This window comes from Crossiella sp. S99.2, from assembly GCF_023094165.1.
In the GTDB taxonomy this organism is placed as follows: Bacteria; Actinomycetota; Actinomycetes; order Mycobacteriales; family Pseudonocardiaceae; genus Crossiella.
In genome coordinates this window covers 902,388-1,014,308 of record NZ_JALMDK010000001.1, presented here as the reverse complement: position 1 = coordinate 1,014,308, position 111,921 = coordinate 902,388, and the positions used below count along the sequence as shown (strand labels likewise).

Genomic DNA, 111,921 nt, shown 5'->3' with positions numbered 1-111,921 from the left:
CAGCTCCTCGGCAGTCCACTGTGGACTCTGCCAGGAACGCGCGCCGAACCAGTCCTCGATCCGTTGCCGCACAAGGGTCCTCTCAGGTCAGGGCGCGCAGCACCGCGGCGGGTGGCCGGCTGCCGTGGATACTGGCGGCCATTTCCAGCGCCTGCCGCACCCTGGGCACCTCGCGGGTGCGGAACACCCGCACCCCGCGCCAGGCGGCCAGCGCGACCAGTGCCAGCGCCTCGTCGCCAAAACCGTTGTCCGGCAACGTGATCAGCCGCGGCCACTCGGCCGGCTGGTCGAGCCGCCGGAGCAGATCCGGTCCGGGCGGGCAGTCCAGCAGTACCCCCGCCGCGGGCACCTGCAACCACTGCGACCAGTCGGCCGCCTTGGCCGTGGGCGCGATCAGGCCGACGCCGTACTGGGCGGCGGTCTCCGGGATCTCGGTGTCGCCGCCGGTGCCGTCGAGCAGGTCGATCCCGGCCTCGCACTGGCCGTACATCTCGCCGGGGGTGGCCGCCAGCACCAGGCGCGGGTGCCGGGCGCGGACCTCGGCGATGAAGTCCGGTTCGGCCGCACCCAGGTCAAGCAGGTCGGCGCCCTCGGCCAGCGCGGTCTCCACGGCGGTCACGTCAGGGTCGACCACGGCCAGTACCAGCGCGCGGTCGCCCGGCAGATCGCGGTCGGCTGACCCGAAGCGGAGTGGCGTCACCCCTCGATCGTGCCACCCCGCATCGAGTGCGCATTATCGGCGACCTCGCTGTGACTTCAGACACAACAGCGTCACCTTTGTGTCCCCGATCACTTTGTCCTACTGACCGGTAAGGGCCAATGGAGGTCACATGCGTCGGTTCGTCCTACTCCTGCTGGCAGCGCTGACCGCGCTGGTGACCAGCGGTTCGCTCGCTCCCGTGGCGAGTGCGGCTCCGGCGGGACCGGAGTTCCTGACCATCACCGGCAAGGACGGGACGAAGCTGGGGGCGCACGTCTTCCGCCCGGCTGGACCCGGGCCGCATCCGGCGGTGGTGCTGATCTCCAGCTGGAGCGTCAACAACCTGGAGTACATCGCGCAGACCCGCAAGCTCGCCGAGGCCGGTTATGTGGCGCTGAGCTACACCACCCGCGGGTTCTGGGAGTCCGGCGGCACCATCGAGGTGGCCGGTCCGGAGGACATCTCGGACGCCTCCAGCGCAATCGACTGGGTGCTGGCCAACACCAGCGCCGACCCCGCGAAGATCGGTCTGGCCGGGGTGTCCTACGGCGCCGGGATCAGCATGCTGACCGCGGCCAAGGACAAGCGGGTGCGCGCGGTGGCCGCGCTGAGCGCCTGGGCCGACCTGGCCGCCGCGCTGCTGCCCAACCAGACCTGGAGCCAGCAGGCGATCGGCCTGCTCGCGCTGGCCGGCAAGCTCACCGGCCGCCCCGGCCAGAAGCTCAACGACACCCTGGCCGCCTACGACCGCAACGACCGGGTCGAGGCGATGAAGCTCGCGCCCGAGCGCAGCCCCGCCCAGCAGCTGGCCGGGCTGAACGCGAACAAACCCGCGGTGCTGATCGCCAACGGCTGGTCGGACAGCCTGTTCCCGGCCGGCCAGATCGCCGACTTCTACAACCGGCTCCAGGTGCCCAAGCGGCTGGAATTCCAGCCCGGTGATCACGCCGTCCCGGAGCTGACCGGCCTGATCGGGCTGCCCAACGACACCTGGACCTCGGTGCACCGCTGGTTCGACCGCCACCTGCGCGGCGCGGCCAACGGCATCGACAAGGAGGCTCCGGTGCAGGTCCGCCCGACCCTGGGCGGCAGCTGGAAGGGCTATGACAGCTGGGCCGCGCTGGAGGCCGCGCCGAAGAAGCTGTACCTCTCCGGCTTGACCCCCGTGGTGGACCGCACCGGCGAACTGGCCGGCTCGGCCCGCACCGGCTGGTCGCACGAGATCGGCGCGGGCATCGACACCATCGCCAACGGCGGCACCGCCATCCTCACCGGCGGCGCGGAAGCCCTGGGCATCCCCCAGTTCGCCTGGCTCCCCGGCGTGCTGCGCACCAACGCCGGCGTCTGGCAGACCCCGGTCCTGACCAGTCCGGCCACCGTCCGCGGCACGCCGAAACTGCACGTCACGGTGACCCCGAGCAGCGCCCGCAGCACCGTGGTGGCCTACCTGTACGACGTCGGTCTTACCGGCACCGGCCGCCTGCTCACCCACCAGCCGCACACCCTGCTCGACGTGGCTCCCGGCACCGCCAAGACCATCGACATCAGCCTGGACCCGCTGGTGCACCCGGTGCCGGCCGGTCACCGGATCGCGGTCGTGCTGGACACCGTGGACGGCCTGTACCGCGGCGAGAGCAAGATCGGCGGCTCGGTCACCTTCAGTTCCCCCGCGAACAACCCGTCCCGCCTGGACCTGCCGCTGGGCTGAGGCTGTCGGTGGCCGGGTCTAGCGTCGCGCCATGCCGACCACCTGGAACCTGACCATCGACTGCCGGGACGCGGTCACCATGTCCGCCTTCTGGGAGGTGGCGCTGCGCTACGTGAAGCAGCCACCCCCGGAAGGCTGGGCCAGCTGGCAGGCGTTCTTCGACTTCAAGGGCTACCAGGACACCGACGACTTCTTCGACGGCGCCTACCTGTGCGACCCCGAGGGTCACCGGCCGAACATTTTCTTGCAGCAGGTCCCGGAAAAACATGCCGGCAAGAACTGGATCCACCTGGATCTCAAGGTCAGCGGCGGGCGGACCCGGCCGGCGGCGGAGCGGGCGCCGCTGATCGAGGCCGAGGTGGCGCGGCTGGTGGCCGCGGGTGGCCGGGTGCTGCGGCGGGTGGAGTGGGACGGGGAACTGGACTTCGTGGTGCTGCTGGACCCGGAGGACAACCAGCTCTGCGTGGCCTGAGCAGTGGCCACGCTCCGCCACCAGGGGGGTTCACCCGTCCGGGGAAAGGGCTGGGTTCCTAGAGTGCGGGCCCATGTCGCGCAGCTTCCGGGTGGACATTGAGCTGGCTGAGTCGCGTCACGAGGATGTGGCGCTGAGTTGGGGTGGGTGGTCCTCGCAGCGGCGGCGGGATGTGCCGGGGTTCGGCTGGGATGTCGAGCTGCCGGTGGTGGTGCGGTTGCTGGAGGCGATCGAGGGTGGGCGGACCTCGGCGGCGGAGGCGCGGGCGGAGTTGCTCGCGGCGGCGCGGGCCTGTGTGCCCAACAGCGGGTGCTGTCCGCGGTGTGAGGACCGGGCCGAGGGGTACCGGCGGGCGCTGGCCGAGTTCGAGCAGGCGCGGCGGCGGTTCGCGGACGCGGGGCGGTATCCGTTCCTGGTCAACAGCGGCACCTTGCACCGCTGGGACTGCCCGACCGTGCCCGGCGCCGGGCCGACGCATCCGGGGCGCAGCCTGCAGCAGTACGTGCACGAGGCGCGCTACTCCTGGCACCCGGGACAGCGGCGGCTCAGTGACGCCGAGGCGGCCCGGTTGGCGCCGGACCGCCACTGCGTCACCTGCCGACCGCTGAGTCAGCCGGGCTGACCGGCGCCACGCTCGGCGAAGGTCTTCAGCGCGCGCAGCGGGTCCTCCTCGACGAAGACCAGGTCGCGGTACTTGGGCGCGACGAACTCCTCCTCGACCGCGTGGTTCACGAACTCACGCAGCCGCTGGTAGTAGCCGTCCACGTCCAGCAGCGCGATCGGCTTGCGGTGGATGCCGAGCAGCGCCCAGGTCCAGACCTCGAACAGCTCCTCGAAGGTGCCCAGGCCACCGGGCAGCGCGATGAAGGCGTCCGAGAGGGCCGCCATCTTGGCCTTGCGCTCGTGCATGTCGGCCACCACGTGCAGTTCGGTGAGCCCGTGGTGGGCCACCTCGCGGTCCCACAGGCCCTGCGGGATCACGCCCTGCACCCGCCCGCCCGCGGCCAGCGCGGCGTCGGCCACCACGCCCATGGTGCCGACGCTGGCGCCGCCGTAGACCAGTTCCACGCCCTGTTCGGCCAGGACCGTGCCGAGCCGCCTGGCGGCCTCGACGTACTTCTCGCCCTTGCCAGGGGACGAACCGCAGAAGACGCAGACCCTCATCAGTGCGCGTCTTCCCAGGCCTTGTACGCCTCCTCGACCACGCGCACCGCGTCGTCGATGTCGTCGGTCAGGTGCAGCAGGGCGAGGTCCTTGTCCCCCACCTTGCCGGACTTGGCCACCGAATCGCGCAGCCAGTCGTAGAGCCCCTGCCAGTACTCGGTGCCGAAGAGCACCACCGGGAACTTGGTGACCTTCTTGGTCTGCACCAGGGTGAGCGCCTCGAACAGCTCGTCCAGGGTGCCGAAGCCGCCGGGCAGGCAGATAAACGCCTGGGAGTACTTCACGAACATGGTCTTGCGGGTGAAGAAGTAGCGGAAGTTGACGCCGAGGTCGACCCAGGGGTTGAGGCCCTGCTCGAACGGCAGCTCGATGCCGAGGCCGACCGACTTGCCGCCCGCTTCCTGGGCGCCGCGGTTGACCGCCTCCATGGCGCCGGGGCCGCCGCCGGTGATCGAGGCGAACCCGGCCTCGGCCAGCGCCTTGCCCAGCTGTCGGCCGGTCTCGTACTCCGGGTGGTCTCGCGGGGTGCGGGCCGAGCCGAACACGGTGACCGCGCGCGGCAGCTCGGCCAGCGCGCCGAAGCCCTCGACGAACTCGGCCTGGATGCGCATCACCCGCCACGGGTCGGTGTGCACCCAGTCGGACGGACCGCGCGAGTCGAGCAGGCGCTGATCGGTGGTGGTGGCCTCCACGCTGCTGGAGCGGCGCAGGGTGACCGGGCCTCGCTGCTTCTCGCGGACATCGACTTCGGGGCTGGACGCGAGGTCCTTGGGGTCGAGCGTCATAGCACACAGCCTAGTGAGACCGGAGAACGCGGACCGGCCCCGGGCGTCCTCGCCCCGGGGCCGGTCTCCTGCGGGTTCAGCCGACATCCCTGCGGCGCACCAGCCACACCGTCAGCGCGGCGAAGGCCAGGGTGTACGCGCAGGCCAGACCCACCGCGGGCCAGGCGGTGAGGGTGTCCACCACGCCGGGCGCGCCGCCCTGGGACACCGGGGTCGCGCCGAGCGCGGCCACCAGCGAGCCTGCCACCGAACCCGGCAGCACATCGGTGACCGGCGCCAGCCAGTCCAGCGCCCCGGCCACCCCGCGCAGCAGGTTCTCCACCGCGAGCACCCACACCACGCCCAGGCCGACGGCCAGCGCCGGGCTGCGGGACAGCGTGCCGAGGGCGACCCCGGCCGAGGTCCACATGCCCAGCACCAGCAGCGCCCCGGCGACCGCGCGCAGCACCTGGCCGATACCCGGGTACACCAGCTCCTGGCCCTCGGCCAGCGCGACCGCGGTGGAGATGCCCAGGTCCACCACCAGCGTCGTCAGCACCACGGTCAGCACCACCAGGGCCAGTCCGGCCACCATGCCCGCGAGCACGCTCAGCCGGCCACGGCCCTGGGTGAACGCGGTTTTCCAGGTGCCCCAACCGAATCCGCTGCCCGCGGCGAGCGCGCCCAGGGTCAGCATGATCGCGCCGCCGAACATCGGCGTGCCCTGGGCCAGCCCGACCGGCACCCCGGCCGGCAGCAACCGCTCCAGCAGCAACTCCTTGGGCGTGCCAGCGGCGAAACCGGAACCGTCCACATAGGACAGATAGTTGAACACGTAGACGAAGATGATGTTGAGCACCAGCCAGGCGCCGCCAATCACCCAGACCGCGGGCCACTTGCGCAGCCGGAACAGTTCCGCCCGGCTGGTCGCCACCATGGCGTTCATCGGTTGTCCTCCTTGGTCATCTCGAAGAAGACCTCTTCGAGCGAGCGTTCGGACGGCCGGATCTCGTGCACGTCCACCCGCGCGGTCACCAGCGCGCGGTTGATCTCGGCCGCGCGTTGTGGATCCACCCGCAGTTGCAGCGCACCGTCCACAATGGACACGTTGTGCTCACCGGCCACCCGCATGCCCACGGCCAGCGCGACATCGAGCGGATCGGCCCGCACCAGCAGCCGCCCGGAGCCGCGCAGCTCGCCCACGGTGGACTCGGTGACCAGCCTGCCGCGGGAGATCACCCCGACCCGGTCGCAGATCTCCTGCACCTCGCTGAGCTGGTGGCTGGAGAGCAGCACGGTCTGCCCGGCCGCGGACAGCTCCGCGATCAGCGCGCGCATATCGCTGACCCCGGCCGGGTCCAGGCCGTTGGTGGGCTCGTCCAGGATCAGCAGTTCCGGATCGCCGAGCAGGGCCGCGGCCACGCCGAGCCGCTGCTTCATGCCCAGGGAGTAGGAGGTGAACCGGTCCTTGCCGCGGCCGCTCAGGTCGACCTTGTCCAGGGCCGCCTCGACGTGGGCATCCGGCAGGCCGCGGTGCCGGGCCAGCGCCCGCAGGTTGTCCCGGCCGTTGAGGTAGGGGAAGAAACCCGGCCCCTCGATCAGCGCGCCGATGAGGCGGTTGGCCGCCGGGGTGCCCGCGCGTTCGCCGAGCACGGTTGCCGAGCCGGAGGTGGGCCGGACCAGGCCGAGCACCATCCGCAGGGTGGTGGTCTTGCCCGCGCCGTTGGGGCCGAGGAAGCCGTAGACCTCGCCGCGGCGCACGGTCAGCTCGACCCCGTCCACCGCGAGGTGCGCGCCGTAGCGCTTGGTCAGTTTCCGGGTGCGCACCGCCGGTGTCTCCGGCGGCGCCAGGGTTGCCGTGCTCAGCTGCGTTGTCATGCCGAGAAGCCTGGGCGCACGGGTGCTGCCGGGTCGTCACCGTGACGGCGGCTGCTCGCCTACGCGGGATCGCGTAGCCCGGGTACGCGCCGGTGGGGACGCCGGATCGGGCCCGCGCTCCTATCGTCTGCTGACGTGAGCACCGAAGCCGACCGGCCGACCCTGTGGGACGTGTGGCCCGCCCTGCCGTTCCTGGCCGCGGGCCTGATCGGCACCCAGGCCGCCGCCTTCTTCCAGCCCGAGTCGAGCAGGCCGGACTTCCTGGCCTACCTGCTGATCGTGGTGGCCGCCGGCGCGCTGGCCGCCCGGCACTGGACCGCGCCCGCGCTGGCGGCCAACGGGGTCGCGGTCACGCTGTACCTGACCCTGGGCTACCCATGGGGGCCGATCCTGTTCACCGTGCCCGCGATCGTCTGCCTGGTCTCGATCCGCTGGCCGGTCAAACGCGCGCTGGTCGCGGTGTCGGCCTACCTCGGTGTGCTGATCATCGCGATGTTCACCAAGCACCTGCAGGAGAACACCCTCGGCGACCTGGTCCGGCTGTTCACCGTCACCCTGGTCTGGGTGCTGATCCTGGCCGCCGCGCTGGTACTGGGCACCGCGATCCGGATGCGCCGGGCCGCCCGCGCCGACGTGCGGGTGGCGCAGGCCCGCCGGGTGGTCTCCGAGGAGCGGTTGCGGATGGCCCAGGACCTGCACGATTCGATCGGGCACGGGCTGGCGGTGATCGCCATGCAGGCCGGGGTGGCGCTGCACGTGCTGGAACGCAGCCCTGGCGAGGCGCGGGCCGCGATGGAGGCGGTGCGCGCGACCAGCCGGGAATCGCTGGAGAACCTGCGGTTCGCGCTGGAGGCGCTGCGCAGTCCCGGCGCGGCCGAACTGCGGCCCGCGCCCGGCCTGGCCGACCTGCCCCGGCTGATCGACCGCGTGCTGGCAGGCGGGGTGGAGATCACCCTGGACGGGGCCGCGGGCGAACTGCCGCAGCCGGTGGACGCGGCCGCCTACCGGATCGTGCAGGAGGCGCTGACCAACGTGCTCCGGCACGCGCTGGGCGCGACCGCGCACATCAGCCTGACCCGGACCGCGGACGCGCTGCTGGTCGAGGTGACCGACACCGGCGGCGCGGGTGGCGGAGTCCCGGCGGGCGCGGGCACGGGCATCCGCGGCATGCACGCCCAGGCCGAGGCGCTGGGCGGCACACTGTCCGCGGGCCCCCGCGCTGGCGGCGGCTTCGCGGTCGCGGCGCGGCTGCCACTGGACGGGGAGGGCGTGTGAAGGTCATCCGGGTGGTGGTCGTGGACGACCAGGCGCTGGTGCGGGTCGGCGTGCGCACCCTGCTGGGCAGCGAGCCGGACACCGAGCTGGTCGGCGAGGCCGCGGACGGGATCAGTGGCGTGGCCAGGGTGCGCGAGCTGAAGCCGGATGTGGTGCTGATGGACATCCGGATGCCAGGGCAGGACGGGCTGGCCGCGCTGCGTGAGATCACCGCCGACCCAGCGCTCAACGAGGTCCGGGTGGTCATGCTGACCACCTTCGGGCTGGACGAGTACGTCTTCGAGGCACTGCGCTGCGGGGCCAGCGGGTTCGTGCTCAAGGACGCCGAGCCCGAGGAGATGCTGCGCGCGGTCCGGGTGGTGGCCACCGGCGGCTCGCTGCTCTCGCCCTCGGTGACCAGCAGCGTGATCGCCCGCTTCACCCGCCCCGGCGGCCCGCCGCGGGTGAGCCACCCCGGCGTGGCGCACCTGACCGAGCGGGAACGCGAGGTGCTCGGCTGGGTGGCCACCGGCATGTCCAACGACGAGATCGCCGCCCAGCTGGTGGTGAGCAGCGAGACGGTCCGCACGCACGTCAGCCGCGCGATGCTGAAGATGCAGGCCCGCGACCGCGCCCAGCTGGTCGTCTTCGCCCTCCAGTCCGGCCTCGGCCCGGCCTAGCCACCACTCTCCCGCCGACTTGGGCCAACTCGTACGCCGAGTTGGCCCAACCGGGCGTACGAGTTGGGCCAAGTCGTACGCGCGGTCCGGCGAACGCGGGTGGGTCAGCCGGTGACGAAGCGGCGGAGGACGTCGGCGCAGTGGGTGATCTTGGCTGCGGGGACGTGTTCCTCGGGGGTGTGGGAGAGGGACGGGTCGCCGGGGCCGAAGTTGACCGCGGGCATGCCGAGGGCGGCGAAGCGGGCCACGTCGGTCCAGCCGAGCTTGCCCACCGGGTCGGCGCCGGAGGCGGCCAGCAGCTGCTTGGCCTCGGGCGCGTGCAGGCCGGGCAGCGCGCCGGGGGACACGTCGACCACCTCGACCTCGAAGCCGGCGAACAGCTCGCGCAGGTGCGCCTCGGCCTGCTCCGGGGTGCGGTCCGGGGCGAAGCGGTGGTTGACGGTGACCACGCAGTCATCCGGCACCACGTTGCCCGCGACCCCGCCGCTGACCTTCACCGCCTGCAGGCCCTCGCGGTAGGTGCAGCCGTCGATCTCCAGCACCCGCGGTTCGTACCCGGTGAGCCGGTTGAGCACCTCGCTGGCGGCGTGGATGGCGTTGCTGCCCATCCAGGCCCGCGCGGTGTGCGCGCGCTTGCCCCTGGTGCGCACCTCGATCCGGATGGTGCCCTGGCAGCCCGCCTCGATCACCGCGCCGCTGGGCTCGCACACGATGGCCAGGTCCGCGGCCAGCCACTCCGGCAGCTCGCGCTCGATCCGGCCGAGGCCGTTGCGGACCGCCTCGATCTCCTCGCAGTCGTAGAAGACGAAGGTCAGGTCGTAGGCGGGTTCGGTGACGGTGGCGGCCAGGTGCAGCATCACCGCGTCGCCGCTCTTCATGTCCACCGTGCCGCAGCCGTGCAGCACCAGGTCATCCCCGGAGCCGGTGCGGCGGTGCGGCACGTTGTCCACGATCGGCACCGTGTCCAGGTGCCCGGCGAAGATGATCCGGGAGGACCGGCCCAGGTTGGTGCGGGCCAGCACGGTGTCGCCGTTGCGCAGCACCTCCAGGTGCGGGGCCTGTTCGCGCAGCGCGGCCTCCACGGCATCGGCCAGGGCGGCCTCGTTGCCGGAGACGCTGGGCACGTCCACCAGCGCGGCGGTCAGCTCGATCGGGTCAGCGGCGAGGTCAAGGCGCGTGGTCACGCCCGGCAGGCTACCCAGCGCCGGGTGCCGCGGCCGGTTGCGGACCCCCGGTAAGGACCGCTACCCGGGTGCACCGGTTACCATGCTCCGGTGAGCACCGAGCAGACCACTGATCCGCAGGTCACCGGCGCGTACGGCGTCGGCCTGGCCACCATCGCCGCTGACGGCACCGTGCTGGACACCTGGTTCCCCGAGCCCACGCTCGGCGAGCCGGGCCAGGGCGGCACCGAACGGCTCTCCGCCGAGGACGCCGCGACCGCGCTCGGGCCCGACGTGACCGCGCTGCTCGGCCCGGACGCCGCCCGCGGCGTCGAGGTGGTCGCGGTGCGCACCGCGATCGCCAAGCTGGCCGACCAGCCCCTGGACGCGCACGACGTCTACCTGCGGCTGCACCTGCTCTCCAGCCGGCTGGTCCAGCCGCACGGGCAGAACCTGGACGGCATGTTCGGGCTGCTGGCCAACGTGGTGTGGACCAACCACGGCCCCTGCCTGGTACCCGGCTTCGAGGCGACCCGGCTGCGGCTGCGCGGGCGCGGCCCGGTGACCGTGTACAGCGTGGACAAGTTCCCGCGGATGGTCGACTACGTGCTGCCCGCTGGCGTCCGGGTCGGCGACGCGGACCGGGTCCGCCTGGGCGCGCACCTGGCCAGCGGCACCACCGTGATGCACGAGGGCTTCGTCAACTTCAACGCCGGCACCCTGGGCGCCTCCATGGTCGAGGGCCGGATCTCCGCCGGGGTCGTGGTGGACGACGGCTCCGACGTCGGCGGCGGCGCCTCGATCATGGGCACCCTCTCCGGCGGCGGCAAGCAGACCATCAGCATCGGCAAGCGCTGCCTGCTCGGGGCCAACGCGGGCATCGGCATCTCCCTCGGCGATGACTGCGTGGTGGAGGCCGGGCTCTACGTCACCGCGGGCACCAAGGTGGCGCTGCCGGACGGATCCACGGTCAAGGCGGGCGAGCTGTCCGGGTCCACCGGGCTGCTGTTCATCCGCGACTCGGTGACCGGAGCGGTCATCGTCAAGGCGCGCAAGGGCACCGGGGTGGAACTCAACTCCGCCTTGCACGCAAACGACTAACGGCCACTAGCATCGGCTGGGTGCCGAAGATCACACGGAAAGCCAAGCTCGGGCCGGGCGATCCGGTGCACCTGCACGTGCGGGCGGCACTGGAGGCCCGGCTCGCCGCGTTGAAAGAGCACGAGGCCGGGACCCGTTCCGGGGCCGATGCCGAGGACCTGCACCAGATGCGGGTCGCGGTGCGGCGGCTGCGGGCCATGCTCAAGGCGGCCCGGCCGTTCCTGGACCGCAAGATCGCCGACCGGCTGCGGGCCGAACTCGGCTGGCTGGGCCGGGCGCTCGGACCGGTGCGCGATCTGGACGTGCTCCTCGAACGGCTCACCGCCGAGGCCGAGCACTTCCCGAACGAGGAACGCGCCGCCGTGCACACCCTGGTCGCCGGACTGCACGCGGAACGCGAGCAGGCCCGCGCCGCCCTGCACCAGGCCCTGGACGCCAAGCGCTACCAGCGGCTGCTGAGCGCGCTGGCGGCCGAGGCGGCCAGCACCGAGCCCGGACCACCGGTGGACACGCTGACCGCGCTCTCCGGGCTGGTACGGGGCGAATTCGACCGGCTGGCCCGCGCGGTGGCCAAGGCCGGACCGGAACCGGTCGACGACGTGCTGCACGCGCTGCGCATCGACGGCAAACGGCTGCGCTACACCGCCGAACTGGCGCTGCCGTTGCTGGGCAAGAAGATCCGGCCGCTGCTCAAGGCGACCACCGACTTCCAGGACGTGCTCGGCGAGCACCAGGACGCCTGCGTGGCCCAGGACCGGGTGCGGGCACTGCTGGGCGCGCACGGCGAGGTGATCGACTTCGACCTGGCCTTCGTGGGCGGCAGGCTGGTCGAACGGGAAGAGGCCCGCCGGGTGAGCCGCCGGGCCGCCTGGTGGACGGTCTGGCTCACCCTCGAACAGACCGGCCGCTCAGCCTTGTAGGCGCTCTGCGGCAGCCGCCACCCGCTCGTCCGAGGCGGTCAGCGCCACCCGCACGTGCTTGCCGCCACCGGGCCCGTAGAAGGTGCCGGGAGCGACCAGGATGCCGCGCTCGGCCAGCCAGGACACCGTGTCCCAGGCGTCCTCGCCGCGGGTGGACCACAGGTACAGACCGGCGGTGGAGTGCTCCACGGTGAACCCGGCCGCCTTCAGCGCGGGCAGCAGCACCTCGCGCCGGGCCCGGTACCGCTCCCGCTGGCGCGCCACGTGCTCGTCGTCGGCCAGCGCCGCGGTGACCGCGGCCTGCACCGGCCGGGGCACCATCATCCCGGCGTGCTTGCGGATCTCCAGCAACCGCGCCACCAGGACCGGGTCCCCGGTGAGGAACCCGGCGCGGTAGCCGGCCAGGCTGGAGGACTTGGACAGCGAGTGCACCGCGAGCAGCCCGTCCAGGCTGCCGTCGCGGACCTCCGGGTGCAGCGCGGAGACCGGTTGCGCGTCCCAGCCCAGCGACAGGTAGCACTCGTCCGAGGCGACGACCGCGCCGACGGCTCTGGCGGCGCGCACCGCCTCGGCGAGCCGGTCGGCCGGCAGCACCCGGCCGGTGGGGTTGGACGGGGAGTTCAGCCACACCAGCTTCGTGCCAGGCGGCGGGGCCTGGCCATCAGCCAGCCGGACCACCTCGGCCCCGGCCAGCCGCGCGCCGACCTCGTAGGTCGGGTAGGCCAGCTCGGGCAGGGCCACCACATCGCCGGGCCGCAGCCCGAGCAGGGTGGGCAGCCAGGCCACCAGTTCCTTGGACCCGATGGTCGGCAGCACCGCCGCCGGGTCAAGGCCGGTCACGCCGAACCGCCGGGCCATCGCGCCGACGGCGGCCTCGCGGAGTTCCGCGGTGCCGTGCGTGGTCGGATAGCCCGGGATCCCGGCGACCGAGTTCAGCGCGGCCTGGAGCTTCCCGTCAACCTCGTCCACGGGGGTGCCGACGGACAGGTCGACCACCCCGCCCTGGTGCTTACGCGCCTGGGCGGCGTGGCCGGAGAGCGAGTCCCACGGGAAGTCGGGCAGCGTGAAGCGGTCCGGTGTGGCTGAGGTGCTCACTCGCCCCTGGGCTCCAGCGCCTTGATGAAGTCCGGGTCAGCGGAAACCTTGCCGACCTTCGAGGCCCCACCCGGCGAGCCAAGCTCGCTGAAGAAGTCCACGTTGGCCTTGATGTACTGGTTCCACTGATCCGGGGTGTCGTCTTCGTAGTAGATGGCCTCCACCGGGCACACCGGCTCGCAGGCGCCGCAGTCGACGCACTCGTCCGGGTGGATGTAGAGCATCCGGTCGCCCTCGTAGATGCAGTCGACCGGGCATTCCTCGATGCAGGCCTTGTCCAGCACGTCGACGCAGGGCTCGGCGATCACGTAGGTCACAGCAGGTCTCCTGCTCCTTGGTCCGTTCCAGCCGCGCTGTCGGGCTCAGCGCGACACCAGGCAAGTATTCCTTGCCCGCCGGTGACAATCACACCTGGTGGGCTCGCTCACAGCGAAATTAGGTGCGCCTATCTTCTGCCGCCAGAAGAACAAAGAGGTGATAGTGCCCAGGTCAGCGGGGCTGCGGCAGGGTAAGTCGGGTGCCTAGGGCGGCCGCTCCGGCCAGTGAACCCACTGACAGAAGAACCAGCGAGCGCCAGTCGTCGGTCAGCAGCACGTCCCCGCCGGGCCCGGCCACGCCGAAGACGACCACCGCGCCCAGCCAGGCCAGGAACGGCAGCGCGACCACGATCATCCGGCTGCTGCACCTGGCCGCGGCCAGCACCAGCCAGGGCGTGGTGACCGCCGCGATGAGGATGGTCACCGGCAGCGGCCAGTTGTAGGCACGCGGCACATCCGGCCAGAAGTCCCACACCCGCAGCGGCAGGAAGAGCAGCTCCAGCCAAGCCAGCAGCACCGCGTCCAGGATGAGCACCACCAGCACGACCGGGTTGGCCAGCACGGCCACGCGTTCGAGGAGCGGCCGTCGTCGTCGCTCTTCGACCGGTAGCTCCTCGACCTCGGTCACCGTGTCCCGCCTCCGTCCGTGCCGGGTGCACCTCCCCCGCCGAAGAGGTCGGTGGCGATCCCCTCGGCGCTGCCGCGGGCCAGCACGAACTGCTCGGTGGCCAGCACCGGCTGGGCGATGCCGTTGGACAGGGCGTACGCGGCCGCGCCGTCGTTGCCCTGCCACACCTGCACCTGGGTCGCGTGCGCGCGCAGCGCACTGAGCTTGGCAGGTACGTGATCGGCGATGTCCACCGAGGTGGTGATCAGCGCGTCGTCCACCGCGGGCAGCTCGCCGTCCTCGGGCAGCCGGAAGGGCAGGCTGTCCAGCTCCTTCAGCCCGGCCACGCCGAGGTCCAGGTGCGCCCGCGCGGTCACCGTGTGGAAGACCCGGTCGATGCCGGGCACCTCGGCGGTGGCCGCCATGGTGACCTCGTGCGCGCGGATGTGGTCCGGGTGGCCGTAGCCGCCGAAGCTGTCGTAGGTCACCACGACCTGCGGCTTCACCTCGCGCAGGATCGCGGCCAGGGCCGCGGTCTGCTCGTCGAGGTCACCGGCGACGAAGCAGCGCGGGTGCTTGTTGGCCGCGGTCCCGGCCATGCCGGAGTCCCGCCAGCGGCCCATGCCGCCGAGGAAGCGGTGGTCGATCACGCCGAGGGCGGCGCAGGCCCCGCGCAGTTCGCCGACCCGGTAGCCGCCGAGCTGGTCGGCGGCCTCCGGACCGAGGCCGCGCAGGCCTTCGGGGATGACCTCGCCCTCTTCGCCCAGGGTGCAGGTGACAACGGTCACATGCGCGCCATAGGCGGCATAACGGGCGATGGTGCCACCGGTCCACAGGCTCTCGTCGTCCGGATGAGCGTGTACCAGCAGCAACCGTGGTGGGGCGGTCAGTGTCACCGGAATAGCCTAGTGGCTCAGAGTTGAACCGTTTTGCCAGATGTCACCACAGCGCGGTAACTCTTCAGTGTGACGCTGCGCGACATTCAGCCATCAGGGTTGCGCTGACACCTAGTCGCTGACTTCCCACTCGGCCACATTCCAGGTCACGCCCAGCCGCGGGTGGTAGGTGACCTTGTCGATGGTGTCCCGGTAGCCGACCATCGTGGGCACCTGGAACAGCGGCAGCGAGGTGATCTCCTCGGCCAGCGTGCGGTCCACGTGCTGGAGCAGGTCGGTGCGCTTGGCCGAGTCCAGCTCGAAGCCGACCTGGTTCAGCTCGGCGTCCACGGTCTGGTTCGACCAGCCGCTCCAGTTCTGCCCGCCGGTGCTGGCGTACATGCCCTTCTTGTCCGACTTCCACTGGGTGCCCACCCAGCCGAAGAGCGCCACGTCGTAGTCGCCCCGGCTGTTGCGCCCGTCCAGGAAGGCCGGATCGGTGTCATCAACGATCTTGATGCCGGCCAGTTCGCAGGAGGCCTGGATCAGCTCCACGGTCTGCTTGCGCCGGGGCAGCCCGTTGTGGCTGATCCGGATCTCCAGCGTTTTGCCGCCCTTGTCGAAGTACCGGCCGTCCCGCCGCCAGCCCGCGGCCAGCAGCGTCTTCACCGACTCCTCCGGGCTGTCCAGCATGAAGTTGCCGTAGTTGTCCCGGTAGCCGTCCTCGCTGGGCAGGAACAGCAGGCTGTTCAGCGGTTTGGCCGAGGGGTCCACGCCGCGCACCACCTTCTGCACGATCTCCCCGCGCCGCACGCACTGGGCGAAGGCGTGCCGGACCGCCTTGTCCTGGAACAGCGCCCGCCGCCAGTTCAGGTCCAGGTGCTCGAAGGTGAGCCCGCCGCCGGCGGAGTACTTCACGCCCTGGGCGCCGAGGCCGCGCAGGGTGGCCGCGGTGTTCGGATCCGGCTGCGGCGCGATCACCTGCATCTTGTTCTCCTGCAGGGCGCGCACCTGGTTGGCCGGATCGGCCTCGCTGCGCAGCACCACCGAGGCCGGGCCGCCCCGGTTGCCGATCCACTTCTCGTTGCGCACCAGCCGGACCTGCGAGCCTGGCTGCCAGCTCTCGATCCGGTACGGCCCGGAGCCGGGCATCAGCCGCGGGCTGAACCCGGTCCAGCCGGTGTTCCAGAACTTGGACGCCTTCTCCAGCTCGGCGTCCGGGGAGTTCGGGCCGACCTTGGTGATGTCGGCGATGCCGGTCTCCCGCTCCAGCACGTGCGCGGGCATCAGGTGGGTGGCGTCGAAGCGGCTCTTGTAGTCAGGGAAGGGCTTGTCGTAGGTGGTGACGAAGGTCAGATCGTCCTTGCACTGCGGGGTCATCAGCTCGTAGCCGGTGCTGGCCGCGGGCCGGAAGTACTTGGCGGGCTTGCCATCCGGGCCGGAGACCGGGGCGCCGGTGGCGTCGTTGCGCACCGCCTTGCCGCTCTGGGCCAGCCAGGCCAGGTAGAAGTCGTCGCAGTCCCACGGCGCGCCGTCGGACCACTGCACGCCCGGCCGGATCCGGTAGGTGACCACCTGCGGGGCGGTGGAGGTCAGCTCCACGCTGAGCATCACATCGGTGTTGAGCAGCGGCAGCAGCGTGTCGTCGTGCACGAACGGACCGGCCAGCACCGGGGTCAGCACCAGGGTGTTGTTGAAGTTGCCGGCGTCGGCGACCTGGTTGTTGAACACGGTGTAGGGCAGGTCGTGGCCGATGACCACCTCGCCGCCGGAGCGCACCGCGGGCAGCTTGTAGCGGTCGGAGCCCGCCTCGCGGCCCTTGGCGCCGGTGCGCTGGCTGTCGCCGTTGAGGCCGGCGTCGTCCGTCGCGGAGGAACAGGCGCCCGCGACCAGCGCGAGGCAGGTCAGGACCGCCACAAGCGCGCGGACGGGTACTCCTACCGTTGACAGGGACACGTGCGGAGGTTATGGAGACCTGCAGCGGCGGTCACCATCAGGCCACGGATCGTGACCAAAGGGTGATGCCGTTATGCGGAGCGTTACTTGGGCAGGTTGCGCTTCCAGGTGTTGGCCGTGGTGAACGGACCGGCGAACGGCGGGCCAGGGTCCACCCCGGTGACCTCGTTTCCGGTGGCGAGCACGTCGGCGAGCTGGAACAGCGGCACCGCGACCACCTGCTGCCACAGCGTGGTCTCGATCCCGGGCAGCACCTGGGCCAGCGGCGCGGCCCCGGTCAGCGCGGAGTCGATCACCGGTTGCAGGGTGCGGTCGCAGAACCCGGCCGGGTTGGCCGGGGGGTCGGTCGGCACGGCGGGGCAGCCGAAACCGGAGGCCAGCACGGTGGCCGGATCGCCGTCCACCACCTGCGGCACCACCGCCAGGTCGACCACGCCCGCGTCCACGCTGGGCGTGCCGGTGGTGGAGGTCGGCGGGGCGCTGGTGCTGCTGCTCGGCGCGGTGGTGCTGGTGGCCGTGGGCGGGGTGCTGGGCAGCATCTCGCCGAAGAGCTGGTCGCCACCCGAATTGGTGATCTTGGCGTCGATGCCGAAATCGGCCAGCTGCCGCCGGATCAGACCGGCCAGCGAGGCGTAGGGCTCGCGGTCGGTCGGCGCGCCGATGGTGATGCCCAGCGGCCTGCCCTCCCTGGCCCACTTGCCCGCCGCGTCCCGGCGGTAGCCCAGTTCGGTGAGCAGCGCGTCCGCCCGGCCGTGATCCGGCCGCGCCGCCGGGCTGTCCGCGGGCATGGTCGGCGCGTAACCGGCCTGCACCGGCCCGTAGATCTGGGCGTCGGCCCGCTGGTTGGCCGCCGGGCCGTTGCCGGTGCCCGCGGCGATCAGCGCGTTGCGGTCGATCACGCTGACCAGCGCGGTGCGCATGCGGACATCGGCCAGCACCGGGCTGACCGGGCGCAGCAGCAGCTGCACCGTGCTGCCACGCGGGATGGTGGTCAGCTTGGCCACCGGCCCGAGCGCGTTGAGCTGTTCCATCGCCGCCTGGTCAGGGGTGAGCACCACGAGCTGGTCGTTGCCGCTGCGCAGCGCCCCGGTCAGACCGGGCACATCGGTGCGGCGCAACACGATCCGGCCCAGCGTGGCCGGGGTGCCCCAGTAGCGGTCGTTGCGTTCCAGCGCCACCTCGCCGCGGACCAGGTCGAGCTGCCGGATGGAGAACCGGCCGCCGGAAGCCGGGAAACTGGTGTCCAGCACCGCGTTCCAGCCGCCGAAGGCATCCTTGAGCAGGTGCGCGGGCAGCAGGTTGCGGAACAGCGAGCGCCAGCCGGGGTAGGGCTTGCTGAAGACCACCTCGACCGTCTTGCCGCTGTCCCGGGAGATCACGTTGCTGATCAGCCGGTAGCCGGCCGGGTTCACCGTGCCCGGCTGAGTGGTCATCTGCCGCCACAGGTAGTCGAAGTCCTCGGCCGCGATCGGCCCGCCGTCGGACCAGGAGGCGTCCTTGCGCAGCGAGTAGGTGACGGTGAACGGCTCGCTCTTGGTGACCTGGGCGCTGTTGAGCACCGCCGGATCGGGCCGCGGCACGCCGTCCGGGCCGGGCCGGAAGGCCGAGGGCAGGATCAGCGTGGCCAGCGCGGTGGTGGCCACCGACTGGTCGGCCAGCGCGTGCGGGTTGAACCCGCGCGCCAGCCGGTCGACACCGACCAGCACCTCGTTGACGTCGATCACCTTGGTCGGCCCGCCCTGCGCGCCGGAGGTCACCAGCGGCGGCGGTGGGGTGCTCGTGCAGGCGGCCAGCACGCTGACGCCCAGCAGGACGAAGGCGAAACGCCGTGTCCTGGATGCGGCCGAGCCCACTCGGCACTCCTCCCTGGATGATCACCCCAGCCAACGCCAGGCTGGTGGTGCAGAGGCTCCCAGACCGTAGTCGAAGCCCTGTGAACGGGACGTCTGAACCCCGCTTCAGGTTGTGCGGGAGGCCCTTCGAAAAGCGGACGCCCCCGCGAACAGCGGCCCGCGGGGGCGTCCGGTCAGACTTTCAGATCACGCCTTGTCGCGGGTCTTCGCGCGGGAGCGCTCGCGGCCGCGCAGGGTGCTGTCCAGGATCAGCTTGCGGACGCGGATGACGCTCGGGGTCACCTCGACGCACTCGTCGCTGGAGCAGAACTCCAGGGCCTCTTCCAGGCTCAGCTTGCGGGGGCGGGCCAGCCGCTCCAGCTCGTCGCCGGTGGAGGAGCGCATGTTGGTGAGCTTCTTCTCCCGGCAGACGTTGACGTCGAGGTCCTCCGAGCGCGGGTTCTCGCCCACGACCATGCCCTCGTACGCCTCGGCGCCCGGCTCCACGAAGAAGGTGCCGCGGTCGGCCAGCTGGATCATCGCGTAGCTGGTGACCGCGCCGGTGCGGTCGCACACCAGCGAGCCGGTGTGCCGGGTGCGCAGTTCGCCCACCCACGGGAAGTAGCCCTCGAAGACGTGGTTGGCGATGCCGGCGCCGCGGGTCTCGGTGAGGAACTCGGTGCGGAAGCCGATCAGGCCGCGCGCCGGGATCACGTAGTCCAGCTTGATCCGGCCGGAGCCGTGGCCGGACATGTTCTCCATCCGGCCCTTGCGGTTGGCCAGCAGCTGGGTGACCGAGCCGAGGTGCTCCTCGGGGGTGTCCACGGTCAGGCGCTCGAACGGCTCGCAGAGCTGGCCGTCGATGGTCCTGGTGACCACCTGCGGCTTGCCCACGGTCAGCTCGTAGCCCTCGCGGCGCATCTGCTCGACCAGGATGGCCAGCGCCAGCTCGCCACGGCCCTGCACCTCCCAGGTGTCCGGACGCTCGGTGGGCAGCACCTTGATCGAGACGTTGCCGACCAGTTCGGTGTCCAGCCGGGCCTTGACCAGGCGGGCGGTCAGCTTGTCGCCGCCGTTGCGGCCGGCCATCGGGGAGGTGTTCACACCGATGGTCATGGAGATCGCGGGCTGGTCCACGGTGATCCGGGGCAGCGGGTCCGGGTTGTCCAGGTCGGCGAGGGTGTCGCCGATGGTGATCTCCGGGATGCCCGCGATGGCCACCAGGTCACCGGCGGAGGCGACCTCGGCGGGCACCCGCTCCAGCGCCTCGGTGATCAGCAGCTCGGTGATCTTGACTCGCTGCGTGGTGCCGTCCTCGCGGCACCAGGCCACCCACTCGCCCTTGCGGATCTGGCCCGCGTGGATGCGGCAGAGCGCGATCCGGCCGAGGAAGGCGGAGGCGTCCAGGTTGGTGACCAGGGCGCGCAGCGGGGCCTCGGCGTCGCCGGTGGGCGGCGGCACGTGCTCGAGCAGCACGTCGAAGAGGACGTCCAGGTTCTCCGTGTCCGGCAGGCCGCCGTCGGCGGGCTGCTCCAGACTGGCCTTGCCCGCGCGGGCGGAGGCGTAGACGACCGGCAGGTCCAGCACGGCCGACATGTCCAGGTGCTCGACGCCCTCGGCGTCCAGGTCGGAGGCCAGCTCCAGCAGCAGGTCGTGGGTTTCCTCGACCACCTCGGAGATGCGCGCGTCCGGCCGGTCCACCTTGTTGACCACGAGGATCACCGGGAGACCGGCGGCCAGGGTCTTGCGGAGCACGAACCGGGTCTGCGGCAGCGGGCCCTCGCTGGCGTCCACCAGCAGCACCACGCCGTCGACCATGGCCAGGCCGCGTTCGACCTCACCACCGAAGTCGGCGTGGCCGGGGGTGTCGACCACGTTGATGGTCATGACCCCCTCGGGGGTGAGTCGCTTCACGGCGGTGTTCTTGGCGAGAATGGTGATGCCCTTCTCGCGCTCCAGTTCACCGGAGTCCATGACGCGGTCGACCAGCTCGGCGCGGGCGGCGAAGGCCCCCGACTGCCGGAGCATCGCGTCGACGAGAGTGGTCTTGCCATGGTCGACGTGCGCGACGATGGCGATGTTGCGAAGATCGGTCCTGACGGTGGCCGGCGCGGCGGTGGGCACGCGAAACTCCTCGGAATCTGCCTGTTGGGAGATGGCCACCGGCTTCTGCGCCGCTTCGTAGCCCACCCCATGCTATCCGCCCGGAAGCACCTCGCCGGACGGATCCCCTAGTTGATCAGGTAAGCCTAACCTACTATGAGGCGAACCTAAGGGAGTGGGAGCCACCGCGTGGGCAAGGTCAAGAAGAAGTGCTGCCGCTCAAAACCGCGTTGTAAACGATGTCCGGTACTGGCTCTCAAAAAGGCCAAAGAGAAGTTAAAGAAATAGCAAGAAACATGGAGTTGTGGCCCCGCCGGGCACAGCGGACAGGAATACCTGCCGGGGGCTGCCGACGGGAGCCGGCGAATGGTGGACGTAGCGGTGTGACGGGCTGCAACGGACTGCTGGACTCAGCTCGCGAGCAACTCGTTGTAGGCGAGCAGTGCGGGCGCGGTGCGGGAGGCTTCGAAGTCGATCACCTCGTGGCGGACCACTCGGCGCAGCTTGAAGGGGTCGGTGGCCAGGATGGCGTCCAGGTGACCGCGCACCATGGGGCGGGTGACGATCAGCCGGTCATGACGGGCGCCCAGGGTCCGGCAACGGCCGGAGAGCAGGAAGTTGCCTGCCGCGTACTGCCGGTCGAGCCACGCTGCATGCTCCGGCAGTACCAAATCGACCTCGTCGGTCGAGACGGTGTAGTTCAGCAGCACGATGTACATAACTTGAAAATACGCCCGTGAACCGAGTTTGGATCACATGGCCATTTCGACTTATACGCTTTCTTAACACCCCCCTGCCGGGGTATTACCACCGTGTCGGCGAGCACGATGTGTCATCGGACACGTTCGGCCGAACCGTGATGGTCTAGGATGCTCCTCATGCGCTTGATGTCCAGTCTCTGGCGGGCCGCCCACCGGCGGCCCTAGTCACGCGCACCCATCCTGACCACAGGCCGCCGCTGCGAGGCGGCCTGTGGTGTATATGCAGCACATCCGGTCCCCGCGGCGGCGCACGAACCCGCGAGGAGACCCTCGATGACCCAGTTCTCCGGCATCCAGCCGACCGGCCTGACCCACCTCGGCAACTACCTCGGCGCGCTCCGGCAGTGGGCTGCCCAGCACGGTCCGGATGATCTTTTCTGTGTCGTTGACCTGCATGCGATGACCATTCGGCACAACCCGAACGTGTTGCGAGCCCGTGCCAGAGAGCAACTGGCGATGCTGCTGGCGGCCGGCGTGAATCCGGACATCGCGTGCGTTTTCACCCAATCGGACCTCATCGAGGAGCACGGCGCCCTGACCTGGGTGCTGGAGTGCGTGGTGTCCTACGGCGAGCTGGCCCGGATGACCCAGTTCAAGGAGAAGGCCAAGGGCCAGGACGGGGTGCGGGCCGGGTTGTTCACCTACCCGGTGCTGATGGCCGCGGACATCCTGCTGCACGGCGCGGATGAGGTGCCGGTCGGCGATGATCAGCGGCAGCACCTGGAACTGGCCCGCACGCTGGCCAAACGCTTCAACGCGACGTACGGCGAGGTGCTGACCGTGCCCAGGGCGGTGACCCCTCGGGTAGGCGCCCGGGTGGCCGATCTGGCCGCGCCGGAGCGGAAGATGTCCAAGTCCAGCGGCGACCAGTCCGGCACCGTGCTGGTCATGGATCCGCCGGAACTGGTGCGCCGCAAGATCAAACGTGCGGTGACCGACCAGTTCGGCGAGGTCCGGCACGACCCGGAGCGGCAGCCGGGCGTGACCAACCTGCTGGACATCCTCGGCGCCTGCACCGACCGAGATCCGCGGCAGCTGGCCGGGGAGATCCGGGGCTACGCGGAGTTGAAGGAGCAGACGGCGGAGGCGGTGGTCGAGACCTTGCGGCCGGTGCGCGAGGGCACCACCGCGCTGCTCGCGGATCCGGCCGAGCTGGACCAGATCCGCGCGCACGGCGCGGAACGGGCCAGGGCCCGCTGCCGGCACCGGCTGGACGCGGTGCTGAAGGTCACCGGCCTGCGCTGAAGGTCACTGGTCCGCGCTGACCTGCTCGGTCAGCGCGACCAGGGCGGGCACCAGCACCCGGTCGGCGGCGACCCAGTCGAGTCCGGCCAGGTGCGCCGCCGCCACCCAGCGCACCGCCCGGTGCTCCACCGCGCGTGGCTGGACGTCCGCGGCGTCCAGCCACGCGGTGTGCGTGCGCAGCAGGCCGACCCCGGGCAGCGGGATGTCCGGGCCGAGCCTGCCCAGCGGGCGCACCACCACGCCCATCTCCTCGTGGCACTCCCGGACCAGCGCTTCTTCCTCGGTCTCCCCTGGCTCGACCCGGCCGCCGGGCAGTTCCCACTTGCCTGCCAGGCTCATCGGGTAACTGCGTTGCTGCACCAGCAGTGTGCCCTCGCGCACCACCGCGGCGGCCACCACGATCTTCGCCGCGGCCAGCTCCAGCGAGCGCAGCTCCACCTGGGTGCGGTGCGCGGCCAGCAGGCGCAGCACCAGCCTGCGGAACATCAGCAGATCGCCGAGTTTGCCCAGCGGGTTGTTCCAGCTCAGGCTCTCGGTGACGAGCACGCCGCCGCCGGTGTCGGCCACCCGCACGGTGACCCCGCCGCCGTTGTCGGTGACCAGGCTCAGCCCGTGCTCGTCCACGTGGTCCACCCGCAGCCGCTGCGCGGGCAGCAGCGGGAACGCGCACTTCAGCTCATCCCCCAGGACCAGCAGCGCACCCTCGGCGTTGACCTGCAACCGGCCGCCGGCGGCGGCCACCGCCTGCCCCCAGGTCGTGACCTCCCGCAGCGCCGCCGCTACCGTCCGCACCGGCGCGTCGATGAGGACCGTGGACCGCAACACACCCATGCCCGAATCCTGTCAGCCGCGCCTGACGGGTCAGGGTTTGGGCCAGCGGATCTCGAACCGGGCGCCGCCCTCCGGCGAGCCCGCGGCCCGCACCGTGCCACCACGCCTGCGGACCAGATCGGCCACCAGGGCCAGCCCGAGACCGGCTCCGCCGCTGGCCCGGTCCCTGGCCTCGTCCACCCGGTGGAAGCGGTCGAAGACCTGGTCCCGGTGGTCCTCGGGCACGCCGGGGCCGTCGTCCTCCACCAGCAACCGGCCCTGCGCGCCCGCGGGCAGCACCAGCACCCGGACCAGGGCGCGGGCGTAGCGGGCGGCGTTGCGCAGCACGTTGTCCACCACCAGCTCGACCTCGCGGGGGGCGGCCAGCACCAGCACCGGGGTGGGCGCCTCCACCCGGACCACGATGCCGCGCTCACCCAGCCGGGCGGCCGAGGCCCTGGCCACCGCGACCAGGTCCACCGGCTCGGCCTCGGGCAGGTCCACCGCGTCCGCGCGGGCCAGCATCAGCAGGTCGTCGACGAGCTGGGAGAGCCGCTCGGCCTCCACCGCGATATCGGCCAGCGTCTCCTGGGCCAGTTCCGGATCGGGGTGGGCCACCGCGACCTCGGCCTGCACCCGCAGCGAGGCCACCGGGGAGCGCAGCTCGTGCGCGGCGTCCCCGCTGAACCGGCGCATCCGCTCGGCCGCCTCGTCCCGCCGGGCCAGCAGCGCGTTCAGCTCCTCGGCCAGCGCGCGCAGCTCGTCCCTGGCCTCGGGCACCGGCAGTCGCTGACCGGGCGGCAGCGCGCCGGCTGCGGCCCGCATCCGCTGCACCGGGCGCAACGCCAGCCGCACCGCCACCCAGGCGGTGCCGGCCACCGCGAGCATGGACAGCAGCGCGCCGGGCAGGAACCAGTAGCCCGCGCGCTCGAAGACGCTGAGGTAGGCGGTGAACTCGGTGCCGACCACGACCAGCCGCTGCACCCCGTCCGGCCCGCTGACCACCTTGCCGACCCAGCGCACCGCGGGCCCGAACCGCTCCTGGCCCTCGGCCTCGTCCTCGTCCGGGTTGAAGAAGCCGGGGAAGACCGACACGCCCTGACCCGCGCGCAGCTGCCGGACCTGCCAGTCGTGCAGCAGCACCGGCGGCAGGCCGTCGGCGACGCCGCCGGAGCTGTCCAGCACCCGGATCCGCTGGTCCCGCGGCCCGGCCCCGGCCGGGCGGCCCGCGGTGATGTCGGCGGAGACGCTGTCCAGGGTGGCCCGCAGCTGGCCGTCCACCTGGTCGGTGAGCGCGGAGGCGAAGATCGCCGAGGTCACCTGGGCGATCCAGCCGAAGACCAGCAGCGCGACCGCGGCGACCACCATGGTGATCCGGGCGCGCAGCGTGCGCCGGACCCACCACTGGCGCGCCGCCCGGAACATCACGCCTCCCGCGGGGCTTCGGCGCTGGCCAGGTAGCCGTGCCCGCGCACGGTGCGCACCAGGTGCCCGGCGCCCACCGCCTCCAGCTTGCGCCGCAGGTAGCCGACGTAGACCTCCACCGCATTGCGGGTGGCCGCCTGCTCGTCGCCCCAGGCCGCCCGCAGCAGCTCGTCCTTGCTGACCACCACGCCCGGCCGGCCGGCCAGGGTGGCCAGCACCGCGAACTCGCGCGGGCTCAGCGCGACCGGCGCACCGGCCCAGCTCACCTCGCGCACCGCCCGGTCCACGATCAGCTCGCCCAGCCGCAGCACGTCCCGCGGTCCGCTGTCCGCGCCACTGCGCCGCAGCAGCGCCTTGACCTGGGCCACCAGCACCACGAAGGAGAAGGGTTTGACCAGGTAGCCGTCCGCGCCCAGGTCCAGCCCGTCGGCCTGGTCGACCTCGCCGTCCTTGGCCGAGACCATCAGCACCGGGGTGCGCACGCCCTCGGCGCGCAGCCGCTCCAGCACCCGGTAGCCGGACAGGCCGGGCAGCATGATGTCCAGCAGCACCACGTCGAAGGAGCCGGTCAGCGCCGCGCGCAGGCCGGAGTTGCCGTCGGGGGCGGTCACCACCTCCATGCCCTCCGCGCGCAGGCCGCGTTCCAGCGCCCGGCGCACCCCAGGTTCGTCGTCCACCACCAGCACTCGTGCGCTCACCGGGCAAGCATGCCGGTGTTCGCGCAGGTCGTGCGGGAGGCTCTCAGTGCTCTCTCAGCGAAAGGGCGGCATTCTCAGTGGTGTCTCAGCAGGGCGGGGCCAGTCTCGGCTGCACGGGACGACCCCGATTCGCAAGGAGGAGACATGGACCGAAGGAAGGCCACAGTCACGGCGGCCACGGCCGGCGCGATGGCCGGTGTCGTCGGGCTGGCGCTGCTGGCGCTGCCCGGTGGGGCCGGCGCGGCGCCGACGTTGCCGTCGGTGGCCGCCGAGGACCTGGTGCAGTCGGTGCTGACCACCACGCCGCCCGCACTCGGGGGCACCGTCGAGGTCACCAACAACCTCGGCCTGCCCGCGATCCCGGGTGCGCCCCAGGTGGCCGCGGGCAACAGCAAGCTGCGGGTCTGGACCGACGGGGCGGGCAAGAGCCGGGCCTCGGTGCCCGACGGGCAGAACGAGAAGACCATCGTCCAGGACGGCACCACCGTCTGGAGCTGGGACTCGGCCGAGCGCAAGGTGACCAAGTCCAGCGTGGACGCCAAGACGCTGGAGCAGAAGAAGGCCGAGTTCGACAAGGACAAGAAGGTCCAGCCCACCGATCCGGCCAGTGCCGCTCGGGAGCTGGTGAACCTGGTTCGCCAGCAGAGCGACCTGTCCGTGGACGGGACCGCCGAGGTGGCCGGGCGGCCCGCCTACGAGCTGGTGCTGACGCCGAAGCCGAACGAGCGCACGCTGCTGCGTGGCGTGCGGGTCGCGGTGGACGCGGAGAAGCGCATCCCGCTGCGGGTGACCGTGCTGACCAACGGCACCGACGCCCCGGCGCTCCAGGTGGGCTTCAGCCAGCTCAACGTGGGTCCGCAGGACGCGAACCTGTTCAAGTTCACCCCGCCCGCCGGGGCCACCGTCGAGGAGAAGAAGCTCGACGACAAGGTCAAGGAGCACAAGGCGCCGACCCCGGCTGAGCTGGACAAGGCCAAGCAGGAAGCGGCGAAGGCCTTCCAGGTCGTCGGCGAGGGCTGGGACACCACCATCGTCGGCAAGCTGCCGGAGCAGGCGCTGAAGCAGGCGCCCAAGCCGGCCGAGGGCACTCGGAGCCAGCGTGGCGGCGGCGTCGCGGGCAACCCGCTGGACCTGGTCAAGCAGCTGGGCAAGGCGGTCAACGGCTCCTGGGGTTCGGGCTGGGTCATCGAGACCAAGGTCGGGACCGCGCTGGTCACCTCCGACGGCCGTTTCGCGGTCGGCGCGGTGCCGCAGCAGGTGCTGACCGAGGCGATCGGTCAGGTGAAGTGACCGCCGGACTGGCGGGCACGGAGATCGGACAGGCGGGGGTGGCTCCGGCCGCCCCCGCCCCCTCCGGCACCCTGGCCGCCCGCACCAGGGGTCTGCGCAAGGTCTACGGCAAGACCGTCGCGGTGGACCGGGTAGACCTGGATGTGCCGCAGGGCGCGGTGCTGGGCATGCTCGGCCCCAACGGCTCCGGCAAGACCACCACTATCCGGATGCTGCTCGGCCTGGTCCGGCCCACCGCCGGTGAGGTGGAGCTGCTGGGGCACCGGATGCCGGATGGCTCGACCGCGGCGCTGGCCCAGGTCGGCGCGCTGGTCGAGGGACCGGGTTTCCACCCGTTCCTGACCGGCCGGGACAACCTGCGGCGGCTCGGCGCGGCCGAACCGCTGCTGGAGACCAGGGCGATCAAGGGCGCGGTGGCCGACGCGCTGGAGCGGGTGGGGCTCGCGCACGCCGCCGACCGCAAGTTCCGCGGCTACTCCCTTGGCATGAAGCAGCGCCTCGGCCTGGCCGCCGCACTGCTGGTGCCGCGCCGGCTGGTGATGCTGGACGAGCCCACCAACGGCATGGATCCGGCCGGTACCAGGGAGATCCGCAAGGTGATGGCGCAGCTGCACGCGGTCGGCACCACCGTGGTGGTGTCCTCGCACCTGCTCGCCGAGGTCGAGGCCACCTGCACGCACGTGGCGGTGCTGCACCAGGGCACCGTGGTCGGGCAGGGCCCGCTCGCGGACCTGCTGGAGGCGGGCGCGCCCACGCTGACGGTGTCCACTCCGGACATCGCCGACGCGGTGGAAGCGTTGCGCTCGGCCAGGATCCCCGCACGGGCCGCCGACGGTGGCGTGCGGGTGGAGCTGACCGGCGCCGAGGCGCCGAAGGTGATCGAGACCCTGGTTCGGGCGGGGGTCTCGGTGCACGAGGCGCATCGGGAACGCACCGGTCTTGAGGAGCTGTTCGCCCGGCTCACCGAGGAGGACGGGGCATGACCGCCACACTCGCCGAACCGACTCCCGCGGCCACTCCGGTCGCGGTGTCCACCGGCCCCAAGCAAGCCTCCGCCTGGCGGCTCTACGCCTCCGAACTGCGCTGGATCCTGCGCAGGCCGCGCACCATCGTCGCGCTGGTGCTGATGTCGCTGGTGCCGATCGCACTCGGCATCGGGGTCACCGTGATCGGCGGCAGCATGCCGGGCCGCGGCCCTGGGATGATCATGGCGGCGGTGGGCAACGGGATGGTGCTGCCACTGGCCGCGCTGACCATCTCGATGACCATGCTGCTGCCGCTGGTGGCCACCATGTCCGCCGCGGACGCGCTGGCCGGCGAGGCATCGCACGGCACGTTGCGTGGGCTGCTGATCGCCCCGGTGAGCCGGGTGCGGCTGGTCGCGGTGAAGGCCGCGGGCGTGGCCACCGTGATCGTGATCGCGGTGTCGCTGATCTCGCTGCTGGGCATGCTCACCGGGATCATCATCGTGGGTGGCACCGAGGTGGTCTCGATCTCCGGCACCACGCTGCCGATCGGGGAGGCCCTCGGCAAGATCGGCCTCGCCGCCGGGTGGGCCGCGTTCCAGATGATGGCGCTGGCCGCGATCGCGCTGGCCGTCTCCGCGCTCACCGAACACCCGCTGGTGGTGCTGGCCGCCACCCTGGGCGGGCTGATCGTGGTGCAGGTGCTGGGCGCGATCCCTGGCATGGAGTGGCTGCAGCCGTACCTGCTGCCCAACGGCTGGACCGCGGTGGCCGATGTGCTGCGCGATCCGATGCCCTGGGACGGCCTGGTGGACAGCACGGCCAAGGCCGCCTGCTACCTGGTGATCGGGTTGTCGCTGACCTTCCTTCGTATGTCCACAAAGGACGGATGATCAGGCGGGCAGCACCGCGACCGCCTCGGGATCCAGGCGCAGCCGCACCGGATCCCCGGCGGGCGGTGCACCGAGGACCGGCCCGACCGCCTCGACCTCGCTGATCTCCGGCAGATCGGCGAGGTCGAGTCGTACCACCAGGCGGATGTGGTCGGTGCGGTGCACCCGGCGCACGACCAGCCCGGACAGCGGCCCGTCGGCATCGGTCCGCAGCGCGGCCGCGCGCAGGCCGAGCCGGGCCGGGCCGTCCGGGAAGTCTTGTGCGGCAACGGATCCAACTGCCGAGACGGCCACGCCGTCGCGCACCAGCGCCGGGATCAGCGTGCCGCAGCCGAGGAACCGGGCCACCTCGACATCGGCGGGCGCGCGCCAGACCGACTCGGGGGTGCCGAACTGGCGGATCCGCCCGGCCGACATCACCGCGACCCGGTCGGCCAGGGTGAACGCCTCGTCGTGGTCGTGCGTGACCACCAGCGCGGTCGCGCCCGCCTTGCGCAGCAACGTGGCCAGGTCCATCGCCAGCTGCTCACGCAGTGCCCGGTCCAGCGCGGAGAGCGGTTCGTCCAGCAGCAGCAACCGCGGCCGGGGCGCCAGCGCGCGGGCCAGGGCCACCCGCTGCGCCTCGCCGCCGGAGAGTTCGGTGACCCGCCGCGGGCCGTAGCCACTGAGCCCGACCAGTTCCAGCAGTTCGTCGATCCGGACCCGCTGCTCGGCCTTGGGCACCCCGTGCATGCGCAGGCCGAAGGCGATGTTGCCCGCGACATCGCGGTGCGGGAAGAGCTGGCCGTCCTGGAAGACCAGGCCGAAACCGCGCCGATGCACCGGGATCGGCGCCAGGTCGTCGCCGTCCCAGGACACCGTGCCCGCGGTGGGTTGTTCGAGTCCGGCGATGGCGCGCAGCAGGGTGGACTTGCCGCAGCCGGACGGGCCGAGCAGGGCGAGCACCTCACCCTCCACAATGGACAGATCAACTCGGTCCACCGCGGTGGCCGCGCCGTAGGTGACGGTCATGCCGTCGACAGTGAGACCCATCAGAACTCCCCGGTGCCGACTCTGAGCTTCTCGATCACCAGCACCGCCAGGCCGGTCACCACCATGAGCAAGGTGCAGGCCGCGTAGGCCATGGCCTCGTTGAGTTCGCCGGGCCGGGCGATCAGCCGGGCGATGGCCACCGGCAGCGTGGGCGCCTCCGGCCGGGCCAGGAAGCTGGTCGCGCCGAACTCGCCCAGTGCCACCACAAATCCGAACCCGGCGGCGGCCAGCATGGAGCGCAGCGCCAGTGGCAGGTCCACCTCGCGCCAGACCCGCAGCGGCCCGGCGCCCAGCGTCGCGGCGGCCTGGCGCAGCCGGTCGTCGATGGCCCGCAGCACCGGCAGCACCAGCCGCACCACCAGCGGGGTGACCACCAGCGCCTGAGCCAGCGGCACCAGCAGCGGGGAGGTGCGGAAGTCGCCGGGCAGGGCGTCCATGGTGACCAGGTAGCCGAAGCCGACGGTCACCGCGGACACGCCCAGCGGCAGCATCAGCACCAGATCGAGGGCCTCCCCCGCGCCCCGGCGGCGCACGCGGGAGAGCACGATCGCCGCCAGCAGGCCGATGACCAGCGCGAGCAGAGTGGCGTCCCCGGCCGCGCGCAGCGAGTTGAGCGCGGCCTCGAACCCGGACACGGCCAGCGTGCCCTGGGCGCCGCCGGTGGCCAGCGCCCGGTAGCCGTCCAGACTCCAACCGTCCTCTGTGGACAGTGAGCGGAGCAGCAGGCCGAGGATCGGCACCAGCAGGGCCAGCACCACCAGGGCGGCGCCCGCGACCACGAACCACTCGCCGCCGTGCGGCTTGCGCAGGCTTTCCTCGGCGGCACGCAGTTTCAGCTGCGCCTCCCTGCGGCGGCGCGCGACCGCGCCGATGACCAGCGCGGCGATCACCGCGGCGAGTTGCAGCAGGGACAGCGCGGCCGCGCCGGAGAGGTCGAGCAGGTTGACCGTGCGCAGGTAGATCTCGGTTTCCAGGGTGCGCAGCCGGGAGCCGCCCAGGATCAGCACCACGCCGAAAGCGGTGGAGCAGAACAGGAACACCACCGCGGCGGCGGAGCCGATGGCCGGGCCGAGCGCGGGCAGGGTGACGCTGACGAAGGTGCGCCAGCGGGAGGCGCCCAGCGCGCGGGCAGCGTCCTCGGCCCTGCGGTCCAGGTGCGCCCACAGGCCGCCGACGGTGCGCGCGACCACGGCCACGTTGAAGAAGGCGTTGGCCAGCACGATGCCCAGCGCGCCGGCGTCGCCGAGCACCGCGCGGAAGGCCAGGCCCACCACCACGGTGGGCAGCACGAACGGGATGGTGATGGCCAGCCGGACGAAGCCGCGCCCGCGCACCTGGCAGCGGGCGAGCAGGTAGGCCACTGGCATCCCGGCCAGCAGCGCGACCGCGGTGGCCGCGGCGGCCTGGCCCAGGGTGAAGGCGACCAGGTCCCAGGTGGCCGGGTCGGCCAGGGTCTTGCCGACCCCGGTGCGGCCCAGCCCGAGCCCGATGATCGCGGCCACCGGCCAGGCGAAGAAGACGGCCAGGAAGCCCAGCGGCACCGCCGCCGCGACACTGAGTCCGATGCGGGCTGCCCGCCCCGTATCTAGCCCTGAACGAGCTTGCGCCACTGCTCCACCCAGCGCTCCCGGCCCTCGGCGATCTTGGCCGCGGGCAGCGTGGCGGCCTGCCGCGGCTGCGGCGCGACCTGCTGCCACACCGCGGGCAGCGCCACACCCTCGCGCGCCGGGTAGACATACATCTGCTCGGCGACCTGGGCCTGGAACTTCTCCCCCAGCAGGAAGTCGACCAGCCTGCGCGCGGCCTCGGGCTGCTTCGCGCCCTTGAGCACGCCGGTGTACTCGACCTGGCGGTAGCAGGTGTCCAGCAGCGCCTTGGTCTTCGGCTTGCCGTCCGGCCCGACCTCGGCCGCGGGCGAGGAGGCGTAGGAGAGCACGATCGGCCGGTTTCCCTTGCCGCCCACCGAGAACTCCTGCTTGTAGGCGGTCTCCCAGCCGTTGACCACCTTGACCCCGTTGGCCTTCAACCGGTTCCAGTAGCCCGCCCAGCCGTCCTCGCCGAACTTGGCCACCGTGTTGAGCAGGAAGGCCAGGCCGGGTGAGGAGGTCGCCGGGTCGGAGACCACCAGCAGGTCCTTGTACTTCGGATCGGCCAGCTCGTCCAGGGACTTCGGCTCGGCCAGCCCCTTCTGCGCGAAGTAGGCCAGGTCGACGTTCATGCACACATCGCCCAGATCGACCGCGGACAGCGCGCCGGAGCTGTCCGCGGCGTAGCGCTGCGGGCCCTTGGCCGCCTCCGGGCTCTGGTAGGGCTCCAGCAGGCCGTTGTCGATGGCCCGGGAGGCGAAGGTGGAGTCCACGCCGAAGACCACGTCGCCGAGCGGGTTGGCCTTGGTGAGCACCAGCTGGTTGGTCAGCGCGCCCGCGTCGCCCAGCGCCCGCTGCTCCACGGTGATGCCGCTCTGTTTCTTGAACTCGGCGAACAGGCCCTCGCTGACCGCGAAGGACTCGTGCGTGAGCAGCACCACCTTGGTCTCGCCGGGCGGGGCCGGGGTGGTCCCGGAACCGCCGATCAGCGAGCAGCCGGTGAGCATGGCAAGGGTGGTGACCAGCGCGAACGCGGCCGTGGTGCGACGCAAAGTTCCTCCTGACGCAATCCCTACACCGGCATGATCCGGATCAGGTGCGGACGGTCGAGAGCTGACCGCTCTCCTCTCAGCCCGGCTACACCGGACTCCCGTGGCATCTAGGGGGATGACCTTACGCCGGGTCGCGCGGACGCACCCGCACGAGGACCATGAAGGCATGGCCGAACTGCTGAGCGACGACCAGATCCACGATCACCTGCTCCGGCTGCCGCAGTGGCTGGCCGAGGGCACCGCGCTGGTGCGCACGGTCGAACTGGACAGCTTCCCGCAGGCCATCCAGGTGGTGAACCGGGTGGCGGAGATCGCGGAGAACGACAACCACCACCCGGACATCGACATCCGCTGGCGCACCCTGACCTTCCGCTGCTCCACCCACTCCAAGGGCGGTATCACCACGCTGGACGCGGCCCTGGCGCAGGAGATCGACGGTGTGATCGAGGCGATCGCCGGCTAGGTCCGGAACGGCCCGGTGACCTCGTAGGTGATGCCACCGCTGCTGGACCCGCTGGTGCCGCGCTGGGAGGAGAAGTAGAGCCGGTTGCCGGCCGGGCTGAACGCGGGTCCTGTGATCTCCGACCCGCTCTGCCCGGTGATCCGCAGGAACGGCGCGACGATGCCGGCCGGGGTGATGATGCAGATCTCCATGTTGCCGCCGTCCTCGGCCACGAACAGGTCCCCGCTGCTGGTCCCGGTGACATTGTCCACCCCGGTCAGCGGCGCGGCGCCGCCGGTGACCAGGTTGTCGTCGTAGGTCAGGCTGATCGAGCTGGTGCCGGCGTTGTACGCCCAGACCCGGTTGTCGCCCTTGGTGGTGAACCAGCAGGTGCCGCCCGCGTAGTAGCAGCCCTCGCCGCCGTTGAAGCGTTTCGCGCCGACGACCTGGTTGCGGGTCGCGGTCGGGCTGCCGTCGACATCGCCGACAACGCCCCAGGTCACCGGGCCACTGGTCTGCGAGCTGGTGCCCTTGAGGACCTCCAAGGTGCCGGCGGAGAGATCGCCCCAGATGGTGGGTTTGAAGCGGTAGAAGCAGCCGTCCGACACGTCCTCGGTGAGGTAGACGTAGCCGTGGTCGGGGTCGGCGGCGCAGGCCTCGTGCTTGAACCGGCCCATCGCGGGGCGGCGGATGGCGGCCTTGACTCCCCACGGATCGGTTTCGTAGACGTAGCCGCGGTCGACCTCCTCGCAGGACAACCAGGTGTTCCAGGGGGTGGCGCCCCCGGCACAGTTGACGTTGGTGTTGGCCAGCGTGCGGTAGGCCCCGGTGATCTGGCCACTGGCGTTGAACTTGACCGCCCCGACCCCGCCGGTGCTGGACACCTCGCTGTTGGAGACGTAGATCCAGCCGCTGCCGTCGGCGAAACAGGCCCCGCCGTCCGGCGCCGGGTGCCAGGTGTAGCCGGTCCCGGTCACCTGCTGCCCGGTCCGCGCGATGACCCGGCTGGTGAAGCCCTGCGGTAACTGGATGCCGTTGCCGTCCGCGGCCAGCAGCGGACCGTACGGACTGGCCCCCGGCTGCGCGCCGTCGGCGAAGGCGTCCCGCCAGGCCGCCCCGCCAAAGGCCGCGGCCGCGGCGCCGACCACGGCGACTCGCAGGAAGTTGCGTCGTTCCACGGTGAACTCCCGTCAGTTCGGGTGACACTCAGGAGTCTTGCGAGCGCCAAGGGTCACCGGTACGGGCAAAAGTCCGGTGAACGAAAGATGAAGCGCGCCAAAAGGATGAGCGCCGATAGCCGACTGTCCACAGTGGACACAGCGGGACAGGCGTGCCGAGTTTGGCTATGGTCGTGGACGTGTCTGAACCCGAGCGTCAACTCGTCAGGCCCACTGTCCACGCGGTCGTCCTGCACGGCGACCGCCTACTGGTGCGGCGATCCAGTGATGCACCGGAGGGCACCGGCTACGCCTTCATCGGCGGCCAGTGCGCCCCGGGCGAGACCTTCGAAACCCGGCTGCGCCAGGCAATCGACGAGCAGACCAGCACCCGGTTGGTCCAGTCCGAGTACCTGTTCGTGGTCGAGCATTTCTTCACCGAGGCGGACCAGCCCGCGCACGCGGTCGAGCACTACCTGTGGGCCTCGGTGGACCGGGTCGCGGTGAGCGGCCGCACCCCCGGCCACGACTACGAATGGCTGCCGCTGGCCACCCTGGCCGAGTCCGACCTGGCCCCGCACCCGGTCCGCGACCTGATCGCCGCGGGCAGGCACCGGGACCCCAGGCACCTGGTGGTCCGGGACGGCGAACTCGCCTGATCAGTTCACGCACGGACAGGCCCAGCGGCGATGCCAGTGCGGGGCCTCGGCCGACTCACGGATGCCGAGCCGGTCGAAGACCTCCCTGGCCTCCCGCCAGGCCCGGTGCGCCGCGGGCTGGTCCCCGGCCGCCGCGTGCGCCGCGCCCACGTCCCGCAGGGTCCGGGCCCGCCACACCGGCAGCCGCAGCTCCGCCCAGCCCGTCAGCGCCAGGTCCAGGTAGCGCAGCGCGGGTTCGATCTGGCCCTGGGCCAGGCGGCTCTCGCCCAGGGTGCGGTGCAGCAGGGCCAGGCCGAAGGTGTCGTGCAGGGCCTGGCTGGTCTGGGCGGCGCTGAGCAGGGCGGCTTCGGCCTGTTCGGGGCGGTGCTGGCGGATCCAGACCTTGGCCAGGGCCTGGGTGGTGTCGCAGCAGAGCAGGTCGTCGGCGACCGCGCTGACGATGCGGTGACTGCGGCGGCAGTACTCCTCGGCCTCGTCCCAGCGGTCGGCGGCCCGGTGCACCAGGCCGATGCCACGCAGGGCCAGCGCCTCGCCGCGTTCGTTGCCCGCGGCGCGGTAGGAGCCTGCCGCGGCGGTCAGGGTGTCGATGGCCTCGGGGTCCTCGCCGAGTTCGCGGTGGGCGTAGCCGATGCCGTAGAGGGCGTGCGCGACGCCTTCCTCATCGCCGCTGGTGGCCAGCATGTCCCTGGCCCGGCGCAGGGCGGGCAGCGCGGCGGCGTGGTCGGCGAGTTCGCGGCCGACCATGCCGATGCCGTTGAGCGCGACCGCCTCGCCCCTGGTGTCGCCGACCTCGGTGAACAGCGCCCGCGCGGTGCGGAAGTGGGTGCGGGCCAGTTCGTAGCGGTCCCGTTTGTAGTGCAGCTGGCCCAGGCTGCATTCCAGCGCGGCCTCGCCCCTGCGGTGGCCGGTGCGGCGCAACGCGCTGATCGCGGCCTCGTGCGTGCGGGCCCAGCCGTCGTAGCGGTTGCGCACCGCGAAGAAGCTGAACACCAGCGCCTCGGCCAGTGCCGCGGCCAGCTCGGCCAGGTCCAGTTCGGCGGCCCTGGACACCGCGGCCACCAGCGCGGGCTCCTCCTGCTCGAACCAGCGCTCAGCGCCGGTGATCCGCGGCCGGGGCTGGGTGCTCAGGTCGGTGTGGCAGAGCCTGGGCACGGCGGGCGGCAGTGGCTCAGCCAGCTCGTCCACCGCGGCCAGCAGCGCGGTCACCGCCCTGCGCACCGCCTCCCGCCGCTCCCCTGCGGTGTCCTCCAGTTCGGCGCGTTCCCTGGCGTGCAACCGGACCAGGTCGTGCATCCGGTAGCGCAGCGGTTCGGCGGGCGCGCTGCTGACCTCGATCAGCTGGGCGTCCACCAGCTGATCGAGCACGTCCTCGGCGGTCTCCTCCGGCTCGCCCAGCAGCGGCGCGGCCAGCCAGCCCGGCAGGTTGCCGTAGCCCAGCGTGCCCAGCAGCCGGTAGGCGCGGCGGCTCGGCTCGTCCAGGCCCAGGTAGCTCACGGCCAGCCCGGTGCGCACGGCCAGATCGCCCACGGACAGCTCGTCCAGCCGCCGCTGCTCGTCCCGCAACCGGCCCAGCAGCCGGGACACCGGCCAGTGCGGGCGGGCGGCGAGTTTCGCCCCGGTGATCCGGATCGCCAGCGGCAGGTACCCGCACAGCTGCGCTGCCTCGGCCACCGCCGCGGCCTCGGCACTCACCCGCTCCGCGCCCAGCAGCCGCACGAACAGCTCCCGCGCGTCCACCGGCGGCAGCACGTCCAGCGCGACCCGGCGCACCCCTTCCAGACCGGACATCCGGTGTCTGCTGGTCACCAGCACCAGGCAGTCCGCGCCACCGGCCAGCAGCGGCCGGACCTGGCTGGCCCCGGCGGCGTCGTCGAGCACCACCAGCACCCGCCGCCCGGACAGTTCGGCCCGCCACAGCGCGGCCCGCTCCCGCAGTCCCTCCGGAATCCGCTCGCCCGGCACCCGCAGCGCGCGCAGCAGCGCGTCCAGCACCTCCTCCGGCGCGAGCGAGCCCAGTTCGACGAAGAGCTGCCCGTCCGGGTAGCGCGGGGCCAGCCGGTGCGCGGCCCGCACCGCCAGGGCGGAACCCACTTCGGTACCCTACTCTGGTCGTATGACCCAGCCAAACGACGTTACCGCAGGTCAGAACCCCTTGTTCCTCCCCGTGATCGACTCCTACGGCCGTCTCTCCCGGGTGCCCGACACGGGCGAACTGGAGAAGATCGAGACCCAGTGGGACGACAACCGCGCCCGTATCGCGAAGGTCGGCAAGCTGGGCCTTGAGCTGTCCGACGGCTTGAGCGCGTGGAAAAAGGGAGTGGTCCGGCCAGACTGGGAAAAGCTGCTCGAACGGGTCCGCGCCGGAATCTCCCAAGGTATCTGCGTCTGGCACGTTGACCGCCTGTTCCGCAGACCGAAAGACCTGGAAACCCTGATCGAACTCGCCGACAACGGCTTCGTTGTCATCTCCTCCCACGGCTCACGAGACCTGTCCGACCCGGATGACCGGTTCATCCTGCGGATCGAGGTAGCCCACGCGGCACGCTCCAGCGATGACACCCAACGGCGCGTGAAACGACGGAAGCAGGAAAACCGCGAGCAAGGACTCACCAACGGCGGATCACGAGCCCTGGGATTCCCGGGGCGAAACCGCCGCGTAGTCGGAGAACGGAAAAAGCGCATGGAAACGGGAGACGCCCTAGAAACGATGGCCGAAGCACCAGCGGAACAGGTTCTCTGGGAACGCGAGCAGATCGCGCAGGCATGCCAGGACCACGCTGACGGAGTGGCACTCAAAGCGATCTGGCGACGCTGGATCGACAGTAATCTGCTCAGCGTTTCCGGCCAGCCCATGAGCCCCCAAGCAGTCGCCGCTATCCTCAACCGCGCCAGCAACGCGGGACTGATCGAGCATGACGGGGTCATCGTCGGCAAGATGCGCGACCACGAGAACGTCAGAATTATCGAGCCGGAACTGTTCTATGAGCTGCGCGCGAAGTTCGCGGCCCGCCGAAGAGGGAACGTCGTCGGCGAGAAATGTGTAGCCTCCGGCATTCTCCGGTGCGGCACATGCGGAGTCACCATGTACTCCCGCTGCCAGGCAGACGGGAAACGCGCCTACCGGTGCCGACTCGACCGCAAAGGCTGCGGGAAGACTCAGGGTTCGATGACGGGAATCGATGAGCAGTTGCGAGAACTGGTGATCGCACGCCTGTCAGATTCCCGTTATGCCGCCGCGATCTCCGCCGCACGCGAAGCCGTGTCCGAGGAACTGAACACAACCACGGACAGCATTGAGCGAATCAAGAGGATTCAACGCGGCCTGGCGGAGCGACTGGGCACGGAGGAAATCGACATTGACGAGTTCGACGCGGCGAACCGCCCGCTGTCGAAACGCCTGAAAGAACTACTCGCGACCCGGGAACGGCTGACCGGCGGCCAGATCGACGGGCCCGTGAAAGCGATGTCTGCGGAAGAGGTGGAACATCAGTGGAAAAAAGGCGAGATTCCGGAACGGCGCGTGCTGCTGACCCGTGCGCTGGGCACGGATCGGATCGTGCTGGACAAGGCCACAGCCAAGGGCGGCAATGGGTTCGATGTGGAGCGGTTGCGGCTGGTTCCGCATCAGGCGTGGGTCAAGGAGTTCGGCGAGTAGGCAGAGCGAGACGGACTCGCTGGCTGGGCTGCGATCGCGTCAGCGACGCTGCCCGGCAGGGCATGCACACTGGAATGAGTGGCTACAGAAGCCAGTCGGAGTTGCGACATCAGTCCTCCTCGGACGGGGTGAGCTGCGGTTTATCAGGGGACGGCGTGTCCCATTCACTGTCCCGCTGTATACGGGACAGTGAATGGGACACAGAATGGGATACTGAATGGGACGGTGAATCACTCGCCCTTGCCGACTCAGCCGATCCGCCCGATTCTGGTCGTTCCAGTGCGCCGGGCGCGGCGGTGAGGCGTCGCCGTGTCGCGGAGTCGGCGCGTTGGGTGAAGCTCAACCCGGTCCGTGCCCGCGAGGCGGTCCGCAGCGTCTATCAGGCGGCTGTGTCCTGGCCGGAGATCCGCCGCAGAGTCGCCCCCACGCTGTCGATATCGCGTGTGGTCATCGGCGGGGCGGTGGCGGCCACCACGGCCCAGTACTGGGCGTTGTCGCACGCGGTGGCCTCCGGCGCGCACAGGTCGGCTGGGCTGCATTCCAGCGCCGTAGCCAGCCTGGCCAGCACCGGCCCGGCCGGGGTGTGTGTCCCGGCTTCAGCGGCACGGACCCGCTCCGTGCTGACCCTGGCCAGCCGGGCCAGGGCGCGCTGTGCCAGGGCACGGCGGTGGCGGTAAGCCCGCAGACGGGGCGGAGAGAACACCCGCGCCCCTAGGGCAGGGCCAGGGCCGCTGGAGCGGCCCTGCCGCGTCTCAGCGGCCGGGAGAGCCTGCGGGATGTGGTCGCGGTGACCGGGAACGGCGTCGGCTGACATCACGGCCTCCGGGGCACGGGAAGCGGGTTGCCGTGGTCGACAACCCTGATGCCCTGAAAACCAAACGTGACACCGTTATTGGACATCGGGGAAGCGAACAGTCCCCGGAGGGATCGGGCTGTGCGCCCGCCCGGCCCGCGCCGAACTGGATCAGATCCCTAATTAGGTACCGAGTCGGGCGAAGCACCGGTAGCCCTGCAATAGCCACTGACCAGCAGCAACAGCGATGCTAGGGGCTACCGCTCTAACAGGTCACTCGATCGGACCGGGGTCCGGACCGTAGCCAGGACGCTCGATGAGCGCTCACGCCCACGGCGCACGCTGCGGATGACCGCGTGCTGCGGCTCTGCCCTGTGCGCGGTGGTGTTGCCGACCGTGACGCGCCGGGGCGGCACCTGTCCGGTCCTGTGTGGACAGCGGTTGCGGCCGGGCCGGGTAAGTCCAGCGTAATAGGGCTGCAATAGCCGCATAGTCGCCAGCTAGTAGCCGCATAGTAGATCAACAACGGTGAGGGCGGAGGCTGCGGCACGCTCTGGTGCCGGTGGCCTCCGCCCTCACCGGTCGGGGTGGTGCGGTCGGTGTTACGTGGTCTCGTCGCGGCGGGAGATCCGCCGCAGGATCGCTCCAACACTGTCGATATCCCGTGTCGTCATCGGCGGCGCGGTCGCTGCCACGGCCGCCCAGTACTGGCGGTTGTCCCGGGCCTCGGGCTCCGGGGCGTACAACTGTTCCGGGGTGATCTGAAGGGCCTCAGCCACGGCGGCCACCTTCTCCGGGGTGGGGTTGTGCGCTCCGGACTCCACCGCCTCCACCCAGTCCGTGCCGACCCCGGCCCGGTGGGCCAGTGCGTGCGCGGTCATTCCCTGCCGGTGCCGGTGGGCCCGCAAGCGTGGTGGGCTGAACACCAGGGTGGCCGGTGGTGGTGATGGTGGTTCTCCTTTCCTGGGTCGGGGGATCTTCGGGGGCACGGTGGGGGTCTCGGGGGTCTGGGTGATCACCCCCGTTCCCGGTAGGCCGCCTGGATCGCGGCCCGGTCATAGCCGTTGCGGTTGCGGCCGTCGCGCTTGATCTGCTGGGAGCTGATTCCCCAGGGGCGCAAGGCATCCGCGATCTGTTCGGCACCCCAGGACCGGTAGCGGGGGAACTGGGCCGTCAGGCGCACGATCAGTTCTTCGGTCCACAGCCGGGCCTCGCCCCGGAACACCGAGAGGATGTCCGCGACGGCCTGTGGATCGGCCTGCGGCTCAGCCGCCCGGTGCTTGCCCGCGACCGGGGCTGAGAGCGCCGGAGAGGGCCGCAACCGCTGGGCCCGCGCCCGGGTGGCCGCGTCCATCTCCGGACGACCCAGCGAGGCCCGGTGTTCGCCGCGTTCCCACGCATGCTCGGCGGAGAGTGCGCGGATCTTGCTCACGATCGGTTCCCGCGACCCGATCGCGTCCATGTAGAGCTTGCCCGCGTCCTCGGGGTCGTCTCCGGATGCCGCGTTGAGCCGATCCGGCCGCCAGCCCTCCGCGATCCTGTTGGGCCCCAGCATCAAGCGCACGTCGGCGTGCCGACACGGCATCAGAATCCGCAGGGCGGCCGATTCGGCGATGGCCTCCCCGAGGGTGTCCGAGGTGGCCTCGGTGGTGCCGAGGATGACCGTCACCCGCGACTTGCGGCCGATGCCCAACAGCCCAATGGTCAACGCCTTGGCCTCCGGGGTGAGCCGGGCGTACTCATCGATGAAGACCACCAGCGCGGGACGCTCGGCACTGGGCCGCCACGCCTCACCCATGCCCAGCGCGGAGAGCATCCCCGGCCGGGCCGCAGCGTAGGAGTAGGCCACGGTCAGCGCGTCGGTGATCTCCTCGGGGGTGCGGGCCCGCCGCCCCACGGCGTCACCGAAGCAGTCCAGGCCGTTCCCTGCCGGGTCCAGATCCCATGCGATGGCATCCCGGCAGGCGGTGACCACATCGGCCAGCGCCCGCAGAGCCACACTCTTGCCCGCACCGGAGAGGCCCACCACGATGCCGTGAACCCCTTGCAGGGCAACGGAAAGGTCACCCCCGTCCATCCGGCGGCCGATCACGTGGGGGTCGCGGATGGACAGAGAGTTCGGGGCCCGGTACAGGGCCTCGGGCAAGCCCTCGAACGGGTCCCGTTTGGCCATGCGCAGCACGATCCGCGCGGCCCGGTGCCGATCGGGGGTGGCCAGCACACCCCGGGTCGGCAGGTCCAGGGTGGTGGTGATCGCATCCAGTTTGGACACCAGGTCGGCCGGGGTGCCGCGCTTGAGCACCGCAGCGGCTTCCCAGCCCCACGGCTGGCGGGCCACGTCCTCAACGGAGCGCAGTTCGATACGCTCAGCTAGGAGGGCCCGCCGCAGGCATTCGGCGACCTCGGCCCGGGTGTGGGCATCGGCCAGCGGGTAGGGCTCATCCGGGCCCGCTTCGGCCTCGGGCGCATCCTCGGGCCCGGGGGCACCCGGGCGGACCCGGGTCCCGATGAACGCGCACACGGCCACCGCCGCGAGCACCAGCCCGACCTCGGCCGGGTTGCCGAAGCGGGCGAGCAGCCGGGTAGCGCCCCACCACACCAGGGCGGCCAGCACGCCCAGCAGCAGCGTGCGGCGGATCGCGGTCTTGCGCCAGGTATCCCGGAAGTGCTTGGCACGCTTGGGTTTTCCGTCTCGGGTGGCCTCGGCCACCAGGGGGGCGAAATCCAGGGCCAGGCAGTAGCGGCCCAGCACACCCAGCAGCCAGACCAGCCCGATCACGGTGGAGGTGATCAGCCTTCCCAGCACCCGGGGGCCTCGCCGCAGGGCGCGGCGTGCCTGCCGGGCCAGGGCGCGCCGCAGCAGCGGCGGGGCGGTGTGCCGCAGCCACCCGAGGGCGTCGCGGGCCGGGGGTTGGGCACGGTGCCAGACCCAGCGGGCCCCGGCCGCGACGTGGCGGCCCAGGCAGCGCCCGGCCCGGCCCAGTAGCGCCCAGCACCGCCAGGCCCGCACGCGGCCGGTGGTGTGCCATGCCCAGGCCCTCGCCTGGCCCAGGGCGAGGGCGACGCGGACGGCGAACACGGAGCGGCCCAGCCAGAGTGAGAGGGCCCCGGCCCACTCCAGCCGGGCGGCCAGCAGAGCGTTCCACCACGCGGCCAGCCCGAGCCGCAACCCCGTCCCGCGGGCTTCCCGCGGACCACTCTTGTTGATCTTGACCGGGCCCCGCCGGCCGCTATGTTGATCTTTATCTGTGCTGATCAGGGGAGTGGTTGCCGACCCGGTGACGGGGCCGGACTGTGCGCGCGGGTCGCCCGCGCCGTCATCGGGCCTCAAGCGGCATCACCCGCGCCACGGAGGGGCCCGGCCGCCGGAGGGCGGTCGAGCCGCTCGCACTCGTCGATGTATTCCCCGGCCGCTGTCGCGAGCAGGGCGCATTCGGTCTCGATCTCCCGGTACAGCCACGTCGTGACCGGCCCGGCCGCGACGGTGCCCAGCTCTTCGGCCAGCACGGAGAGCCTGACCAGTCGTTCTTGCATGTTTTCCCAGGTCATCATGGGTGCGTAGTGCCTTTCGGTCGTGTGATGGTCGGCGGGGCGCTTCCCCGCCTGACTGCTCTATCGCACTGCTATAGAGCAGTGTTACGAAGCACCATAACACGACTGGACACACTGCTGTAGAGCACCTAGCCTGAGCAGTGCGCAACAGCAGACACCGACAGAGGCCGACAGAGGCCACAGACACCAGCGAGACACCGGAAGCAGCGCAGCCGCCACAGGCGGCACCCAAGGTCAGGAAGCGACCATGACGACGTACCTCTACCGCGACATTGCCGACAAGATCCGCGCCCAGATCACCAGCGAGGAACTCCGGCCGGGCGACCCCATCCCCAGTGACCGCGCCCTAGTCCAGGAATTCAGCGCTTCCCTCGGCTCAGTCCGCAAGGCCGTGAGCGTGCTCCGCGAGGAAGGCTTGATCCAGAGCTTGCAGGGCCGGGGTTCCTTCGTGCGCGACCGCCACCGCACCACCCGCACCTACCCCCGCAGCCTGGCCAGCCAGCCCGCCAGCCACCCCGGGGCCGCCGTTGGGCTGACCGACCCGGACGCGGCGGCCTGGACCCCCCACGGCGAACCTCTGACCTACCGGGTCGAGGCCGATCGGCAACTGGCCTCCCTGCTGGGAATCGCCGAACATACGCCGGTGTTCGTCTGCGACACGGTGCACGTGGCCGAGGGCGGCCGGAAGAGGACTCACCGCCTCTACGTGCCGTTCACCACCGCCAGCGCGATTCCGGAACTCAAAGAACATCCGTTCCGGGACCCGAATGACCTCTATGGCATCCTCGCCGGTCACGGCACCGAACTCGACATGGTCGACTACGTCACCGCCGTTATGCCCACACCCGATGACGCGGCCACCCTCAACATTCCCCCGGCTACGCCCATGCTGGTTATTCGCAGGCAGGTCCGGGATGAGAACGCGCATGTATGGGCGGCCGAGGAAATCCACATCTGCGCCGATGCGGCGCAACTGGCCTACCCGGTCCGCCCGGCCGCCCTGGCCACATCCTGACTTTCCGCCACAACAAGACCCGGCCGGTCCTTCTCCGGCCGGGTCTTGTCACGTCAGGCGGCTGCGTCGTCCTGTGTGGACAGCGCAGCCACCTCCCGTATCAGCCTGTCCCAGGCCACCGCCCCGGCCGGGGTCATGACCACGGTCACCTGAGCCAGTCCGGCCGCGCTCACCCCGGGGACAAGGTAGAGGACATCCTCGCTCAACCCGTTGTGCGCCAACAGCTTTCGCAGCCACTCCGCCCACTGCGCAGCCTCCTCCCACGTGCCCACCAGCTCGGCCGCCCCGCCCGCAGGCACCGACAGGAACGGCACGCCCCCGCACTCCGCGTGGTACTCGCCCTGCGTGGTCATCGTGTGTGCCCTTTCACCGTCTCCGGTGATCGCACACGACCCGCGCATGACGATCACCCCCTGTACGCTCTGGTACAGGGGGTGGTGCGCCATCCCTCGGCCGGGCCGCCCCCGTCTCTTTCCGGGAAATCGGGGCGGTTCGGTCCCTATCTACTTCGGCGACACAAAGTTTCTCGATTTCTGCATGCAGGCGAAGCACTCAACAGCGCCGGGGCGAGCACCCCACCCAATCTTGGTCGTGTCGCGGTAGAGATAGCAGCCGGTGAGAATCTGACTGCCGCGTTTATCCGTCCCTGCCACGATGACGATATGGGTTTTGCCGTCATAGGCGCTGTCGAGTAGATGGACCCGACGACCGGCCGGGTAGTCATTTTCTCCCACCGGCCTCTCCCTGATGCGCCGCATGGTGCCTGGAACTGCGGTAGACCGCGACGGATCTGCGGTGATCTCCTCCCGGAGCTTCAATCACCATTCGCGAGATGGTTCTCCGAAATGCCGGGTCCCTGTACGAGAAGGGAAGAATCGCCCAATGCTTCTCGGGCAGGAACAGGGCGCATTGGTGACAGATGACCGAGGCGGGACCAATGGCCGCCAGCTCGACATTGACCGCGCCGAGACTCCGCCCGCAGTACAGTTTCACCCGTTCCGGCAGGCAGCCTTTCTGTTCCTTCACGTATACGTGTTTCGGGACGGCGCTGATATGGATAATCGGGATACCGACCGGCGGCTCAGCAGTGATCACCAGACCGACGTGGATCATATCGCCGGACTGTGCGGACGCAGATTTCCGGCCGGTCATTGCGCGCCCGCCTTTTCCTCTCCCGATAGAAGGCTGAAGACGAGTTCGGCCAACTGCTTCCGGAAGGCTAGATCCTGATAGATCGGGGGCAGAACGTCGTAAAATTCCTCGGGAATCGACAAGGCGCACATGAGGCACAGCGTCGAATCCACGTGAATCTCCGCCTCTTCGACTTCTGCGGACTTGACCACGGCCAGGCAATACAACGTGATCACCTCCGGCAAGCTCTCCTCACATTCGCCCCCGACTACCGCCACAGGTGCGATATGAGTCAACGGAAGCGAACGCACAGACCCGTTCCCGTCACTCGGGAGGATCACGCCCACCTGTCGCACCCGACACGAGCCCACCGGGTCCCCGTTAACCCACATGGCGAACCTTCTTCCTCTTCGTTCCGCCCATTCGGTCAGCGGGAAGCGGAGTGGCACCGGCCAGCCACTTCCGCATTCCGGGCCGCTGGTATCGCGTCGGCAGGAACCCCAAGTGTTCCTGCGGCACTGCGAGAACACAGCCTTTGCAGACAATCGAATCGTTCCGGAGGTCGGCCGAGACAGCTTCGGATCGGGCATTGGAGAGAACACGTCCGCACAGCAGGGAAAGTCGCCGAGCCGGTAGAACACCCCTATTCTCGTGAGCCAGTTCCGCAGGCCGGGCCTTAATGGTTCCCATGTGAACGGCAGGCATGTGCATGTCGGCACGCAACGTCAGGGCGATTAGCTCATCCGTCATGGCTGCCACCCTTGCTTAGCGGCCGACACAGGCAGCGGAATGCATACCTGAGAAAACCGACACGGGCATGTTTGGGCCGCGCGAGCGATGCGCATGAATCTGGAGCCTCTAGCGGCTTCATAAACTTCCTGCCCGGAAACACTCTTGCCGTCAAGCAGGAAGTGCACCGACACCGGGGAGGAGTCACCATAGGGGCAACCTGAATGGATACGCCACAGAGCGTGCTGTACCTACCTTTGTCTTGAGCAATACCGCTAGCTATGGCGGCCAGCGTCACATAGTGGCTTGTACCGTCACGGGACGTCATCTCAGCAGCCCGGATGGTTTCCGCAATTTCATTCGTCACGGCGGGCCCACCCTTCCGTCACTCACCTAGTCATGGCCGTCAGCACCTATCCGCATCGGCAGTTGTGTGCTGAAAGGTGCACTCTGGGCACCTGTGGTGTAACCATGGACTGATGGAGGCAGCAACAGAGACGGCACTCACTGCAAGACCCTGCAACTCACCGCAAGTTTCCTACGCGCACCCGTGGCGCAGGCGGGGAGGGCCGTACAGTCGGGCTCGGTGGGTCACGGATGGCGGTACGGCTGAAAGGGTGAACGGGCTATGAAGGCACCCGCCAACCGACTCGATCAGTTGATTCGGGAACGATCTTGGGATGTCATCGATTTTCGGCGGGCATATCGAGAGATTGGAGGGGTAGAGCTACCCGACCGAACCGCTCATTGGTGGGTATCTGGAAATGTTGCGACGCGCCCCCGTGGTGCACAGGTTAAGGAGACGCTGGAGAAGCTGTTCCACGAGGGCGTTGACAGCCTATTCGGGCCTCCCGCAAAGCCCAGTACTAGCAATTTGGTTACGCTCAACAGAATGACGGAGGTGGAACGGGTAATGACCGCCGGGCGTGAATCGGTAGAGCATGCGCGTGCGGCCGCCGCGTCTATCCAGCCGGGCCCTATCGAACAGGTACTGGCAGACGCGCGCCTTGCAGCAAGCGAGTACTTCAATAAGCCGCCCTTTGCGCTACTGGTAGACCTAGTGAGTCAGCGCAATGCAGTCTACGATCTTCTTAAGATGACGAATAAGCCACGACAGAAGGCAGAGCTTTATGCAGCGGCGGGGCAACTCTGCGGACTTTTGTCCTCTGTCAGTTGGGATCTTGGACAGCCCGCTGTTGCGGCGGATCAGGCCCGCGCGGCTTACACATATGGGCAGCTAATCGATGAGCCTAGCCTTTGTTCCTGGGCGCGCGCACTGGAGGTAACCATTGCGCTATGGTCGAGTAGGCCCAAGGATGCGAAGCGAATCGCAGAGGCTGCGATTCTCGAAGCTCCGCGCGGGACCGCGCGAGTCAGGCTGTACGCGGTTTACTCCCGCGCTCTGGCAATGCTTGGTTCCCGCAAGGAAGTAGAGTCAACCCTAAATCTTATGCAAGACGAATTGGAGCTTGCCGGACAGGATCTATTTCTTGATGAGACAGGCGGAGAGCTGGCTTTTGATCGAGCGCGGGCTACACTTTGCGCAAGCTCCGCATACGTCGCGTTGGGAGATTCAGAGAACGCCGAGAGTAACGCAAACCTTGCCCTGGGCCTTTTCGCGGAACAAGAAGAAGAAAACCGCTGGACGGCCGGTCAACTTGCGGCACGTATCGACTTGGGAGCCGCCCGGGTTATTGGTCGAGACCTTGCCGGGGCCGAGGACTCATTGCTACCAGTTCTCAGACTGAGCAGAGATATGCGCACTGAAGCGCTAATCAAACGACTTGAGAACATGGATAAGGTCCTCGGCACCCAGCAGTTCAGAGGGTCTATTGAGGCTACTCGAATCTCTGAGCGAATTAAGAGCTTCGCGGGTGATGCAATCGGGCGCGTGAAGCGACCTGAGATCGAGTCCGGACTCAGCTAATGGACCTTGCTTGCCCATTCTGCCAGAATCCTAGCCTCCTTTTCTGGTGCGATTCCCTGTTCTCCCTGTCGTTCGTGCTCAACCAGGCTACCGTTAGCGGTAAGCCACTCCCAGGTATCCGACACGGTTTCCGTGATTGGCCTGCAAGTAAGGCCCGCAGCTCGCGCATTCGATGAGTCCACGTTCCATGCGCCAGCGTAAGTCCGCCATAGCGGAATCTCGGTCCATTGCTTGACTCCGTGTTCGATGAGGAGATCCTCAGCAACCCATTCGAAAGTCGCATCACTCTTCGTCACTTCTTTGCACGAAGTCAGGAAGTCGTTAAAAGTGTCATGCCCTTCGGCAGTGGCGTTGAAGGTACCCGGAAGCCCGCCCGCACATTTGGCTGCAAACTGTGCCACGTCTCGAACGTCGATCGGCTGAATAGAACGGCCTGGGTTACCCGGAGCAAGAATCTTGCCTCCGCGCTCGACTCTTCTCAACCACCACGGAAGCCTACCGACGTACTCATACGGCCCAAGAATTACCCCGGGTCGAATTACGGTTGTGGCAGCCTCCCCAAAAACGTGCTTGACCGCAGTTTCTGCCCCCGCCTTCTGAAACCCGTACATACTCGGCCCCGGGTCGCCCTCGAAGCCGAAATCTTCCCCTGCATCGTACGGGCACTCCAAAACTGGCGAAATTTCCGTGAGTGGCGAAATCGGCCAACCTTCGTACACAGAAACCGTGGATATGAAGACGTATCGACTAGCCACAGTCTCTAGGGCCTTAGCTGTTTCGAGTACTACCCGTGGAACAAATCCGCTCGTATCGATCACGGCGTCCCAAGGGCCCTGCTTGGCTAGATTCCTCAAACTGTCCGGATCTTCCCTATCACCCTTGATCAGCTTGACCCCGGGGACACTGTGACCGGTCTTGCCACGGCGAAACGACGTGACATCCCATCCCTGGGACAGCGCGGCTTCAACGATGGTCCGGCCGAGGAACCACGACCCGCCCAACACCAGCAGTCTCATACAGCCATCCTGGCCCATGGCTCCGCCGTCCGCGAAGGGACGACCAGGGTCTACTGAGGTAGGCACCGGCAGACCTTGCACTGCCGGGCGATAGCTATGGTGACCTGCCGGGTAGCGGGTAGAGCCGGGTAGCGGGCCCTACCGGTACCCGGTCGGTTTTCCCAAGATCCGGGGCCACAACGTGTGAGTACGGGTGCCTACCTCTACCCCGCCCGGTCACCCCGGCCGGTGGTCACTGACAGGGGCGGATGTCGATCGTTTGGCAGTCTTCGCAGGTCACAGTATGGGTACCAATTCTGGGTCCGCCAGCGCGGTCTTGCCCACCCCGGTCGGCCCGTCCAGCCACCACACCGGCAGCACCCCGGAGTCCCGGCCGCCCACCGCGCACAGCCGGGTGAGCTCGGCGGCGCGGCCGGTGAAGTCCGGCACATCGCGTGGCAGGTGGTTGCGGCTGACCGGCGCGGACGCGGACGCGGGACGGGGTTCGGCGAGCAGTTCGCGGTGCAGTCGTTGCAGTTCCGGGCCGGGTTCCACGCCGAGTTCGGCCACGGTCAGCGCGCGGGCCTCGTGGAAGACCCGCAGTGCCTCGGCCCGCCGTCCGCTGCGGTGCAGCGCGGTCATCAGCTGGGCGCGCATCCGTTCCCGCAGCGGGTGTTCGGCCAGCAGCGCGGGCAGTTCGGTGACCAGTTCGGCGTGCCGGCCCAGCCGCAGGTCCGCGTCCATCCTGGCTTCCAGGGCGGCCAGCCGTTCTTCTTCCAGCCCGGCGAAGAACCGCTCCCGCATCCGGTCCGAGCCGATGTCGGCCAGTGGTCTGCCCCGCCACAGCGAGAGCGCCCGGCGCAGCAGGATGCCTGCCTGCTCGGGGTCGGACTCGCGCCGGGCGGCCGCGGTCCAGGCCCGGAAGCGGTGCAGGTCGACCTGGTCCGGCCGCACGGACAGGACGTAGCCGGGTGGGCTGTGCCGCAGTGGCACGGCGAGCAGCTGACGCAGGTGCGAGATGTGCACCTGGAGCGCCTTGCGCGCGTTCGGCGGCGGCGACTCGCCCCAGACCGCGTCGATCAGCCGGTCGGTCGGGGTGATCACGCCGGGGTTGAGCAGCAGCAGGGCCAGGATCTGCCGGGCGCGCGGCGGCGGCTGGTCCTTCGGCAGCCCGGACGACCAGATCTCCACCGGACCGAGAATGCGAAATTCCTCCACCATTGGCCCCCGGCGCAGACGGCTGAACGGCCATTGTTGGGCCCGATTCAACCGGTTGTCTGCCCCCGAGGGTCGCCCCGCGCACTCAAGAACCTGATATCGAAACGATCAGCCGGGCGGATTCGAGACCCCAGCCGCCCGGCTGATCATTCCCGCGCTGCCCTTACGGCCTGGTGCCGCCGTAGAAGGTGCTCCCGCTGAGCGTGCGGGTGACCCGGCGGACCGCGTTCTGCTGGTTGCCCTCGATCATCTTCACCGTGCTGCCGGAGCGGGATTCGATGATGCCGATGTGCGTGCTGGTGGACGGACTGGACGGCCCGGTGCCGAACAACAGCACATCACCCTTGACCGCCGAACCCAGGTTCGCCTTGCTGTAGGACTTGCCGTTGCGCTGGCCCCACTTGTAGACGTCGCCGGTGAACGGGTACTGCGGGATGCTCACCCCCGCCTTGCGCCAGACCCAGGTGCTGAACAGGGCGCACCAGGCCACGCACATCGAGGAGTACTTGGTGCAGTTGCTGCCCGCGGGCCGTTCCCCATTGCCCAGCTCCGCCGCGGCGAACCGGACGATCTGGTCCCGGTCCGCCAGGGTGCCCGCGGGCGCGGCGGCCTGCGGCACGGTGTCCGGCTGGGTGGCCGCGGTCCTGGCCGCGTCCTGGACCAGGAACTCCCGCAGCGCCTCGCCGGTGAGCGGGCGGCCGTCCAGATCCTCGACCGCGAGCACGGCGGGCGCCACGGTGTCCGGATCCTCCGCCGCGATCGCCGGGCCGGTGACCACGGACGAGGCCAGCACCAGACTGACCCCGACCCCCAGTACGGTCAGACCGCGAACGAGGCGCCGCGGGATCATCTTCTCCATGGCAGTTTTCCCCTCATCGGCATCACCGCGCTTTCCGCGGCGAAGTCAGGGTCGACCAGCCCGCCTAATACCCAGCAAAGAAACGGTTAAGCCAGCAATCGGGTGAATACCGGCAAGTTTGTGCACTGAAGAAGGACCAGTGCTACGAGAGTGCTCCCGCAACGATTCACCCACGCGCGCCCGCTGCGGCCTTTCGGCGACTCCGCTCATCACCCTGCCGCTGTCCCTGGTAGGCGGTCCGCGCCCTGCGCGCCAGGGGCTTGGCCAGGGTCGCGCTGACCGGCCGCTCCCTGGGCTCGCTGGCCTCCTGACTGACCGCGAGCCGCATCCGGAACGTGGGCGCCGTGGTGCTCAACCCCGCCCCGTGGACCCCGGACTGGATAAAGACTGCCGCGACCCGACGCAGTGCTGATCAGCTCGAAGCTGGGCGGAGACTCGTGCTCAGCTCGGCCTGCCGCGCCCCGCTGAGCACGTTCCGCTCGCCGAGTGGGCGGACTGGTCAGTGCGGTTTACCCTCCAGGTGGGCCAGCAGAGCCCGGATATCCGCCGCGTCCATGACCGCGAGGCTCGGTTCGTCCTCCTGAAGATCGCCCAGTTGCCGGACGGACGGGTCGTCCAGGATGCGCCCCATGAACTCGAGTTTCTCACCCAGGCGCATCGCGACGACCTCGTCCACTGTCCGCTGAGCCGCCAGCACGGTGACCCTGGTTTCCGTGCCAGGCGCCAGCCCGAGCCTGTGGATGCGGTCAAGGCTCTGCAGGAACCGGCCTGCCATGAAGTCACGATCTACGTAGACGGCGTCGTGGCAGACCTGGTGCAGGCTGATGCCCTCACCGAGCGTTGCCGGGTTGGAGAGCAGGACCATGCAATCCGGATCCTGACGGAACCGCCTGATCTGCTCCTCACGATCCTCGGTACCACCGTGCACCATCGCGGGCTGGTACGGAGCCAGCAGTCGTTCCAGGGTCGTGATGCTGCGGACGAACGTCGACCAGACCAGGGTCTTGCGTCCCGCGGCCGCGTTCTCCGCGACGATCCTCAGGGCTTCCTCGTACTTGGGCGACAGCTCATGACTGGGCAGGTTCTTGATCAGCGTGTCCAGGGAGTCCTCCGGAGACGCGGCGAGCGGGGGGACCTGGTAGGCAAGGGGCTCGTACCTCGTCGTCCCCTCAACCAGCAGGGCGGGGCTAGTCGCGGCCATCAGCATCCGGAGCATCGCTTTCCCTAGCGACTCCAGATCTCCGGAGCGTGCGGAGGGGTTGCCCCGCAACGCGTCGTAGATCTCCCGGTGCAGCGGCGGCAGCTCCACCAGCCGGATCTTCGGCTCGAAGGGGGGCAGGCCCAGTTCCTTCTTGGTCGTGCGGGTGAACAACGGCCGGAGTACCGCGCTCGCATGGGCCAGATCACCGCCGCCTACCGCGTCAGCCACAACCCGCTTTCCGTGACCGGGCCACACGAATGACAGGAGACTCTCCAGATCCCGGGCGCCGTTCGGCGCTGGTGTACCGGTAAGGATCAGGCGTCTCCGCGCGAGTGGCCCGAGGGCGAGGCAGGCAGCACCGTACGCCCCCCGCGCACCAAGTTTCATCCGGTGGGCCTCATCGAGGATGAGCATCGCGGGCGCGGAACGGAGCCAGGTGGCCAGGCTGCCGACCGACCGGCTGAGCCGTTCGTAGTTCACGATGAGCAACTCGGTACCGGAATCGGGGCGGCTACCCATCACGCCGGCCCGGAGCGGCTGCTTGAAGACGGTGTAGTTCTCGTACTGCCAGGCCTCGTACGCTGATTTGGGGCACACCACGAGCAGGCGCTGGACCTCTCCCTGAGTCCGCATTGCGGCGAAGAGGGCCAGGGAAGCGCGGGTCTTACCTGCCCCGGGAACACTGAAGTTCGCACCATGGCTAAGTGCCAGGAGCCGGGCGATGTCCCTGCGCTGGAACGAGGTCAGATCCGCGATCCAGTCCGGCCCCAGCAACTCATCGAGGTCCTCGGGCGCGGCAACGGTGGACGGGCCCCCACCATCCCGGAGATTGTTCTCCGCCACATCCGCATCGTCGAGAACACTGGCCACCAAGCTGGACAGCTCCGGCTCCCAGACCACGCCGTCAGGATCGGGCCAGCTGGCCAGGTCGCTGATGCCGACCAGGAAGTCATCCAGGTCGATCTCCGCGCTGAGCGGGCCGCGCTGACCACCCCTGGCAATGCTGGAGGCCAGCGCGGCGAACTCGCTCCGCAGATCAGCCCTGGCCCGCAGGATCACCCGGGTCCGCGTGACGTCGAAGCTGAGCTGGAGCGAGTATCCCGCCGGCTCCTGAGTGGCAGTCACTGGTCTACGGCCGCGACATTCCGGAGCCAGGCAACGCCTTCCTCCGGCAGCTGCACGCTCTTGGCCGCCTCCTTGGAAAGCCGCCCCAGGATGGTGCGCAGGTTGAGGAGCGCGTCATCGAAGGCACCCTCATCGAGACTGTTGTTACCCCGCGCCAGCACAAGGTCAGTGATGCACTGCTCCAGGTCCTTGCAGGCGTCATTCACCCGGTCCGGAGCAGCCAGCCGCTTCTTGCGCTCGCGCACGAACTTGCCCGCGTACTCAATAGCCTCCTCGAAGACGCCCTCCAGCTCAGAGATCTTCTCGGACGCCTCAGCGAGCTGCTCAGCTGGCACCTGCCCACCCATGACCTGCACCGCCTTGGCCTTCAACACCGAATCAGTCAGTGCCCTGGCGATGGAAACTTTCGGGCTCGCAGCCTGGACCGTCCTGTTGAGCCCGGGGATCTTCAGTGCGGCTGGCGCCTCGGGAACAGTCGGCTGGAGGTACTCGGGCAACCTCTTGTCCAGGAACCGGACCTGGAAGTCGGATTCGATACACCGGACGTCAGTCTTGGCAAACCCCAGGACGATGGCGCTCAGTCGCGCCTCCCTCAGCAGGTCGGCCTGTTCCTTGTTCTTGGAATATTCCTTAGCATAGGCGCGGTACAGCTCGAACAAGCGTTCCTTGGCGTTCTCAAAGTCCATCAGGCGCAGCGCCAGATTCCCGTTCTCGCTACGCCTGATCAGTTCCCGGAGTTGTCCCAGGATCCAGCCATCCCGTTCGCAGGCCGGCACCGTGGTCTGGAAGTTCTTGGCGATCTCGGCTAGCTGCCGCCCAGCTTCAACCTGCTCATCGAGGGCAAGCAGGTGGTTGACGTAGGAGTAGTCCCGGCGGCGGTCCGGCCGCAACTGCAGGGACAGTTCCACGGCCTGCACGTCGTCCCAGGTGGACGACGCAGGCAGGACGCCCACCCGGATACTGGGTACCCCCAGCTTCTTCAGTGCCGCCTGCCGCGTGTTCCCGTTGACGAGCACTCCGTCACGGGTGATCAGCCCCGGCTCGTTCTGCTTGTATTCCCGCAGGCTCTCCAGCAGTTCGTCGAACTTGGGGTCCGGCTTCGAGGGATCAGCCGGCGTCGCCGCCAGCAGGTACTCCAGGTAGTCCTGGCTCTCCTCGCTCCACGGGTCGTCCTGCAGCGCGCGGTCCTTCAGCAGATCGTGGCTGCGCTGTGCCCGGACGCGATGCGTACCCGGGTTGTAGTAGAGCTGCGTCACCGGCATGTCGATCACCTCGACGTGCTTGGGCAGCCCCCGGAACTCGATCGTGAGCGTCTCCGGGACACCCTGCCCCGCACGCGCTTCCTGCACCCGCTCCTCGACGAGCTGGCGATTCTCCTTCGCCTTCGGCGGTACCCCGAAGCCAGCCGGCATTGCACCCCTCCACTGAAAGATCGGTGACGACTGTACGGGTGGTGCGGGCCCGCCGGGCGTTCCCGCACCACCATCCCCTCACGCGAGGGCATCCCGCACGTGCACGCGGGACTCGGCCGGCAGCGTCCGGTAGCCAGCCCAGATGTCCTCGATCTCGCTGAAGCCCCGTCGGTCCTCCGCGACCCAGGCGGACAGGATCTTCTTCTCGATCGCCGGCAGCTTGTTGATCCGGCCCAGCAGGCGCCCGAGGTTGGCCACCAGCTCCCGGTTGCCGATGCGACAGCGGTTGCACTCGATGACCAGCTGAGTCTTGGTCGTACCGTCCGGCAGCAGGACATCGCGGCGGGCGACATCCAGCTGGGAGGTGACATCGGTGCCTACGTAGGCCTCCCCCGGGCCGATACCGCAGGACCGGCACTTGTGCCCGTCCCGCATCAGGGCCTCGTGCCGCTGCGCCGCGGTCACCGTGACCGCCGCCCTGCGAGTCGCCTTCCCAGGTACCCACACAGGCTGACCGACCTCGACCAGGCGCTGCTCATGGGTTCCCAGCCCTACGTCCTCCCGGTTGGTGTGGATCTTCCAGTCGAAGTCGCGCAGGTCCCGCAGCCGGCGGTCGATCTGGGCGACCTCCGGGAACGCCTCGCGCAGCTGGTTCTTCGTGAACGTGTTGCCGAGGCCAATCACCTGGATAAGCCAAAGCGCGACACGCTTCATGCCCCCCAGCTTCGTATCCATCCAGGACGGCATGTTGTCCATTGACCTGCTCACCCTTCACTACACGGAACTGCGCCTCAAAGATGCGCAATATTTCATCAGCAAGGAAACGTCATATCGGACCGGAAGTGAACCCCGAGACAGTCCCAGGTTTCGGCAACTTTCTGTCCCAACGTGAAAATTTCCAGATGCAACTCATCAAGTGCAAGTTACAGGCAAGAGTTGGGACACATTCGCGAAAAGTTGGGACAAAAAATCATTCCATTCAGCAGTCTTCTATGCTCAGATGACCTTGAAGACCGCTGTACCTAAGGGCACAGATCACGACAGGGGGCGACGTTGACAAGACCTGGCCAGGTTCCTGGCAAAGAGACCCGAACGAAGTCACAGCTAGAGCTTTCAGACCTGGTCATGAGTCTCATCGATCTTATAGTCGCCTTCCCGCCACCACCGGATACAGATAAACGAAGGATGGACCAGGCTGCCTGGCGGGGACGGCCTGGTACCGCCAGGTGGGTGGAACTGTTCGTCCCGACCGTGACAAAGTCAGTCGCTGACAGGCTCATCAGGGGGGTCCACGCTGGCCTGACCGGATTGTGGACCCTGTACGAGGCGGCAGGGGCCGCGCACGCACACCTTGTGGTAGCCGATTCCAACTACGACGACTTGGCTCCACCACTGTCGTGGGACCAGGTGGAGCACGTGTACGACGCCGCGTGGGCAGATTGCAACCCGAACTCCAAGCGCCGCAAGCCGGCTGGCGCGACCGTCGAGCCGCAAGGCCATTCCGGAATGTTGCCGGTCCCCCCTGCCGAGGGGGACCGGCAACTCAGTGAATCGGATAGCCCCCTCGCCGGGGAACTCAAAGAGCTTGCGCGCCACTTCGCCGCGGGCAAGCAACAGGACGCGGCGGTGATCCTGCACTACTTCGGCACGACAGCCCCAGCGAAGGAGACAGCAGCGGCGATCACCTACTGCCACGCCCAGAACCTCGGTGATGCCGCCAGCTACCTAATCGAGTACAGCGCACAGCGCCCGGAGAAGGAAGTGTTGATCATCGTTCGTTCGCTCAACCAGAGCGGTCAGCGCGACCTGGCCGACAATCTGCTGGCGCTCACCGAGGAGTAATACCGAGGCCGGCACAGCCGACAGGCCCTGCGACATGAGTGAGGCCGGTCAGCCACGTAATCGCGTGACTAGCCGGCCTCTCACCAGGTAGTTGTCAGACGTTGAAGCGGAACTCCACCACGTCGCCGTCGACCATCACGTAGTCCTTGCCCTCGATGCGCACCTTGCCCGCGGACTTCGCGGTGGCCATCGACCCGGCCTCGATCAGGTCGGCGAAGGAGACCACCTCGGCCTTGATGAAGCCGCGCTCGAAGTCGGTGTGGATGACGCCGGCGGCCTGCGGGGCGGTGGCGCCCTGCGGGATGGTCCAGGCGCGTGATTCCTTGGGGCCCGCGGTGAGGTAGGTCTGCAGGCCCAGGGTGTGGAAGCCGGCGCGGGCCAGGGAGTACAGGCCGGGTTCGTGCTGGCCGATGGACTCCAGCAGTTCGGCGGCGGACTCCTCGTCCAGCTCCAGCAGTTCGGACTCGACCTTGGCGTCCAGGAAGACGGCGTCGGCGGGGGCGACGAGTTCGCGGAGTTCCTTGAGGCGGGGCTCGTTGGTGAGCACGGACTCGTCGGCGTTGAAGACGTAGAGGAAGGGCTTGGTGGTGAGCAGGCTCAGCTCACGCAGGTCCTCGAGGTCGACTTCCTTCTGCGCGGCGAACATGGTCCGGCCGCTGTCCAGGATGTCCTTGGCCTGCTTGGCCGCTTCCAGGACGGGGCGGCGGTCCTTCTGGGTGCGGGCTTCCTTCTCCAGCCGCGGGATGGCCTTCTCCAGGGTCTGGAGGTCGGCCAGGATCAGCTCGGTGTTGATCGTCTCGATGTCCGAGCTGGGGTCGACGCGGCCGTCCACGTGCACCACGTCCGGGTCGTCGAAGACCCGGATGACCTGGCAGATCGCGTTCGCCTCGCGGATGTTGGCGAGGAACTTGTTGCCAAGGCCCGCGCCCTCGGAGGCGCCCTTGACGATGCCTGCGATGTCCACGAAGGACACCACGGCCGGGACCTCACGTTCGGAGCCGAACACCTTCGCCAGCTGGCCGAGGCGCGCGTCCGGCAGCGGGACCACGCCGACGTTGGGCTCGATGGTGGCGAACGGGTAGTTCGCGGCCAGGACGTCGTTGCGGGTCAGCGCGTTGAACAGGGTGGACTTGCCCACGTTGGGCAGGCCGACGATGCCGAGGGTGAGGCTCACGACCAGCCAGTCTAAGGGGTGGCCCGCAGCCACTCGTCCAGCAGGCCACGCAGGTGCTCGCACTCGGTCGCCGGGTGCTCGGCAACGCAGTTCAGCGGATGCCGGAGCAGGTCGCTGGCGCGCTGGGCGCGGGCGATCCGGGCCTGGAGTTCGGCCACGTGCGCCTCGATGATCCGCTGCCATTGCGCGCGGTCGGCCAGCAGCAGCGCGCCTAGGTCGTCCAGGCTCAGGCCGAGTTGCTGACCGGCCTGGATGAAGGCCAGGCGGCGCAGGCCGTCCTCGTCGTAGTAGCGCGCGTTGCCCCGGCGCTGGGCGGGCTTGAGCAGGCCGCGGCGTTCGTAGTAGCGCAGGGCCGAGGTGGCCAGGCCGAGGCGGGCGGCGGCCTCGCCGATCGGGACCAGGGTGTCCATGCCGGCATCTTGACTTGAACCTGGGTTCAAGCGGAACCCTCGGGGCATGTCGTGGATGACGGATCGCCCGCTGAACCAGTTCGCCCTGCCGCGTGGCTGGCGTGGCAGGCTCGCGGGCTGGGTGATGGCCCGGACGAACGGGACCGAGATGGCCGAGGTGCTCGGGGAGCTGGGGCCGGTGCGGGGCCGGGCGGTGCTGGAGGTCGGGTTTGGACCCGGACTGCTCAGTAAGGCGCTGACCGGCGCGGATGCCCGGGTGACCGGAGTGGATCCGTCCGAGGTGATGCTGCGGCAGGCTCGCCGCCGCGCCCCTGGCGCCCGGCTGCGGCTGGGCAGCGCGCAGCGGACCGGGGGTGCGGACGGCGAGTTCGAGGTGGTGGTGTCGATGAACAACCTGCCGATGTGGCCCGACCTGGACGCGGCGCTGGACGAACTGCACCGGGTCACCCGGCCGGGTGGGCGGCTGGTGCTGGCCTGGCACGGCGGCACCGAGCCGACCCGGCGGACCCTCGGCATGCTGCTGCCCGCCGCGGCCGCCGAGCGGGTGCTCGCGGGGCTGCGGGCCAGGTTCGCGAGCGCGGAGCTGACCAGGACCAAGCACTGCGAGATCTTCGTCGGCACCCGCTGAGTCAGCTGCCCTCGTGGGTGAGCAGCCAGCGCTTGACCTCCGGTCCCCAGCGGAACCCGCCGAGGCCGCCGCCGGTGCGCAGCACCCGGTGGCAGGGCACGAACAGCGCCGCGGGGTTGCGGGCGCAGGCGGTGGCGGCGGCGCGCACCGCGGCCGGGCGGCCGGCCAGCGCGGCGTACTCGGCGTAGCTGACTGGCGCCCCGGCGGGCACCGTGCGCAGCACCCGCCAGGCGGCCTCCATGAACTCGCCGCCGCGCTGGCGGACCGGGGTCTGGGCCACCGCGGCCAGATCGCCTTCGTGGTAGGCGAGCACGGCCTTGGTGACCGCGCCCAGGTCGGCGCGGGTGATCAGCTCGGCAGGACGGATCGAGGCGTGGATGAGCGGGTGCAGGGCGCCGGGGTCGGCGGTCCAGCCCGAGGCCAGCACCGCGCCGTCGGTGTCGACGATGGCGCTGAACGGACCGGCCTCGGTGTCCACTGTGGACACGGCTGCGGTGGTCATGCGGTTCTCCTGTCAACGTTCTCCGCACCGGTGGTGCGCAGCAGGTGGGCGGTGGCATAGGAGCGCCATGGCCGCCAGGCCCGGGAGCGGGCGGTCAGGGCCGGGTCGGGCACCCGCCAGACATCCGGCGTGCCCAGCACCCTGGTGACGATCTCCGCGGCCATCACGGGGGTGATCGCGGGGTAGGACAACAACTCCGCGGTCAGCTCGTCGGTGTCGCGGCCGAAGTGCACGTCCAGCGAGCCGTCGGCCAGCGCGGTCACCACCTCGCGTTCGTCCGCGCTCAGCTCGACCGCCAGCACGGCGGCCGGGGCCGGGAACAATGCGGTCAGCTGACCGTCCGAAGTAGACAGTGGTTCGCCGAGTGGCAAGTCCCGCAACAAGGTTCGCAGCACGGTCTCGGCGCCGTCGACGCTGCCGGGTACCCGGATGCCGGGGGCGGCGGCCACCAGCGGGGCCAGCAGCGGGTCGGCACCGAGCAGTTCGTCCACCGCGCACGGGTCGGCGTCCAGGTCCAGCAGGCGACGGACCCTGGACACCGCGCTGCCCAGATCACGCAGGTCGGTCAGGGTCAGCGTGCAGGCCACGTGGGTCGGACCGGGCTCCAGCCAGACCGTGGCCGGGCCGTGTGCCAGCCGCAGCGTGCGCCCGTACCGGCCGGGCTCGGCCTGCTCGATGCCCGGGATGGCCTGGGCGGCCAGGGTTTCCAGCAGTCCGGCGGCGTCGAAGGGCGGCCGGAACGGCAGCCGCAGGCTGATCGCGCCGGGTGGGGCGGGCAGTTCCCGGCGGCGACGGCGCAACGCTTCGGCCCGCAACTGGGTCGGGTTGACCGCGAACACCGCGCGGATGGTGTCGTTGAACTGGCGCACGCTGGCGAACCCGGCCGCGAAGGCGACATCGGCGAAGGTCAGCTCGGTGGTCTCGATCAGCAGCCGGGCCGCGTGCGCCCGGTGCGCGCGGGCCAGCGCGAGCGGACCGACGCCCAGTTCGGTGGTCAGCACCCTGGTCAGGTGCCGTTCGGAGTAGCCGAGCCGGGTGGCCAGGCCGGGCACGCCGTCGCGTTCGACCACCCCGTCGGTGATCAGCCGCATGGCACGGGCGGCCAGGTCGGCGCGCAGGTTCCACTCCGGGGAACCGGGCACCGCGTCCGGCAGGCAGCGGCGGCAGGCGCGGAAACCGGCGGTCTGCGCGGCGGCCGCGGTGAGGTGGAATTCGACGTTGCGCCGCTTGGGGGTGACCGCGGGGCAGGACGGGCGGCAGTAGATGCCCGTGGTGCGCACCGCGAACACGAAGCAGCCGTCAAACCGGGCGTCGCGGGCGGCGACGGAGCGGTAGGCGCGTTCCGGATCGAGGAGCATGACACCGATCCTGCCAGCGCCAACGCGTCACCGCTGGCGGTATTCGGACACCACCCTCAGCGTGATCCGGGGCACCCTGAGTTGACCTTGACACTAGCGTCAAGGTTCACGCTCACGGCATGACTGACGCACCTCTTCCCTACCTGATCCGCGGCTCCGGCCCCGGCCTGCTGCTCGCCCACGGCGCCGGCGGCGGCGCGGTGTCGAACTGGACGCCGATCCTGGACGAGCTGGCCGAGCACTTCACCGTCCTCGCCCCCGACTACCCCGGCTCCGGCGACAACCCGCGCGCCACCGATCCGCTCCAGCTGGACCGGCTCGCCGATGACCTGGTGGCCACCGCGGTCGCGGCCGGCCTGGACGAGTTCGCCATCGCCGGGTACTCGCTGGGCACCGCGGTGGCCACCACCGCCGCGGTCCGGCACCCGGACCGGGTGCGCAAGCTCGCGCTGATCGCCGGGCTGACCCACGCCGATCCGTGGCTGCGCCAGGCGATCCGCACCTGGCTGGCGCTCTTCGGCGGCGATCCGGTGCCGCTGGGCCACTTCTCCCTGCTGATGGCCGCTGGCGCGGACGCGCTGACCGAGGGCGTCACGGACGAACTGGCCGCCACGGTGGGCAGCTCGCTCGCGGCGGGCGTGCCCGAGCAGTTCGACCTGGTGTCCAGGGTGGACATCCGGCCGCTGCTGCCGCGGGTCACCGCGCCCACGCTGGTGCTGGCCACCGGCCAGGACAACCTGACCCCGCCGCATTTCTCCCGGGCGCTGGCCGACGGCATCCCGGACGCGAAGCTGGTCGAACTGCCCGCCGGGCACAACGTGTTCGTCGAAGCCAAGCCGGAGCTGCTGGCCGCGCTGCTGGAGTTCCTGCCTACACAGTGATCTCCAGGGTGGAGCCGGTGCGAGCCTTGCGCACTCGCAGCCGGGTGGGGATCCGGCTGCGCAGCTCCTCCACATGCGAGACCAGGCCGACCACCCTGCCCCCGGCCCGCAGCTCGTCCAGGGTGTCCATGACCAGGTCCAGGGTGTCCGCGTCCAGAGTGCCGAAGCCCTCGTCCACGAACAGGGTGTCCAGCACCGCACCGCCGGTCTCCGCGGCCACCACGTCGGCCAGGCCCAGCGCCAGCGACAGCGAGGCCAGGAAGGACTCGCCGCCGGAGAGGGTCTTGGCCGGGCGCTGCTGACCGGAGTACTCGTCCAGCACGTCCAGCCCGAGCCCGCCGCGGGTGCCGCGCGGACCGGCCACATCGCTGTGCACGAAGGAATAACGCCCCTGGCTCATCCGCCGCAGCCGGTGTGTGGCCGCCTCGGCGACCTCTTCCAGCCTGGCCGCCAGCACGTAGGAGCGCAGCGACATCTTGCGGTTGTTCTGGCCGCGCCCGTTGACCACGTCGGCGAGCGCGGCCAGTTCGGCGTGCGCGGCCTGCACCGGGGCCAGCGCGGCCAGCGCGTGGGTCAGCCGCGCGGCCAGCGCGTCCACCTGCCGTTTCCGCTCCGCCGCCGCCCTGGCCAGCGCGACGGCCGCTTCGGCGGCCTCGCGGGCCAGCCGGACGGCCTCGCGCGGGGCGTCCAGTTCGACCTCGGTGTCCGGGCTGATCCCGGCGAGTTCGGTCAGCACCGCCTTGGCCGCGGCCTCCCGGTCGTCGAACCCGCGCAGCCGCTGTTCGACCTCGGCCACCTCGGTCTCGGCCCGCACCGCGGCCACTGCTGTTGGCACGTCTGGGAATCCAGCCGCGCTGACCGCCTCGGCCAGCTCCCGCCGCTGGTCCTCGGCCCGCCGCCGGGTGTCGGCGAGCGCGGCGCGGGCCTGGGCCAGGGTCTCGATCGTGGTGGCGAAGTCCAGCAGGTGCTGCCGCCGGGCCGCCACATCGGGGTGCTCGCCACGCGCCGATTCCAGCCGATCCGCCCGCGTCGCAACGGTTTCCGTCAGCGAAGCGTGTTCGGTCTCGGCCGCGGCCACCGCCTTCTCCGCCACCGCCAGCCGCTCCCGCAGCCGCTGCGCCTCGGCCTCCAGTTCGGCCACCGCGCCGACCTTGGCCGGCACAGTGGCCTTGGCCGCGGTCACCAGCCGCAGTGCGGTCTCGGCCTCGGCGAAGGCCGCTTCCAAAGCGACGGATTCGTTGTCCCCCAGGCGTTCCCGCAACGCGGCCAGGTCCTGCTCGGCCTGCTGGGCGGCCCGTGCGGTCTGATCCCGGCGTTCGCCGGTGCGGGCCTCGGCGACCTCGGCGGCGCGTTCGTCCTCGGCGCGCACCCGGTCGGCCACCGCACCCGCGGGAGCCGGGTGTTCGGTGCCACCGCACACCGGACAGGACTCCCCAGCCCGCAACCCTTCGGCGAGTTCGGCGGCCATGCCGTCCAACCGCCGCTGCCGCAACAGCTGCCGCTTGTCCCTGGCCGCCTGGTGCTCGTCCACCGCGTGCCGATGCGCATCGGCCGTCCGGCCAGCCGCCGTCTCGGCCGCGGGCAGTCGCCGCGCGTCGGTACGCAACGCGGCCAGCTCTTCTCGCCGGGCCGCCACCCCGTCCAGCCTGGCCGCGGCTTCCTGGGCAGCCTCCAGGCACGTCCTGGCCGTCAGCAGCCGCTCCGGCAGCGTGCCCAGGTCCGCGCCGACCTGCTCGACCTGCCGCCGCGCCTGATCGGCCTCGGCCCGCACCTGGATCAGCCGCCGCTGGTCGACCTGCTGCCGCTGCGCCTCGGCCACCAGTCCGGCCAGTTCACCCGCCGACTCCCGATGCCCAGCGGCCAAAGCCCGCAGCTGCACCGCATCACTGTCCACAATGGACTCGTCATAGCGGGCCACCGCCGCCCGGCCCCGGGTCGCCTCGACATCGGCGGCGCCCAGTTCCCGCTCGATCCGGACCAGCACTCGCTGCGCCGCCTGCACCGGCAGGGCCCGCCGGGCCTGAGCCAGTTCCGCGGCCCAGGTGGCCCGGTTCGCCGCGGCGGCCTCGATCTCGGCCAGTTCCGCACCGGCCCGCCGGACCCGGCGCACCCGCTCGGCCAGTGCGGTCCGCTCGGCCAGCAGCTGCTCGGCCGCCTCCCGCTCGGCGCGTGCTTTCCCTTCCACCACAACGGTGTCCGCGAGTTGCTCGGCCGCCTCGGCGGTGAGGACGCCCAGCCAGTCCTGCTCGTTCTGGCCCTCGGCGGGATCGCTGCCCGCGGCCTGGGCGAGCCGGGCGATCAGCGCCCTGGTGTCCTGCTGCCGTTCCTCCAGCGTGCGCGCGGAGTCCTGGCGGCGGTTGGTGAACCACTGCTCGATCTCGCCGAAACGCTCGGTGCCGAACAGCTTTTCCAGGAGCTTCTGCCGCTCGTCGGTGTCCGAGCGCAGGAACCGGGCGAACTCGCCCTGGGGCAGCAGCACCACCTGGAAGAACTGCTCGGCGGTCATGCCGACCAGGCGTTCCACCGTGCGCGCGATCTCGTCGATCCGGGACAGGCCCTCCGCGCTCTGCCCGGACGGGGCCTGGCCGATCCAGGTCAGCGAGGCTTTGGCCTGTTGCTTGGTGAACCCGGTGCCGCGGGACTTGGGCCGCTGGTATTCCGGTGAGCGGGCCAGCCGCAACCGGTGGCCCTGCACGGTGAGTTCCAGCGCGACCTCGGTGGGATCGCCGGGGTCGGCGTAGTCGCAGCGCAGCCGCTTGGCGTCGTTGCGCGCGCCGGGGACCTTGCCGAAGAGAGCGAAGGCGACCGCGTCCAGCAGCGTGGTCTTGCCCGCGCCGGTGTCGCCGTGCAGCAGGAACAATCCGTCGATGCCCAACGCGTCGAAGTCGACGGTCTCCCGCCGCGGGTAGGGGCCGAACGCCTCGACCTCCAGCACGTGCAGCCTCATGCCTCCCGCCCCCGCACCGATTCGATGGCCGAGGTCAGCAGGGACAGTTCGCGTTCGCTGGGTGGCGCGCCGCGGCAGTCGTCGACGAAGCGTTCGGCGATCTGGTTGTCGGTGCGGCCGCGCACCGCCTCCAGGTAGCGCAACTGGGTGGCGCCGCCGCCGTCCGGCCGGAAGTCCAGGTGCACCGCGTACGGGAACCGTTGTTGCAGGCGGCGCATTGCTTCCAGCGGGCGGACCGGGTCGGTGAGAGTGAGCGAGAGGTAGCAGTCTTCCAGCTCGGCGTAGTCCGGTTCGGTGAGCAGCTCGTCGATCCATCCGGTCGCGGTGGCCAGTTTCCGCGGCACCGGCAACGCCTTGCGCTGCACCCCGGCCAGGCCGTGCGCGTCCAGTTCGACCAGCCAGACCGCCTTGTGGTGCCGGGCCTCGGAGAAGGAGTAGGCCAGCGGACTGCCCGAGTACCGCAGGTGCTCGGCCAGCACCTGCGGGCCGTGCAGGTGCCCGAGCGCCACGTAGTCCACCCCGCTGAAGGTGCCGCCCGGCACGTGTTCCACCCCGCCGACGGTGATCCGCCGCTCGGACTCCGATGCCTCGCCGCCGACCACGAACGCGTGCGAGAGCACCACCGAGCGCACGCCCTCACCGCGCCCGGCCAGGTCGGCGCGGATGCGGCGCATGGCCTCGCCGAGCACCGCCTCATGTCCGCGGCAGCCGGTCAGTTCGAGCGCGTGCAGGGCCGGATCCGGGTCCAGGTAAGGGATTCCGTAGCAGGCGACCGGCCCGTGCGCGTCGGCCAGCAGCACCGGCGCGCTCAGCGTGGCGATCCGGGTGCACAGGTGCAGCCCGCCCGCGCGGGCGAAGCCGCCGAAGGCGCCCAGCCGCTGCGCCGAATCGTGGTTGCCGCTGATCAGCACGATGTCCGCGCCCGCGGCCCTGATAGCGGTGAGGATGCGGACGCAGGTCTCCACCGCCTCGGCCGAGGGCACCGCGCGGTCATAGAGGTCGCCCGCGATCAGCACCGCGTCGATCCGCTCGTCCACCACGACATCGGCCAGTCCGGTGAGCACCGACTCCTGTTCGGCCAGCAGATCGCGGCCGTGGAAGGTGCGACCGACATGCCAGTCCGAGGTGTGCAGGAGCCGCATAGCGAACAAGGTAGGCCGCCGGCGAACACTGTCGGTGGGTGGGTCCATCATCGAGGGGTGACCGAAGTGATCACCACCGCGCTGATCGTCCTGACGCTGGTTCTCGTTGGGGCGCTGGTGCTTCTGTGGCGGCTGTACAACGACTCCGTGCGCCGCACCGACGCCGCGATGGCCATGGTCGAGGGTGAGCGGGAGCGGGCCGCGCAGCACCAGCGGGCCTTGCACCGGTGGGAGGTGGCGTTCTCCTCGGTCACCGGAAGGGGTGAACTTGGCGAGCAGGTGCTGGTGGAGACCGCCCGCGCGCTGGGGCTGCGCGAGGGGCTGCACTTCTCCGTGCAGACCGATCTGGCCGGTGGTGGCGCGGCAAAACCCGACCTGGTGCTGAATGTCGGCGGCGGACGGCAGGTGCCGGTGGACGCCAAGGCCAGCCTCGCGGTGTGGATGGAGGCGGCCGAGACCGACGACGCGGGCGAGCGGGCCGAGGCGCTGCGGGTGCACGTGCGCAACATCCGGTCCAGGGCGGCGGATCTGGCCGGCAAGGGCTACCAGCGCTGGGCGGACGCCATTTACGGCACGATCATGTTCGTGCCCTCGGACGCCGCCGTGGTCTCGGCCATGGACACCGACCCGAACCTGTTGCCCTGGCTGCTGGACCGGCGGATCTTCCTGTGCGGGCCGACCGGGTTCGCGGTGCTGGCCTCGGCCGCGCTGTTCGCGGCCACCGAGCGGACGCTGGCCGCGGACGTGGAGGCGGTGCGCGGGCACGCGATGAAGGCGCACCGGGCGGCCAGCGGTGCGGTGGACGCGGTGAACCTGTCCAGCACGCACCTGCAGCGGTTCCTCTCCGCCCGGCGGCGGGAGCTGGACGCGCTGGAGAGCTTCCGCGGTGCGGCCCAGCCACTGACCGAGGCGGCGGCCAGCCCGACACCCGTTCCGGGGATCCGCCGGGCCGAGGAATTGACCGTGGGCGGCCTCACCGCCGAGGAAGACGAGGGGGACCAACCAGCAAGTTGATCTTCTAACTGAATATCCGCACTGGTCAGGGCGTTCTGGATGTGCTGCCTGAGGTCCGATTCGTGCCTGTTGGGTAGAAGCCGGTTGCCCTACTCGGCGGTTACCCAGCAGACTCGATCGCACCCAGTCCAGCGCGCGTCCGGGCACACCCCTTACCGGACGGGCTAACGTGTCACGCGTGACCACCACCCGCGACCGTCGAAGCGACGTGGAACAGGACCGCGCGGAGTCCGACTGGGCCTACCTGTCCCTGTTCGGCTCCTCCCGGGGCGTGCCCTGGTGGGCAGCGGTGTTGCTCGCCTTCGGGGTGTCCATCCTGACCGCCTTCGTCAGCCGGGCGCCCAACGGCCAACTCGGCTGGCTCTTCAATGGCGGCTACTTCCTCAGTTGCGTGCTCGCGGTGTGCTGGGTGCAACGCAAGAGCCTGTTCGGGCCGATGGTGCAACCGCCGCTGGTCGCGGTGGTCGTGGTGCCCACGGTCGCCCTGATGACCGCCAACACCCCGGCTTCCGGCGGGATGACCGCGCGCCTGCTGACCGTGGCCCAGCCGCTGGTCACCTCCTTCCCGGCGATGGCGGTCACCACCGCGGCCACCGTGCTGTTGGGCGTGGTCCGGATCTTCCTGCAGAAGCGCCCGGCCGCCCCCGTCGAGCCCACCCGCGGCGCCCGGTCCCGGCCGGCCCGTGACGAGGACGAACCGGTACGTCGCCCGGCCAAGCCCGCGGCTGACGAGCGCCGTCCGGCCGCGGGCCGCACGGCCGCGCCACGCCCGCAGTCCGGCGGCCGTCCCGCACCCCGCGACGGCGGCCCAGCCCCACGTGGTGGCGGCGGCGCTTCCCGTGGCGGTGCGGCAGGCGGCGGCGCCGCCGGCCGAGGCGCCGCAGGTGGTGGCGCCGCTCCGGGCGGTGGCCGTCCGGTGCCGCCGCGTGGTGGCCAGCCCGGCCGTCAGCAGCCGCCCCCGCCCCAGCGCGGCGGTCCCGCGCCCCGCGGTGGCGGTCAGCCGCCGCGGCAGCAGCCGCCCGCACCCCGCCGCCGCCCGCCGCGCGAGGACGACTACTAAGCGCTCGCCAGGCACTGCCGGTCATCGGGAAAGCACTATGGGTGATCCTCGGGCACAGCCGCTGAACTGGGGAAATCCCGGCAAAGCTGTCAGTTAAGCTGCCGGTCCGCCAATCAGCACTACGTGGCGCGGCCCGCTGGGAATGCGCTTTCCGACGGGAGCCGTCGCGCGTTTCCCGAAGGGTAAGAAGCCTCAGATGGGTCCCCGTTCCCGCCCGGCACGCATTCCGGCGCTCAAAGCGATCGCGTTCGCGATCGTCATCGGTCTGCTCACCGCGGGCAGCATCGTGGTCTACCTGCTCGAACGGCAGGACGGCCAGAGTCAGATCACCCTGGGCGACCAGAATTCTCCGGACCGGATCGACATCAGCGTCTTCGTGCAGAAGACCGACCCGGTGCTGCAGGAACTCTCCGCGCAGGTGGAGATCGATCCGGTCGGCGCGCTCGCCGACGAGGACGGGTTCCCGCGCCAGGACATCACCGTGCACACCAACGGCGTCCGGGGCGACACCCTGGCGTTCAAGGCGGGCCGCAGCCCGAGCGTGGCCGACCTGCGGGTGGCGCTGAACGACGGCGTGATCACCGACTACCCGTTCGACAGCTACCAGATCGACTTCGGCTTCGCCGCCGAGGTCGCGGGCAAGAACGTGCCGATCAGTCTGAGCTTCGTCAACGCCGACTCGTTCTTCAAGATCAAGCCGAAGGACGTCAAGGACCTCGGCGGCGGTCTGGTCTTCGCCGCCGAGGCCGTCCGCTCCACCGGCACCTTCGCCTTCGCGCTGTTCGTGATGGCGTTCATGTGGTTCCTGAGCCTGGCCGCGGTCATCGCCGCCTGGTTCGTGATCAGGGACCGGCGCGGCCTGCTGTGGCCGTCGATGAGCTTCATGGGCGCGCTGCTGTTCGCGCTGGTGCCGCTGCGCAACGCGGTGCCGGGGTCGCCGCCGATCGGTTCGGTGGTCGACTTCGGCTCGTTCTTCATGGCCGAGGCGCTGGTCTCGTTGTCCCTGATCACCACCGTGATCACCGGCTACCGGGTGGAGCGGGCCAACGCGCGCGCCGCGGCCGCCGAGGCCGCCGCCGCGGCGGCCGAGGCTGAGGCCCCGCCCGCCCCCGCGCTGGCCGGGAGCGCCAAGTAACCGGCTCCTGACGCGAACCGCCCGGCTGGGAATCCCCAGCCGGGCGGTTCATAAGCGCAGGTCAGCCGATCAGGACTCCTTGGCCGCCTTTTCCTTCATTTCCTTGCGCAGCTCCCGCGGCAGCGAGAAGGTGATCTTCTCGTTGGCGGTGGTGACGGTTTCCACGTCGGCCCAGCCACGCTCTTCCAGGTGCACGAGCAGCTTCATCACCAGCTCGTCCGGCACCGAGGCGCCCGAGGTGACGCCGATGGTGCCGACGCCCTCCAGCCAGGCGTCGTCGACCTCGTGCGCGAAGTCGACCAGGTAGGAGGCCTTGGCGCCGTAGTCGAGCGCGACGTCGACCAGCCGCAACGAGTTGGAGGAGTTCGTGGAGCCGACCACCAGGACCAGGTCGCACTGCGGCGCCATCACCTTGACCGCGGTCTGCCGGTTGGAGGTGGCGTAGCAGATGTCGTCACTCGGCGGGGCCTGCAGCTCGGGGAACCGGCCCTTGAGCTGGTTCACCCGCACCATGGTCTCGTCGACCGACAGCGTGGTCTGGGACAGCCAGATGACCTTGTTGGGGTCGCGGACGGTGACCTTGTCCACGTCCTCTGCGGTGTCCACGAGCTGCACGTGGTCGGGGGCCTCACCAGCGGTGCCCTCGACCTCCTCGTGCCCCTCGTGGCCGATCAGGAGGATGTCGTAATCCTCCTTGGCGAAACGCTTGGCCTCCTGGTGCACCTTGGTGACCAGGGGGCAGGTGGCGTCGATGGTGCGGAGGTTCCGGTCTGCCGCCTCCGCGTGCACCATCGGGGACACGCCGTGTGCCGAGAAGACCACCATGGCGCCCTCGGGCACCTCGTCGGTCTGGTCGACGAAGATCGCGCCGCGCTCGCGCAGCGTGTCCACGACGTGCTTGTTGTGCACGATTTCCTTGCGGACGTAGATGGGAGCGCCGTAGGTCTCCAACGCCTTCTCGACGGTGATCACGGCCCGGTCCACGCCGGCGCAGTAGCCGCGAGGGTTGGCCAGCAGCACGCGCTTGGGCTTGGCAGTGGTCATGGTGTCCAGGGTACGGAGCGTTTTGGCGGCAAGTCGATTCGTTCGGTTGACCAGAAGAATTAGGGTGCGCCCCGCCCAGTCACCCGGATGGCCCAGCGAAGAGTTTCCCTGATCCGCCGGACTGCGGCAGGCTGTACCACATGAAACCGCTGCCACTGCCGGTCCGCGTGGCCGCCGGGCTCGCCGCGGCCGCCGTGGAGCAGGCCCGCAAGCTGCCGCGTTCGCTCGCCGGACTGCCCGTCACGGTGGCCAGCACCGCGATGCAACTGTCCATGCGAGCCCAGCAACACGTGACCGAACTCGCCATCAAGGGCGATGAGATCCTGGCCACCCTGCGCCCCGCCGAGGAAACCCCCGAATGGGCGACCTTCGACGAGGACCTGGACGCCCCGCCCGCCCCGCCCGCCGTGGCCGAGCGGCTGCCCGGCCGGAAGAAGGCCGGTGAGGTCACCGTCGAGGAGTCGGACGCCCCCGCCGCCAACGGCGCCGCGCGGCCGAGCGGGCGCAAGAAGGCGGGCGAGGTCACCGCCACCGGCGAGGTCGAGCGGCTGCCCGGCCGTCCCAAGGCGGGCGAGGTCAGTGCCGCGGCCGAGCCGTCCGATGTGGACGGGCCAGCCGGCGTGCCCGGGTACGACGACCTCTCCCTGGCCCAGGTGCGTGCCCGGCTGCGCTGGCTCTCCGTCGACCAGCTGGAGGAGCTGCTCGCCTACGAGCTGACCGGCCGGGGTCGCGAGGAGTTCGTCCGGATGCTGACCCGGCGGATCGCCACCGTGCGCGAGTCGTGACCGCGCCCAGCACCGCGGAGCAGCCGTGGCCGGTCCGGACGGTGGCGCGCAAGATCGCGGAGTGGATCGCGCGGCTCGGCTCGGTGTGGGTGGAGGGTGAGGTCACCCAGATCTCCAACCGGCCGAACACCTCGACCGCCTTCATCACCCTGCGGGATCCCTCCGCCAACGTCTCGGTGACCGTGACCTGCGCGACCGCGCTGCTGCGCGGCCTGGAAACGCCGCTGACCGAGGGCGCGCGGGTGATCATGCACGGGCGGCCGGTGTTCTACGAGGGCCGCGGCACGATCAGCCTGCGGGTGGACGAGATCCGCGCGGTGGGCATCGGCGAGCTGCTGGCCCGGATCGAACGGCTGCGCAGGCTGCTCGCCGCCGAGGGCCTGTTCGAGCCGGGACGAAAGCGGAAACCGCCGTTCCTGCCGCAGTGCGTCGGACTCATCACCGGCCGGGCCTCCGCGGCCGAGCGGGACGTGCTGACCAATGCCAAACACCGCTGGCCCGCGGTGCACTTCCGGGTGATCAACGTTGCGGTGCAAGGACATCTGGCCGTGCCGCAGGTGCTGGAAGCGCTGTCCACACTGGAGGCCGACGCCGAGGTGGACGTGATCGTGATCGCCCGCGGCGGCGGCAGCGTGGAGGATCTGCTGCCGTTCTCCGACGAGGCGCTCTGCCGGGCGGTCGCGGCCTGCCGCACCCCGGTGCTCAGCGCGATCGGGCACGAGCCGGACACCCCGCTGCTGGACCACGTCGCCGACCTGCGCTGCTCTACTCCTACGGACGCGGGCAAACGGGTGGTTCCGGACGTGGCGGAGGAAACGGCCAGAATCGGCCAGCTCCGCGACCGGGCCCGCCGGGCACTACACGGCTGGGTGGATCGGGAACACCGGTTGCTGGCTCAATTGCGTTCCCGCCCAGTGCTTTCCGACCCGTTCGGTCCATTGCAGCGCCGAATGGAGGACGTGCACGCGTTGCGCGAGCGGGCCCGCCGGGCCACGCTCTCCCGGCTCGGGCACGAACAGAGCGGGTTGGACGGTGTCAAAGCACGCTTGACGACCCTGGGGCCGGCGGCCACTCTGGCCCGCGGATACGCAGTCGTGCAGCGCGTCGCCGACGGCGCCCCGGACGGGGTGCTCCGCTCGGTCGCCGACGCGCCGCCGGGAACGCTGCTGCGGGTCCGAGTCGTTGACGGAGCGGTGCACGCGATCGTGCCCGAAGACACCGATGCGGTGAACGGAGGTAGCGGTGGCGTCGCTGGCCCATGAGCCGACCTTTCTCCCGCTGACCGTCGCCGCGGCCAGGACGGCGGCGCAGAGCCAGGCCGACCCGCCCGCGCGGCAGGCGGCCGGGGTGGTGCAGCGCAGGGCCGAGGAGGCCAACTCCGCCGCGGCCGAGTGCTGGGCCGCGCTGCTGGCCGGCTGCGACGCCCCCGGCAGGCGTGCCCTGCCGTCCCGGTTGCGCGCGCTCTCGGAGGCCACCTCGAACTACGTGGGCAGCCACTGGTGGTTCAGCACGGGGTCCCCGCATCGCCGCCGGGTGAGCGAGGCGGAGAATCGCATCGACGAAGCCGCCATGGAGGGCGACGGCGCCGAGTTCGCCGAAGCCTTCATCGGCTACGACCAGGCGGTGGCCACCGCCGTGGTCCGGGTGCAGAGCACGATGGGGAGCCCCACCGCGTGACACAGAACAACACCGACGCCGCGCTCGGCTACGAGGCGGCGCGCGACGAGCTGGTCGAGGTCGTCCGCAAGCTGGAGGCAGGCGGTCTCTCGCTGGAGGACTCGCTCGCGCTGTGGGAACGCGGCGAGACACTGGCCAAGGTCTGCGAGAAGCACCTCGCCGGCGCGCGGGACCGGGTCGAGCAGGCACTGGCCACAGTGGACAACGCTGAGCCGAACGGTTGACCTGACACGGTTCAGCAATCGGTTCAGTGAGTGCGAATCGTCACTGTCACCCCTGCTCAGCTCACGCTCCGTCGTCACGGTCTGCCAGGATCGACAAGCAGTTTCAGCGTCGACCTGCGCAGACCAATGGAGGCGGAACATGGCCGCGAACACTGCCCCGCGACGTCGTGAGGCACCCGATCGCAACCTCGCCCTGGAACTGGTCCGGGTCACCGAAGCCGCCGCCATCGCGGCCGGCCGCTGGGTCGGCCGCGGGGACAAGAACGGCGGCGACGGCGCGGCCGTGGACGCCATGCGCAAGCTGATCGGCACCGTCTCCATGCGCGGCGTGGTGGTCATCGGGGAGGGCGAGAAGGACGAGGCCCCGATGTTGTTCAACGGCGAGCAGGTGGGCAACGGGGACGGCCCGGACTGCGATGTCGCGGTGGACCCGATCGACGGCACCACGCTGATGGCCAAGGGCATGCCCAACGCGCTGGCCGTGCTCGCGGTGGCCGAGCGGGGCGCGATGTATGACCCATCCGCGGTGTTCTACATGCAGAAGCTCGCGGTCGGCCCGGACGCCGCGGACGTGGTGGACCTGAACGCGCCGGTGGCGGAGAACATCCGCCGGGTGGCCAAGGCCAAGCACACCGACGTGGCCGACGTGACCGTGTGCATCCTGGACCGGCCCCGGCACGAGGCCCTGGTCAAGGAGGTCCGCGAGGCGGGCGCCCGGATCCACTTCATCAGCGACGGCGATGTGGCCGGCGCGATCTCCGCGGCCCGGCCGAGCACCGGTGTCGACCTGCTGCTGGGCATCGGCGGCACCCCGGAGGGCATCATCGCCGCGGCCGCGCTCAAGTGCATGGGCGGGGCGATCCAGGCCCGGCTGTGGCCCAAGGACGACGAGGAACGCGAGCGCGCCCTGGCCGCCGGGCACGACCTGGACCAGGTGCTGACCACCGACGACCTGGTGCGCGGGGACAACGTGTTCTTCTGCGCCACCGGCATCACCGACGGCGACCTGCTGCGCGGCGTGCACTACCGCTCCGGCGGCTGCACCACCCAGTCCATCGTGATGCGGTCCAAGTCCGGCACGCTGCGGATGATCGACGGCTACCACCGGCTGACCAAGCTGCGCGAGTACTCCTCGGTCGACTTCGGCGGCGACCCGGAAGTGCCGCCGCTGCCCTGAACGAGCTGATGAACCGGGCCGCCCGCCGACTGACGGGCGGCCCGTTCGTTGCTCAGTCCTCCTGCTGCGGCGCGGCTCCCGCGTCCACCGGTTCGTCCGCCACGACCGCGAGGCTCACCGGCGCCGCGCCCGCGTCCTGGTCCTCGCCGAGCACCTGGACGGCGGCCTGCTGCCCGGCCCGCTCCTGGCCGATCCGGATCACCAGACCGGCCGCGATCTCGGCGCTGTCCAGCTCGATCTCGATGCGCATGCTCTTCTCCCCGCTCACGCGTTCAGGATCGCGTAGCGACCCTCGAAGGTGACCGGGATCCCGGTCAGGTTCCGGACGGTGATCCAGTACGTGCACAGCGCCGCACTGGTCCGCTCGACGGCGACGTCCCAGTCCAGCTCGGGTCCGCCGGTCACCGGGGTGACCGGCATCAGGTGCCAGATCACGTGCTGGGCGGCGTTCCAGCTGTGGTTGAAGTAGCGCACGGTGGCCCCGGCGCCGATGGTGACGGTGAACGCTGTTCCGGCTCTCATCAACGGCTCCAGGTCAGGTGAGGTAGTCGTAGCGGGCCTCGAACCGCACGGTTCGCCCGGTGAGGTTCTGCACGGTGATCCAGTAGGTGCACAGGTTCCCGTCGGTGCGCTGCACCGCGACCTCGTGCCGCACCTGCGGGCCACCGGAGCAGATCGAGGTGGGCATGACCGTCCAGAGCACGTGCCGGGCGGCGTTCCAGCTGTGTGTGAACCAGCGCGCGGTCTGCCCGCCGGCCAGGGTGCCGCGGAACTGCACGCCAGGGGCGGCGGGCTGGCAGTGCGCGTACGGCGGCGGGCCGGACGCGGAGTTGGACCGGAGCTGGAGTTCACCGCGGTAGCGGGCCAGCACCTCGTTGGTGAGGCGGTAGTCCGGGTCGAACCGGTGCGGTGCGTAGTGGTTGTGGAAGATGTCCCAGCCGGTGGGCTCCAGCCGGGCGCCAGGGTCGCCCTGCACGCTCTTCCAGGTGTCCTGGGTGACCGGTCCGTCGAACAGCGCGGGGTCGATCACGTAGGTGACCCCGCCCGCCACCAGCGTCGGGGCCACGTGCCAGCCCCAGCCCACCACGCAGTCCGGCTTGTTCGCGCTGTTCACCCGCAGCCTGCCGTAGATCCAGACCTTGTCCGGGGTGATGCCGTTGGCGATCATCAGCCGGGCCATCTCGTGCGCCCGGCCCCAGCAGCCGTCGTCGGGGTAGGTGAACGGGATGCCGGGCGCGGTCGGGTTGGCCGAGCAGGCGGTCTGACCGGCCACCAGCCGGTACATCTGCACGGCCTGGGCGTAGCTGACCGGTGTGCCCAGCGCTGCCGGGACACTCTCGGTGAGCTGCTCAGCTACGGCTTCTTTTGGGGCCGGGCGGACATCGATGATCGCGTGCTTGTCGAGGGTCTCGGTGACCAGCACGGTGTCCTGGCTGTCCCTGGCCGCTTCGAGCAGGGCCAGCAGTTCCGCGAAGTCCGGGTTGTCCCGGCGCAGGTAGTGGTGGGCTTGCGAGGGCTCCAGGTCGACCTCGACCAGGTCCTCGCCGGGGCTCAGCGCGATCACGGCGACCCGGTGCGGCACCAGCATCTCGGTGACCAGGCCGGTGTCCGGATCGAGTTCGACGTAGACGTCCAGGCCGGCCGCGCGCAGTTCGGTGAGCGCGCCGACCCAGCCGCGCGCCCGGGAGTCCCGCAGGTCCACCCGGGCCGCCCGGCCACTGGAGAAAGCGATATCCAGGTAATTTTCCGCCGACTCCGCGGCGGCCGTCATGGCCGCCGGCGGATCGACCACTGTGTCGACCAATGCATTTATTCGGGGCACGGGATCAACGATTTTCCACCTGGTGAGATCAAATCAACTGAATGCCCCTACCGCTGACCAACTTGTTGCCTTATCGCGCTATTCGCCTAACATCGGGCCTTTGCCCACACGTCCGCCCGAAGGGGCATGCAACAGCGGCCATCAGGCGGTACCACTCTCCGATTACGGGCGATTACCGTCCGTGTCAGCTCTGGCAGAGGGCGCCGGAGCTGAGAGGAGAAATCCCTGTGCGAGCGAAAAGAATGGTCGTCGGGTTACTCGCGGCCGTGGCCACCGCGTTTGCCGGGCTGAGCGGGACCGCCACCGCGTCCCCGAACACCTCATCCGATGTCGATCCACTCATTGTCGGCGGCGTCAACGCCACCCAGGTCTACAGCTTCATGGTGTCCTTGCAGAACACCACCGGCGGCCACTTCTGCGGTGGTTCGCTGATCAAGTCGAACTGGGTGGTCACCGCCAAGCACTGCGTCCAGGGCAAGGCGCCTGCCTCCGTCCGGGCGCGGATCGGCACCACCAACCGCACCGCGGGCGGCAGTTATGTCGCCGCCGCGGCCATCCACCTCAACCCGACCAGGGACATCGCCCTGGTCCGCCTGGCCGCGGCGGTGCCGCAGGCGCCGATCGCGGTGGCCGCGGCCTCCGGACCGGTGGGCACCGGAACCCGGCTGCTCGGCTGGGGCCAGACCTGTCCGTCCCCCGGCGGCTGCGGCGCGCCGGTGATCCTGCAGCAGCTGAACACCTCGATCGTGGCCGACGGCCTGTGCAGCGGGATCTTCGGCGCCCAGGAGATCTGCACCAACAACCCTGGTGGCACCAGGGGCGCCTGCTACGGCGACTCCGGCGGCCCGCAGATCAAGCTGGTCGGCAACGTCTGGCAGCTGATCGGCGCGACCAGCCGTTCCGGTGGCGGCTCGATCTGCGCGGTGCGGCCGTCGATCTACGTCGATGTGCCTGTCTTCCGCCCCTGGATCAGCGGAATCGCCGGTCCCGTATAACGAATCGATAGCCAACGGGCCCGCGGTGTTTCGCCGCGGGCCCGTCCGGTCAGCGGCCATACACCGTTTTATGGGGACACAAAGCCGGTCGGCCGCCCTACTTATGCAGGGTTCTCGGTTGTGATCAGAACTACTTACGGTGCACCTCATCTCCGGCGGATCCGCCGGGAGTTGAGAGGAGAGAACCGTGAGGGCACGTTCTCTGATCGTCGGAATCCTGGCCGCGGCCGCTACCGCGCTCGGCGGGCTCGCGATGCCGGCCGCCGCGGCGCCGGCGACCACCGCCGGTGACGTCGATCCGTTGATCGTCGGCGGCACGAACGCGACCGAGACCTACAGCTTCATGGTGTCCCTGCAGAGCACCTCCGGCAGCCACTTCTGCGGTGGTTCGCTGGTCAAGGCGGACTGGGTGGTCACGGCCAAGCACTGTGTGCAGGGCCGCCAGCCGTCCTCGATCCGCACCCGGATCGCCACCACCAACCGCACCACCGGTGGCGTCACCGCGGGCGTGTCCCGGATCATCAACCACCCCAGTGCCGACCTGTCCGTGCTGCAGCTGTCCAGCCCGGTGACGGTCAAGCCGATCTCCATCGCACCGGAGTCCGGCCCGGTCGGCACCGCGACCCGCATCATCGGCTGGGGCCAGACCTGTCCCACCCGCGGCTGTGGCTCCGCGCCGATCAACCTGCAGGAACTCAACACCTCGATCGTGGCGGACAGCCGGTGCTCCGGCATCAGCGGCTCCTCGGAGATCTGCACCAACAACACCGGCGGCAACAAGGGCGCCTGCTACGGCGACTCGGGCGGCCCGCAGGTGAAGGGCACGGCAGGCAACTGGACGCTGGTCGGCGCGACCAGCCGCTCCGGCGGTGGCGCGACCTGCGCGACCGCGCCGTCGATCTACGTCGACGTGTCGTTCTACCGCTCCTGGGTGAGCACGAACGTGGGCGGGCTCTGACCCCTCCGCGACACCTGACCGAACGGCCCGCCGCCTCCTGTAGCGGCGGGCCGTTTTGTCACAGTTCGAAACGGGTAGGCCGTTAAGGCAACCTCGGGATCCCAAGGGACGTCATTCTCGTTGCTGGAGTGATTAGCCGCCCGCATGCCGGGCGAAGAACTTGGGGTGAGCGATGCGAGGCAGGAAAAGCTCTTTGGTGCTGGCGGTGACCGCGACCTTCGGTCTGCTGCTGGCCGCGTGCGGCACGCCGGAACAACCACAGCTGGCCGGCAACACCGGTCCGGCCACGAGCAACAGCTCGTCGCCGAGCGCGGCCCCGGCACCGTCCACTTCGGAGCCGGGAAGCAGTCAGCCGTCCTCCTCGACCACCAAACCGGCGCCGCCCACCACGACGCCACCCAAGCCGAAGCCCAAGCCCGAGGCGAAGAAGGACACCCCGGAACCGGTGTCGGACAACGCCACCCCGTGCAAGAACGCGGCCGCACGGGCCTGCATCGACCTCTCCGCCAACCGGGCGTGGATCATGTCCGAGGGCAAGGTCGTGCTCGGCCCGGTGCCGATCACGCACGGCCGCAAGGGCTGGCTGACCCCGCCCGGCACCTTCAAGGTGAGCTTCAAGAACCGCCACCACAAGAGCAGCATCTTCGGCAACGCGCCGATGCCGTGGTCGGTGTTCTTCAACGGCGGCATCGCCTTCCACCAGGGCAGCCTGCGGGAGAAGTCGCACGGCTGCATCCACCTGTCGCCGTCAGCGGCCCAGCGCTTCTTCGGCCACCTGTCGGTCGGTGACATCGTTCAGGTGGTGCCCTGATCACTCCACAAAGGACGAACGGCCCCGGTCACCGTGACCGGGGCCGTTTCCGTTGGGGCTCAGGGCAGGTTGCTGGAGTGGCCGGGGAACAGGTGCGCGTCCGGGTTGAGCGCGACCGCGATGTTGTTCACCGCGGTGGCCGCCTCGCCGAAGCCGGTGGCGATCAGCTTGACCTTGCCGGGGTAGGTGGCCACATCGCCCGCGGCGTAGACCAGCTCCCGGCTGGTGCGGCAGGTGCTGTCCACCGCCACCATCCGCTTCTCCAGGGTCAGGCCCCAGCTCTCCAGCGGGCCGAGGTCGGCGAGGAAACCGAGCGCGGCGACCACCGCCTGGGCGGGCAGCACCTTGCGGTCACCGTCCTTGAAGGACAGTTCGACCTCGGTGATGGTCTCGCCGCCGCGGATCCCGGCCACCTCGGCGTCGGTCAGGATCTGCACGCCCAGCTCGCGGACCTGCCGGACGGTGGCCTCGTGCGCGCGGAAGAGCGCCCGCCGGTGCACCAGGGTCACGCTGCGCGCGATCGGGTGCAGGGCCAGTGCCCAGTCGAAGGCGGAGTCACCGCCGCCGACCACCACCACGTCCTGGTCCCGGTGCACCTCCAGCGAGGGCACGAAATAGGACAGCCCGCGCCCGGCCCAGTCCTCGCCCACCGGTAGTGGCCGGGGACGGAACTCGCCCATCCCCGCGGTGATGAGGACCGCGCCCGCGCGGATCACACTGCCGTCGGCCAGGCCGACGTCGAACCCGCCACCATCCACTGTGGACAGTGTGCGGGCCTTGCGGTTCAACAGGTAGTTCGGTTTGTACTGGGCAGCCTGCTCGACCAGCGCGTTGACCAGATCCCGGCCGCGGACCGCGGGAAAACCGGCCACGTCGAAAATCATCTTCTCCGGATACATCGCGGTGACCTGGCCACCCGGTTCGGGTAGCGAGTCCACCAGCGCGATGGACAGGTCCCGGAAGCCCGCGTAATAGGCCGCGAACAGCCCGGTGGGTCCGGCTCCGACGATCAACAGGTCTACCTCGGTATGGCTGTGCTCGGACGGTGCGCTCATCGACACCTTCTCGCTCTCTGCCAGTCCTGGGAACCCGATCCAGCGTAGGTGGTGCGCACCACGGTGCCCAGCAACGCGCAGTAAGCGCAGAATTCGGGTATGAGCGACGAGGCATTCCGGATCGAGCACGACACCATGGGCGAGGTCAGGGTGCCCGCCGACGCGCTGTGGCGGGCGCAGACCCAGCGCGCGGTGCAGAACTTCCCGATCTCCGGGCGGGGCCTGGAGCGGGCCCAGATCCGGGCCCTTGGCCTGGTCAAGGCAGCCGCGGCCCGGGTCAACGGGCGGCTGGGCGTGCTGAGCCCCGAGGTGGCCGCAGCCATCGCGACCGCCGCGGACGAGGTCGCCGCCGGCGGGCACGACGCGCACTTCCCGATCGATGTCTTCCAGACCGGCTCGGGCACCTCCTCCAACATGAACGCCAACGAGGTCATCGCCACCCTGGCCACCCGCGCGCTGGGATCCGAGGTGCACCCGAACGACCACGTCAACGCCTCGCAGTCGTCCAACGACGTCTTCCCGACCACCATCCACCTGGCCGCCACCGAGGCCGTGCTGCGGGAGACCATCCCCGGCCTGGCGCACCTGGCCCAGACCCTGGAGCGGCGGGCCGCGGACTGGGCCGAGCTGGTCAAGGCCGGGCGCACGCACCTGATGGACGCGGTGCCGATCACGCTGGGCCAGCAGGTCGGCGGCTGGGCCCGGCAGGTGCGCCTGAGCGTGGACCGGCTGGACGGCACACTGCCCCGGCTGGCCGAACTGCCCATCGGCGGCACCGCGGTGGGCACCGGCATCAACACCCCGGCCGGTTTCGGCGCGGCCGTGGTGGAGGAGCTGATCAAGTCCACCGCGCTGCCGGTGACCGAGGCGGTGGACCACTTCGAGGCCCAGGGCGCGCGCGATGGCCTGGTGGAGGTCTCCGGGCAGCTCAAGACGGTCGCGGTGAGCCTGTTCAAGATCGCCAACGACCTGCGCTGGATGGGTTCCGGCCCGCGCACCGGCCTGGCTGAGCTGCACCTGCCGGACCTGCAGCCGGGCTCCTCGATCATGCCGGGCAAGGTCAACCCGGTGATCTGCGAGGCGGCCATGATGGTGGCCGCCCAGGTGATCGGCAACGACGGCACGGTGGCCTTCGCCGGCGCGGCGGGCAACTTCGAGCTGAACGTGATGATGCCGGTGATGGCCCGCAATGTGCTGGAGTCGGCCCGGCTGCTCGGCGCGGTGGCCCGGCTGCTCGCGGACAAGGTCATCGTGGGCGCGGAGCCCGATGTGGCGCGGCTGCGCGAGTACGCCGAGTCCTCGCCCTCCGTGGTCACCCCGCTCAACCGCTACCTCGGCTACGAGGAGGCCGCCGCGATCGCCAAGCAGTCGCTCAAGGAGCGCAAGACCATCCGCGAGGTGGTGCTGGAGCGCGGGCACGTGGACAACGGCAAGCTCACACTCGCTCAACTGGACGAGGCCCTGGACGTGCTGAAGATGGCGCACGGCGGCCGCTGACCAGCCGGGCGCGCTGACCGAGGGCACAGCCCACGGCAACGGTCAGCGCGCCCGCCGCCGCGGTCATCGTCAGCGGCTGCGCACCGAGCAGCACCGAGACCGCGAGCCCGGACACCGGGATCACCCCGGCCAGCACCCCGGAGCGCTCCGGGCCGACCACCGACACGCACCGGTAGTACAGGCCGAAGGCCACCGCGGTGACCAGCAACCCGAGCACCACCAGCGCGCTCCACTCCACCGCGGTCGGCATCGGCCATGGGTCCGCGGCGAAGAACGGGCTCAGCACCGCGCTGCCGACCGCCGCGACCACGCAGGCGTACGCCGAGGTGGCGATCCCGCCGATCCGGCGCACCACCCCCACCGCGAACAGGGTGAACCCGGCCTCGCCGAGCATGGCCAGCAACGCCAGGCCCAGCCCCGGCAGCGACCAGCGCCCGCCGCCGGAGATCACCAGCACCCCGGCGAAGACCAGCCCGGCGCCCAGCACCGCGGTCAGCCGCGGCCGCCTGCCCAGCGCCAGCGGCACCACCAGCGCGATGACCAGCGGCGAGCCGCCGATGATGGCGGCGACGAACCCGGGTTCGGCGTAGCGCTGGCCCTCGATGATGGCCACGTTGAAACCGACCATGCCGGTCACCGCCAGCGCGAGCAGCGCCAGCAGGTCCCGCCCGCCGACCCTGGGCAGCCCGCCGCGGCACAGCAGCCAGCCCAGCAGCACCAGCGCGCCGATGGCGTACCGGATCGCCTGCGCGGACAGCACCGGGTACCCGCTCAGCAATCCGTTCACCGGCACCGCGCCGCCCACCAGGCATAACGCGGCGATCCCGCCGCCAATGGCCAGCGCGGGTGACTTCGAGGTGGTCATGGCGGACAGCCTGGATCAAAAAGTGGTCTGGCCATAAGCTCCACTTCAATGGCGAAGGATTGGACCACTTTGCGGGAGCTGCTGCTCCCCGCCGTGTCCGGACCGGGCGCCCGCGGCAAGGCCCTGGAACAGGCGATCCGGGAGGCGGTGCGGGACGGCCGGTTGCGGCCGGGCGTGCGACTGCCCTCCAGCCGGGACCTGGCCGCCCAGCTCGGCCTGGCCAGGGGCACCGTGACGGCGAGCTACGAACAGCTGGTGGCCGAGGGCTACCTGACCGCCCGGCACGGCTCCGGCACCCGGATCGCGGCGGCCGTCGGCCCGGCCGAGTCCCCGGCGCCCGCGCCCGCGACCGACCCGCAGTGGCGATTCGATCTGCGGCCGGGTCTGCCCGCGCTGGGCGCCTTCCCGCGCGCGGCCTGGCTGGCCGCGACCAGGGCGGCGCTGACCGAGATGCCCGATGCCGCGCTCGGCTACCCCGATCCGTCCGGACTGGCCGAACTGCGCGCCGAACTGGCCGGGTACCTGGGCCGGGTGCGCTCGGTGGTCACCGATCCGGCCGGGATCACCGTCACGCACGGCGCCGCCGAGGCCCTCGCCCTGCTCGCCCAGGTGCTGCGGGATCGCGGGCTGCGCGAGATCGCGGTGGAGAACCCCAGCCACCCCGGTCAGGCCGAACTCCTTGCCGCGCAAGGACTCCGGCCGGTCCCGGTGCCGGTGGACTGCGACGGCGTCCAGGTCGACGCGCTGGCCCGCACCGGCGTGCGCGCGGTGCTGGTCACCGCCGCGCACCAGTTCCCGCTGGGCACCGCGCTGACCGCGCCGCGCAGGCACGCGCTGCTGGCCTGGGCGCGCGAGCGGGACGCGGTGGTGATCGAGGACGACTACGACGCCGAGCACCGCTACGACCGGCCCTCGGTGTGCGCCACCCAGTCCCTCGACCCGAGCCGGGTGGCCTACATCGGCAGCGTCAGCAAGATCCTCGCGCCCGCGCTGCGGCTGGGCTGGCTGGTGCTGCCTGCCGACCTGCGCGGCGCCATCGCGGACCGGAAACGCCTGCACGACCTGGGTTGCGGGCCGATCCCGCAGGCCGCGCTGGCCCGGTTCCTGCGCGAGGGCGGCTACGACCGGCACCTGCGGCGCACCCGGCTGCTCTACCGCGGCCGGCGGGACGCGCTGCTGACCGCGCTGGCCGAACACCTGCCGGACTGGCGCACGGTGGGCATCGCCGCCGGTCTGCACCTGGTGGTCCGGCTGCCCGCGGGCATGGACGACGCGGCGCTGTCCGCCCGGCTGGCCGCGGCCGGGATCAACGCGCCCGCGCTCTCCGGCTACGCGCACCCGCCGGTGCCCGCGCCCTATCCCGGGCTGGTGCTCGGCTACGCCGCGCTCAGCACCGACCGGCTGCGCGCGGCGGTCGGCGAGATCGCGCGGATTGTCGGTGCCGTGGCGAAGATGGAGGCATGCGCCTCGCCGAGCTAGTGCACACCTCCGCCACGGTCGCGGGCACCCGCGGGCGCAAGGCGAAGATCGAGACCCTGGCCGCCCTGCTGCGCGGCGCCACCGACGCCCGCGACGTCCGGCTGGCCACCGCCTACCTCATCGGCGTGCCGCCCCAGGGCCGCACCGGCGTGGGCTGGCGCGCGCTGTCCACCCTGGACACCCCACCGGCCGCCGAATCGAGCCTGACCCTGCACGCGGTGGACGACACCCTGGACGCACTGGCGAACACCGCAGGCGCCGGGTCGGCCCAGCGGCGCAAGGACCTGCTCACCGCGTTGTTCGGCCAGGCCGGTCAGCCGGAACAGGACTTCCTGATCCGGCTGCTCACCGGCGAACTGCGCCAGGGCGCCCTTGAAGGCGTGATGGCCGACGCGGTGGCCGCCGCCTTCGAGGTGCCCGCGGCCGTGGTGCGCCGGGCGCACATGCTGCACGGCGACCTGGCCGCGGTGGCCGAGGCCGCTCGGGACGGTGGTGAGGCGGTGCTGGCGGAGTTCCGGTTGCAGGTCGGGCGGGCGGTCCGGCCGATGCTGGCCTCCCCCGCGGAATCCCTGGACAGCGCGCTGACCGAGCTGGGCGAGGTCAGCGTGGAGTACAAACTGGACGGCGCCCGGATCCAGGTGCACCGCGACGGCGACGAGGTCCGCGTGTTCACCCGGACCCTGCGGGAGATCACCGCCTCCGTGCCCGAACTCGTCGAGGTGGTCCGCGGCCTGCCCTGCACCTCGGTGGTGCTCGACGGCGAAACCCTGGCACTGACCGACGACGGCCGCCCGCGCCCGTTCCAGGAGACGATGAGCCGCTTCGGCGCGACCTCGGCCCGGGAACTGTTGCTGCACCCCTATTTCTTCGACCTGCTGCACCTGGACGGCGTGGACTACCTGGACGCGCCACTACGTGAGCGACTGTCCACTTTGGACACAATCGCCGGCGGTCACCGCATACCGTCCACAATGGACCCGACCGCGGCGGCCACCCTGCTCGACGACGCGCTAGCCGCCGGGCATGAAGGTGTGATGGTCAAGGCCCTCGACTCCGCTTACGCCGCGGGCAGGCGCGGGAAGTCCTGGCAGAAGGTCAAACCCGTGCACACCCTGGACCTGGTGGTGCTGGCCGCGGAATGGGGGCACGGCCGCCGTACCGGCTCGCTGTCCAACCTGCACCTGGGTGCCCGCGATCCGGACGGCGGGCCGCCGGTGATGGTGGGCAAGACCTTCAAGGGCCTCACCGACGAACTACTGGCCTGGCAGACCACGGCGCTGCGCGAACTGGCCACCGGCGCCGACGAGTACACCGTGCACGTGCGACCGGAACTGGTGGTGGAGATCGAACTGGACGGGGTGCAGGTCAGTCCGCGTTATCCGGGCGGGGTGGCGCTGCGTTTCGCCAGGGTGCTGCGGTACCGGCCGGACAAGGAGGCGGCCGAGGCGGACACCATCGATTCGGTCCGGGATTTGCTGCCCTGATAGATTGGCCGCAATGCGCAGGATTCCGGTGGTATTCGCGGTGCTCATCGCACTCGTGCTCGCCGCCGTGCCGTTCGCGCCCGCCGCCTGCCCGGTGACACTGGCCGCGGCCAAGTCCACCGGTGTCCACCTGAGCCAGCCCCAGCCTGTCCCGGACTGCGCGGTGGCCGAGCCAAACCCGCAGCTCAACGCCGCTTTGCCGCACAGCCCGAACAAGGCGGTCGCGCCGGTGTCCGCGCACACCGCACCCGTTCCGCCGGCCTTGCCCGCCCCGCCGCAGGCCAGGGGCACCCCGCACGCCGTGGATCTGCACGTCCTGTCCGTGTTGCGGATTTAAACCGACCCGGTTTTTCCGCAAGCACCCGACGACGCCCATTTCCAGTGGAGTGTGTGATGAAACTCGACAATTTCGCCTGGCTGCCCAATCTGCTCGCCCGCCTGACCGTCGGCTTCATGTTCGCCAGCGGGGCGGTGGGCAAACTCGGCGGACTCGGCAAGTTCACCGCCGACTTCCGCGGCTGGGGCATCCCGCTGCCCGAGGTCACCGCCCCGGCCACCGCGGTGGTCGAACTGGTCGGCGGCCTGGCCCTGATGCTCGGCCTGGCCACCCGGATCGCCGCCCTGCTGCTGGCCGGGACCATGCTCGGCGCGCTGGTCGTGGTGGTCGCGCCGCCGCTGCTGGCCAAGCACCCGGACGCGTGGAACTTCCCGAGCTATCTCTTCTACAGCCCCGAATGGCTGCTGATCTGCCTGCTGGCCCTGTTGACCTGCGTCGGAGCCGGAAAGGCCAGCCTGGACCGCCTACTGTCGCGGACATGACACGGTTCTGCGCGGTGATCATCCTGTCCGCCTATCACGGGGACACCGCGACGCTGCACCAGGAGAACATCGTGCTGCTCGACGCCGACTCACTCGAGTCGGCGCGGGCACGCGCGCAAGCCCACGGCCTGGCCGGCGAGCACGAGTACCGCAACGGCGACGGCGACCTCGTGACCTGGCGGCTGGCCGCGGTGGTGGACGTGGCCGAGGTGGACGATCAGGCCCTTGGCGACGGCGCCGAGGTCTACACCCGCCATTTCCGCGACTACGCCGCCTATCGCCGATTCGAGCCACTCCTGGGCGGCGAACCGCTCTGATACCCACCCGTAGACAGCATAAATCGCGATCTGTCAAATAGTTCAGCCAGATTTGCTTCAGCAAAGTCCTATGTGCGTGTGGACTTCTTTTTCCCCTACGGTCGGCGGCCGAGGGAAACGAAAGCACTGGAGGAACTCATGACAATTCTGGTGACCGGCGCGACCGGCTCGGTCGGCAGGCACGTGGTGGACGGCCTGCTGGCCAAGGGGCAGCAGGTCCGGGCCACCACCAGGGACCCGCAGACGGCCGCACTGCCCGCGGCGGCCGAGGTGGTCCAGGCCGACATCACCGACCCGGACACCTTCCTGCCTGCACTGGAAGGCGTGGACAAGCTCTACCTCTTCCCGCACTTCGAGCGCCTGGAATATTTCCTGGAGGCAGTGCGCAAGGCCGGGGTGCGCCGGGTCGTCACCCTGTCCTCCTCCTCCACGGTGCAGCGGCTGCGCACCAACAAGGAGGCCGGCGACGAGCACCTGCGGGTGGAACAGGCGGTGGAGGACACCGGTCTGGAATGGACGCACCTGCGGCCGGGAATGTTCGCCGGGAACACCGGTGAATGGGCCGAGAGCATCAAGTTGAACGGGCTGGCCTATGGCGCCTATCCGCAGGCCAGGATGGTGCCCATTCACGAACGGGATATCGCCGACGTCGGTGTCGCGGCATTGCTGGAGGACGATCACGTTTATGCCCGATACAGCCTGACCGGCCCGGAACAGCTCAGCCGGGTCGAACAGGTGCGGATCATCGGCGAGGTGCTCGGCCGGGAGCTGAAGTTCGTCGAGCAGACCCCGGCCGAGGCGGTGGCCTTCTTCCTGGCGCAGGGCTGGCCGGAGGACGTCATCACCATGATCGAGGGCTACCGGGCCGAGGCCACCCAGCGGGCGGACGAGGTCAGCGACGTCACCGAGCGGGTGCTGGGCCGCCCGGCGCTGACCTACCGCGAGTGGGTCCGGGACCACGCCGACTGGTTCCAGTGAGCTGATCCCCGTCCAGGTCGCGCGCGAATCCGTATCCTGGACTCTCGTGCGCTTCCTGGACGGGGTCAGCCCCGGATACGACCTGACCTACGACGACGTCTTCCTGGTGCCCCGCCGCTCCGGCATCACCTCCAGGTTCGACGTCGACCTGTCCACTGTGGACGGAACGGGCGCCACGATCCCGATCGTGGTGGCCAACATGACCGCGGTGGCCGGCCGCCGGATGGCCGAGACCATCGCCCGGCGCGGCGGCATCACCGTGCTGCCCCAGGACGTGGCCCCGGAGGCGGTCGCCGAGATCGTCTCCTGGGTCAAGGGCAGGCACCCGGTGTGGGACACCCCGCTGGTGGTGGCGGCCGGGGCTGCGGTGGCCGACGCGCTGAACCTGCTGCACAAGCGGGCGCACGGCGCGGTCGTGGTGGTCGACGCCCAGGGCGCGCCGCTGGGCGTGGTGGACGAGGCCGCCTGCACCGGGGTGGACCGCTTCGCCAGGGTCGAGGACGTGCTCAACGAGGAACTGCTGGTGCTGCCGCTGACCGCGCAGCCACGCGAGGTCTTCGAGCAGCTGCACGGCCGCCCGGCCAAGGTGGCCCTCGCGGTGGACGGTGAGGGCAGGCTGGCCGGGGTGCTGACCGAGGTCGGCGCGCTGCGCGCGGACATCTACCGCCCGGCACTGGACGAGCGGGGCAGGCTGCGGGTGGCCGCGGCCATCGGGGTCAACGGCGATGTGGCCGCCAAGGCCGCCGAACTGCTCGCCGCCGGGGTGGACACGCTGGTCGTGGACACCGCGCACGGCCACCAGGACAAGATGCTCACCGCGCTGAAGGCAGTGCGCGCGCTGGACCCGGCGGTGCCGCTGGTGGCGGGCAACGTGGTCACCGCCGAGGGCGCCAGGGACCTGATCGAGGCCGGCGCGGACATCGTCAAGGTCGGTGTCGGCCCCGGCGCGATGTGCACCACCCGGATGATGACCGGCGTGGGCCGCCCGCAGTTCTCCGCGGTGGCCGAATGCGCCGAGGAAGCCCGCAAGTACGGCAAGCACGTGTGGGCCGACGGCGGCGTCCGGCACCCCCGCGACGTCGCGCTCGCCCTGGCCGCCGGCGCCGCCTCGGTGATGATCGGCTCCTGGTTCGCGGGCACCTACGAGTCGCCGGGCGACCTGCACCACGACGAGCAGGGCAGGCTGTACAAGGAGTCCTTCGGCATGGCCTCCAAGCGCGCGGTCAGCGCGCGCACCCGCACCGACTCGGCCTTCGACCGGGCCCGCAAGGGCCTGTTCGAGGAGGGCATCTCCAGCTCCCGGATGCGGCTGGACCCGGCCCGGCCGGGTGTGGAGGACCTGCTGGACGCGATCTGCGCCGGGGTGCGTTCCTCCTGCACCTACGCGGGTGCGACCACGGTGACCGAGTTCCACCAGCGGGCGCTGCTGGGCGTGCAGTCCGCGGCGGGCTTCGCCGAGGGCAGGCCGCTGCCCACCGGCTGGTAGCCGGACCCGGTGTGGTCGGCGCGAACATCGGCCGACCACACCACAGGGTTATCGGGCCGTCCCGGTCCAGGTGACCGGCAGCTCGTGCACGCCGTAGATCCGCATGTTGGTCCGCAGCTTCACCTCGCCGGCCGGGATGGCCAGTTCCAGGGTCGGGAACCGGCGCAGCAGTCCGGCGAACCCGGCCCGCATCTCGATCCGGGCCAGCTGCTGGCCGAGGCACTGGTGGATGCCGTGCCCGAAGGCCTGATGCCCGCGGGCCTTGCGGTGGATGTCCAGGGCACCGGGGTTCTCGAAGCGCTGCGGATCGTGGTTGGCGGCCAGCAGGGAGACCAGCACGGTGGAGCCCCGCGGGATGGTCTCGCCGCCGAGTTCGAGGTCCTCGGTGGCGTAGCGGAAGAAGATGTCCGCGATGGACAGGTAGCGCAGCAGCTCCTCGACGGCCTCGGGCAGCAGCGCCGGGTCGGCGTGCAGTTCGGCCAGCTGGTCCGGGTGCTCCAGCAGTGCGAAGGTGCCCAGCGCCAGCATGTTGGCGGTGGTCTCGTGCCCGGCCAGCAACAGCAGGAAGGCGATGCCGGTCAGTTCCTCGATCGTGAGGTCTTCCTGGCAGGCCAGGTCGGAGAGGATGTCCTCGCCGGGAGCGGCACGCTTGCTGGTGACCAGTTCGGCCAGATAGCCGGTCAGCGCCATGTACGCGGCGATCTTCTCCTCGAACGGCAGGCTCATGTCCATGAACCGGTTCGAGTTGACCTGGAAGGTGTCCCGGTCGGTGTAGGGCACGCCGAGCAGCTCGCAGATCACCAGCGAGGGCACCGGCAGCGCGAACTCGGCGACCAGGTCCACCGGCGGGGTCAGGCCGGCCAGGTGGTCCAGCTGGCGCTCCACGATCTCGCCGATGTGGTCTTCCAGCTGCTTCATCCGCCGGACGGTGAAGGCGCCGGTGAGCCTGCGGCGCAGCCGGGTGTGATCCGGCGGGTCCATGGCCACGAACACGCCCGGCACCTGCGGGGAGGGTTCGGTCGCCACCGGCATGCCGGGGATCTCGAACGGCTCGTGGATCACGCCGAGGTCCAGCCGGGAGCTGAACCTGGTGTCGGCCATGACCTGGCGGACCGCGTCGTAGCCGGTGACGATCCAGCCCTGGTGGCCGTCGGGGAAGACCAGCGGGCTGACCGGACGGGTTTCCCGGAGCCGGGTGCGGTGGCTGGGCGGGGTGAAGGGACCGGCATCGCGTTCGGTGGGCAGGCCCGGCGTGGTGGGAGCGGGGTGGCGCGTCATGCGACCAGGCTCCAACCCTGACGCAGCGTCAAGGTCAACCCATTCCGGCGAAGAAACTCCGGTCACCCCAAAAACGGACCCCATGCCTCCCCCCGAAGGAGGCATGGGGCCCGTGGGTGGCGAGCTGCCCCGAGCAGCTCGTAGTTGGTTCTTACCCTCAGACGGCGACCGGACCCGCGGCGCGAACCACGGGCTGCACCCCGGACTCCCCTTCCGGCCCCCGAGCCGGCTTGGCGAGCTTGACCGTCCGGCCCGTGCCGGAGACGACGACCGGGAGCAGCATGAGCAGCACCACGAGCACGCTCAGCACGGCTCCGGTCCAGGTCAGCACCATCTCGATCATCGGTTCTCCTCGGGCTCGCTGTGTTGTGCGTTCAGCTTCGCCCAGGACCGGGGACCGGCGGATCGGCACTACGGCCACTGTGCACCCGGCCGATCGGCCACCCTGCTCAGCCGATCGGCCGATCGGCTGAGCAGGGGCGCGACGATCAGCTCAGGTAGTCGCCCTCCAGCATCTCGGTGACCAGGGCCGCGATCGGGGAGCGTTCCGAGCGGGTGAGGGTGACATGCGCGAACAGCGGATGCCCCTTCAACTTCTCGATCACCGCGGCGATGCCGTCGTGCCTGCCGACCCGCAGGTTGTCCCGCTGCGCCACATCGTGGGTCAGCACCACCCTGGAGCCGGTGCCCAGCCGCGAGAGCACGGTGAGCAGCACGTTGCGCTCCAGCGACTGCGCCTCGTCCACGATCACGAACGAATCGTGCAGCGACCGGCCGCGGATGTGGGTCAGCGGCAGCACTTCGAGCATGCCGCGGTCGAGCACCTCGTCGATGACGTCCTTGCTGACCATCGCGCCCAGGGTGTCGAACACGGCCTGGGCCCAGGGCATCATCTTCTCGTTCTCGCTGCCCGGCAGGTACCCGAGTTCCTGCCCGCCGACGGCGTAGACCGGCCGGAAGACCACCACCTTGCGGTGCAGCCGCCGCTCCATCACGGCTTCCAGACCGGCACACAGCGCCAGCGCGGACTTGCCGGTGCCCGCTCGCCCGCCGAGCGAGACGATGCCGACCTCGGGGTCCAGCAACAGGTCGAGCGCGATCCGCTGCTCGGCCGAGCGCCCGTGCAGCCCGAATGCCTCCCGGTCGCCGCGGACCAGGCGCACCCGCTTGTCCGGGGTCACCCTGGCCAGCGCGCTCGCGGTGCCGGCCAGCAGCCGCAACCCGGTGTGGCAGGGCAGATCCCTGGCCTCGTCCAGGTCGACCACGCTCTCCTTGTAGAGCGTGTCCACGATGTGCGCGCCGACCTCCAGGTCCGCCGTCCCGGTCCAGCCGGACGGGGTGACGTCCTGGGCCCGGTACTCATCGGCCGCCAGACCCACCGCGCTGGCCTTGACCCGCAGCGGCATGTCCTTGGTGACCAGGGTGACCTGGTTGTTCTCCGCCGCCAGGTTCAACGCGCAGGCGAGGATCCGGGCGTCGTTGGAATCGGTGCGGAAGCCGGAGGGCAAAACGTCCGGATCCGAGTGGTTCAGCTCCACATGGAGGGTGCCGCCGTCCTCGCCGATCGGAACGGGCGAGTCCAACCTCCCGTGCAGGACGCGGAGGTCATCGAGCAAGCGCAGTGCCTCGCGAGCGAACCAGCCCAACTCCGGGTGGTGTCGTTTCCCCTCCAGCTCGCTGATCACCACGAGCGGCAGCACCACCTGGTGCTCCGCGAACCGGGTGATCGCCCAGGGGTCGGACAGCAGCACCGAGGTGTCCAGCACGTACAAACAGCCCTTGGCGGCTGTCGCACGGCGGGCACCGCTGCGGGCGGAACGGGTCGAGGACTGTGCTGGGGACCGTCGTGCGCTCACGGCAACTCCCTCACGAACGCGGCACCCGCGTTCGGTGCTCGGTGGGCCAGGCACTACCCTGCGGGTCGGTGTTCCTACGCCGATGGCTTCGGCGCCGGGAACACACGGCCACGAGAGCCGGGTGCCGGCCCCCGCGTGCGCGTCAACGTCACGACCAGGGCCTCCCTGGACGAGTCGATCGGGTCGACCCGTCAATGGCAAGCTACCTGCGGGCACTGACAATCGGCACGAAGCCACACAGGTGATTTGTTTAATTGTCACCGCAACGCTACGTACTGCACACATACCGCGACCGCGAGCAGCGATGATGTCCTTATTGTCGGATTTTCGTCACTCTCGGTACGTGTTCCAGCCAGTCCCGCGGCCCGATGTTCTGCACCCGGATCGCCGCCACCTCCGCCGCCCAGGCCAGGTGCCCGGCGAACTCCGCCGGGTCCCAGCCGCTGTGCGCCACCGAGGCCGCGAACGCGCCGTGGAAAGCGTCTCCCGCGCCGAGCGTGTCCCGCACCGGCACTCGCGGCACGGCCAGTTCGCCGGTCCCGTGCTCGCGGTCCCAGTGCGCGATCGGCTCGCCGCCGCGGGTCATCGCGCCGGTGCGGGTGATCCGCCGGAGTTCGGCGATGGTGTCCTCGCGACTGTCCTGACCTGGTAGTCGGTAGTCGCCGGAGCAGATGACCACGGTGGCGGCGGCCAGCAGTTCGTCGTGGTGCGGGCGGTAGCGGCCGGCGTCGAAGACCACGGGCGCGTTGCCCCGGACGGCGGCCGCGGCCAGGGCCGGATGGTGGCCGTCGATGAGCACGACGTCGGTTTCGGCGAGCAGCGCGGGCAGGTCCGCGGGCGGTTGGGCGGCGATGCCGCCGGCGTCGGTGGAGACGATGCTCCGGTCCCCGGTCCGCTCGTGCACGGTGATCGCGGAGACCGCGGGAGACTCGCGCCGGTCCGGCGTGCAGTCACGCACGGTTATGCCGAAACCAGCCAGTTCCTGATGCACGAGACGTGCCAACGGGTGATCTCCGAGTGCGGTCAGGAGAGTGACGGCCGTTCCCGCCACCGCGCCGGTAACCGCGGCGTTACATGCCGGACCACCTGCGGCAATGTCCTGTCGAAGTGCCGTGACCTTTTCGTTGGCGGCCGGGAGCCGCGGAACGCGGTGCAGCAGGTCGACGGTGGCCAGTCCGACGCACAGCAGGCGGCCGCGCACCGGGTTCACCCGACTCGCGGCACGGCCGGGATGTCCGCGGCGATCTCGGCGCGCACCCCCGCCGGGATCAACGGCTCGTCCAGCAGCCGCCGGTACCGCTGCGCCACGGTCTGGCCGGAGGGCCGCGCGTTCAGCCAGGTCCGCAGCAGCCGGTACCCCTCGACGTAGGTGGTGGTGTAGGCCCGCCACAACGGGTCCGACAGGAACCTGATCATCTGCCGGGCCCGCGCGTCGGTGCACAGCAGCCAGCGGCGCAGGAACATGGCCACCTCGTCCACGTCCGCGCCGCGGTCGTGCAGCATCAGCGCGGCGTCCTGGCGCACGCTGGCGAGTTTGCCGAGCGCGCCTTCCATCCGCTCCTGCTGCTCGCCCTCCATCCGCAGTCCCAGGTCGCCGACGATCTCCTGGGTCCAGCGCCCCCAGCCCGCGCCGATCACCGCGTGCAGGCCCAGATCGGCCAGTCCCTCGGCCATCAGGCATTGCGGGGTGTTGACCAGGAAGATGGTCTGCTCGGCCTGACCCTGCTTGGCCACCAGGCCGGATTCCTTGCGGCAGTGCTCGGTGTGGTGCCCGGGGTAGGACTCGTGCGCGACCAGGTGTGGCAGGTTGGCCATCCGGTGGCCGAGGTCGGCGTTGATGGCGACCTTGGAGTGGTAGCCGCCCAGGTAGTAGTTGAAGCCGCTCCAGGGTTTGTCCGTGACGATCTCGTACTCGACCACCTCCTCCTCCGGCAGGCCGAAGGTGCTGCGGACGGTGTCCCGCAACGTGCTGGAGAGGGCGTGCACCACCGGTTCCAGCTTCTCCGGCGGGACCAGGTCCCGGCCGCGGAAGGTGTTCAGCCGGGTTTCCAGCGAGGACTCACCGGGCAGCAGCGCGGACAGCTCGGCGTGCGCGGCGCGGTACTCGTCCTGATCGCCGGGGGTGATGCGGACCTGGAAGTAGGACTCGACCTCCTCGACGAAGGAGACCGCTTCCCCGGCCAGCTTGCGGCCGGAGCACTCCAGCGCGATCAGGTGCGCGTCCAGGAAAGCGACGCGTTCCGGCTCCAGGTTGATGCCCGGCAGCTCGGCCCGCAGTTCCCTGGCCCTGGCGGCCAGCGCGGCCGGGTCCGGGCGGGGTTCGGCGCCGACCTGCCTGCGCAGCAGCGGATCGCCGGTGTAGGCGTCCACAAAACCGTCGACCAGGCGGTCGAAGCGCAGGCCGAGCAACAGGTACTCGCGTACGAGCTGGTGTCCCTCCACCGCGCGGACCCTACGCCAGCGCGGCCGGACTACGAGCCGAAACGCCGGTGCCGCACCGCGTAGGCGCGCAGCGCGCGCAGGAAGTCGATGCGGCGGAACTCCGGCCAGTACGCCTCGCAGAACCAGAACTCCGAGTGCGCGGACTGCCAGAGCAGGAAGCCGGAGAGGCGCTGCTCGCCGGAGGTGCGGATGAGCAGGTCCGGGTCGGGCTGGCCGGAGGTGTAGAGGTGTTCGGCGATGTGGTCGACGTCGAGCACCTCGGCCAGTTCCTCGATGGTGGTGCCCGCTTCGGCGTGCTGCAGCAACAGTTTGCGCACCGCGTCGGCGATCTCCCTGCGGCCGCCGTAGCCGACCGCGACGTTGACCTCCATGCCCTTGCGGTCCCTGGTCCGCAGGGCAGCGGCGGAGAGCCGGGCCGCGGTCTCGGTGGGCAGCAGGTCCAGCGCGCCCACTATCCGCACCCGCAGGCCGGTGGCGGGTTCGGTCAGCTCGTCCACCACGCCGGCGATGATCTCCAGCAGGGGGTTCAGCTCCTCCGGCGGACGATCCAGGTTGTCGGTGGAGAGCAGCCACAGGGTGACCACCTCGACGCCGACCTCACGGCACCAGCCGAGCATCTGCTCGATCTTCATCGCGCCGATCCGGTGCCCGTCGTTGACGTCGGCGAACCCGGCTTCCTTGGCCCATCTGCGATTGCCGTCCAGGATCACCCCGACGTGGCGGGGATGTTCCATCCCGACCATGCCGCGGCGCAGTCGCCATTCGTAGCCGATTTCGAGAAGGTCGCGGACCCGCTGACGTACACCCACGTCCGCGCAGCGTACGCCGACACCCGGGCACACTGTTCGTGTGCACCCCCAGTGGCAGGACCCCGAGGTGATCGCGCGACTCGTGCGCACCGCCCGCACCGTGGCCGTGGTCGGCGTCAGCGCGCGACCGGACCGGCCGAGTCACCAGATCGCGCACTACCTGCACCGGCAGGGGTTGCAGGTCTTCCCGGTGAACCCGGCACTGCACGAGGTGTTCGGCCTCCAGGTCTACCCGGATCTGGCCGCGGTGCCCGAGCACATCGACATCGTGGACGTCTTCCGCCGCTCCGAGGTGGTGGCGCCGGTGGCCGAGCAGGCGATCGAGGTGAAAGCGGGCGCGCTGTGGCTGCAACTGGGCATCGAGGACGAAGCGTCCTGTGCGAAGGCCGCGGCGGCCGGGCTGGACGTGGTGGTGAACCGCTGCCTGATGGTCGACCACCGGAACCTGGCCGGCTGAGCGCGTGTGGACCTGACCACAACATAACCGGTGCGTAACCTACGGTGCCGTAACCTTGGCAGGTGCCAGCCGCGACCCTCCCACCCACTGCCCCGGCCCAGTACGACAAGCCGCTGATGCGGGGCCGGATCCACCAGTGGTCGTTCTTCATCTCGCTGGTCGCGGGAGCCACCCTGATCGCCATGGCCGCCAGCACGGTCTCCGCCCGCGCCGCCCTGGCCACCTCGATCTACACGGTCACCATCCTGGGCCTGTTCGGCATCAGCGCGCTCTACCACCGCCGCACCTGGCTGACCGAGGGCGCGCTGCGCTGGATGCGCCGCCTGGACCACTCGATGATCTTCCTGTTCATCGCGGGCACCTACACCCCGTTCTGCCTGCTGGCCATGGATCCGGGCCTGGGCAACGTGATCCTGGCCGTGGTCTGGGGCGGCGCGCTGGCCGGCGTGACGCTGAAACTGGCCTGGCCGGAAGCCCCCCGCTGGCTGGGCGTGCCGATCTACATCGCACTGGGCTGGGTCGCGGTCTTCGTCCTGCCCGAACTCGGCGCCCGCGGCGGAGTGACCGCCCTGGTGCTGCTGCTGGTCGGCGGCGCGTTCTACACCGTGGGCGGGATCATGTACGGCATCCGCAGGCCCAACCCGTGGCCGAAGGTCTTCGGCTTCCACGAGTTCTTCCACGCCGCCACCGCTTTGGCCGCGCTCAGCCACTACATCGCGGTCTGGCTGGTGCTCTACCCCTGATGCCAGCCGGGGTGCGGGCACCCGCCGCCTGCCCGCACCCCGGCAACTTCAAATGTTGTCACAAACCAAGAATCACTTTCCGAAGGACTTCTGCCCGAATTTCTCGATTCGTTTTCTTATTTGACCCCTGCACAACGGCAAGCCGGTAGTTTCGCGACCTGTTTGAATGCTGTGCCTTGTACTCATCGGCAAAGTCCGTCAACCTCGCCGCGATCTGCGCCGCCTCAGGAACCACGCCCTCGCCGGCAATCTTGATCACAGCCGCCCACAGCGAGTAGAAGTCAGCCAAATTCTTGAAACGAAATGACTTGAACGGATAGAGGTTAGCAACTTCACTTATACGGCGAAGTGCCTCGTCGCATACATAGTCAGCTTCCGCCTCCCCTTTGATCTCCTCATCGTAGTCAGCATAGTAGTTGTCCAGACTTTCCTTGTCCTGAATCCCGTCCATGGCTACCACATACAGCTCTGACACCATCTCGACATCCAACATTCTCCTGACCCGTGATGGTGTCACCAGTCCAATCTCCGCCCAGAGCGGGTGATCAGCCAACTTCTCGACCTTGGCGACAAAGGCCCCGCTGTACCTGGCATGTCGTAGCTCTTGAGGATTCAATCGCGCGACGTTTCTATTCAGTCGATCAAACGCCTCGTTCAGCTCGACAGACGACGCGCCCTTGATAGTTTCAACAGTGAAAGCGTACTCCTGAAGCGAAATCCTGGTCCCATCCGGCAGATCCGAGCAGTAGCGCCCGCCAAGCCCTAGGTCATCTAGATAACCAGAGGTCGCAAACTCGTCGTTGACAAAGTCCAGGAGCGCCGTCAACCTCTGCTTACCGTCAATTACACGGTACATCGTCTGCTGCCCAGGAAGATTCTCGACCTGCAGAAAAATAGTTGGAGCTGGATAGTTCCGAATGAGAGAGTCAATGAAGAACTGCTTGTAGGCTAGATTCCAGACGCTGCGCCGCTGATAAGGCGGATCCAGGTCCAACCTGCCATTACCATGCAGATCCAGGAACCAGTTTGCCGTCTGGTTGTTGATAGTTCTCTGCAGCCTTGTCGGGTATGTAGCCATTGACGCATCCTGCCAAATGCCACATTCCGGACAGTTATCTGGGTAACGCTATGTATTCAGCTGCACACTGAACGTCACATCGATTCCGGCCAGAGCGGCTACAGCCCCGGACCCTTCGCGCGCAGCTCGTCCACCTTGGTCATCGCCTCGCGCAACTCGCCCAGCCACTCGTCCGCATGCTTGCCCACCAGCCGCACCGCCCAGGCGAGCGCCTCCGAGCGGGAACGGGCGACGCCCGCGTCCACCAGGGTGTCCAGGATCAGGCGTTCTGGTTGGCGGAGGCGGGTCATGACCGGGACGGACAGGCGGGTGAAGCGTTCCTCGGTGCCGCCGAGGCGGGCGGCCCAGGCGACCTTGCGGCCGTAGCGGTGCTCGGCCTGGCGGGCGATGTCGATGCGTTCCTCGCGGGTCTGCTCACGCCAGCGGGCGATCCGGCCCGCCTCGGCGGCGGCACGTTCGGCGTCGTCGGTGTACTCGCCGTCCAGGGCCGGGAGTTCGCCCAGGATGGTGATCTCCTCGCGGTCGACGATGACCTCCGGGGCGCTGGTGAACCAGCCGTCCGGCAGCCTGCCGGCGAACCAGCCCGCTGCTTCCTTGCCACTCTCGTATCGGTGCCCCATGGCTTGCTCCTCTTGTCCTCGTTGCTCTGATTACATGCTTACACCTCTTTCAACGCCGCTGGCGAGTACTTCGTTTCGCGGTCGCGTTCGCCCGTGGAGAACAGCGAAGATGAGGTCATGGGGTCGGACTGGGACTGGGAGATGCACCACGCCGTGCCGTGGACACCTGCCCGGATCGAGCGGATGCTGGCGCTCTTCGCCGACGGCGGCTGGCGACTCGCGCCGCGCATCCACCCGCATGCCGCCGAGGACGGTCCGGAGGATGGACTCCGGGAGGTCAGCCGGGCGGAACTCGTCATCGGGCTGGCCGAGGCACGCCGGTGCATCTCACTGTGGGACGCCGAGGAGCATTCAGTCTCCCTGCACACCACTCCCACCTCGGTGGGCCTGACGCTCTCCGGCGGGACCTGGCGCGAACCTCGGCCCGAGGCGGACGGGTACCGGCTGCGGCACCGGGGGCTGACCGAGTTGTGGGTGGAGCTGGGTGAGCGCTTCGACGGGTTGTTCGGGCGGGTTGAGGACGAGTGGTCGCTGGAACAGGTGTGGTCGCTGCTGCCCGACCCGCTCGGGGACGACGTGCCGCCGCCCGGTCAGTGGCCGCACCGGCTGGGCTGGTGGACCTACTTCAACGCCGAGCGCGCCGACCTGCTGCCCAACCCGCCGGCCGGGCTGCGACTGACCCCGCGCGGGGCGGTGCTGGCGCTGCTGGACGATCCAGCCGCGGTGGACGTAATGGAGTTCGAACGCATCCACCTGGGCATGCTGGCCCGCTGAAGCAATTCGATCAAGGAATTGTTGGTCATTCAACTTGATAACCGGCCGGTAACCCGATGGGGTTGTTTTGCTTGTCGGGGGCGTGTCGTAGTGTCTCTACTCTCGACCGTCGAGAAAGGACACCGGATGGCACCTCCCGATTCCGGGGCCACCATGCGGATCAGTCCGGAAAGCGCGGCCAGGCTGGCGGCGCGACTCCGGCTGGTGCTCGATCGACTTGAGGTGCTGCGCAGCAGGGGGCTGCAGGCGACCGGGCTGGCGCCACCGGCGAAAGACCCGGTCAGCGCGCTGGCCATGGCCAGGTACCGGGATCTGGTCGACCGCGGGCCGGACTCCTTCCTGGCCGAGATGGACCAGGCGATCATCGAACTACGACGGCAGCTCAGTGCCGCCACGGCCATGGCAGCCGATTACCGGACCGTCGAGCGTGACAATTCGCACGTTCAGGGTTTACCTAGCGAAAAATAAGCCGGGCACGGGGGGCGGGAAATCTTGACCACCTGGAACGAGGGAATCATCTGGTGGCCGGAGGCGCCGATCGCGCGAATCTGCGCTGATGTGCACACCGGAGCCGGGACCGCTCCGCTGTACCTGACCGCGGATCACTGGCACCGGATCTGGGCTGAGCTGGACGAACTGCGCGGCGACTACGACCGGGCCTTCGCCGAGTTCACCCGGCACAACACCGACCGCGGTGCGTCGGTGGCCACCGATCTCGCCTCGACCACCAGCGCGCTGCTGGTCGACGCGCACGCCCAGGCCGCCGCGGCGCGGGAACTGCTGTCGACTGTGGCCACCGAGTTCGACCTGGTGCGCACCAGCGTGCCTGCCCAGCTGCCGCCGCCACCCGCGCACAGCACCGGGTTCCTGGACACCACCAGCGCGGCCTGGCTGCACACCCCGGACCTGCACGGGGCGGAACTGCAGGTCCGACAGGTCACCGATCGGGCGCGGGACGTGCTCGGCGGGTACGAGCGGGCGGTGCTGTTCGGCCTGCCCACCCGGCCCGCGGCGGTCCGGGTTCGCCCGGCCCCGCCGCCGCCCCCACCCCGGGTGGTGCGCGCGGCGGAGGCGGAGACCGAACCGATTCCACTGCCGGGCAGCTTCGGGCCACGGGGTTCGCGGCCCGTCGCACCCCCGCCACCGCCTGCCCCCGCACCCGCCCCGCCGCCAAGGTGGGAGGAGCCGGAACAACGCTATCTGCGGCACCTCGTGGCGGATCCGGATGATCCGTTCAGCACGGACCTGACCGTCGTGCCTCCGGTGATCGGCGAATAGCCATGTCGTACTTCAGCCGAGAACCGTTGTCCCGCTTGGCTTTCAGCACGCTCTGGCAGGCGGTGCACGAGGACCGGCCGCAGCCGGTGGTGCTGGACGTGGCGCCGGAGACCGGTGACTATCCGGACCGGGCGGCGAGCCTGCGCCAGGGCATGGACGAGTTGGCCGCCAAGGGATACCGGGACGACCGGCGGATCGCCGAGGACGTGCTGGCGCTGGTCCGGCTGCTCGCCGAGCACAGCCGGTCGCTGGACCTGAGGCTGATCGGCCGGGGCGGCTGGGTGCGCGCGCTGGCCGCCGCGGGCGGGCCGGACCGGGCCGGGCTGGCCGTGCTCACCCCCGCGGGGCTGACCCTGCGGGAAGTGCGGGACACCGGGCTGGCCACGGCGTTGCTGGCCGAACTGCCTGAGCACCCGCGCGGCACGCTGCGTCAGCTGTCCGTGCCCACCACCCAGCTGCGCGCGTTCACCGTGGGCGGCCCCGATCCGTGGGACCGGCCGCTGTCCAAGGCGGACCGGGGTGTGCTGGCGCCGCTGGTGGCCGATCCGGTGGTGCGCCGCGCGCAGATCGGCGGCACCGTCCGGGCCGGCTGGGACACCCCGCGGCGGATCGAGCGGCAGCTGCTGGTCAACGACGGCGAGCGCTGCGGCAGGCACCTGGTCTACGCCGTCGGCACGCACACCACGCTGGTCCGGGCCGATCCGAAGCTGCTGGCCCGGACGGTCGGCGAACTGCTGGACCCGCGATGACCGGGCGGTGGATCGAGGGCCGCTGGCGGCGGGAGCGGCTGCCGCTGGCGGTGATCGGCATGACCTTCCTGCCGCTGCTCGTGGTGGTGCCCTGGCTGCTGATCACCGGCCAGGAGTTCGGCCAGAGCCCGATGCTGACCAGCACCGCGCTGGCCACCATGGTGCTGACCGGGTACACCGCCTGGCTGGCCGACCGGCGCAGGCGGGTGGAGGAGGAACGCGCGCAGCTGGACCGGGAGAAGGCCGAGACCGAGCGGCAGAAACAGGCGCTGGAACTCCAGCGGCACGAGCTGGACCAGCTCAAGCACGAGCAGGAGCGGCAGCGGGTGGCCGATGAGAGCTTCGTCGGCACGGTGGAGTTACTGGGCAACGCGGCCGCGCAGGTGCGGGTGGGCGCGCTGTACGCGCTGGCCGGGATCGCCGCGGCCCGCCCGGCCATGGCCCAGCAGGTGGTCGACATCGTGTGCGTGTTCCTGCGGCAGGCGATCCCGGCCGAGGAGCCGGGGGCGCGGCATCTGCGCCGGGAAACGCAGAAGGTGCTGGACCGGGTGCTGCGGTCGGCGCCTGGTCAGCTGGTGCTGGACCTGTCCGACACCGTGCTGGACGGGCTGAGTCTGGCCAGGCTGTCCTTCACCAGCGTGGACCTCAGCCGCGCGGTGCTGCACGGCCCGACCAGCCTGCGCGAGATCCAGGTGGCCAGGCGGCTCACCCTGTGCGACGCCGTGTTCCACGGTCCGGCGCACTTCGAGCAGGCGCGGCTGGGCGAGCTGACCGCCGACCGCGCCGAGTTCCGGCAGGCCGCCGGGTTCGCCTCGATCAAGGTGCGGGAGCAGGTGAAACTCGCCCAGACCCGGTTCGAGCGGGCCGCGGAGTTCCGGCAGGCCAACTTCGACGGTTCGGTGCACTGCATGGCCGGTTTCGCCGACCGGACCGACTTCACCGACTGCCGGTTCGCCGGGCTGGTCAGCCTGACCGGTTCCTGGTTCGCCCGGCGGCCGGACTTCGCCTGCACCTTCTTCGCCGCGCCGCTGCGGCTGGACGGGGTGCGGATCGGTCCGGACCCGGCCTCAGCTCCGGACCGCGCGGCGAATGGCTCCGGTCAGCTCCACGACTGAGGTGACCGGCCGCTCGCAGACGTAGCCCCGGCACACGTACCCGGCGGCGGTGCCGTTGACCAGCGGGCGGGCCGTCAGCAGTGGCACGCCCGGCTCGTCCGGCTCGCCGCCGATCAGCACCGCGCCCGCGGGCAGCGCGGAGCGGGCGGCGGCCATCAGTTCCCAGCGGCGGTTGTCCGCGCCGGAGCTGACCACCGCGACCTGCACCGGACCGTGCTGCACCGCCTCGGCCACGGCCAGCCACCAGCCGGCGAACCTGGGCGCCCGTGCGGCCAGCACGCCGGCCCGGCTCAGCGCGCTCTCCGCGGCCACCCGGTAGGTGCTCGCCCGGTCGGAGCCGGCCAGCACGGAGGCGGTCAGCAGGGCGCCGGCCAGTGCGGCGGCGCCGCTGGGGGTGGCGTTGTCGGAGACGTCGCTGGGGCGGCGGACCAGTTTCTCCGCGTCGGCTGCGGTGTCGAAGAAGACGCCGGGGTGTTCCGGGTCGGCGAACTGCTCCAGTGCGGTGTCCAGCAGGCCGCAGGCGTGGGTCAGCCAGCGGGACTGGCCGGTGACCTGGTGCAGCACCAGGAATGCCTCGGCGGTGGTGGCGTAGTCCTCCAGCACGCCGACCGCGGCGCCCGCGGTGCCCTCGCGGGAACTGCGGCGCAGCCTGCCGTCCACCAGGTGGGTGCCCAGCAGCAGGTCGGCGGCGAAGACCGCGGCGTCGATCCACTGTGGCCGGTCGAAGTAGGCGCCGCCCTCGGCCAGCGCGGCGATGGCCAGGCTGTTCCAGGCGGTGACCACCTTGTCGTCCCGGCCAGGCTGCGGGCGGGCGGCCCGCGCCGTGCGCAACACGGCGCGGATCCGTTGCCAGCGCGCCGGATCGTCCGGGTCGGCGAGCAGCTGGAGAGTGGACATGCCGTCCTCGAAGGTGCCGGTCTCGGTGACCCGCAACAACTTCGCGGCCCAGGTCCCGTCCTCGGCGCCAAGCAGCTCGGTGAGCTGGGCCGGGGTCCAGGCGTAGGTCAGGCCCTCCACGCCGTCGGTGTCGGCGTCCAGTGAGGAGGCGAAGCCGCCCTGCAGTGTGTGCAGGTCGGTGAGCAGGAACTCGGCGGTCTCCACCGCGACCCTGCGGGCCAGCGCGGAGCCGGTGCGGCGGGCCAGGTGGGTGTAGACCCGCAGCAGCAACGCGTTGTCGTACAACATCTTCTCGAAGTGCGGCACCACCCAGGCGGCATCCACACTGTACCGGGCGAAGCCGCCGCCGAGCTGGTCGTAGAGGCCGCCGCGGGCCATGGCCTCGCAGGTGCGCTCGGCCAGCGAGAGCGCCTCGGGCGAGCCGGTGCGCTCGTGGTGGCGGAGCAGGAACTCCAGCACCATCGACGGCGGGAACTTCGGCGCGCCACCGAATCCGGCGTGCACCGGGTCGAACTCCTGGGACAGCGCGGTCACCGCCTGCGCCAGCACCTCACTGTCCACAGTGGACTGTGGCAGTGGCCGGGCGGATTCGGTCAGCTGGGCCACCACCGAGCGGGCCGCCTCGCGCACCTCGTCCCCGCGTTCGGTCCAGGCCTCGTTCACCGCGGCCAGCAGCTGTTGGAAGGACGGGATGCCGGGGCGCGGCTGCGGCGGGTAGTAGGTGCCGCAGTGGAACGGCTCGCCCTCGGGGGTGAGGAAGCAGGTCATCGGCCAGCCGCCGTGGCCGGTCATCGCCTGGGTGGCCTCCATGTAGACCGCGTCCACGTCCGGCCGTTCCTCGCGGTCGACCTTGACGTTGACGAACCCGGCGTTCATCAGCTCGGCGATCACCGGGTTCTCGAAGGACTCGTGCGCCATCACGTGGCACCAGTGGCAGGCCGCGTAGCCGACCGAGAGCAGCACCGGCACGTTCCGGCGGCGGGCCTCCGCGAACGCCTCGTCGCACCACGGCCACCAGTCCACCGGGTTGTCGGCGTGCTGGAGCAGGTACGGGCTGGTCGCCGCGGCGAGGCGGTTCGGCATGAGTGCGTCTCCCGAGCGTCGGTGGCGAGGTCAGTCTGGCCGATGCAGGTGCAGGGCGAGCCACAGCTCGGCGCGGATTCCGGGTGATTCCAGGTCCTTGCCCAGCAGATCGGCCACCCTACGCATTCGGTTACGCAAGGTGTGCCGGTGGACACCAAGCTGTTGCGCGGCCGGGTCCCACTGTCCATGGTGGCCAAGCCACGCCCTCAGGGAGGTCAGCAAGTCGCCGCGGCCGGTGGCATCGTGCGTGCTCAGCGGACTGAGCAAGGCTTCAGCGAAGGCGGCGGCGCGGCGCGGGTCGAGCAGCCCGAGCAGTCCGGAGCCCGCCAGGTCGGCGAATTTCAGGACCACCCGGCCGTGTCGGCGGGCGGCGTCCGCGGCGGCCAGGGCCTGCCGGTGGCCTTCGGCGACCTCGGTGACCGGGTCGGAGATACCCAGGGTCAGGCCGGGCACCCTGGCCGGCAGCTCGCGGCACCAGGCCAGCAACGCGGGTGATTCGGCCAGCACCAGCACCTGGTCCTCGACCTCGGCGAAAAAGCAGGGTTCGGCCATGCCCTGGGCGCTGAGCAGGTCGGCCGCGGCGGTGCGGGCCGGGGCGGCGCCGGTCAGCGCGAGCACCCGCAGCGGCGGCGCGGGCAGCGCGCCCCACAGCGGCCGGACCACCTCGGCGACCAGGTCCCGCTGCCCGGCGGCGAGCAGCTCGAACAGTCCGGCGCGCAACCGGCGCGCGGCCGAGTCCAGGCCGCCGGTCTGCGCCAGGGCCAGCGCGAGCAGCGAGGCGGCCGCGCCGAGCAGGTGCTGTTCGGCCACCGTCCAGGCGCGGGCACTGCCCAGCAACAGGAAGGCCCTGGTCCGCCTGCCCGCGCCGAGGGCCTGCGCGGTGACCCGCTCGCCGTCGGCCTGCACGGTGACCGCGGCGGGTGGCCGGGCCGCACGCAGCCGGTCCAGCAGTTCGGCGGCCCCGGCGACCCGGCCGCGGGCACTGGCCGGGGCGGCCCGCAACGGTTCGCCGGCGACGTCGAGCAGCACCACCCAGGCGTCGAGTTCGCGGGCCAGCCGCCGCAGCACCGCGCCGAGTCCGTCCACCCCGGTGGCCGCGCCGGCCAGGGCCTGCAGCGCGCCGCTCATCCGGGTCGCCTCGGCGTGCGAGTCGGCGGCCAGCGACCGGCTGACCGCCTTGGTGACCGCGATGAACGGGGTCGCCCTTGGCACCTCCAGCAGTGGGAAATCCCGCGCCCGCGCGGCTTTCACCAGTTCGGCCGGCACCTGCTGGTGACTCAGCCCGGTGCCGAAGGCCAGTCCGGCCGCACCCGCCGCGGCCAGCCGGTCCAGGTAGGACCGTCGCTCCCGCGCGCCGCGCGGCAACGCCAGTCCGGTGCTCAGCAGCAGTTCGCCGCCCTCCAGGAACGGGGTGGGATCGGCCAGTTCGCTGACGTGCGCCCAGGGCAGCGGCCGGTCCAGGCCGGGCTCACCGGCCAGCAGCCGGAGGCCCAGGTCGGGCAGCTCCAGCAGCGCGCGCAGGGTCAGCGGCACGAGAACCTCTACACAGTGGAGTGGTGGCGAGACCAACCTAGCCAGTTTGTCGACTTCCCGCCGGGTGTGGCGGCTCGCACACTCGGGCCCATGGCCACCCTGGAACGCACCCTGCGGCAGCGGCACCTGTCGATGATCGCCATCGCCGGGGTGATCGGCGCCGGGCTGTTCGTGGGCTCCGGCGCGGCCATCGCCAAGGCAGGCCCGGCCGTGCTGATCTCCTACGCGGTGGCCGGGCTGCTGGTCGTGCTGGTGATGCGGATGCTCGGCGAGATGGCCGCGGCCACCCCGGAGACCGGCTCCTTCTCCACCTACGCCGACCGGGCGATCGGCCGCTGGGCCGGGTTCTCCATCGGCTGGCTGTACTGGTGGTTCTGGGTGGTCACGGTCGGCATCGAGGCCACCGCGGGCGCGGCCATCGTGCACCGCTGGCTGCCCGCGATCCCGCAGTGGGGCTGGGCGCTGGCGCTGATGGTGCTGCTCACCGCGACCAACCTGTTCTCAGTGCGCTCCTACGGCGAGTTCGAGTTCTGGTTCGCCTCGGTCAAGGTCGCCGCGATCACGGTGTTCCTGCTGCTGGGTGTGGCCGCCATCGCGGGCACCCTGCCCGGGATCACCTCCCCCGGCACGGACAACCTCGTTGGCCACGGCGGGTTCTTCCCGAACGGGGCCGCGCCGGTGTTCTCCGCGATGCTGGTGGTGGTGTTCTCCTTCTTCGGCGCGGAGATCGCCACCGTGGCCGCGGGCGAGTCGGCCGATCCGCAGCGCGCGGTGCGGATCGCGGTGCGCTCGGTGGTGTGGCGGATCCTGGTGTTCTACCTGGGTTCCATCGCCGTGGTGGTGACCCTGCTGCCCTACGACGACGCCAGCGTGGCCACCAGTCCCTACGTCGCGGTGCTGGCCCGGCTCGGGCTGCCGGGGGCGGCCACCGTGATGGACGTGGTGGTGCTGACCTCGGTGCTGTCCTGCCTCAACTCCGGCCTGTACACCGCATCCCGGATGGCCTTCTCACTGGCCGGACGCGGTGAGGCGCCCCGGTCCTGGCAGCGACTCAGCCGCAGCGGATCGCCGCGCCGGGCGGTGCTGGTCTCCACCGTGTTCGGCTTCGGCACCGTGGCGCTCAACTACTTCGCGCCGCAGGACGTGTTCACCTTCCTGGTCAACTCCTCCGGCGCGATCGCGCTGCTGGTGTGGCTGGTGATCGCGGTGTCGCACCTGCGTTCGGTCCGGTCCAGGGCGGTGCTGACCTGGCTGAGCATCCTGGCCATGGTCGCGCTGCTGATCGGCATGCTCTTCGACCCCGGCGCCCGCCCGCAGCTGCTGGTCAGCCTGGGCGTCGCCGCCGCCGTGCTGGTTGTTTCCCTTCTGCGCCAACGAAACCAGAGGAGCGTCACGTCATGACCCGACAGGCCGGACCGCCCCAGCAGCGCACGCTGGCCACCGCCCTGCCCGGCCCCAGGTCGCAGGAGTTGCTGGCGCGCAAGGAGAACGCGGTCGCCCCCGGCATCGGGGTGACCGTGCCGGCCTTCGCCGCCGAGGCGGGCGGCGGGGTGCTGGTGGACGTGGACGGCAACTCGCTGATCGACCTGGCCTCCGGCATCGCGGTGACCGGGGTGGGCAACGCGGACCCGGTGGTGGTCGCGGCCGTGGCCGAGCAGGCCGCCCGGTTCACCCACACCTGCGTGATGATCAACCCGTACGAGAGCTACGTCGAGGTGTGCGAGCAGCTCAACGCCATCACCCCCGGCGAGTTCGACAAGCGCTCGGCGCTGTTCAACTCCGGCGCGGAGGCGGTGGAGAACGCGGTCAAGATCGCCCGCTACGCCACCGGCCGGGCCGCGGTGATCGTCTTCGACCACGCCTACCACGGCCGCACCAACCTCACCATGGCCCTGACCGCCAAGAACATGCCGTACAAGCAGGGCTTCGGCCCGTTCGCACCCGAGGTGTACCGGGTGCCGATGTCCTACCCGTACCGGGACGGGCTCACCGGCCCCGAGGCCGCGGCCAGGGCAATCGAGGCCATCGAGACCCAGGTCGGCGCGCGGAACGTGGCCGCGGTGCTGATCGAACCCATCCAGGGCGAGGGCGGCTTCGTGGTCCCGGCGCAGGGTTTCCTGCCCGCACTCTCCGCCTGGTGCACCGCCTCGGGCGCGCTGTTCATCGCCGATGAGATCCAGACCGGCTTCTGCCGCACCGGCGACTGGTTCGCGGTCAACCACGAGCACGTGGTCCCCGACCTGATCACCACCGCCAAGGGCATCGCGGGCGGCCTGCCCCTCGCGGCGGTCACCGGCCGCGCCGACGTGATGTCCGCGGTCCACCCCGGCGGTCTGGGCGGCACCTACGGCGGCAACCCCCTCGCTTGCGCCGCCGGACTGGCCACCATCGCCCGGATGCGCGAACTCGACCTGGCCGCCGCCGCCCGCCGCATCGAAGCCCTGGCCGGTACCCGGTTGCGCGCGCTCGCCGCGACCACCCCGAGCATCGGCGAGGTACGCGGGCGGGGCGCGATGCTGGCGATCGAATTCGTCCAGGACGGCGGCGAACCGGACGCGGCGCTGGCCAAGCGGGTCGCCGCGGACTGCCACGCGGCCGGGGTGATCGTGCTCACCTGCGGCACCTTCGGCAACGTCATCCGCCTGCTGCCGCCGTTGGTGATCGGCGAGGACCTGTTGGCCGAGGGCCTGGACGTGCTGGAGACGGCGATCCGGGAGGCGGCTTCAGAAGCTGCTTAATGCGAGAGCGGGGAGCAGCGCGAGCGGGGATACTCCCTGCTCGTGCTGTTCACCCTGACCACTACCCATCAGCCGGCGACGGACCTCGGCTTCCTGCTGCATAAGCATCCCGGCAAGGTGCAGACCTTCGAGGTCGCCGCCGGGACCGCGCACGTGTTCTACCCACAGGCGGAAGAGCATCAGTGCACGGTCGGGCTGCTGCTGGAACTCGACCCGATCGAGCTGGTGCGGCGAGGCCGGGAGAACACCGCGTTCAGCCTGGGCCGCTACGTCAACGACCGGCCCTACGTGGCCTCCTCGATGCTCGCGGTGGCGCTGGGCAAGGTCTTCCGCACCGCACTGGGCGGTCGCTGCGAGGCCAAGCCGGAACTGGCCGCCACCCCGCTACCGCTCCAGGTGCACCTGCCCGCCGTGCCCTGTCACGGCCCAGCCGACCTGGTGACCAGGCTGTTCGAGCCGCTGGGCTGGACCGTGGACGCCCGGCCGATCCCGATGACCGGCTGGGGTGACTCGCCGTATGTAGACCTGCGACTCACCGGCACCCTGCGGCTGGCCGAGGCGCTCAACCACCTCTACGTGCTGCTCCCGGTGCTGGACAACGTCAAGCACTACTGGGTGGCCGAGGACGAGGTGGAGAAGCTGCTGCGCGCCGGCGCGGACTGGCTGGGCGGGCACCCGGAACGCGAGCTGGTCAGCCGTCGGTACCTGCGGCACCGCCGCGGGCTGGTGGACGCCGCGCTGACCCGGCTGGCCGAGGCCGAGGACACCGAACCCGAGGCCCTGGACAACGCGCTGGACCCGGCCGTGATCACCGAGACCCCGGCCAGGGAACCGCTCGCGGCCACCCGGCGCGACACGATCATGGCTCTGCTCAAGGAGATCGGCGCCAAACAGGTGGTCGACCTCGGTTGTGGTGGCGGGGCGCTGCTGCGTGGGCTGCTGGCGGATCTGCACTTCACCCGCATCCTCGGCGTGGACGTCTCCGCGCAGGCGCTGGCCAACGCCGAACGCGGGCTCAACCTGGACCGGATGTCCGAGCACGTGGCGGCGCGGCTCACCCTGCGCCAGTCCGCGCTGACCTATGTGGACGCCGGACTGCGCGGCTTCGACGCGGCGGTGCTGATGGAGGTCGTCGAGCACGTCGACCCGCCGCGACTGCCCGCGCTGGCCCGCGCCGTCTTCGGCGGAGCGCAGCCCGCATCGGTGCTGGTCACCACGCCCAACGTGGAGTACAACGTGCGCTTCCCGGACCTGCCCGCAGGTGAGTTCCGGCATCCGGACCACCGTTTCGAGTGGACCCGCGCGGAGTTCCGGGACTGGGCCCAGGACATCGCCCAGCGCTACGGCTACCACGTGGAGTTCCGCCCGGTCGGCCCGGCGGACCCCGAGGTCGGACCGCCGACCCAGCTCGCCCTGTTCCGCCGCACGGAGGTGACCCGATGACCGAACTGTCCATCCCGGACAAGTCGCTGGTGCTGCTCATCGGCGTCTCCGGCGCAGGCAAGTCCAGCTTCGCCGCCAAGCACTTCAAGCCGACCCAGGTGCTCTCCAGCGACTACTTCCGCGGTCTGGTCAGCGATGACGAGAACAGCCAGGAGGCCACCGCGGACGCCTTCGACGCGCTGAACTACGTGGCGGGCAAACGACTGGCCGCCGGACTGCTCACCGTCGTGGACGCCACCAACGTGCAGCCCGGCTCCCGGGCCGCCCTGATCGCACTGGCCAAGCAGCACCACGTGCTGCCGGTGGGCATCGTGCTGGATGTGCCGGAAGCGGTGTGCGTGCAGCGCAACGCCGCACGCGCTGACCGGACCTTCGGCGCCGACGTGATCGCCCGCCAGCGCTCCCAGCTGCGCCGCTCGCAGAAACACCTGGTGCGCGAGGGCCTGAAGAAGGTGCACACCCTGCACGGCCAGGAGGAGATCGACGCGGCCACCATCGTGATGCAGCCGCTGATCAACGACCGCACCGGGCTGACCGGACCGTTCGACGTGATCGGCGATGTGCACGGCTGCCGCGGCGAACTGGAGTCACTGCTCATCAACCTGGGCTGGAACCTGGAGTGGGAGAACAAGAAGGCCGTCGGCGCCAGCCACCCGGAAGGCCGGATCGCGGTGTTCGTCGGCGACCTGGTCGACCGCGGCCCGGACACCCCCGGTGTGCTGCGGCTGGTGATGAACATGGTCGAGGCCGGCACCGCGATCTGCGTCTGCGGCAACCACGAGCAGAAGCTGCACCGCGCGCTCACCGGCCGCAAGGTCACCGTCTCGCACGGCCTGGCCGAATCCCTGGACCAGCTCGCCGGGCAGCCCAAGGAGTTCCAGACCAGGGTGGCCGAGTTCTGCTACGGCCTGGTCTCGCACTACCTGCTCGACGGCGGCAACCTGGTCATCGCGCACGCCGGGCTGCCGGAACGCTTCCACGGCCGCGCCTCCGGCCGGGTGCGCAGCTTCGCGCTCTACGGCGACACCACCGGCGAGACCGACGAGTACGGGCTGCCGGTGCGGTATCCGTGGGCAAACGACTACCGCGGCCAGGCCATGGTGCTCTACGGGCACACCCCCACCCCGGAGGTGGAGTGGGTCAACAACACGATGTGCCTGGACACCGGCGCGGTCTTCGGCAACAAGCTCACCGCGCTGCGCTACCCGGAGCGCGAGATCGTCTCGGTGCCCTCGGCGAAGGTCTGGTACGAGCCGACCAAGCCGCTCATCCCGGCCGCTCCGCCGGAGCGCGAGCCGGATCTGCTGGAACTGTCCGATGTGGCGGGCAAGCGGGTGATCGAGACCAAGCTGCACGGGCGGGTCACGGTGACCGCCGAGCACGCCGCGGCCGCACTGGAGGTGATGAGCCGGTTCGCCCTGGACCCGCGCTGGCTGCTCTACCTGCCGCCGACCATGGCCCCGGTGAACACCTCGGCCGTGCCGGACCTGCTGGAGCACCCGGCCGAGGCGTTCACCGCCTACCTGGCCGACGGCGTGCGCGAGCTGCTGTGCGAGGAGAAGCACATGGGCTCGCGCGCGGTGGTGCTGGTCTGCCGCGACGAGGACACCGCGCGCAAGCGGTTCGGCGTGGCCGGGCCGGGCGTGATCCACACCCGCACCGGGCGTGACTTCTTCGCCGATGACCGCGGTGACGAGCTGCTCGCCGGGGTGCGGGACGCGATCGGCGCGGCCGGGCTGTGGGCCGAGCTGGACACCGACTGGCTGCTGCTGGACGCCGAACTGCTGCCGTGGAGCGCCAAGGCCGGCGGGCTGATCCGCGAGCAGTACGCCGCGGTCGGCGCCGCGGCCACCGCCGCGCTGCCGGTGGCCGCCGACACCCTGCGCCAGGCTGCCGGACGCGGGCTGGACGTGGCGGAGTTGCTGGCGCGCACCGAATCCCGGCTGGCCAACGCCGCCGCCTTCGACGTGGTGCACCAGCGCTACTGCTGGCCGACCGACGGCCTGGACGGCCTGCGACTGGCCCCGTTCCAGCTGCTGGCCTCCGAGGGCCGCAACCACGCGGGCACCGCGCACGCCTGGCACCTGGCCCAGGCTGACAAGATGATCTCCGTGGCGCCCGGTCTGTTCACCGCCACCCGCACCATCGCGGTGGATGCCGAGGATCCGGCGTCCGTGGCCAAGGCCGTCGCGTGGTGGGAGGAGCTGACCGCCACCGGGGGCGAGGGCATGGTGGTCAAACCGGCGGCGAACGTGAGCCGGGGAAAGCGAGGACTGGTGCAGCCGGGCTTGAAGGTGCGCGGGCGGGAATACCTGCGGCTGATCTACGGACCGGACTACACCGAACCGGCCAACCTCCAGCGAGTGCGCCAGCGCAAGATCGCCGGCAAGCGGTCCCTGGCACTGCGCGAGTACGCACTGGGCATGGAGGGCCTGGACCGGCTGGCCGCGGGCGAACCGCTGTGGCGGGTGCACGAGTGCGTGTTCGCGGTGCTCGCGCTGGAGTCCGAGCCGGTGGACCCGCGACTGTGATCGTCCTGGACCTGGTGCGGGAGCACACGATCCTGTCCGCGGTGATCGGCTCACACGCCTACGGGCTGGCCGGGCCGGACTCCGACATCGACCGGCGCGGGGTCTACGCCGCGCCCACCGAGTTGTTCTGGGGCATGGTCAAGCCCCCGGACAGCGTGGAAGGCCCAGAGCCGGAGCGGATGAGCTGGGAGGCCGAGCACTTCTGCCTGCTCGCGCTCAAGGCCAACCCGAGCGTGCTGGACCTGCTCGCCTCCGACCGGGTCGAGCAGTGCACGGCGGTCGGCACGGAGTTACGCGCGCTGCTGCCCGCCTTCCTGTCCCTGCGCGCGGTGAAGACCTTCCGCCGGGCCACCGAGCAGCAGTTCACCCGCGCCCAGGCCACCATGGCCGAGGGCGGGGACCCGAAGTGGAAGCAGGTCATGCACGGGCTGCGACTGCTGCTGGCGTGCGAGCACCTGGTGCGCACCGGCGAACTGAGCATCGACGCCGCGCCGTACCGGGACGAGCTGCTGGAGATCAGATCCGGCGGCCGGGACTGGGAATCGGTGCGCACCAGGGTGATCGGCGTGCAAGCAGATATCGAGCTGGCCGAGCAGAAAAGCCCGCTGCCGCCGATGCCGGATCGGGCCGCGGTGGAACGCTGGCTGGTCTCGGTGCGTCGACGGTCCGTGGAAGGAGAGCTGACGTGAGCTTGCAAGACCTGAGCACCGCCAAC

General features: G+C 70.4%; 111 protein-coding genes and 1 riboswitch (2 of these 112 running past the window's edge). Of the genes, 51 read left to right on the top strand and 60 right to left on the bottom strand.

The features are described from left to right. Together MZC64_RS04985 and MZC64_RS04980 are read right to left on the bottom strand one after the other, a co-directional pair. A protein-coding gene (locus MZC64_RS04985) for a glucosyl-3-phosphoglycerate synthase (RefSeq protein ID WP_247755846.1) crosses the window boundary here: on the bottom strand, positions 1-72 show its start. The gene continues 861 nt to the left of window position 1, outside the view; 72 of the gene's 933 nt are visible here — the first part of the coding sequence; its start codon is at positions 70-72; its stop codon lies off the left edge, out of view. A gap of 10 nt (positions 73-82) precedes the next feature. Continuing rightward, positions 83-700 (bottom strand): hypothetical protein, encoded by a 618-nt coding sequence (locus MZC64_RS04980; protein ID WP_247755845.1) that lies wholly within the window; start codon positions 698-700, stop codon positions 83-85. 130 nt (positions 701-830) lie between these two features. On the opposite strand from MZC64_RS04980, the gene MZC64_RS04975 reads away from it, so the two are divergent. From MZC64_RS04975 to MZC64_RS04965, 3 genes are all read left to right on the top strand, one after another. Then, positions 831-2,408, top strand: a complete 1,578-nt coding sequence (locus tag MZC64_RS04975; RefSeq protein ID WP_247755844.1) for a CocE/NonD family hydrolase — start codon at positions 831-833, stop codon at positions 2,406-2,408. Positions 2,409-2,439: 31 nt separating this feature from the next. Continuing rightward, complete coding sequence (locus MZC64_RS04970) at positions 2,440-2,880, top strand: VOC family protein (RefSeq protein WP_247755843.1); 441 nt, start codon at positions 2,440-2,442, stop codon at positions 2,878-2,880. 73 nt (positions 2,881-2,953) lie between these two features. Further along, on the top strand, positions 2,954-3,502 hold the full coding sequence (locus MZC64_RS04965; RefSeq protein ID WP_247755842.1) for a hypothetical protein: 549 nt from the start codon (positions 2,954-2,956) through the stop codon (positions 3,500-3,502). Here the strand turns inward: MZC64_RS04965 and MZC64_RS04960 are convergent. From MZC64_RS04960 to MZC64_RS04945, 4 genes are all read right to left on the bottom strand, one after another. Beyond that, positions 3,490-4,047: a TIGR00730 family Rossman fold protein gene (locus MZC64_RS04960; RefSeq protein ID WP_247756270.1), complete on the bottom strand. Its 558-nt coding sequence runs from the start codon at positions 4,045-4,047 to the stop codon at positions 3,490-3,492. The two genes, MZC64_RS04965 and MZC64_RS04960, sit on opposite strands and share 13 nt — an antisense overlap. Next, positions 4,044-4,829: a TIGR00730 family Rossman fold protein gene (locus MZC64_RS04955; RefSeq protein ID WP_247755841.1), complete on the bottom strand. Its 786-nt coding sequence runs from the start codon at positions 4,827-4,829 to the stop codon at positions 4,044-4,046. Before MZC64_RS04955 ends, MZC64_RS04960 begins: the two co-directional genes overlap by 4 nt. Positions 4,830-4,905: 76 nt before the next feature. Continuing rightward, positions 4,906-5,754 carry a hypothetical protein gene (locus MZC64_RS04950; RefSeq protein ID WP_247755840.1) on the bottom strand — a complete coding sequence of 283 codons (849 nt, stop codon included), beginning with the start codon at positions 5,752-5,754 and terminating at the stop codon, positions 4,906-4,908. Then, the gene (locus MZC64_RS04945; protein WP_247755839.1) at positions 5,751-6,686 is read right to left on the bottom strand and encodes an ABC transporter ATP-binding protein; all 936 of its coding nucleotides are present in this window, start codon (positions 6,684-6,686) and stop codon (positions 5,751-5,753) included. The genes MZC64_RS04950 and MZC64_RS04945 overlap by 4 nt, the downstream gene beginning before the upstream one ends. Positions 6,687-6,821: 135 nt before the next feature. Here MZC64_RS04945 and MZC64_RS48530 point away from each other — a divergent pair, with 135 nt between their 5' ends. Both MZC64_RS48530 and MZC64_RS04935 read left to right on the top strand, forming a co-directional pair. After that, the gene (locus MZC64_RS48530; protein WP_247755838.1) at positions 6,822-7,961 is read left to right on the top strand and encodes a histidine kinase; all 1,140 of its coding nucleotides are present in this window, start codon (positions 6,822-6,824) and stop codon (positions 7,959-7,961) included. Further along, entirely contained in the window at positions 7,958-8,620 is a 663-nt protein-coding gene (locus MZC64_RS04935) for a response regulator transcription factor (RefSeq protein WP_247755837.1), read from the top strand. The genes MZC64_RS48530 and MZC64_RS04935 overlap by 4 nt, the downstream gene beginning before the upstream one ends. Positions 8,621-8,724: 104 nt before the next feature. On the opposite strand, the gene dapE is transcribed toward MZC64_RS04935, so the two are convergent. After that, complete coding sequence (dapE, locus tag MZC64_RS04930) at positions 8,725-9,804, bottom strand: succinyl-diaminopimelate desuccinylase (RefSeq protein WP_247755836.1); 1,080 nt, start codon at positions 9,802-9,804, stop codon at positions 8,725-8,727. Positions 9,805-9,894: 90 nt separating this feature from the next. Here dapE and dapD point away from each other — a divergent pair, with 90 nt between their 5' ends. Next, entirely contained in the window at positions 9,895-10,884 is a 990-nt protein-coding gene (gene dapD / locus MZC64_RS04925) for a 2,3,4,5-tetrahydropyridine-2,6-dicarboxylate N-succinyltransferase (RefSeq protein ID WP_247755835.1), read from the top strand. 20 nt (positions 10,885-10,904) lie between these two features. Then, positions 10,905-11,804 carry a CHAD domain-containing protein gene (locus tag MZC64_RS04920; RefSeq protein ID WP_247755834.1) on the top strand — a complete coding sequence of 300 codons (900 nt, stop codon included), beginning with the start codon at positions 10,905-10,907 and terminating at the stop codon, positions 11,802-11,804. On the opposite strand, the gene dapC is transcribed toward MZC64_RS04920, so the two are convergent. From dapC to MZC64_RS04880, 8 genes are all read right to left on the bottom strand, one after another. Beyond that, complete coding sequence (gene dapC, locus MZC64_RS04915; protein ID WP_247755833.1) at positions 11,793-12,899, bottom strand: succinyldiaminopimelate transaminase; 1,107 nt, start codon at positions 12,897-12,899, stop codon at positions 11,793-11,795. The two genes, MZC64_RS04920 and dapC, sit on opposite strands and share 12 nt — an antisense overlap. Then, positions 12,896-13,216, bottom strand: a complete 321-nt coding sequence (gene fdxA / locus MZC64_RS04910) for a ferredoxin (RefSeq protein WP_247755832.1) — start codon at positions 13,214-13,216, stop codon at positions 12,896-12,898. The genes dapC and fdxA overlap by 4 nt, the downstream gene beginning before the upstream one ends. Positions 13,217-13,388: 172 nt before the next feature. Next, positions 13,389-13,844: a hypothetical protein gene (locus MZC64_RS04905; protein ID WP_247755831.1), complete on the bottom strand. Its 456-nt coding sequence runs from the start codon at positions 13,842-13,844 to the stop codon at positions 13,389-13,391. Beyond that, on the bottom strand, positions 13,841-14,719 hold the full coding sequence (mshB, locus tag MZC64_RS04900) for an N-acetyl-1-D-myo-inositol-2-amino-2-deoxy-alpha-D-glucopyranoside deacetylase (protein WP_247755830.1): 879 nt from the start codon (positions 14,717-14,719) through the stop codon (positions 13,841-13,843). Before mshB ends, MZC64_RS04905 begins: the two co-directional genes overlap by 4 nt. A gap of 111 nt (positions 14,720-14,830) precedes the next feature. Continuing rightward, the gene (locus tag MZC64_RS04895) at positions 14,831-16,654 is read right to left on the bottom strand and encodes an ABC transporter family substrate-binding protein (RefSeq protein ID WP_247755829.1); all 1,824 of its coding nucleotides are present in this window, start codon (positions 16,652-16,654) and stop codon (positions 14,831-14,833) included. Positions 16,655-16,737: 83 nt separating this feature from the next. Continuing rightward, the gene (locus MZC64_RS04890) at positions 16,738-18,507 is read right to left on the bottom strand and encodes an ABC transporter family substrate-binding protein (RefSeq protein ID WP_247755828.1); all 1,770 of its coding nucleotides are present in this window, start codon (positions 18,505-18,507) and stop codon (positions 16,738-16,740) included. Positions 18,508-18,693: 186 nt separating this feature from the next. After that, positions 18,694-20,610 carry a translational GTPase TypA gene (typA, locus tag MZC64_RS04885; protein WP_247755827.1) on the bottom strand — a complete coding sequence of 639 codons (1,917 nt, stop codon included), beginning with the start codon at positions 20,608-20,610 and terminating at the stop codon, positions 18,694-18,696. A 389-nt stretch (positions 20,611-20,999) separates the two neighbouring features. Next, positions 21,000-21,308, bottom strand: coding sequence for a YciI family protein (locus tag MZC64_RS04880; protein ID WP_185000083.1), 309 nt, complete (start codon positions 21,306-21,308; stop codon positions 21,000-21,002). A 315-nt stretch (positions 21,309-21,623) separates the two neighbouring features. On the opposite strand from MZC64_RS04880, the gene trpS reads away from it, so the two are divergent. Then, positions 21,624-22,595 (top strand): tryptophan--tRNA ligase, encoded by a 972-nt coding sequence (gene trpS / locus MZC64_RS04875; protein WP_247755826.1) that lies wholly within the window; start codon positions 21,624-21,626, stop codon positions 22,593-22,595. Positions 22,596-22,598: 3 nt separating this feature from the next. Here the strand turns inward: trpS and MZC64_RS47575 are convergent, their stop codons facing one another. The 3 genes from MZC64_RS47575 to MZC64_RS04860 are packed head-to-tail and all read right to left on the bottom strand — an operon-like array spanning position 22,599 to position 25,528. Then, positions 22,599-23,426, bottom strand: coding sequence for a (deoxy)nucleoside triphosphate pyrophosphohydrolase (locus MZC64_RS47575; RefSeq protein ID WP_282104649.1), 828 nt, complete (start codon positions 23,424-23,426; stop codon positions 22,599-22,601). A gap of 30 nt (positions 23,427-23,456) precedes the next feature. After that, positions 23,457-24,830 carry a cell wall metabolism sensor histidine kinase WalK gene (locus tag MZC64_RS04865; protein ID WP_247755825.1) on the bottom strand — a complete coding sequence of 458 codons (1,374 nt, stop codon included), beginning with the start codon at positions 24,828-24,830 and terminating at the stop codon, positions 23,457-23,459. Further along, positions 24,830-25,528 carry a response regulator transcription factor gene (locus tag MZC64_RS04860; RefSeq protein ID WP_247755824.1) on the bottom strand — a complete coding sequence of 233 codons (699 nt, stop codon included), beginning with the start codon at positions 25,526-25,528 and terminating at the stop codon, positions 24,830-24,832. The genes MZC64_RS04865 and MZC64_RS04860 overlap by 1 nt, the downstream gene beginning before the upstream one ends. A 144-nt stretch (positions 25,529-25,672) precedes the next feature. Here MZC64_RS04860 and MZC64_RS04855 point away from each other — a divergent pair, with 144 nt between their 5' ends. The 3 genes from MZC64_RS04855 to MZC64_RS04845 are packed head-to-tail and all read left to right on the top strand — an operon-like array spanning position 25,673 to position 28,676. After that, the gene (locus MZC64_RS04855) at positions 25,673-26,818 is read left to right on the top strand and encodes a sigma-E factor regulatory protein RseB domain-containing protein (protein WP_247755823.1); all 1,146 of its coding nucleotides are present in this window, start codon (positions 25,673-25,675) and stop codon (positions 26,816-26,818) included. A gap of 23 nt (positions 26,819-26,841) precedes the next feature. Further along, the gene (locus MZC64_RS04850) at positions 26,842-27,801 is read left to right on the top strand and encodes an ABC transporter ATP-binding protein (protein ID WP_247756266.1); all 960 of its coding nucleotides are present in this window, start codon (positions 26,842-26,844) and stop codon (positions 27,799-27,801) included. After that, entirely contained in the window at positions 27,798-28,676 is an 879-nt protein-coding gene (locus MZC64_RS04845; RefSeq protein ID WP_247755822.1) for an ABC transporter permease, read from the top strand. The genes MZC64_RS04850 and MZC64_RS04845 overlap by 4 nt, the downstream gene beginning before the upstream one ends. Here the strand turns inward: MZC64_RS04845 and MZC64_RS04840 are convergent, their stop codons facing one another. The 3 genes from MZC64_RS04840 to MZC64_RS04830 are packed head-to-tail and all read right to left on the bottom strand — an operon-like array spanning position 28,677 to position 32,301. After that, positions 28,677-29,708, bottom strand: coding sequence for an ABC transporter ATP-binding protein (locus tag MZC64_RS04840; protein ID WP_247755821.1), 1,032 nt, complete (start codon positions 29,706-29,708; stop codon positions 28,677-28,679). Next, positions 29,708-31,249 (bottom strand): iron ABC transporter permease, encoded by a 1,542-nt coding sequence (locus tag MZC64_RS04835; protein ID WP_247755820.1) that lies wholly within the window; start codon positions 31,247-31,249, stop codon positions 29,708-29,710. Before MZC64_RS04835 ends, MZC64_RS04840 begins: the two co-directional genes overlap by 1 nt. A gap of 44 nt (positions 31,250-31,293) precedes the next feature. Next, positions 31,294-32,301: a thiamine ABC transporter substrate binding subunit gene (locus MZC64_RS04830; protein ID WP_247756264.1), complete on the bottom strand. Its 1,008-nt coding sequence runs from the start codon at positions 32,299-32,301 to the stop codon at positions 31,294-31,296. A 44-nt stretch (positions 32,302-32,345) separates the two neighbouring features. Further along, positions 32,346-32,458: riboswitch (TPP riboswitch) on the bottom strand. A gap of 54 nt (positions 32,459-32,512) precedes the next feature. On the opposite strand from MZC64_RS04830, the gene MZC64_RS04825 reads away from it, so the two are divergent. Next, a complete protein-coding gene (locus tag MZC64_RS04825; protein ID WP_247756263.1) occupies positions 32,513-32,809 on the top strand; it encodes a 4a-hydroxytetrahydrobiopterin dehydratase in 297 nt (98 codons plus the stop codon). Here MZC64_RS04825 and MZC64_RS04820 read toward each other — a convergent pair. Next, positions 32,806-33,966, bottom strand: a complete 1,161-nt coding sequence (locus MZC64_RS04820) for an alkaline phosphatase PhoX (protein WP_247755819.1) — start codon at positions 33,964-33,966, stop codon at positions 32,806-32,808. The genes MZC64_RS04825 and MZC64_RS04820 overlap by 4 nt on opposite strands. Positions 33,967-34,145: 179 nt before the next feature. Here MZC64_RS04820 and MZC64_RS04815 point away from each other — a divergent pair, with 179 nt between their 5' ends. Continuing rightward, a complete protein-coding gene (locus MZC64_RS04815; protein ID WP_247755818.1) occupies positions 34,146-34,604 on the top strand; it encodes an NUDIX domain-containing protein in 459 nt (152 codons plus the stop codon). On the opposite strand, the gene MZC64_RS48525 is transcribed toward MZC64_RS04815, so the two are convergent. Further along, positions 34,605-36,695, bottom strand: a complete 2,091-nt coding sequence (locus MZC64_RS48525; RefSeq protein ID WP_247797661.1) for a tetratricopeptide repeat protein — start codon at positions 36,693-36,695, stop codon at positions 34,605-34,607. It lies immediately after the preceding gene. 22 nt (positions 36,696-36,717) lie between these two features. Between MZC64_RS48525 and MZC64_RS04805 the strand changes: the two genes are divergently transcribed. Further along, positions 36,718-38,259 (top strand): recombinase family protein, encoded by a 1,542-nt coding sequence (locus tag MZC64_RS04805; protein WP_247757936.1) that lies wholly within the window; start codon positions 36,718-36,720, stop codon positions 38,257-38,259. Positions 38,260-38,638: 379 nt separating this feature from the next. On the opposite strand, the gene MZC64_RS04800 is transcribed toward MZC64_RS04805, so the two are convergent. The 4 genes from MZC64_RS04800 to MZC64_RS04785 form a co-directional block, all read right to left on the bottom strand. Next, complete coding sequence (locus MZC64_RS04800) at positions 38,639-38,962, bottom strand: helix-turn-helix transcriptional regulator (RefSeq protein ID WP_247757937.1); 324 nt, start codon at positions 38,960-38,962, stop codon at positions 38,639-38,641. Positions 38,963-39,654: 692 nt separating this feature from the next. Beyond that, positions 39,655-39,978 (bottom strand): helix-turn-helix transcriptional regulator, encoded by a 324-nt coding sequence (locus MZC64_RS04795; RefSeq protein WP_308300967.1) that lies wholly within the window; start codon positions 39,976-39,978, stop codon positions 39,655-39,657. A gap of 89 nt (positions 39,979-40,067) precedes the next feature. Next, positions 40,068-42,221 carry a hypothetical protein gene (locus tag MZC64_RS04790; protein ID WP_247757939.1) on the bottom strand — a complete coding sequence of 718 codons (2,154 nt, stop codon included), beginning with the start codon at positions 42,219-42,221 and terminating at the stop codon, positions 40,068-40,070. A gap of 158 nt (positions 42,222-42,379) precedes the next feature. Continuing rightward, complete coding sequence (locus MZC64_RS04785; protein WP_247797660.1) at positions 42,380-42,601, bottom strand: hypothetical protein; 222 nt, start codon at positions 42,599-42,601, stop codon at positions 42,380-42,382. A gap of 250 nt (positions 42,602-42,851) precedes the next feature. On the opposite strand from MZC64_RS04785, the gene MZC64_RS04780 reads away from it, so the two are divergent. Continuing rightward, complete coding sequence (locus MZC64_RS04780; RefSeq protein ID WP_247757941.1) at positions 42,852-43,619, top strand: GntR family transcriptional regulator; 768 nt, start codon at positions 42,852-42,854, stop codon at positions 43,617-43,619. 53 nt (positions 43,620-43,672) lie between these two features. Here MZC64_RS04780 and MZC64_RS04775 read toward each other — a convergent pair whose 3' ends face one another. The 4 genes from MZC64_RS04775 to MZC64_RS04760 form a co-directional block, all read right to left on the bottom strand. Next, the gene (locus tag MZC64_RS04775) at positions 43,673-43,972 is read right to left on the bottom strand and encodes a hypothetical protein (protein ID WP_247757942.1); all 300 of its coding nucleotides are present in this window, start codon (positions 43,970-43,972) and stop codon (positions 43,673-43,675) included. Positions 43,973-44,122: 150 nt separating this feature from the next. Then, entirely contained in the window at positions 44,123-44,353 is a 231-nt protein-coding gene (locus MZC64_RS04770) for a hypothetical protein (protein ID WP_247757943.1), read from the bottom strand. Beyond that, complete coding sequence (locus MZC64_RS04765; RefSeq protein ID WP_247757944.1) at positions 44,340-44,732, bottom strand: hypothetical protein; 393 nt, start codon at positions 44,730-44,732, stop codon at positions 44,340-44,342. The genes MZC64_RS04770 and MZC64_RS04765 overlap by 14 nt, the downstream gene beginning before the upstream one ends. Before the next feature lie 35 nt (positions 44,733-44,767). Further along, a complete protein-coding gene (locus MZC64_RS04760; protein ID WP_247757945.1) occupies positions 44,768-44,995 on the bottom strand; it encodes a hypothetical protein in 228 nt (75 codons plus the stop codon). A 1,376-nt stretch (positions 44,996-46,371) separates the two neighbouring features. On the opposite strand from MZC64_RS04760, the gene MZC64_RS04755 reads away from it, so the two are divergent. Next, positions 46,372-47,406, top strand: a complete 1,035-nt coding sequence (locus tag MZC64_RS04755; RefSeq protein WP_247757946.1) for a hypothetical protein — start codon at positions 46,372-46,374, stop codon at positions 47,404-47,406. On the opposite strand, the gene MZC64_RS04750 is transcribed toward MZC64_RS04755, so the two are convergent. The 7 genes from MZC64_RS04750 to MZC64_RS04720 form a co-directional block, all read right to left on the bottom strand. Continuing rightward, positions 47,403-48,422, bottom strand: coding sequence for an NAD-dependent epimerase/dehydratase family protein (locus MZC64_RS04750; RefSeq protein ID WP_247757947.1), 1,020 nt, complete (start codon positions 48,420-48,422; stop codon positions 47,403-47,405). The genes MZC64_RS04755 and MZC64_RS04750 overlap by 4 nt on opposite strands. Positions 48,423-48,698: 276 nt before the next feature. Beyond that, positions 48,699-49,592: an AfsR/SARP family transcriptional regulator gene (locus MZC64_RS04745; RefSeq protein ID WP_247797659.1), complete on the bottom strand. Its 894-nt coding sequence runs from the start codon at positions 49,590-49,592 to the stop codon at positions 48,699-48,701. Between the two features lie 190 nt (positions 49,593-49,782). Next, on the bottom strand, positions 49,783-50,478 hold the full coding sequence (locus MZC64_RS04740) for a CHAP domain-containing protein (RefSeq protein ID WP_247755816.1): 696 nt from the start codon (positions 50,476-50,478) through the stop codon (positions 49,783-49,785). A gap of 166 nt (positions 50,479-50,644) precedes the next feature. After that, the gene (locus MZC64_RS04735; protein WP_247755815.1) at positions 50,645-50,833 is read right to left on the bottom strand and encodes a hypothetical protein; all 189 of its coding nucleotides are present in this window, start codon (positions 50,831-50,833) and stop codon (positions 50,645-50,647) included. Between the two features lie 144 nt (positions 50,834-50,977). Then, a complete protein-coding gene (locus MZC64_RS04730; RefSeq protein WP_247755814.1) occupies positions 50,978-52,738 on the bottom strand; it encodes a DEAD/DEAH box helicase in 1,761 nt (586 codons plus the stop codon). A 62-nt stretch (positions 52,739-52,800) separates the two neighbouring features. Further along, the gene (locus MZC64_RS04725; protein ID WP_247755813.1) at positions 52,801-54,216 is read right to left on the bottom strand and encodes a transcriptional regulator; all 1,416 of its coding nucleotides are present in this window, start codon (positions 54,214-54,216) and stop codon (positions 52,801-52,803) included. 78 nt (positions 54,217-54,294) lie between these two features. Next, the gene (locus MZC64_RS04720; RefSeq protein WP_247755812.1) at positions 54,295-54,972 is read right to left on the bottom strand and encodes a hypothetical protein; all 678 of its coding nucleotides are present in this window, start codon (positions 54,970-54,972) and stop codon (positions 54,295-54,297) included. Positions 54,973-55,446: 474 nt separating this feature from the next. Here MZC64_RS04720 and MZC64_RS04715 point away from each other — a divergent pair, with 474 nt between their 5' ends. After that, a complete protein-coding gene (locus tag MZC64_RS04715; RefSeq protein WP_247755811.1) occupies positions 55,447-56,058 on the top strand; it encodes a hypothetical protein in 612 nt (203 codons plus the stop codon). A gap of 94 nt (positions 56,059-56,152) precedes the next feature. Here MZC64_RS04715 and ychF read toward each other — a convergent pair whose 3' ends face one another. Together ychF and MZC64_RS04705 are read right to left on the bottom strand one after the other, a co-directional pair. Next, positions 56,153-57,232, bottom strand: a complete 1,080-nt coding sequence (gene ychF, locus MZC64_RS04710) for a redox-regulated ATPase YchF (protein ID WP_247755810.1) — start codon at positions 57,230-57,232, stop codon at positions 56,153-56,155. Between the two features lie 11 nt (positions 57,233-57,243). After that, a complete protein-coding gene (locus tag MZC64_RS04705; protein WP_247755809.1) occupies positions 57,244-57,642 on the bottom strand; it encodes a MerR family transcriptional regulator in 399 nt (132 codons plus the stop codon). Between the two features lie 46 nt (positions 57,643-57,688). Here MZC64_RS04705 and MZC64_RS04700 point away from each other — a divergent pair, with 46 nt between their 5' ends. Next, positions 57,689-58,270 (top strand): class I SAM-dependent methyltransferase, encoded by a 582-nt coding sequence (locus MZC64_RS04700; protein ID WP_247755808.1) that lies wholly within the window; start codon positions 57,689-57,691, stop codon positions 58,268-58,270. 1 nt (position 58,271) lies between these two features. Here the strand turns inward: MZC64_RS04700 and MZC64_RS04695 are convergent, their stop codons facing one another. Both MZC64_RS04695 and MZC64_RS04690 read right to left on the bottom strand, forming a co-directional pair. Further along, positions 58,272-58,772 (bottom strand): methylated-DNA--[protein]-cysteine S-methyltransferase, encoded by a 501-nt coding sequence (locus MZC64_RS04695; RefSeq protein WP_247755807.1) that lies wholly within the window; start codon positions 58,770-58,772, stop codon positions 58,272-58,274. After that, positions 58,769-60,130, bottom strand: coding sequence for a DNA-3-methyladenine glycosylase 2 family protein (locus MZC64_RS04690; protein ID WP_247755806.1), 1,362 nt, complete (start codon positions 60,128-60,130; stop codon positions 58,769-58,771). Before MZC64_RS04690 ends, MZC64_RS04695 begins: the two co-directional genes overlap by 4 nt. 119 nt (positions 60,131-60,249) lie before the next feature. Between MZC64_RS04690 and MZC64_RS04685 the strand changes: the two genes are divergently transcribed. Continuing rightward, positions 60,250-61,011: an alpha/beta fold hydrolase gene (locus MZC64_RS04685; protein ID WP_247755805.1), complete on the top strand. Its 762-nt coding sequence runs from the start codon at positions 60,250-60,252 to the stop codon at positions 61,009-61,011. Here the strand turns inward: MZC64_RS04685 and MZC64_RS04680 are convergent. Beyond that, positions 61,001-63,958, bottom strand: coding sequence for an AAA family ATPase (locus MZC64_RS04680; protein WP_247755804.1), 2,958 nt, complete (start codon positions 63,956-63,958; stop codon positions 61,001-61,003). The genes MZC64_RS04685 and MZC64_RS04680 overlap by 11 nt on opposite strands. Continuing rightward, positions 63,955-65,100 carry an exonuclease SbcCD subunit D gene (locus MZC64_RS04675; RefSeq protein ID WP_247755803.1) on the bottom strand — a complete coding sequence of 382 codons (1,146 nt, stop codon included), beginning with the start codon at positions 65,098-65,100 and terminating at the stop codon, positions 63,955-63,957. The genes MZC64_RS04680 and MZC64_RS04675 overlap by 4 nt, the downstream gene beginning before the upstream one ends. 57 nt (positions 65,101-65,157) lie before the next feature. Here MZC64_RS04675 and MZC64_RS04670 point away from each other — a divergent pair, with 57 nt between their 5' ends. The 3 genes from MZC64_RS04670 to MZC64_RS04660 all read left to right on the top strand — a co-directional run bounded on the left by MZC64_RS04670 (position 65,158) and on the right by MZC64_RS04660 (position 68,309). Beyond that, positions 65,158-66,114 (top strand): DNA recombination protein RmuC, encoded by a 957-nt coding sequence (locus tag MZC64_RS04670; RefSeq protein ID WP_247755802.1) that lies wholly within the window; start codon positions 65,158-65,160, stop codon positions 66,112-66,114. Between the two features lie 178 nt (positions 66,115-66,292). Further along, complete coding sequence (locus MZC64_RS04665) at positions 66,293-67,174, top strand: DUF6542 domain-containing protein (RefSeq protein ID WP_247755801.1); 882 nt, start codon at positions 66,293-66,295, stop codon at positions 67,172-67,174. A 196-nt stretch (positions 67,175-67,370) separates the two neighbouring features. Beyond that, entirely contained in the window at positions 67,371-68,309 is a 939-nt protein-coding gene (locus MZC64_RS04660) for a DUF4436 family protein (RefSeq protein ID WP_247755800.1), read from the top strand. A 69-nt stretch (positions 68,310-68,378) separates the two neighbouring features. Here the strand turns inward: MZC64_RS04660 and MZC64_RS04655 are convergent, their stop codons facing one another. Then, the gene (locus tag MZC64_RS04655) at positions 68,379-69,353 is read right to left on the bottom strand and encodes a 4-hydroxy-3-methylbut-2-enyl diphosphate reductase (RefSeq protein ID WP_247755799.1); all 975 of its coding nucleotides are present in this window, start codon (positions 69,351-69,353) and stop codon (positions 68,379-68,381) included. A 140-nt stretch (positions 69,354-69,493) separates the two neighbouring features. Here MZC64_RS04655 and MZC64_RS04650 point away from each other — a divergent pair, with 140 nt between their 5' ends. The 5 genes from MZC64_RS04650 (at position 69,494) to glpX (ending at position 73,216) form a co-directional block, all read left to right on the top strand. Beyond that, positions 69,494-70,138, top strand: a complete 645-nt coding sequence (locus MZC64_RS04650; protein WP_247755798.1) for a lipid droplet-associated protein — start codon at positions 69,494-69,496, stop codon at positions 70,136-70,138. After that, positions 70,135-71,400, top strand: coding sequence for an exodeoxyribonuclease VII large subunit (xseA, locus tag MZC64_RS04645; protein WP_247755797.1), 1,266 nt, complete (start codon positions 70,135-70,137; stop codon positions 71,398-71,400). The genes MZC64_RS04650 and xseA overlap by 4 nt, the downstream gene beginning before the upstream one ends. Continuing rightward, a complete protein-coding gene (locus MZC64_RS04640) occupies positions 71,381-71,815 on the top strand; it encodes a hypothetical protein (protein ID WP_247755796.1) in 435 nt (144 codons plus the stop codon). Before xseA ends, MZC64_RS04640 begins: the two co-directional genes overlap by 20 nt. Continuing rightward, positions 71,812-72,039, top strand: a complete 228-nt coding sequence (locus tag MZC64_RS04635; RefSeq protein ID WP_185000108.1) for an exodeoxyribonuclease VII small subunit — start codon at positions 71,812-71,814, stop codon at positions 72,037-72,039. The genes MZC64_RS04640 and MZC64_RS04635 overlap by 4 nt, the downstream gene beginning before the upstream one ends. 139 nt (positions 72,040-72,178) lie before the next feature. After that, on the top strand, positions 72,179-73,216 hold the full coding sequence (gene glpX / locus MZC64_RS04630) for a class II fructose-bisphosphatase (RefSeq protein WP_247755795.1): 1,038 nt from the start codon (positions 72,179-72,181) through the stop codon (positions 73,214-73,216). 52 nt (positions 73,217-73,268) lie between these two features. Here the strand turns inward: glpX and MZC64_RS04625 are convergent, their stop codons facing one another. The 3 genes from MZC64_RS04625 to MZC64_RS48520 are packed head-to-tail and all read right to left on the bottom strand — an operon-like array spanning position 73,269 to position 75,008. After that, entirely contained in the window at positions 73,269-73,484 is a 216-nt protein-coding gene (locus MZC64_RS04625) for a hypothetical protein (protein WP_247755794.1), read from the bottom strand. Then, positions 73,481-73,738: a hypothetical protein gene (locus MZC64_RS04620; protein ID WP_247755793.1), complete on the bottom strand. Its 258-nt coding sequence runs from the start codon at positions 73,736-73,738 to the stop codon at positions 73,481-73,483. The genes MZC64_RS04625 and MZC64_RS04620 overlap by 4 nt, the downstream gene beginning before the upstream one ends. 13 nt (positions 73,739-73,751) lie before the next feature. Then, positions 73,752-75,008, bottom strand: coding sequence for a protein-glutamine glutaminase family protein (locus MZC64_RS48520; RefSeq protein ID WP_247755792.1), 1,257 nt, complete (start codon positions 75,006-75,008; stop codon positions 73,752-73,754). Positions 75,009-75,265: 257 nt separating this feature from the next. On the opposite strand from MZC64_RS48520, the gene MZC64_RS04610 reads away from it, so the two are divergent. From MZC64_RS04610 to MZC64_RS04600, 3 genes are all read left to right on the top strand, one after another. Then, positions 75,266-76,033 carry a serine protease gene (locus MZC64_RS04610; RefSeq protein ID WP_247755791.1) on the top strand — a complete coding sequence of 256 codons (768 nt, stop codon included), beginning with the start codon at positions 75,266-75,268 and terminating at the stop codon, positions 76,031-76,033. A 187-nt stretch (positions 76,034-76,220) separates the two neighbouring features. Further along, positions 76,221-76,991 (top strand): serine protease, encoded by a 771-nt coding sequence (locus tag MZC64_RS04605; RefSeq protein WP_247755790.1) that lies wholly within the window; start codon positions 76,221-76,223, stop codon positions 76,989-76,991. Between the two features lie 172 nt (positions 76,992-77,163). Beyond that, a complete protein-coding gene (locus tag MZC64_RS04600) occupies positions 77,164-77,802 on the top strand; it encodes a L,D-transpeptidase (RefSeq protein ID WP_247755789.1) in 639 nt (212 codons plus the stop codon). Positions 77,803-77,861: 59 nt separating this feature from the next. Here the strand turns inward: MZC64_RS04600 and MZC64_RS04595 are convergent, their stop codons facing one another. Then, complete coding sequence (locus tag MZC64_RS04595; RefSeq protein WP_247755788.1) at positions 77,862-78,857, bottom strand: NAD(P)/FAD-dependent oxidoreductase; 996 nt, start codon at positions 78,855-78,857, stop codon at positions 77,862-77,864. A gap of 99 nt (positions 78,858-78,956) precedes the next feature. Here MZC64_RS04595 and MZC64_RS04590 point away from each other — a divergent pair, with 99 nt between their 5' ends. Further along, positions 78,957-80,354: a class II fumarate hydratase gene (locus MZC64_RS04590; protein WP_247755787.1), complete on the top strand. Its 1,398-nt coding sequence runs from the start codon at positions 78,957-78,959 to the stop codon at positions 80,352-80,354. Here MZC64_RS04590 and MZC64_RS04585 read toward each other — a convergent pair. Further along, positions 80,293-81,219, bottom strand: coding sequence for a DMT family transporter (locus MZC64_RS04585; protein WP_247755786.1), 927 nt, complete (start codon positions 81,217-81,219; stop codon positions 80,293-80,295). The genes MZC64_RS04590 and MZC64_RS04585 overlap by 62 nt on opposite strands. A gap of 48 nt (positions 81,220-81,267) precedes the next feature. Between MZC64_RS04585 and MZC64_RS04580 the strand changes: the two genes are divergently transcribed. The 7 genes from MZC64_RS04580 (at position 81,268) to MZC64_RS04550 (ending at position 87,782) form a co-directional block, all read left to right on the top strand. Further along, positions 81,268-82,698, top strand: a complete 1,431-nt coding sequence (locus MZC64_RS04580) for a PLP-dependent aminotransferase family protein (protein ID WP_247755785.1) — start codon at positions 81,268-81,270, stop codon at positions 82,696-82,698. Then, on the top strand, positions 82,680-84,182 hold the full coding sequence (locus MZC64_RS04575) for an ATP-dependent DNA ligase (protein WP_247755784.1): 1,503 nt from the start codon (positions 82,680-82,682) through the stop codon (positions 84,180-84,182). The genes MZC64_RS04580 and MZC64_RS04575 overlap by 19 nt, the downstream gene beginning before the upstream one ends. Before the next feature lie 13 nt (positions 84,183-84,195). Continuing rightward, positions 84,196-84,519: a hypothetical protein gene (locus MZC64_RS04570; RefSeq protein ID WP_247755783.1), complete on the top strand. Its 324-nt coding sequence runs from the start codon at positions 84,196-84,198 to the stop codon at positions 84,517-84,519. Between the two features lie 56 nt (positions 84,520-84,575). Further along, positions 84,576-85,001 (top strand): DoxX family protein, encoded by a 426-nt coding sequence (locus MZC64_RS04565; protein WP_247755782.1) that lies wholly within the window; start codon positions 84,576-84,578, stop codon positions 84,999-85,001. After that, a complete protein-coding gene (locus MZC64_RS04560) occupies positions 84,998-85,318 on the top strand; it encodes a DUF4288 domain-containing protein (protein ID WP_247755781.1) in 321 nt (106 codons plus the stop codon). The genes MZC64_RS04565 and MZC64_RS04560 overlap by 4 nt, the downstream gene beginning before the upstream one ends. Before the next feature lie 138 nt (positions 85,319-85,456). Beyond that, positions 85,457-86,296 (top strand): NAD(P)H-binding protein, encoded by an 840-nt coding sequence (locus tag MZC64_RS04555; RefSeq protein ID WP_247755780.1) that lies wholly within the window; start codon positions 85,457-85,459, stop codon positions 86,294-86,296. Between the two features lie 46 nt (positions 86,297-86,342). Next, on the top strand, positions 86,343-87,782 hold the full coding sequence (locus tag MZC64_RS04550) for a GuaB1 family IMP dehydrogenase-related protein (protein ID WP_247755779.1): 1,440 nt from the start codon (positions 86,343-86,345) through the stop codon (positions 87,780-87,782). 48 nt (positions 87,783-87,830) lie between these two features. Here the strand turns inward: MZC64_RS04550 and MZC64_RS04545 are convergent, their stop codons facing one another. The 6 genes from MZC64_RS04545 to MZC64_RS04520 form a co-directional block, all read right to left on the bottom strand. Then, positions 87,831-89,060 (bottom strand): cytochrome P450, encoded by a 1,230-nt coding sequence (locus MZC64_RS04545; RefSeq protein WP_247755778.1) that lies wholly within the window; start codon positions 89,058-89,060, stop codon positions 87,831-87,833. A gap of 157 nt (positions 89,061-89,217) precedes the next feature. Then, positions 89,218-89,403 (bottom strand): hypothetical protein, encoded by a 186-nt coding sequence (locus MZC64_RS04540; protein WP_247755777.1) that lies wholly within the window; start codon positions 89,401-89,403, stop codon positions 89,218-89,220. A 145-nt stretch (positions 89,404-89,548) separates the two neighbouring features. Continuing rightward, the gene (locus MZC64_RS04535; protein ID WP_247756261.1) at positions 89,549-90,832 is read right to left on the bottom strand and encodes a PhoH family protein; all 1,284 of its coding nucleotides are present in this window, start codon (positions 90,830-90,832) and stop codon (positions 89,549-89,551) included. Between the two features lie 397 nt (positions 90,833-91,229). After that, positions 91,230-92,117, bottom strand: a complete 888-nt coding sequence (locus MZC64_RS04530; RefSeq protein WP_247755776.1) for a PfkB family carbohydrate kinase — start codon at positions 92,115-92,117, stop codon at positions 91,230-91,232. 5 nt (positions 92,118-92,122) lie between these two features. Beyond that, positions 92,123-93,358 (bottom strand): DUF885 domain-containing protein, encoded by a 1,236-nt coding sequence (locus MZC64_RS04525; RefSeq protein ID WP_247755775.1) that lies wholly within the window; start codon positions 93,356-93,358, stop codon positions 92,123-92,125. A gap of 29 nt (positions 93,359-93,387) precedes the next feature. Then, on the bottom strand, positions 93,388-94,167 hold the full coding sequence (locus tag MZC64_RS04520; RefSeq protein WP_308300957.1) for an isoprenyl transferase: 780 nt from the start codon (positions 94,165-94,167) through the stop codon (positions 93,388-93,390). A 40-nt stretch (positions 94,168-94,207) separates the two neighbouring features. On the opposite strand from MZC64_RS04520, the gene MZC64_RS04515 reads away from it, so the two are divergent. Beyond that, positions 94,208-94,624: a CoA-binding protein gene (locus MZC64_RS04515; RefSeq protein ID WP_247755774.1), complete on the top strand. Its 417-nt coding sequence runs from the start codon at positions 94,208-94,210 to the stop codon at positions 94,622-94,624. 62 nt (positions 94,625-94,686) lie between these two features. Then, on the top strand, positions 94,687-95,367 hold the full coding sequence (locus MZC64_RS04510) for a hemolysin III family protein (protein ID WP_308300956.1): 681 nt from the start codon (positions 94,687-94,689) through the stop codon (positions 95,365-95,367). 58 nt (positions 95,368-95,425) lie between these two features. On the opposite strand, the gene MZC64_RS04505 is transcribed toward MZC64_RS04510, so the two are convergent. Then, positions 95,426-96,445, bottom strand: a complete 1,020-nt coding sequence (locus tag MZC64_RS04505) for a DUF262 domain-containing protein (RefSeq protein ID WP_247755773.1) — start codon at positions 96,443-96,445, stop codon at positions 95,426-95,428. A 98-nt stretch (positions 96,446-96,543) separates the two neighbouring features. Then, complete coding sequence (locus tag MZC64_RS04500) at positions 96,544-97,065, bottom strand: hypothetical protein (protein ID WP_185000133.1); 522 nt, start codon at positions 97,063-97,065, stop codon at positions 96,544-96,546. A 93-nt stretch (positions 97,066-97,158) separates the two neighbouring features. On the opposite strand from MZC64_RS04500, the gene MZC64_RS04495 reads away from it, so the two are divergent. The 5 genes from MZC64_RS04495 (at position 97,159) to MZC64_RS04475 (ending at position 100,981) form a co-directional block, all read left to right on the top strand. Further along, positions 97,159-97,839: a hypothetical protein gene (locus tag MZC64_RS04495; protein ID WP_247755772.1), complete on the top strand. Its 681-nt coding sequence runs from the start codon at positions 97,159-97,161 to the stop codon at positions 97,837-97,839. 126 nt (positions 97,840-97,965) lie between these two features. Further along, the gene (locus tag MZC64_RS04490) at positions 97,966-98,307 is read left to right on the top strand and encodes a PE domain-containing protein (protein ID WP_247755771.1); all 342 of its coding nucleotides are present in this window, start codon (positions 97,966-97,968) and stop codon (positions 98,305-98,307) included. 24 nt (positions 98,308-98,331) lie between these two features. Then, positions 98,332-99,117 (top strand): hypothetical protein, encoded by a 786-nt coding sequence (locus MZC64_RS04485; RefSeq protein ID WP_247755770.1) that lies wholly within the window; start codon positions 98,332-98,334, stop codon positions 99,115-99,117. Between the two features lie 2 nt (positions 99,118-99,119). Further along, on the top strand, positions 99,120-99,866 hold the full coding sequence (locus MZC64_RS04480) for an ESX secretion-associated protein EspG (protein WP_247755769.1): 747 nt from the start codon (positions 99,120-99,122) through the stop codon (positions 99,864-99,866). After that, entirely contained in the window at positions 99,863-100,981 is a 1,119-nt protein-coding gene (locus tag MZC64_RS04475) for a pentapeptide repeat-containing protein (RefSeq protein WP_247755768.1), read from the top strand. Before MZC64_RS04480 ends, MZC64_RS04475 begins: the two co-directional genes overlap by 4 nt. Here the strand turns inward: MZC64_RS04475 and MZC64_RS04470 are convergent. Both MZC64_RS04470 and MZC64_RS04465 read right to left on the bottom strand, forming a co-directional pair. After that, positions 100,934-102,961: a thioredoxin domain-containing protein gene (locus MZC64_RS04470; protein WP_247755767.1), complete on the bottom strand. Its 2,028-nt coding sequence runs from the start codon at positions 102,959-102,961 to the stop codon at positions 100,934-100,936. The genes MZC64_RS04475 and MZC64_RS04470 overlap by 48 nt on opposite strands. 30 nt (positions 102,962-102,991) lie before the next feature. Further along, positions 102,992-104,494, bottom strand: a complete 1,503-nt coding sequence (locus tag MZC64_RS04465) for a PucR family transcriptional regulator (RefSeq protein ID WP_247755766.1) — start codon at positions 104,492-104,494, stop codon at positions 102,992-102,994. Positions 104,495-104,584: 90 nt separating this feature from the next. Here MZC64_RS04465 and MZC64_RS04460 point away from each other — a divergent pair, with 90 nt between their 5' ends. The 6 genes in view from MZC64_RS04460 to MZC64_RS04435 are tightly spaced (at most 42 nt apart) and all read left to right on the top strand, a layout consistent with a single transcriptional unit that may run on beyond the window. Beyond that, positions 104,585-105,895 carry an amino acid permease gene (locus MZC64_RS04460; protein ID WP_247755765.1) on the top strand — a complete coding sequence of 437 codons (1,311 nt, stop codon included), beginning with the start codon at positions 104,585-104,587 and terminating at the stop codon, positions 105,893-105,895. Continuing rightward, positions 105,892-107,232 carry a 4-aminobutyrate--2-oxoglutarate transaminase gene (gabT, locus tag MZC64_RS04455; RefSeq protein WP_247755764.1) on the top strand — a complete coding sequence of 447 codons (1,341 nt, stop codon included), beginning with the start codon at positions 105,892-105,894 and terminating at the stop codon, positions 107,230-107,232. Before MZC64_RS04460 ends, gabT begins: the two co-directional genes overlap by 4 nt. A 42-nt stretch (positions 107,233-107,274) precedes the next feature. Beyond that, the gene (locus MZC64_RS04450) at positions 107,275-108,675 is read left to right on the top strand and encodes a 3' terminal RNA ribose 2'-O-methyltransferase Hen1 (RefSeq protein ID WP_247755763.1); all 1,401 of its coding nucleotides are present in this window, start codon (positions 107,275-107,277) and stop codon (positions 108,673-108,675) included. Then, on the top strand, positions 108,672-111,206 hold the full coding sequence (locus MZC64_RS04445) for a polynucleotide kinase-phosphatase (protein ID WP_247755762.1): 2,535 nt from the start codon (positions 108,672-108,674) through the stop codon (positions 111,204-111,206). The genes MZC64_RS04450 and MZC64_RS04445 overlap by 4 nt, the downstream gene beginning before the upstream one ends. Further along, positions 111,203-111,895, top strand: coding sequence for a DNA polymerase beta superfamily protein (locus MZC64_RS04440; RefSeq protein ID WP_247755761.1), 693 nt, complete (start codon positions 111,203-111,205; stop codon positions 111,893-111,895). Before MZC64_RS04445 ends, MZC64_RS04440 begins: the two co-directional genes overlap by 4 nt. Beyond that, positions 111,892-111,921, top strand: the beginning of a protein-coding gene (locus MZC64_RS04435; protein WP_247755760.1) for a DNA polymerase beta superfamily protein. 750 nt of this gene lie beyond the right edge of the window; only the first 30 of its 780 coding nucleotides appear in the window; its start codon is at positions 111,892-111,894; its stop codon lies off the right edge, out of view. Before MZC64_RS04440 ends, MZC64_RS04435 begins: the two co-directional genes overlap by 4 nt.

What these genes read in the sequence shown, in the direction of transcription:
- MZC64_RS04975 (WP_247755844.1), top strand. Translation starts at nt 831, where the DNA reads ATGCGTCGGTTCGTCCTACTCCTGCTGGCAGCGCTGACCGCGCTGGTG.
- MZC64_RS04970 (WP_247755843.1), top strand. Translation starts at nt 2,440, where the DNA reads ATGCCGACCACCTGGAACCTGACCATCGACTGCCGGGACGCGGTCACC.
- MZC64_RS04965 (WP_247755842.1), top strand. Translation starts at nt 2,954, where the DNA reads ATGTCGCGCAGCTTCCGGGTGGACATTGAGCTGGCTGAGTCGCGTCAC.
- MZC64_RS04955 (WP_247755841.1), bottom strand. Translation starts at nt 4,829, where the DNA reads ATGACGCTCGACCCCAAGGACCTCGCGTCCAGCCCCGAAGTCGATGTC.
- MZC64_RS04950 (WP_247755840.1), bottom strand. Translation starts at nt 5,754, where the DNA reads ATGAACGCCATGGTGGCGACCAGCCGGGCGGAACTGTTCCGGCTGCGC.
- MZC64_RS04945 (WP_247755839.1), bottom strand. Translation starts at nt 6,686, where the DNA reads ATGACAACGCAGCTGAGCACGGCAACCCTGGCGCCGCCGGAGACACCG.
- MZC64_RS04880 (WP_185000083.1), bottom strand. Translation starts at nt 21,308, where the DNA reads ATGTACATCGTGCTGCTGAACTACACCGTCTCGACCGACGAGGTCGAT.
- trpS (WP_247755826.1), top strand. Translation starts at nt 21,624, where the DNA reads ATGACCCAGTTCTCCGGCATCCAGCCGACCGGCCTGACCCACCTCGGC.
- MZC64_RS47575 (WP_282104649.1), bottom strand. Translation starts at nt 23,426, where the DNA reads ATGGGTGTGTTGCGGTCCACGGTCCTCATCGACGCGCCGGTGCGGACG.
- MZC64_RS04865 (WP_247755825.1), bottom strand. Translation starts at nt 24,830, where the DNA reads ATGTTCCGGGCGGCGCGCCAGTGGTGGGTCCGGCGCACGCTGCGCGCC.
- MZC64_RS04855 (WP_247755823.1), top strand. Translation starts at nt 25,673, where the DNA reads ATGGACCGAAGGAAGGCCACAGTCACGGCGGCCACGGCCGGCGCGATG.
- MZC64_RS04845 (WP_247755822.1), top strand. Translation starts at nt 27,798, where the DNA reads ATGACCGCCACACTCGCCGAACCGACTCCCGCGGCCACTCCGGTCGCG.
- MZC64_RS04840 (WP_247755821.1), bottom strand. Translation starts at nt 29,708, where the DNA reads ATGGGTCTCACTGTCGACGGCATGACCGTCACCTACGGCGCGGCCACC.
- MZC64_RS04830 (WP_247756264.1), bottom strand. Translation starts at nt 32,301, where the DNA reads ATGCTCACCGGCTGCTCGCTGATCGGCGGTTCCGGGACCACCCCGGCC.
- MZC64_RS04825 (WP_247756263.1), top strand. Translation starts at nt 32,513, where the DNA reads ATGGCCGAACTGCTGAGCGACGACCAGATCCACGATCACCTGCTCCGG.
- MZC64_RS04805 (WP_247757936.1), top strand. Translation starts at nt 36,718, where the DNA reads ATGACCCAGCCAAACGACGTTACCGCAGGTCAGAACCCCTTGTTCCTC.
- MZC64_RS04785 (WP_247797660.1), bottom strand. Translation starts at nt 42,601, where the DNA reads ATGACCTGGGAAAACATGCAAGAACGACTGGTCAGGCTCTCCGTGCTG.
- MZC64_RS04780 (WP_247757941.1), top strand. Translation starts at nt 42,852, where the DNA reads ATGACGACGTACCTCTACCGCGACATTGCCGACAAGATCCGCGCCCAG.
- MZC64_RS04775 (WP_247757942.1), bottom strand. Translation starts at nt 43,972, where the DNA reads ATGACCACGCAGGGCGAGTACCACGCGGAGTGCGGGGGCGTGCCGTTC.
- MZC64_RS04765 (WP_247757944.1), bottom strand. Translation starts at nt 44,732, where the DNA reads ATGATCCACGTCGGTCTGGTGATCACTGCTGAGCCGCCGGTCGGTATC.
- MZC64_RS04755 (WP_247757946.1), top strand. Translation starts at nt 46,372, where the DNA reads ATGACGGAGGTGGAACGGGTAATGACCGCCGGGCGTGAATCGGTAGAG.
- MZC64_RS04750 (WP_247757947.1), bottom strand. Translation starts at nt 48,422, where the DNA reads ATGAGACTGCTGGTGTTGGGCGGGTCGTGGTTCCTCGGCCGGACCATC.
- MZC64_RS04740 (WP_247755816.1), bottom strand. Translation starts at nt 50,478, where the DNA reads ATGGAGAAGATGATCCCGCGGCGCCTCGTTCGCGGTCTGACCGTACTG.
- MZC64_RS04725 (WP_247755813.1), bottom strand. Translation starts at nt 54,216, where the DNA reads ATGCCGGCTGGCTTCGGGGTACCGCCGAAGGCGAAGGAGAATCGCCAG.
- MZC64_RS04720 (WP_247755812.1), bottom strand. Translation starts at nt 54,972, where the DNA reads ATGGACAACATGCCGTCCTGGATGGATACGAAGCTGGGGGGCATGAAG.
- MZC64_RS04705 (WP_247755809.1), bottom strand. Translation starts at nt 57,642, where the DNA reads ATGGACACCCTGGTCCCGATCGGCGAGGCCGCCGCCCGCCTCGGCCTG.
- MZC64_RS04700 (WP_247755808.1), top strand. Translation starts at nt 57,689, where the DNA reads ATGTCGTGGATGACGGATCGCCCGCTGAACCAGTTCGCCCTGCCGCGT.
- MZC64_RS04695 (WP_247755807.1), bottom strand. Translation starts at nt 58,772, where the DNA reads ATGACCACCGCAGCCGTGTCCACAGTGGACACCGAGGCCGGTCCGTTC.
- MZC64_RS04690 (WP_247755806.1), bottom strand. Translation starts at nt 60,130, where the DNA reads ATGCTCCTCGATCCGGAACGCGCCTACCGCTCCGTCGCCGCCCGCGAC.
- MZC64_RS04685 (WP_247755805.1), top strand. Translation starts at nt 60,250, where the DNA reads ATGACTGACGCACCTCTTCCCTACCTGATCCGCGGCTCCGGCCCCGGC.
- MZC64_RS04680 (WP_247755804.1), bottom strand. Translation starts at nt 63,958, where the DNA reads ATGAGGCTGCACGTGCTGGAGGTCGAGGCGTTCGGCCCCTACCCGCGG.
- MZC64_RS04675 (WP_247755803.1), bottom strand. Translation starts at nt 65,100, where the DNA reads ATGCGGCTCCTGCACACCTCGGACTGGCATGTCGGTCGCACCTTCCAC.
- MZC64_RS04660 (WP_247755800.1), top strand. Translation starts at nt 67,371, where the DNA reads ATGGGTCCCCGTTCCCGCCCGGCACGCATTCCGGCGCTCAAAGCGATC.
- MZC64_RS04655 (WP_247755799.1), bottom strand. Translation starts at nt 69,353, where the DNA reads ATGACCACTGCCAAGCCCAAGCGCGTGCTGCTGGCCAACCCTCGCGGC.
- MZC64_RS04650 (WP_247755798.1), top strand. Translation starts at nt 69,494, where the DNA reads ATGAAACCGCTGCCACTGCCGGTCCGCGTGGCCGCCGGGCTCGCCGCG.
- glpX (WP_247755795.1), top strand. Translation starts at nt 72,179, where the DNA reads ATGGCCGCGAACACTGCCCCGCGACGTCGTGAGGCACCCGATCGCAAC.
- MZC64_RS04620 (WP_247755793.1), bottom strand. Translation starts at nt 73,738, where the DNA reads ATGAGAGCCGGAACAGCGTTCACCGTCACCATCGGCGCCGGGGCCACC.
- MZC64_RS04600 (WP_247755789.1), top strand. Translation starts at nt 77,164, where the DNA reads ATGCGAGGCAGGAAAAGCTCTTTGGTGCTGGCGGTGACCGCGACCTTC.
- MZC64_RS04595 (WP_247755788.1), bottom strand. Translation starts at nt 78,857, where the DNA reads ATGAGCGCACCGTCCGAGCACAGCCATACCGAGGTAGACCTGTTGATC.
- MZC64_RS04590 (WP_247755787.1), top strand. Translation starts at nt 78,957, where the DNA reads ATGAGCGACGAGGCATTCCGGATCGAGCACGACACCATGGGCGAGGTC.
- MZC64_RS04585 (WP_247755786.1), bottom strand. Translation starts at nt 81,219, where the DNA reads ATGACCACCTCGAAGTCACCCGCGCTGGCCATTGGCGGCGGGATCGCC.
- MZC64_RS04580 (WP_247755785.1), top strand. Translation starts at nt 81,268, where the DNA reads ATGGCGAAGGATTGGACCACTTTGCGGGAGCTGCTGCTCCCCGCCGTG.
- MZC64_RS04575 (WP_247755784.1), top strand. Translation starts at nt 82,680, where the DNA reads ATGCGCCTCGCCGAGCTAGTGCACACCTCCGCCACGGTCGCGGGCACC.
- MZC64_RS04570 (WP_247755783.1), top strand. Translation starts at nt 84,196, where the DNA reads ATGCGCAGGATTCCGGTGGTATTCGCGGTGCTCATCGCACTCGTGCTC.
- MZC64_RS04565 (WP_247755782.1), top strand. Translation starts at nt 84,576, where the DNA reads ATGAAACTCGACAATTTCGCCTGGCTGCCCAATCTGCTCGCCCGCCTG.
- MZC64_RS04560 (WP_247755781.1), top strand. Translation starts at nt 84,998, where the DNA reads ATGACACGGTTCTGCGCGGTGATCATCCTGTCCGCCTATCACGGGGAC.
- MZC64_RS04555 (WP_247755780.1), top strand. Translation starts at nt 85,457, where the DNA reads ATGACAATTCTGGTGACCGGCGCGACCGGCTCGGTCGGCAGGCACGTG.
- MZC64_RS04545 (WP_247755778.1), bottom strand. Translation starts at nt 89,060, where the DNA reads ATGACGCGCCACCCCGCTCCCACCACGCCGGGCCTGCCCACCGAACGC.
- MZC64_RS04540 (WP_247755777.1), bottom strand. Translation starts at nt 89,403, where the DNA reads ATGATCGAGATGGTGCTGACCTGGACCGGAGCCGTGCTGAGCGTGCTC.
- MZC64_RS04505 (WP_247755773.1), bottom strand. Translation starts at nt 96,445, where the DNA reads ATGGCTACATACCCGACAAGGCTGCAGAGAACTATCAACAACCAGACG.
- MZC64_RS04500 (WP_185000133.1), bottom strand. Translation starts at nt 97,065, where the DNA reads ATGGGGCACCGATACGAGAGTGGCAAGGAAGCAGCGGGCTGGTTCGCC.
- MZC64_RS04490 (WP_247755771.1), top strand. Translation starts at nt 97,966, where the DNA reads ATGGCACCTCCCGATTCCGGGGCCACCATGCGGATCAGTCCGGAAAGC.
- MZC64_RS04480 (WP_247755769.1), top strand. Translation starts at nt 99,120, where the DNA reads ATGTCGTACTTCAGCCGAGAACCGTTGTCCCGCTTGGCTTTCAGCACG.
- MZC64_RS04475 (WP_247755768.1), top strand. Translation starts at nt 99,863, where the DNA reads ATGACCGGGCGGTGGATCGAGGGCCGCTGGCGGCGGGAGCGGCTGCCG.
- MZC64_RS04470 (WP_247755767.1), bottom strand. Translation starts at nt 102,961, where the DNA reads ATGCCGAACCGCCTCGCCGCGGCGACCAGCCCGTACCTGCTCCAGCAC.
- MZC64_RS04460 (WP_247755765.1), top strand. Translation starts at nt 104,585, where the DNA reads ATGGCCACCCTGGAACGCACCCTGCGGCAGCGGCACCTGTCGATGATC.
- gabT (WP_247755764.1), top strand. Translation starts at nt 105,892, where the DNA reads ATGACCCGACAGGCCGGACCGCCCCAGCAGCGCACGCTGGCCACCGCC.
- MZC64_RS04445 (WP_247755762.1), top strand. Translation starts at nt 108,672, where the DNA reads ATGACCGAACTGTCCATCCCGGACAAGTCGCTGGTGCTGCTCATCGGC.